This is a genomic window from Sporosarcina aquimarina (genome assembly GCF_023715615.1).
Taxonomy (GTDB): domain Bacteria; phylum Bacillota; class Bacilli; order Bacillales_A; family Planococcaceae; genus Sporosarcina; species Sporosarcina aquimarina_A.
The window spans coordinates 57,672-173,014 of record NZ_JAMBOM010000005.1 but is presented as its reverse complement, the minus strand read 5'-3'; the positions used below and the strand labels follow the sequence as shown (position 1 = coordinate 173,014).

Annotated in this window: 113 protein-coding genes and 2 CRISPR repeat arrays (2 of these 115 cut by a window edge); of the genes, 91 read left to right on the top strand and 22 right to left on the bottom strand. The window is 40.7% G+C overall.

Annotated features, from left to right (window positions below; translation table 11 throughout):
• Together M3197_RS13335 and M3197_RS13330 are read left to right on the top strand one after the other, a co-directional pair.
• Nucleotides 1-689, top strand: partial view of a DNA/RNA non-specific endonuclease gene (locus M3197_RS13335; RefSeq protein ID WP_251662073.1) — the 3' portion only. 274 nt of this gene lie to the left of the window's left edge; the window shows 689 of its 963 coding nt (coding positions 275-963); its start codon lies beyond the left edge, outside the window; it ends in the stop codon at nucleotides 687-689.
• A 335-nt stretch (nucleotides 690-1,024) separates the two neighbouring features.
• Complete coding sequence (locus M3197_RS13330) at nucleotides 1,025-1,594, top strand: SF0329 family protein (protein ID WP_251662072.1); 570 nt, start codon at nucleotides 1,025-1,027, stop codon at nucleotides 1,592-1,594.
• A 284-nt stretch (nucleotides 1,595-1,878) separates the two neighbouring features.
• Here the strand turns inward: M3197_RS13330 and M3197_RS13325 are convergent, their stop codons facing one another.
• Nucleotides 1,879-2,445: a TetR family transcriptional regulator gene (locus tag M3197_RS13325; protein WP_251662071.1), complete on the bottom strand. Its 567-nt coding sequence runs from the start codon at nucleotides 2,443-2,445 to the stop codon at nucleotides 1,879-1,881.
• A gap of 663 nt (nucleotides 2,446-3,108) precedes the next feature.
• Here M3197_RS13325 and M3197_RS13320 point away from each other — a divergent pair.
• From M3197_RS13320 to M3197_RS13250, 15 genes are all read left to right on the top strand, one after another.
• The gene (locus M3197_RS13320; RefSeq protein ID WP_251662070.1) at nucleotides 3,109-4,374 is read left to right on the top strand and encodes an MFS transporter; all 1,266 of its coding nucleotides are present in this window, start codon (nucleotides 3,109-3,111) and stop codon (nucleotides 4,372-4,374) included.
• 499 nt (nucleotides 4,375-4,873) lie between these two features.
• Nucleotides 4,874-5,242: direct repeats of the CRISPR family, unit length 33 nt; unit sequence GTCACTCCCTGTATAGGGAGTGTGGATTGAAAT.
• An 847-nt stretch (nucleotides 5,243-6,089) separates the two neighbouring features.
• Entirely contained in the window at nucleotides 6,090-8,468 is a 2,379-nt protein-coding gene (cas3, locus tag M3197_RS13315) for a CRISPR-associated helicase Cas3' (protein WP_251662069.1), read from the top strand.
• Between the two features lie 13 nt (nucleotides 8,469-8,481).
• Nucleotides 8,482-9,204, top strand: a complete 723-nt coding sequence (cas5c, locus tag M3197_RS13310) for a type I-C CRISPR-associated protein Cas5c (protein WP_251662068.1) — start codon at nucleotides 8,482-8,484, stop codon at nucleotides 9,202-9,204.
• On the top strand, nucleotides 9,204-11,129 hold the full coding sequence (gene cas8c / locus M3197_RS13305) for a type I-C CRISPR-associated protein Cas8c/Csd1 (protein WP_251662067.1): 1,926 nt from the start codon (nucleotides 9,204-9,206) through the stop codon (nucleotides 11,127-11,129). Before cas5c ends, cas8c begins: the two co-directional genes overlap by 1 nt.
• Nucleotides 11,110-11,985 carry a type I-C CRISPR-associated protein Cas7/Csd2 gene (gene cas7c / locus M3197_RS13300; protein WP_251662066.1) on the top strand — a complete coding sequence of 292 codons (876 nt, stop codon included), beginning with the start codon at nucleotides 11,110-11,112 and terminating at the stop codon, nucleotides 11,983-11,985. Before cas8c ends, cas7c begins: the two co-directional genes overlap by 20 nt.
• The gene (gene cas4 / locus M3197_RS13295; protein WP_251662065.1) at nucleotides 11,972-12,631 is read left to right on the top strand and encodes a CRISPR-associated protein Cas4; all 660 of its coding nucleotides are present in this window, start codon (nucleotides 11,972-11,974) and stop codon (nucleotides 12,629-12,631) included. The genes cas7c and cas4 overlap by 14 nt, the downstream gene beginning before the upstream one ends.
• Nucleotides 12,628-13,659 carry a type I-C CRISPR-associated endonuclease Cas1c gene (cas1c, locus tag M3197_RS13290; RefSeq protein WP_251662064.1) on the top strand — a complete coding sequence of 344 codons (1,032 nt, stop codon included), beginning with the start codon at nucleotides 12,628-12,630 and terminating at the stop codon, nucleotides 13,657-13,659. Before cas4 ends, cas1c begins: the two co-directional genes overlap by 4 nt.
• Nucleotides 13,660-13,668: 9 nt before the next feature.
• A complete protein-coding gene (cas2, locus tag M3197_RS13285; RefSeq protein ID WP_251662063.1) occupies nucleotides 13,669-13,959 on the top strand; it encodes a CRISPR-associated endonuclease Cas2 in 291 nt (96 codons plus the stop codon).
• 158 nt (nucleotides 13,960-14,117) lie between these two features.
• Nucleotides 14,118-15,230: direct repeats of the CRISPR family, unit length 33 nt; unit sequence GTCGCTCCCTACATTGGGAGCGTGGATTGAAAT.
• Between the two features lie 365 nt (nucleotides 15,231-15,595).
• On the top strand, nucleotides 15,596-16,312 hold the full coding sequence (locus M3197_RS13280; protein WP_251662062.1) for a toast rack family protein: 717 nt from the start codon (nucleotides 15,596-15,598) through the stop codon (nucleotides 16,310-16,312).
• A gap of 508 nt (nucleotides 16,313-16,820) precedes the next feature.
• Nucleotides 16,821-18,362, top strand: coding sequence for a BCCT family transporter (locus M3197_RS13275; RefSeq protein ID WP_251662061.1), 1,542 nt, complete (start codon nucleotides 16,821-16,823; stop codon nucleotides 18,360-18,362).
• 401 nt (nucleotides 18,363-18,763) lie between these two features.
• Nucleotides 18,764-19,747, top strand: a complete 984-nt coding sequence (locus tag M3197_RS13270; protein WP_251662060.1) for a ring-cleaving dioxygenase — start codon at nucleotides 18,764-18,766, stop codon at nucleotides 19,745-19,747.
• Nucleotides 19,748-19,761: 14 nt separating this feature from the next.
• Entirely contained in the window at nucleotides 19,762-20,373 is a 612-nt protein-coding gene (locus M3197_RS13265) for an alpha/beta hydrolase (RefSeq protein WP_251662093.1), read from the top strand.
• Between the two features lie 95 nt (nucleotides 20,374-20,468).
• Nucleotides 20,469-20,996, top strand: coding sequence for a YceI family protein (locus M3197_RS13260; RefSeq protein ID WP_251662059.1), 528 nt, complete (start codon nucleotides 20,469-20,471; stop codon nucleotides 20,994-20,996).
• Between the two features lie 396 nt (nucleotides 20,997-21,392).
• The gene (locus M3197_RS13255; RefSeq protein ID WP_251662058.1) at nucleotides 21,393-22,484 is read left to right on the top strand and encodes a tetratricopeptide repeat-containing glycosyltransferase family 2 protein; all 1,092 of its coding nucleotides are present in this window, start codon (nucleotides 21,393-21,395) and stop codon (nucleotides 22,482-22,484) included.
• Nucleotides 22,477-23,985: a glycosyltransferase family 2 protein gene (locus tag M3197_RS13250; RefSeq protein ID WP_349774135.1), complete on the top strand. Its 1,509-nt coding sequence runs from the start codon at nucleotides 22,477-22,479 to the stop codon at nucleotides 23,983-23,985. Before M3197_RS13255 ends, M3197_RS13250 begins: the two co-directional genes overlap by 8 nt.
• Nucleotides 23,986-24,195: 210 nt before the next feature.
• On the opposite strand, the gene M3197_RS17485 is transcribed toward M3197_RS13250, so the two are convergent.
• Nucleotides 24,196-27,216: a beta strand repeat-containing protein gene (locus tag M3197_RS17485; RefSeq protein WP_432814002.1), complete on the bottom strand. Its 3,021-nt coding sequence runs from the start codon at nucleotides 27,214-27,216 to the stop codon at nucleotides 24,196-24,198.
• Nucleotides 27,217-27,916: 700 nt separating this feature from the next.
• Between M3197_RS17485 and M3197_RS13235 the strand changes: the two genes are divergently transcribed.
• The 3 genes from M3197_RS13235 to M3197_RS13225 all read left to right on the top strand — a co-directional run bounded on the left by M3197_RS13235 (nucleotide 27,917) and on the right by M3197_RS13225 (nucleotide 31,215).
• Nucleotides 27,917-28,747, top strand: a complete 831-nt coding sequence (locus tag M3197_RS13235) for an alpha/beta fold hydrolase (protein WP_251662056.1) — start codon at nucleotides 27,917-27,919, stop codon at nucleotides 28,745-28,747.
• Complete coding sequence (locus M3197_RS13230) at nucleotides 28,740-29,720, top strand: sensor domain-containing diguanylate cyclase (protein WP_251662055.1); 981 nt, start codon at nucleotides 28,740-28,742, stop codon at nucleotides 29,718-29,720. The genes M3197_RS13235 and M3197_RS13230 overlap by 8 nt, the downstream gene beginning before the upstream one ends.
• A 502-nt stretch (nucleotides 29,721-30,222) precedes the next feature.
• Complete coding sequence (locus M3197_RS13225) at nucleotides 30,223-31,215, top strand: tRNA dihydrouridine synthase (protein WP_251662054.1); 993 nt, start codon at nucleotides 30,223-30,225, stop codon at nucleotides 31,213-31,215.
• Between the two features lie 304 nt (nucleotides 31,216-31,519).
• Here the strand turns inward: M3197_RS13225 and chbG are convergent, their stop codons facing one another.
• Together chbG and M3197_RS13215 are read right to left on the bottom strand one after the other, a co-directional pair.
• Nucleotides 31,520-32,221 (bottom strand): chitin disaccharide deacetylase, encoded by a 702-nt coding sequence (gene chbG / locus M3197_RS13220; protein ID WP_251662053.1) that lies wholly within the window; start codon nucleotides 32,219-32,221, stop codon nucleotides 31,520-31,522.
• A gap of 25 nt (nucleotides 32,222-32,246) precedes the next feature.
• Complete coding sequence (locus M3197_RS13215) at nucleotides 32,247-32,975, bottom strand: GntR family transcriptional regulator (protein WP_251662052.1); 729 nt, start codon at nucleotides 32,973-32,975, stop codon at nucleotides 32,247-32,249.
• 295 nt (nucleotides 32,976-33,270) lie between these two features.
• Here M3197_RS13215 and M3197_RS13210 point away from each other — a divergent pair, with 295 nt between their 5' ends.
• The 4 genes from M3197_RS13210 to M3197_RS13195 are packed head-to-tail and all read left to right on the top strand — an operon-like array spanning nucleotide 33,271 to nucleotide 36,513.
• The gene (locus tag M3197_RS13210; protein ID WP_251662051.1) at nucleotides 33,271-34,587 is read left to right on the top strand and encodes a 6-phospho-beta-glucosidase; all 1,317 of its coding nucleotides are present in this window, start codon (nucleotides 33,271-33,273) and stop codon (nucleotides 34,585-34,587) included.
• Nucleotides 34,584-35,873, top strand: coding sequence for a PTS sugar transporter subunit IIC (locus tag M3197_RS13205; protein WP_251662050.1), 1,290 nt, complete (start codon nucleotides 34,584-34,586; stop codon nucleotides 35,871-35,873). The genes M3197_RS13210 and M3197_RS13205 overlap by 4 nt, the downstream gene beginning before the upstream one ends.
• A gap of 2 nt (nucleotides 35,874-35,875) precedes the next feature.
• Complete coding sequence (locus tag M3197_RS13200; RefSeq protein WP_251662049.1) at nucleotides 35,876-36,214, top strand: PTS lactose/cellobiose transporter subunit IIA; 339 nt, start codon at nucleotides 35,876-35,878, stop codon at nucleotides 36,212-36,214.
• Nucleotides 36,211-36,513 (top strand): PTS sugar transporter subunit IIB, encoded by a 303-nt coding sequence (locus M3197_RS13195; RefSeq protein ID WP_025782815.1) that lies wholly within the window; start codon nucleotides 36,211-36,213, stop codon nucleotides 36,511-36,513. Before M3197_RS13200 ends, M3197_RS13195 begins: the two co-directional genes overlap by 4 nt.
• Nucleotides 36,514-36,713: 200 nt before the next feature.
• Here M3197_RS13195 and M3197_RS13190 read toward each other — a convergent pair whose 3' ends face one another.
• Nucleotides 36,714-37,820: a nitric oxide synthase oxygenase gene (locus M3197_RS13190; RefSeq protein ID WP_432814003.1), complete on the bottom strand. Its 1,107-nt coding sequence runs from the start codon at nucleotides 37,818-37,820 to the stop codon at nucleotides 36,714-36,716.
• A gap of 279 nt (nucleotides 37,821-38,099) precedes the next feature.
• On the opposite strand from M3197_RS13190, the gene M3197_RS13185 reads away from it, so the two are divergent.
• On the top strand, nucleotides 38,100-38,630 hold the full coding sequence (locus M3197_RS13185; RefSeq protein WP_251662047.1) for a GNAT family N-acetyltransferase: 531 nt from the start codon (nucleotides 38,100-38,102) through the stop codon (nucleotides 38,628-38,630).
• Nucleotides 38,631-38,682: 52 nt separating this feature from the next.
• Here the strand turns inward: M3197_RS13185 and M3197_RS13180 are convergent, their stop codons facing one another.
• Nucleotides 38,683-40,104 (bottom strand): MDR family MFS transporter, encoded by a 1,422-nt coding sequence (locus M3197_RS13180; RefSeq protein ID WP_251662046.1) that lies wholly within the window; start codon nucleotides 40,102-40,104, stop codon nucleotides 38,683-38,685.
• A 441-nt stretch (nucleotides 40,105-40,545) separates the two neighbouring features.
• Here M3197_RS13180 and M3197_RS13175 point away from each other — a divergent pair, with 441 nt between their 5' ends.
• From M3197_RS13175 to M3197_RS13120, 12 genes are all read left to right on the top strand, one after another.
• The gene (locus M3197_RS13175; RefSeq protein WP_251662045.1) at nucleotides 40,546-41,568 is read left to right on the top strand and encodes a LacI family DNA-binding transcriptional regulator; all 1,023 of its coding nucleotides are present in this window, start codon (nucleotides 40,546-40,548) and stop codon (nucleotides 41,566-41,568) included.
• A gap of 100 nt (nucleotides 41,569-41,668) precedes the next feature.
• Nucleotides 41,669-42,820 carry a Gfo/Idh/MocA family protein gene (locus M3197_RS13170; protein WP_251662044.1) on the top strand — a complete coding sequence of 384 codons (1,152 nt, stop codon included), beginning with the start codon at nucleotides 41,669-41,671 and terminating at the stop codon, nucleotides 42,818-42,820.
• A gap of 27 nt (nucleotides 42,821-42,847) precedes the next feature.
• Entirely contained in the window at nucleotides 42,848-43,840 is a 993-nt protein-coding gene (locus tag M3197_RS13165; protein WP_251662043.1) for an ABC transporter permease, read from the top strand.
• Between the two features lie 12 nt (nucleotides 43,841-43,852).
• Nucleotides 43,853-44,731, top strand: coding sequence for a carbohydrate ABC transporter permease (locus tag M3197_RS13160; RefSeq protein ID WP_251662042.1), 879 nt, complete (start codon nucleotides 43,853-43,855; stop codon nucleotides 44,729-44,731).
• A 15-nt stretch (nucleotides 44,732-44,746) separates the two neighbouring features.
• Nucleotides 44,747-46,363 (top strand): extracellular solute-binding protein, encoded by a 1,617-nt coding sequence (locus M3197_RS13155; RefSeq protein WP_251662041.1) that lies wholly within the window; start codon nucleotides 44,747-44,749, stop codon nucleotides 46,361-46,363.
• 61 nt (nucleotides 46,364-46,424) lie between these two features.
• The gene (locus M3197_RS13150) at nucleotides 46,425-47,075 is read left to right on the top strand and encodes a YesL family protein (protein WP_251662040.1); all 651 of its coding nucleotides are present in this window, start codon (nucleotides 46,425-46,427) and stop codon (nucleotides 47,073-47,075) included.
• Nucleotides 47,076-47,102: 27 nt separating this feature from the next.
• A complete protein-coding gene (gene nagA, locus M3197_RS13145; RefSeq protein WP_251662039.1) occupies nucleotides 47,103-48,296 on the top strand; it encodes an N-acetylglucosamine-6-phosphate deacetylase in 1,194 nt (397 codons plus the stop codon).
• Nucleotides 48,297-48,390: 94 nt separating this feature from the next.
• Nucleotides 48,391-49,122: a GntR family transcriptional regulator gene (locus tag M3197_RS13140; protein ID WP_251662038.1), complete on the top strand. Its 732-nt coding sequence runs from the start codon at nucleotides 48,391-48,393 to the stop codon at nucleotides 49,120-49,122.
• Nucleotides 49,123-49,201: 79 nt separating this feature from the next.
• Nucleotides 49,202-50,044 (top strand): class II fructose-bisphosphate aldolase, encoded by an 843-nt coding sequence (locus M3197_RS13135; RefSeq protein ID WP_251662037.1) that lies wholly within the window; start codon nucleotides 49,202-49,204, stop codon nucleotides 50,042-50,044.
• Complete coding sequence (locus M3197_RS13130; protein ID WP_251662036.1) at nucleotides 50,041-50,970, top strand: 1-phosphofructokinase family hexose kinase; 930 nt, start codon at nucleotides 50,041-50,043, stop codon at nucleotides 50,968-50,970. Before M3197_RS13135 ends, M3197_RS13130 begins: the two co-directional genes overlap by 4 nt.
• A gap of 21 nt (nucleotides 50,971-50,991) precedes the next feature.
• A complete protein-coding gene (locus tag M3197_RS13125) occupies nucleotides 50,992-52,005 on the top strand; it encodes an SIS domain-containing protein (protein ID WP_251662035.1) in 1,014 nt (337 codons plus the stop codon).
• A 19-nt stretch (nucleotides 52,006-52,024) separates the two neighbouring features.
• Nucleotides 52,025-52,909 carry an ROK family protein gene (locus M3197_RS13120; RefSeq protein WP_251662034.1) on the top strand — a complete coding sequence of 295 codons (885 nt, stop codon included), beginning with the start codon at nucleotides 52,025-52,027 and terminating at the stop codon, nucleotides 52,907-52,909.
• A 70-nt stretch (nucleotides 52,910-52,979) separates the two neighbouring features.
• On the opposite strand, the gene M3197_RS13115 is transcribed toward M3197_RS13120, so the two are convergent.
• Both M3197_RS13115 and M3197_RS13110 read right to left on the bottom strand, forming a co-directional pair.
• Nucleotides 52,980-54,077, bottom strand: a complete 1,098-nt coding sequence (locus M3197_RS13115) for an ABC transporter ATP-binding protein (protein WP_251662033.1) — start codon at nucleotides 54,075-54,077, stop codon at nucleotides 52,980-52,982.
• A gap of 109 nt (nucleotides 54,078-54,186) precedes the next feature.
• Nucleotides 54,187-55,083, bottom strand: a complete 897-nt coding sequence (locus M3197_RS13110; RefSeq protein WP_251662032.1) for a PucR family transcriptional regulator — start codon at nucleotides 55,081-55,083, stop codon at nucleotides 54,187-54,189.
• Nucleotides 55,084-55,512: 429 nt separating this feature from the next.
• Here M3197_RS13110 and M3197_RS13105 point away from each other — a divergent pair, with 429 nt between their 5' ends.
• The 3 genes from M3197_RS13105 to M3197_RS13095 all read left to right on the top strand — a co-directional run bounded on the left by M3197_RS13105 (nucleotide 55,513) and on the right by M3197_RS13095 (nucleotide 58,002).
• Nucleotides 55,513-55,692: a hypothetical protein gene (locus M3197_RS13105; protein WP_251662031.1), complete on the top strand. Its 180-nt coding sequence runs from the start codon at nucleotides 55,513-55,515 to the stop codon at nucleotides 55,690-55,692.
• A gap of 206 nt (nucleotides 55,693-55,898) precedes the next feature.
• On the top strand, nucleotides 55,899-56,837 hold the full coding sequence (locus M3197_RS13100; RefSeq protein WP_251662030.1) for a methyl-accepting chemotaxis protein: 939 nt from the start codon (nucleotides 55,899-55,901) through the stop codon (nucleotides 56,835-56,837).
• Between the two features lie 184 nt (nucleotides 56,838-57,021).
• Nucleotides 57,022-58,002: an NAD-dependent epimerase/dehydratase family protein gene (locus M3197_RS13095; protein ID WP_251662029.1), complete on the top strand. Its 981-nt coding sequence runs from the start codon at nucleotides 57,022-57,024 to the stop codon at nucleotides 58,000-58,002.
• A 150-nt stretch (nucleotides 58,003-58,152) separates the two neighbouring features.
• Here the strand turns inward: M3197_RS13095 and M3197_RS13090 are convergent, their stop codons facing one another.
• Nucleotides 58,153-59,037 (bottom strand): fructose bisphosphate aldolase, encoded by an 885-nt coding sequence (locus M3197_RS13090; protein ID WP_251662028.1) that lies wholly within the window; start codon nucleotides 59,035-59,037, stop codon nucleotides 58,153-58,155.
• A gap of 138 nt (nucleotides 59,038-59,175) precedes the next feature.
• Entirely contained in the window at nucleotides 59,176-59,844 is a 669-nt protein-coding gene (locus M3197_RS13085; protein ID WP_251662027.1) for a YoaK family protein, read from the bottom strand.
• Between the two features lie 270 nt (nucleotides 59,845-60,114).
• Here M3197_RS13085 and M3197_RS13080 point away from each other — a divergent pair, with 270 nt between their 5' ends.
• The 5 genes from M3197_RS13080 (at nucleotide 60,115) to M3197_RS13060 (ending at nucleotide 64,624) form a co-directional block, all read left to right on the top strand.
• Nucleotides 60,115-60,918 (top strand): gluconate 2-dehydrogenase subunit 3 family protein, encoded by an 804-nt coding sequence (locus tag M3197_RS13080; protein WP_251662026.1) that lies wholly within the window; start codon nucleotides 60,115-60,117, stop codon nucleotides 60,916-60,918.
• Between the two features lie 26 nt (nucleotides 60,919-60,944).
• Entirely contained in the window at nucleotides 60,945-62,699 is a 1,755-nt protein-coding gene (locus M3197_RS13075) for a GMC family oxidoreductase (RefSeq protein WP_251662025.1), read from the top strand.
• 228 nt (nucleotides 62,700-62,927) lie between these two features.
• Nucleotides 62,928-63,290, top strand: coding sequence for a hypothetical protein (locus tag M3197_RS13070; protein ID WP_251662024.1), 363 nt, complete (start codon nucleotides 62,928-62,930; stop codon nucleotides 63,288-63,290).
• A gap of 255 nt (nucleotides 63,291-63,545) precedes the next feature.
• Nucleotides 63,546-63,914, top strand: coding sequence for a hypothetical protein (locus M3197_RS13065; RefSeq protein ID WP_251662023.1), 369 nt, complete (start codon nucleotides 63,546-63,548; stop codon nucleotides 63,912-63,914).
• A 92-nt stretch (nucleotides 63,915-64,006) separates the two neighbouring features.
• Complete coding sequence (locus M3197_RS13060; protein ID WP_251662022.1) at nucleotides 64,007-64,624, top strand: nitroreductase family protein; 618 nt, start codon at nucleotides 64,007-64,009, stop codon at nucleotides 64,622-64,624.
• Nucleotides 64,625-64,779: 155 nt separating this feature from the next.
• Here M3197_RS13060 and M3197_RS13055 read toward each other — a convergent pair whose 3' ends face one another.
• Both M3197_RS13055 and M3197_RS13050 read right to left on the bottom strand, forming a co-directional pair.
• Nucleotides 64,780-65,073 (bottom strand): hypothetical protein, encoded by a 294-nt coding sequence (locus M3197_RS13055; protein WP_251662021.1) that lies wholly within the window; start codon nucleotides 65,071-65,073, stop codon nucleotides 64,780-64,782.
• A gap of 394 nt (nucleotides 65,074-65,467) precedes the next feature.
• Nucleotides 65,468-65,791 carry a GRAM domain-containing protein gene (locus M3197_RS13050; RefSeq protein ID WP_251662020.1) on the bottom strand — a complete coding sequence of 108 codons (324 nt, stop codon included), beginning with the start codon at nucleotides 65,789-65,791 and terminating at the stop codon, nucleotides 65,468-65,470.
• Between the two features lie 190 nt (nucleotides 65,792-65,981).
• Between M3197_RS13050 and M3197_RS13045 the strand changes: the two genes are divergently transcribed.
• The gene (locus M3197_RS13045; RefSeq protein WP_251662019.1) at nucleotides 65,982-67,067 is read left to right on the top strand and encodes a DUF4395 domain-containing protein; all 1,086 of its coding nucleotides are present in this window, start codon (nucleotides 65,982-65,984) and stop codon (nucleotides 67,065-67,067) included.
• Between the two features lie 288 nt (nucleotides 67,068-67,355).
• Nucleotides 67,356-68,117: an SDR family NAD(P)-dependent oxidoreductase gene (locus M3197_RS13040; RefSeq protein ID WP_251662018.1), complete on the top strand. Its 762-nt coding sequence runs from the start codon at nucleotides 67,356-67,358 to the stop codon at nucleotides 68,115-68,117.
• Between the two features lie 69 nt (nucleotides 68,118-68,186).
• On the opposite strand, the gene M3197_RS13035 is transcribed toward M3197_RS13040, so the two are convergent.
• Nucleotides 68,187-68,843, bottom strand: coding sequence for an SDR family oxidoreductase (locus M3197_RS13035; RefSeq protein WP_251662091.1), 657 nt, complete (start codon nucleotides 68,841-68,843; stop codon nucleotides 68,187-68,189).
• Between the two features lie 206 nt (nucleotides 68,844-69,049).
• Between M3197_RS13035 and M3197_RS13030 the strand changes: the two genes are divergently transcribed.
• From M3197_RS13030 to M3197_RS12980, 11 genes are all read left to right on the top strand, one after another.
• Nucleotides 69,050-69,778 (top strand): DsbA family oxidoreductase, encoded by a 729-nt coding sequence (locus tag M3197_RS13030; RefSeq protein WP_251662017.1) that lies wholly within the window; start codon nucleotides 69,050-69,052, stop codon nucleotides 69,776-69,778.
• Nucleotides 69,779-69,861: 83 nt separating this feature from the next.
• A complete protein-coding gene (locus M3197_RS13025; RefSeq protein WP_251662016.1) occupies nucleotides 69,862-70,497 on the top strand; it encodes a hypothetical protein in 636 nt (211 codons plus the stop codon).
• 102 nt (nucleotides 70,498-70,599) lie between these two features.
• Nucleotides 70,600-70,995 carry an SET domain-containing protein gene (locus M3197_RS13020; RefSeq protein WP_251662015.1) on the top strand — a complete coding sequence of 132 codons (396 nt, stop codon included), beginning with the start codon at nucleotides 70,600-70,602 and terminating at the stop codon, nucleotides 70,993-70,995.
• A 364-nt stretch (nucleotides 70,996-71,359) separates the two neighbouring features.
• A complete protein-coding gene (locus M3197_RS13015) occupies nucleotides 71,360-71,902 on the top strand; it encodes a hypothetical protein (RefSeq protein WP_251662014.1) in 543 nt (180 codons plus the stop codon).
• Nucleotides 71,899-72,648 (top strand): hypothetical protein, encoded by a 750-nt coding sequence (locus M3197_RS13010; RefSeq protein ID WP_251662013.1) that lies wholly within the window; start codon nucleotides 71,899-71,901, stop codon nucleotides 72,646-72,648. Before M3197_RS13015 ends, M3197_RS13010 begins: the two co-directional genes overlap by 4 nt.
• Nucleotides 72,649-72,679: 31 nt before the next feature.
• The gene (locus tag M3197_RS13005; protein WP_251662012.1) at nucleotides 72,680-73,648 is read left to right on the top strand and encodes a phosphotransferase enzyme family protein; all 969 of its coding nucleotides are present in this window, start codon (nucleotides 72,680-72,682) and stop codon (nucleotides 73,646-73,648) included.
• Nucleotides 73,648-73,959, top strand: coding sequence for a hypothetical protein (locus tag M3197_RS13000; protein WP_251662011.1), 312 nt, complete (start codon nucleotides 73,648-73,650; stop codon nucleotides 73,957-73,959). The genes M3197_RS13005 and M3197_RS13000 overlap by 1 nt, the downstream gene beginning before the upstream one ends.
• Nucleotides 73,960-73,963: 4 nt before the next feature.
• Entirely contained in the window at nucleotides 73,964-74,455 is a 492-nt protein-coding gene (locus tag M3197_RS12995; RefSeq protein WP_251662010.1) for a hypothetical protein, read from the top strand.
• Between the two features lie 46 nt (nucleotides 74,456-74,501).
• A complete protein-coding gene (locus M3197_RS12990) occupies nucleotides 74,502-74,957 on the top strand; it encodes a hypothetical protein (protein WP_251662009.1) in 456 nt (151 codons plus the stop codon).
• Between the two features lie 916 nt (nucleotides 74,958-75,873).
• Entirely contained in the window at nucleotides 75,874-76,089 is a 216-nt protein-coding gene (locus tag M3197_RS12985; protein ID WP_251662008.1) for a helix-turn-helix transcriptional regulator, read from the top strand.
• Complete coding sequence (locus M3197_RS12980; RefSeq protein WP_251662007.1) at nucleotides 76,079-76,573, top strand: hypothetical protein; 495 nt, start codon at nucleotides 76,079-76,081, stop codon at nucleotides 76,571-76,573. Before M3197_RS12985 ends, M3197_RS12980 begins: the two co-directional genes overlap by 11 nt.
• A gap of 54 nt (nucleotides 76,574-76,627) precedes the next feature.
• On the opposite strand, the gene M3197_RS12975 is transcribed toward M3197_RS12980, so the two are convergent.
• Nucleotides 76,628-77,269: a metal-dependent hydrolase gene (locus M3197_RS12975; RefSeq protein WP_251662006.1), complete on the bottom strand. Its 642-nt coding sequence runs from the start codon at nucleotides 77,267-77,269 to the stop codon at nucleotides 76,628-76,630.
• Nucleotides 77,270-77,548: 279 nt separating this feature from the next.
• Here M3197_RS12975 and M3197_RS12970 point away from each other — a divergent pair, with 279 nt between their 5' ends.
• The 4 genes from M3197_RS12970 (at nucleotide 77,549) to M3197_RS12955 (ending at nucleotide 80,454) form a co-directional block, all read left to right on the top strand.
• Nucleotides 77,549-78,733: an MFS transporter gene (locus tag M3197_RS12970; protein WP_251662005.1), complete on the top strand. Its 1,185-nt coding sequence runs from the start codon at nucleotides 77,549-77,551 to the stop codon at nucleotides 78,731-78,733.
• A 174-nt stretch (nucleotides 78,734-78,907) separates the two neighbouring features.
• The gene (locus tag M3197_RS12965) at nucleotides 78,908-79,390 is read left to right on the top strand and encodes a DUF2975 domain-containing protein (protein WP_251662004.1); all 483 of its coding nucleotides are present in this window, start codon (nucleotides 78,908-78,910) and stop codon (nucleotides 79,388-79,390) included.
• Between the two features lie 10 nt (nucleotides 79,391-79,400).
• Nucleotides 79,401-79,625: a helix-turn-helix domain-containing protein gene (locus M3197_RS12960; protein WP_251662003.1), complete on the top strand. Its 225-nt coding sequence runs from the start codon at nucleotides 79,401-79,403 to the stop codon at nucleotides 79,623-79,625.
• Nucleotides 79,618-80,454, top strand: coding sequence for a DUF817 domain-containing protein (locus M3197_RS12955; protein ID WP_251662002.1), 837 nt, complete (start codon nucleotides 79,618-79,620; stop codon nucleotides 80,452-80,454). Before M3197_RS12960 ends, M3197_RS12955 begins: the two co-directional genes overlap by 8 nt.
• A 50-nt stretch (nucleotides 80,455-80,504) precedes the next feature.
• On the opposite strand, the gene M3197_RS12950 is transcribed toward M3197_RS12955, so the two are convergent.
• On the bottom strand, nucleotides 80,505-81,962 hold the full coding sequence (locus M3197_RS12950; RefSeq protein WP_251662090.1) for an MDR family MFS transporter: 1,458 nt from the start codon (nucleotides 81,960-81,962) through the stop codon (nucleotides 80,505-80,507).
• Between the two features lie 267 nt (nucleotides 81,963-82,229).
• On the opposite strand from M3197_RS12950, the gene M3197_RS12945 reads away from it, so the two are divergent.
• The 13 genes from M3197_RS12945 (at nucleotide 82,230) to M3197_RS12885 (ending at nucleotide 93,485) form a co-directional block, all read left to right on the top strand.
• Entirely contained in the window at nucleotides 82,230-83,897 is a 1,668-nt protein-coding gene (locus tag M3197_RS12945) for a ribonuclease J (RefSeq protein ID WP_251662001.1), read from the top strand.
• A gap of 177 nt (nucleotides 83,898-84,074) precedes the next feature.
• Complete coding sequence (locus M3197_RS12940) at nucleotides 84,075-85,595, top strand: DEAD/DEAH box helicase (protein ID WP_251662000.1); 1,521 nt, start codon at nucleotides 84,075-84,077, stop codon at nucleotides 85,593-85,595.
• A gap of 25 nt (nucleotides 85,596-85,620) precedes the next feature.
• A complete protein-coding gene (locus tag M3197_RS12935; RefSeq protein ID WP_251661999.1) occupies nucleotides 85,621-86,415 on the top strand; it encodes a YqhG family protein in 795 nt (264 codons plus the stop codon).
• A 140-nt stretch (nucleotides 86,416-86,555) separates the two neighbouring features.
• Nucleotides 86,556-87,296, top strand: a complete 741-nt coding sequence (locus M3197_RS12930) for a class I SAM-dependent methyltransferase (RefSeq protein WP_251661998.1) — start codon at nucleotides 86,556-86,558, stop codon at nucleotides 87,294-87,296.
• Nucleotides 87,297-87,336: 40 nt separating this feature from the next.
• A complete protein-coding gene (locus M3197_RS12925) occupies nucleotides 87,337-87,714 on the top strand; it encodes a hypothetical protein (protein ID WP_251661997.1) in 378 nt (125 codons plus the stop codon).
• Between the two features lie 114 nt (nucleotides 87,715-87,828).
• Complete coding sequence (locus tag M3197_RS12920; protein WP_251661996.1) at nucleotides 87,829-88,005, top strand: hypothetical protein; 177 nt, start codon at nucleotides 87,829-87,831, stop codon at nucleotides 88,003-88,005.
• Nucleotides 88,006-88,298: 293 nt separating this feature from the next.
• Nucleotides 88,299-88,946 carry a hypothetical protein gene (locus tag M3197_RS12915; protein WP_251661995.1) on the top strand — a complete coding sequence of 216 codons (648 nt, stop codon included), beginning with the start codon at nucleotides 88,299-88,301 and terminating at the stop codon, nucleotides 88,944-88,946.
• A gap of 113 nt (nucleotides 88,947-89,059) precedes the next feature.
• On the top strand, nucleotides 89,060-89,590 hold the full coding sequence (locus M3197_RS12910; protein WP_251661994.1) for a GrpB family protein: 531 nt from the start codon (nucleotides 89,060-89,062) through the stop codon (nucleotides 89,588-89,590).
• Between the two features lie 287 nt (nucleotides 89,591-89,877).
• Nucleotides 89,878-90,177, top strand: a complete 300-nt coding sequence (locus tag M3197_RS12905; protein ID WP_251661993.1) for a hypothetical protein — start codon at nucleotides 89,878-89,880, stop codon at nucleotides 90,175-90,177.
• Nucleotides 90,178-90,447: 270 nt separating this feature from the next.
• Nucleotides 90,448-91,059 (top strand): redoxin domain-containing protein, encoded by a 612-nt coding sequence (locus M3197_RS12900; RefSeq protein WP_251661992.1) that lies wholly within the window; start codon nucleotides 90,448-90,450, stop codon nucleotides 91,057-91,059.
• Nucleotides 91,060-91,937: 878 nt separating this feature from the next.
• Complete coding sequence (locus M3197_RS12895; RefSeq protein ID WP_251661991.1) at nucleotides 91,938-92,255, top strand: YolC/YozM family protein; 318 nt, start codon at nucleotides 91,938-91,940, stop codon at nucleotides 92,253-92,255.
• Between the two features lie 77 nt (nucleotides 92,256-92,332).
• Nucleotides 92,333-92,770, top strand: a complete 438-nt coding sequence (locus tag M3197_RS12890; RefSeq protein ID WP_251661990.1) for a GNAT family N-acetyltransferase — start codon at nucleotides 92,333-92,335, stop codon at nucleotides 92,768-92,770.
• 109 nt (nucleotides 92,771-92,879) lie between these two features.
• Complete coding sequence (locus M3197_RS12885; RefSeq protein ID WP_251661989.1) at nucleotides 92,880-93,485, top strand: kinase; 606 nt, start codon at nucleotides 92,880-92,882, stop codon at nucleotides 93,483-93,485.
• A gap of 606 nt (nucleotides 93,486-94,091) precedes the next feature.
• Here M3197_RS12885 and M3197_RS12880 read toward each other — a convergent pair.
• Complete coding sequence (locus M3197_RS12880) at nucleotides 94,092-94,430, bottom strand: winged helix-turn-helix transcriptional regulator (RefSeq protein ID WP_251661988.1); 339 nt, start codon at nucleotides 94,428-94,430, stop codon at nucleotides 94,092-94,094.
• Between the two features lie 195 nt (nucleotides 94,431-94,625).
• Between M3197_RS12880 and M3197_RS12875 the strand changes: the two genes are divergently transcribed.
• From M3197_RS12875 to M3197_RS12830, 10 genes are all read left to right on the top strand, one after another.
• Nucleotides 94,626-95,477, top strand: coding sequence for a VOC family protein (locus M3197_RS12875; protein WP_251661987.1), 852 nt, complete (start codon nucleotides 94,626-94,628; stop codon nucleotides 95,475-95,477).
• 43 nt (nucleotides 95,478-95,520) lie between these two features.
• The gene (locus M3197_RS12870; protein ID WP_251661986.1) at nucleotides 95,521-96,114 is read left to right on the top strand and encodes an NADPH-dependent FMN reductase; all 594 of its coding nucleotides are present in this window, start codon (nucleotides 95,521-95,523) and stop codon (nucleotides 96,112-96,114) included.
• Nucleotides 96,115-96,274: 160 nt separating this feature from the next.
• Nucleotides 96,275-96,835 (top strand): TetR/AcrR family transcriptional regulator, encoded by a 561-nt coding sequence (locus M3197_RS12865; protein ID WP_251661985.1) that lies wholly within the window; start codon nucleotides 96,275-96,277, stop codon nucleotides 96,833-96,835.
• A 5-nt stretch (nucleotides 96,836-96,840) separates the two neighbouring features.
• Nucleotides 96,841-98,229: a DHA2 family efflux MFS transporter permease subunit gene (locus tag M3197_RS12860; RefSeq protein ID WP_251661984.1), complete on the top strand. Its 1,389-nt coding sequence runs from the start codon at nucleotides 96,841-96,843 to the stop codon at nucleotides 98,227-98,229.
• Nucleotides 98,230-98,493: 264 nt separating this feature from the next.
• Nucleotides 98,494-99,855 carry a dihydrolipoyl dehydrogenase family protein gene (locus M3197_RS12855; RefSeq protein WP_251661983.1) on the top strand — a complete coding sequence of 454 codons (1,362 nt, stop codon included), beginning with the start codon at nucleotides 98,494-98,496 and terminating at the stop codon, nucleotides 99,853-99,855.
• 239 nt (nucleotides 99,856-100,094) lie between these two features.
• Entirely contained in the window at nucleotides 100,095-101,111 is a 1,017-nt protein-coding gene (locus M3197_RS12850; protein ID WP_251661982.1) for an ABC transporter substrate-binding protein, read from the top strand.
• 16 nt (nucleotides 101,112-101,127) lie between these two features.
• Nucleotides 101,128-102,135: a FecCD family ABC transporter permease gene (locus tag M3197_RS12845; protein ID WP_251661981.1), complete on the top strand. Its 1,008-nt coding sequence runs from the start codon at nucleotides 101,128-101,130 to the stop codon at nucleotides 102,133-102,135.
• Nucleotides 102,128-103,159: a FecCD family ABC transporter permease gene (locus M3197_RS12840; RefSeq protein WP_432814001.1), complete on the top strand. Its 1,032-nt coding sequence runs from the start codon at nucleotides 102,128-102,130 to the stop codon at nucleotides 103,157-103,159. The genes M3197_RS12845 and M3197_RS12840 overlap by 8 nt, the downstream gene beginning before the upstream one ends.
• A gap of 32 nt (nucleotides 103,160-103,191) precedes the next feature.
• The gene (locus tag M3197_RS12835) at nucleotides 103,192-104,034 is read left to right on the top strand and encodes an alpha/beta hydrolase (RefSeq protein ID WP_251661980.1); all 843 of its coding nucleotides are present in this window, start codon (nucleotides 103,192-103,194) and stop codon (nucleotides 104,032-104,034) included.
• A gap of 20 nt (nucleotides 104,035-104,054) precedes the next feature.
• Nucleotides 104,055-104,837: an ABC transporter ATP-binding protein gene (locus M3197_RS12830; protein ID WP_251661979.1), complete on the top strand. Its 783-nt coding sequence runs from the start codon at nucleotides 104,055-104,057 to the stop codon at nucleotides 104,835-104,837.
• Nucleotides 104,838-105,134: 297 nt separating this feature from the next.
• On the opposite strand, the gene gnd is transcribed toward M3197_RS12830, so the two are convergent.
• The 3 genes from gnd to zwf are packed head-to-tail and all read right to left on the bottom strand — an operon-like array spanning nucleotide 105,135 to nucleotide 109,459.
• A complete protein-coding gene (gene gnd / locus M3197_RS12825; RefSeq protein ID WP_251661978.1) occupies nucleotides 105,135-106,550 on the bottom strand; it encodes an NADP-dependent phosphogluconate dehydrogenase in 1,416 nt (471 codons plus the stop codon).
• A gap of 14 nt (nucleotides 106,551-106,564) precedes the next feature.
• On the bottom strand, nucleotides 106,565-107,920 hold the full coding sequence (locus M3197_RS12820; RefSeq protein ID WP_251661977.1) for a glucose-6-phosphate isomerase: 1,356 nt from the start codon (nucleotides 107,918-107,920) through the stop codon (nucleotides 106,565-106,567).
• Between the two features lie 36 nt (nucleotides 107,921-107,956).
• Nucleotides 107,957-109,459, bottom strand: a complete 1,503-nt coding sequence (gene zwf, locus M3197_RS12815; protein ID WP_251661976.1) for a glucose-6-phosphate dehydrogenase — start codon at nucleotides 109,457-109,459, stop codon at nucleotides 107,957-107,959.
• Nucleotides 109,460-109,870: 411 nt separating this feature from the next.
• Between zwf and hxlA the strand changes: the two genes are divergently transcribed.
• The 4 genes from hxlA (at nucleotide 109,871) to M3197_RS12795 (ending at nucleotide 112,695) form a co-directional block, all read left to right on the top strand.
• Nucleotides 109,871-110,512, top strand: a complete 642-nt coding sequence (gene hxlA, locus M3197_RS12810) for a 3-hexulose-6-phosphate synthase (protein WP_251661975.1) — start codon at nucleotides 109,871-109,873, stop codon at nucleotides 110,510-110,512.
• A 1-nt stretch (nucleotide 110,513) separates the two neighbouring features.
• Nucleotides 110,514-111,068 carry a 6-phospho-3-hexuloisomerase gene (gene hxlB, locus M3197_RS12805; protein WP_251661974.1) on the top strand — a complete coding sequence of 185 codons (555 nt, stop codon included), beginning with the start codon at nucleotides 110,514-110,516 and terminating at the stop codon, nucleotides 111,066-111,068.
• A gap of 149 nt (nucleotides 111,069-111,217) precedes the next feature.
• Nucleotides 111,218-111,835, top strand: a complete 618-nt coding sequence (locus M3197_RS12800; RefSeq protein WP_251661973.1) for a cyclase family protein — start codon at nucleotides 111,218-111,220, stop codon at nucleotides 111,833-111,835.
• A 47-nt stretch (nucleotides 111,836-111,882) separates the two neighbouring features.
• Nucleotides 111,883-112,695 (top strand): Cof-type HAD-IIB family hydrolase, encoded by an 813-nt coding sequence (locus M3197_RS12795; protein WP_251661972.1) that lies wholly within the window; start codon nucleotides 111,883-111,885, stop codon nucleotides 112,693-112,695.
• Between the two features lie 29 nt (nucleotides 112,696-112,724).
• Here M3197_RS12795 and M3197_RS12790 read toward each other — a convergent pair whose 3' ends face one another.
• Nucleotides 112,725-113,744: a Gfo/Idh/MocA family protein gene (locus M3197_RS12790; protein WP_251661971.1), complete on the bottom strand. Its 1,020-nt coding sequence runs from the start codon at nucleotides 113,742-113,744 to the stop codon at nucleotides 112,725-112,727.
• Nucleotides 113,745-113,932: 188 nt separating this feature from the next.
• Between M3197_RS12790 and M3197_RS12785 the strand changes: the two genes are divergently transcribed.
• Nucleotides 113,933-114,298: a winged helix-turn-helix transcriptional regulator gene (locus tag M3197_RS12785; RefSeq protein ID WP_251661970.1), complete on the top strand. Its 366-nt coding sequence runs from the start codon at nucleotides 113,933-113,935 to the stop codon at nucleotides 114,296-114,298.
• Nucleotides 114,299-114,430: 132 nt separating this feature from the next.
• Here M3197_RS12785 and M3197_RS12780 read toward each other — a convergent pair whose 3' ends face one another.
• Both M3197_RS12780 and M3197_RS12775 read right to left on the bottom strand, forming a co-directional pair.
• Complete coding sequence (locus tag M3197_RS12780) at nucleotides 114,431-114,694, bottom strand: hypothetical protein (protein WP_251661969.1); 264 nt, start codon at nucleotides 114,692-114,694, stop codon at nucleotides 114,431-114,433.
• Between the two features lie 42 nt (nucleotides 114,695-114,736).
• Nucleotides 114,737-115,177, bottom strand: coding sequence for a hypothetical protein (locus M3197_RS12775; RefSeq protein ID WP_251661968.1), 441 nt, complete (start codon nucleotides 115,175-115,177; stop codon nucleotides 114,737-114,739).
• A 67-nt stretch (nucleotides 115,178-115,244) separates the two neighbouring features.
• Here M3197_RS12775 and M3197_RS12770 point away from each other — a divergent pair, with 67 nt between their 5' ends.
• Nucleotides 115,245-115,343: the beginning of a hypothetical protein gene (locus M3197_RS12770; RefSeq protein WP_251661967.1), read on the top strand. 249 nt of this gene lie beyond the right edge of the window; 99 of the gene's 348 nt are visible here — the first part of the coding sequence; its start codon is at nucleotides 115,245-115,247; its stop codon lies beyond the right edge, outside the window.

Here is a 115,343-nt window from a genome sequence, read left to right as displayed (position 1 = left end):
TATCTGGATATCATGAACCTAGCGTCGTTGTTGATATTGGTTACGGGGACCGTGAATATTGGGGATTTACTAATGAATACGGGCAACTAGTACGTGTCATAGCTGACGAGATCATTCTACAAGATGAAAGTAATGAACCTGTGTTATCGTCTGGCAGATACTATTCTGATGAGGCAAAGGTTCCTGGTGTTGAAAGTGATGATTTAGATGAAGGCCATGTAATTGCTGACTCTCTCGGAGGGGTATCGAATGCTTATAATATTACCCCACAGAATAGTACGCTCAACCGACATGGTGATCAAGCGTATATGGAAAACGAGATCCGAAGAGCAGGAGGAGCTACTAATTTCGAAGCGATTATCACCTATCCGAATACGGAAACGCAAATTCCTTCAAGTTATCAATATACCTATACAATAAAGGGAAATGTCATTACGGATTCATTTAAAAATGTGAATCCAGATGAAGTAAACGAATCTCTTGGACTAACCGAAAATAATGAGTCCGAGTCCAAATCAGAAAGTTCTTCAACAAACGAAGGCGAACTCTCTAGTATTGATACAAATGGAAATGGTATCGTGACCATAGCAGAAGCGAAAGCAGCTGGTTTCAGTATGCCAATAACTAGGGACCACTGGTTGTACCAATATATGCAGGATCGTGATAATGACGGAATGGTAGGAGAATAAAAATGATTGCCTGTGTAAGACACAATTCCAAAGCAATTCTAAATAGTGTTCGAATTGTACGGTGCACAGGCGGCGATTCTAACATAAAGGATTATAATCGTAGCCTCTCATTAGTTGTACAAACTTTTGAGAAGCTTCTTTTTTAACATGAAGATAGACAAGTTATTGTTTCATCAGTCTGGATGTTTTATTCGCTGACTATTATCGATACATCAGAAATTCAAGTTACACATAAACCTTGTATTTAGTATGACCGATGTAACGGTTATTGTATTATGGATAATAGAACCACGGATTCAATAACTATTTAAAATATAAAATTTAAGGAGAATTACATGTCCTGGAGCAAATTGAAGAAAAACTTGGAGAGTTTTCTCTGTCCTGCATTAAAAGGAAGGGTTGAATACCGCGCAAGCAGCTATCGTTATTTACCTGATAAAGCAGGAACTTGTTATATTACGGTAGATAAAAAGAATGTACTCAATATGAGTGATATAAATACCTCAATCAGATGGTATCAAACTGAGCTGGAAATTAAGAATGATTCAGATATCCAAATTCCTATCAACAATGAGGAAATTGAAGCGGTAAGAAACGAATCCAAGGGAAAAGTTCCAGAGGATCGTCTACAAGTAATTGCAAGAAGTAGAAGATTATCAGAACATGCAAAGGAGCTTTTGTCAGCGCAGTCCTCATTAAGTAAATCCAATTTTATTGTTGTAGCGAATAAGTTTTTATCCACTCCTATAGAAGAGAGCATAGAGAGCCATGATATCCTATTAAATATTCTAGCTTTGGTGGACCGGAGGGTGGGGAAAAAACGAATTTTAAACATGACTGAGAAGATGAAGTTAAAGCATCCGATCGTTCAGTACTTTTATGAACTACGGCTTAGTACGTTGTGATAATGAAAGGTACCTGAAAATAACAGCTTATCAACTGAAATACTGACATTTTGCTAAAGTAATCTCATAAAAAGCGGTAAATCCCCGTTAAAGATGTTACAGTAAGCAATTTCAAAAACGTTGATTTACCGTCCCTTTTGCATCTCGCGTTAACAATGTTACACACTTTCAACTCACAGGCGGCATGATGTAATACACTTAAGAATTAGTTATGTAAATAATAAATACAACACAAAAACCACTTTCTATGAGATATAGGAAGTGGTTTTTGTGTTGGCAAAACGTTACACTACTTTAATTTTTTCATTTAATGAAGTGTCAATTATTTGCAGTAGTGCTGATGCGGCTGTTTTAGCAAAATCTTCTAGAGTCTCCTTACTTGTTAGTTCCCACTCAACGAAGGCTCCGTATAACGCCCAACTGAACATGGATGCCTCTAAACGGTTATCAGTTTTTAACAGATGGCTAACAATCAAGGTAATGGCCTCTTTTACTTTTTCTTCTATCATTTGACCAAATGTATCATAGCCCCGTCTACAATTCGTAAACAAATTTTTGTGTATTTGACTGATGGATTGAAACATTTTTATAATCATTTTCTCATCGAGCTCTTCGAAACAGTTAAAATGTTCGTTCATTATTTCTTGGATTTTTTCTGTAAGCATCACATCGGCTAATTCATATTTATCAACAAAATGACTATAAAATGTAGCCCGATTGATGGTTGCTAAAGAAGTTATATCCTTCACAGAGATGTGGTCAAAATCTTTATATGACATCAGCTGATCGAAAGAGTCGGTAATGAGTCGCCGTGTTCGTATGGCGCGGGGGTCAATTTTTGCTGTATTCATTGTATTTTTGTCTCCTTAAAAAACAATTTGTAGTAAGTGTTGCTTAAGCAACAAATATGGAATACTGCGTATGGTTCTGAAATACCCTGCCTCGTATAATGTGATTATACAACATGTGTTGTGTAAGTTATATGGTTATGTTTAAATTTCTGGTTATGTAATTTTTGGTTAAAGGATTATACGGCCGGTTTTAAACTATATTCTATTGAGGCTCCAATACAAATGAGAGGGAGTGTTTTAAGTGTAGATCCTAAGGACTGGATTGTAAAAAGAATAAATACGAGATTTTTATAATGAAAAAAAATCACAAGATGTTGTGCTTGTAGAACCAACATTGGAGTGAATCATTTTCAAAGTAATTAATATAATTTCTAGACATGGATTATGTAAGGACAACTAATCTCAAAAGTCAGTGGTGACATTACTGATTTCACGGGGAAATTCTATTGTAATGAAATCAGATGAGATGCTATTACACCTTTCAATGCGGTGCAATCTATTTGGTTTTTTAGCGAACAAATTTTTTATGGAAGAAAGAAATTGAACTGTATATTGTGTGAAAGTGAAAACTATCGCTTATAGCATAAAAGTGTGAAAACGAATTATGAATTCGATGAAAATCATAAAGAGATACATTATTAAATTTTAGTGGGAGGAAGTATTATGAATCGTAAAAAGAACATCCACTATGCTTGGTGGATTTTACTGGGCTTAAGTATTATTGTCGGATTAGGAAAAGGCGCTTTGAATAATTCTGCGGGACTTTTTTTACCGCCCGTAACGAAAGACTTGGGTATTGGTACGGGTAACTTATCGTTGTACTTTAGTGTGTCAGCTATTGTTACTCTTATCTTTTTGCCGATAGGCGGAAAGTTAATGGCCAAATATGATCCACGTCTGCTTTTAACCGTAGCAATTATTTTACAGGCTGGGGCATTTGCTATGTTTGGATTAATGAGTTCAGTATGGGGATGGTATTTATTTGCAATCCCATTGGCAGTTGGTGGTGTATTCATTACCGTTATTGCTGGTCCAGTTTTGATCAGTCAGTGGTTTAAAAAGAACAATGGTCTAGCACTCGGTATCTTGAGTGCGGCAGGTGGGGCACTTGGAGCAATTGCACAGCCGATTGTAGGCTATTTGATCGCCAATCAAGGTTGGAGAGCATCTTATATGTTGGTGGGTATTGCTGTCATTGTCATTGTTGTACCTGTTATCTTGCTTCTTATCAAAAAAACACCGAAAGAAAAAGGTTTACTTCCTTATGGGGCTGAGGAAAGTAAAGGTGTTGGAAATCCAAATGCCGCTGAAATGAGTGTCCAAGGTGTAACTATGGCTGTAGCGAAGAAATCCTCTGCTTTTTATGCTTTAGTAATCTTTTTCTTCCTAGTAACCTCTATAGCGAGCTTTTCCATGCATATTCCTACGTTTCTCATGAACAAAGGATTCGATGTCGCTTTTGCAGGTAATGTAATGGCGACCTATATGATAGGGGTACTTGTTGGATCGCTAATTATTGGTTTCTTAAGTGATAAGATTGGAACTAAAAATACAGCCATCTTGTCTATGGTTGTGGGATTGATAGGGATTATTCTACTCTTGGTTTCAGTCTCAAGTACAATTGCTATAACAATTGCTGTGGGGATGTTTGGAACGATCTCATCCTCAATCGGAACATTGGGGCCAGCTCTTGCATCGAGTTTATTCGGAAACAAAGAATATAGCCAAATCTATTCAAATGCTTCCTTGGGGTTGGCAATCTCATCCATCGTAGCATTACCAGCGTATGGATATGTATTCGATTTTACTGGAAGTTACAATGTAGTATTAATTTCCATCATTATCATGCTGATCATTAATATTATTGCCGTAATCGTTGCGTTTAAAGGGAAAAAGAAATTAGAGCAAGCTGGACTTTGGAATAAATAAGCTAATTGGAAGTAAGGCACAAGTGATGGGGAAAACCCAAATCACTTGTGCCTTTTTCTTTGTATTATTAACAGTGGTTTTTATTCACTTTTACTGTAGAATGTAGCTAAAATTCTTATTATTTATTTGAATTAATTTCATGATTTGAAATTGTTTTCTGAGTACTTCGCAACTGAACTGGTGGTTGCAGAAGAATCTTTTCATACGTGATATGCATTATTAAAAATGAATTATTTTATAATATCCTGGTATTGATAATTGTTAATTCACATAGTTGTCAAAAGAAATATTAGATGCTTTTAAAAAATTCTTAATATGATACACTTGCATTGCATTGAAAACATGCGAACTCTAAGTGCACATGAATTCCTTGGGAGGTTCGCGCAAAAGTAGGTTAAAAAAGCAACTAAGTTAGGAGGAATTACACGACTAATGTTGGAAAATTGGTTTAGTAATACAAAATGTAGTGTTTACAAAAAAGGAAACACTACACCTAGCTGTCACTCCCTGTATAGGGAGTGTGGATTGAAATGAATAAATCGTCTACCGTGCAGTTTAAAGAGAGCGTCACTCCCTGTATAGGGAGTGTGGATTGAAATATCAAGCGCCACGCCTTTCTGATTAAGTATAACGAGTCACTCCCTGTATAGGGAGTGTGGATTGAAATAAAATTATGGACATCGCTTTGAAACACGATAGCGCGTCACTCCCTGTATAGGGAGTGTGGATTGAAATTCCTATATAGCTTTGATGACTTAGTACGAAATCCGTCACTCCCTGTATAGGGAGTGTGGATTGAAATAATCATAGTATCAGCAATGTAGCTTTTATAAACGTCACTCCCTGTAAAGGAAGTGTGGAATGAAATCTCTAACCAATTATATACTTTTGATATTGGATCTTGACTGAAAATTAATATAGCAAACGCTATCTGGCATGAGGGACTGTAGGGATTGAACCTTTTCTTAAGAACACAGTTTTTTCAATGAGAACGTGTCTTCTTTCACCTGTGGTGATTTTTTGGGGCTATAAACGTTTTTTGCATTTAATGTACATCTCTATTACGCCTTCGATATTTACCAAGTTGTATTTATAAACTTGTGTACTAAGAATGATCGATTATTAAGTGGAATGTGAAAAGTGTATAATATACTTTTGTATGTAGTTTTGTCGTTCGCTTTTAAATGACGTGGATTGAAAATAAATTTATACGCTTTGCAAGTAAGTTAAATAAGCCGACCCCAAAAGTCTATGGAACTGGACTTTTGGGGTCGGTTTTTCTAAAAGAAAAATAATAAAAATATATTTCAGATGAAAAAGTGGGAATATCAATTATTTAATTGTTTAAGCTTGCAAATCTATTCTTCTAAGATGAAATGAAAATAAGAACCATGAATTTTTAGTAACATACTTTTATAGCTATATATAGAACTTGTATTTTAGAATGTGAAAAATTGGAAGGGAAACAAAAATGCTCTGAGAAGTCGGCATGCACTGGTCCTATGACAGTAAAGGTGAGTAAGTATCGTAGAAAAGACGGAACAGTTGTATCCAGTCATAGACGAAATAACCCCAAGTGACTAGCAAGAAAATTTCTATGAATAAATAACTATTACTCTTTTATGGAGATATTGAACCTAAAAAATTCAAATATATTCCTGTTCATCTGAATAGTGTGTTATATTTGGAGTAACTAGGTTAGATGAATAATAATATTGTCGAAAGGAATGTGGAAGTTGCTAATCGCACACATACGGCAAAGTGATTTTGTCGAACAAAGTGTTCAGGAACATTTGGAAGATGTAGCTAGTTTGGCACGTGGATATGGTCAGGAAGCAAGATTTGGAGCTCTCGCTGAAATCTCTGGTTTTCTACATGATATGGGAAAGTTCACTATTCATTTCACTGATTATTTGAAAGATGCAGTGATTGATAAAAAAATTGCTAAAGAAAAAATTGACCATTCTACAGCTGGAGCTAAGTATTTATATGAACGTTTTTATAATGGTGACTTGTTGCAAAAACTTGTAGTGGAGACTGCTGGTATGGCAATTCTATCTCATCATTCTGGCATGCAAAATTTCGTACAACCTGATTTGAAACCATCGGATTACATAAGACGCATCACAAACAAAACACTGCCATTTTACGAAGAGGTCGTACATAATTTCGAAAATATCGCGGGCAACAAAGAGAAAGTAACCGTTTTAGTAAACGAAGCAAAGGTTGAAATGGAATGCTTTCTTCGACGTGTCAAACCTCTTGGTAGTTTACATACTTACTTGGCTCTAATGCAAAAGTTGGTTTTCAGTTGCCTTATTGATGCAGACCGGACAAATACTAGGAATTTCGAAGAGGATGAATCCTTTTTACCCTGGAATCACCAGGAAATATTTGAACAAGGATATGCTAGTTTGATGGAAACAGTTAAAAGTTGGAGAACTAGCAATCATCCTATCAATCAATTACGAAATAAAATGTCTGATAATTGCGATGTTTTGGCGGGTGATCCTTCATCCATAAGAACCCTTTCCATTCCCACCGGAGGAGGGAAAACGTATGCCAGTCTTAGGTATGCTTTGAAACATGCCGTCACGCACAAAAAGTCTAGGATCATTTACATCGTTCCTTACACAACCATCCTTGAGCAAAATGCGCAAGAAGTTCGAAAGATTCTACGACAGAAAGAAACTGTGCTCGAGCATCATGCAAACGTTATCGATGACACCTCTTTGGACAATTCTACCGATTATTACGATGATGAAAATCATAAAAAGCTGCAACTAAGCCGTGATAATTGGGATCACCCTATTATTTTTACAACTATGGTTCAGTTTCTAGATGCTTTTTATCAAAAGGGCACGAGGAAAAGCAGGAGACTGCACAGTTTAACAAATGCAGTCCTAATTTTTGATGAAGTGCAGTCTGTGCCTTATCAGCATCAATCGCTGTTTAGCGCAGCCGTCAATTTTCTTCATGCTGTTGGTAATAGTAGCATTCTACTTTGCACAGCCACTCAACCGGCACTCCACGAAATCGACCCTAAACTTTTGCTTTCGGAGAATGCTGAAATGGTGCCTGATCTTGATGATGTCGTGAAGGCTTTCGAGCGAGTATCTATCACGTCAAAAGTGGAACATGAAGGTTGGGAAATTGAAAGAATTGCTGATTTCACACAAGAACAGCTAGAAGCCAATGACTCGGTACTTCTCATTTTGAACACGAAAACGGTTGTCCGGAAGCTCTATCAGCTACTGAAAGATCTAGAAGATACTTTTGTTGTGCATTTAAGCACTTCTATGTGCCCTGCGCACCGTAAGGAAAAACTAGCGCAAATTAAAGAGAGACTTGGTCAAGAAAAAGTGGTTTGCATTAGTACCCAATTGATTGAAGCTGGGGTTGATATTAGTTTCGAAGCGGTTATTCGTTCACTCGCTGGTCTGGATTCCATTGCTCAAGCAGCTGGAAGATGTAATCGGAACGCAGAAAAGGAAACAGGAAGTGTTTATATCATTCGGGCAAAAGATGAAAAGTTGTCGATGCTGCCAGAAATTCGGATCGGTGCGGAAGTGACAGCAAATTATATCCTGGATGACCCGGATTTTGAGGGGGAACTTTTAAGTCCTAAGGCAATCCAAGTATATTTTTCACATTTTTTTGCTCAAGCAGAACGTGAAGTTCAGATAGCACCAGTAGGATTGGATTATCCCTTATATGAATTGCTAAAGGGAACTGTGGCGCTAAAGCAACAACCAAGCACAAAGTCTTTAAGTATGTTTAAAACTATTGAACAAAATTTCGAAGCAATTCACTCTCCGACTACAGCTGTAATCGTTCCTTATGAAGGAGGAGAAGATGTGATTGCCGACTTAAATGAGAATTCCTATGATATTAAACAGTTCAATGAAGCTATAAAAAAAGCACAGCAATTCAGCGTTAATCTTTATAGGCATGAATTGCAAGCGTTAAGTAAAGAAGGGTTGATTCAACCTCTTTTTGACGGATCTATCTACTGTTTAAAACTTAAAGCATATGATCTGTCATATGGCGTGACACTAGACGGCGAGGCAACATTTGAACCATATTCATTTTGAGGAGGTGAAACTATTGAGAAATCAAATCGAGTTTATCGTACATGGAAAGTATGCAATGTTTACTGATCCTGTTAGCCGAATTGGCGGAGAAAAGTTTACTTACCAAGTCCCTACCTATCAAGCTCTAAAAGGAATTGTTGAGTCTATTTACTGGAAGCCTACAATTGTTTGGTACATCGATGAGGTGCGCATTATGAATGCAATCCAGACAGAAGTAAAAGCAATCCGTCCAATTAAGTATCAAAGTGATGGCAACGATCTAATGTACTATACATATCTACGTGAACCTGCCTATCAAGTCCGTGCGCATTTTGAGTTTAATGAAAATCGACCGGATCTTGCCTATGACCGTAACGAAAATAAGCACCATAATATCTCTAAACGATCAGTTGAGCGCGGCGGACGCCGTGATATCTACCTTGGAACCCGGGACTGTCAAGGTTACGTTGAGGCGTGCACTTTTGGTGATGGTGACGGATTTTACGATGGCTATGGAGAGCTTCATTTTGGAAAGATGTTTCACGGATTCACATATCCAGATGAGGGAGATGGACAATCATTCCAGTCGAGACTGTGGAGTCCTATGATGAAAAACGGCATCATCCGATTCTCTCGCCCTGAGAACTGTGAGGTTGTCCGAACAATTCACAAAGACTCGATGAAAAAATTTGAACAAGGTGTCAACTTCACATCTGCGGATGAAGAATATGACTCCTTGTTTAAGGAGGTGGACTAATGAGTTGGATGAAGCAGTTGGCGGATGTATATGCTCAAAATCGTTTACAAGTCGGGGAATTTGAAGCACGACGCAATCAGCGCATTACACTACTCCCGGTTTCTCACGTCATGCAAAGTGCACAGATTGAAGTTTTGGTTGCGAAGGATGGGAATTTTAAAGATGCAAGAGTGATCAATAAGGAGAATGCACGAACTATCGTACCAGCAACGCCTGGGTCAGCCAATCGGGCGAATACAAGCGCTCCACATTACATTCATGACAAGCTTGCCTATGTCGCTGGTGATTTTGTGAAATTTGGCGGAAATCCAAAATACGAAGGCCACCATCGGCATTATATGACACAGATGAAGGAATGGATTGAATCGGATGAGTCAAGCCAGAAAGTGAAAGCAATTTATCAGTATCTTTCCAAAGGCACCCTTATTCAAGATTTAGCTAATCACAAAATTCTTCCTCTAGATGAAAAGGAAATGATACTGGAGAAATGGCCAGCAAACTCAGATCAGGAAAAGCCTGAAATCTATAAAGTCGTGACGGGTGAAGCATCCACTGCTTTTGTTCGTTTTGACGTGATTCATGAGTTGGGTAATGATCAGGTTATTTGGGAAGACAAAAACCTGTTTAATTCATTCATCAGTTTTTTTGAAAAATCTAATCAAATGGAAGTAGGTTCCTGTTATGTAACTGGAAAATTATCAAATCTTACGACTCAGCACGGATCACGTGTTAGAAATGCGGGGGATATGGCTAAGTTAATCTCCGGTAACGATAAGGATGGTTTTACATACCGGGGTCGTTTTGCAAAGCAGACGGAAGCTGTCCAGATTGGTTACGAAGTATCGCAAAAAGCTCATCACGCTTTACGATGGTTGATTCAGAGGCAAGGTACGTATGTCGATTCCCGGTATTTTGTTGCTTTTGGCTTAGAGCACGCTGAAGTTCCGCTTCCGTTTGAGAGTACCGCAGACTTGATCGGCAGTGAATGGGACAATCTTTTCTCATCGGCTTCTGAAGAGCTGCAGAGTCAAAGTGCCCATACTGAAGAACTGATTGCAAAAGAACTCAACAATGCACTTCATGGAATGAGACATTTCTTGGAGGGTGAAAAGCTAGAGAATATTATTGTGATGGCACTTGACGCAGCAACTACAGGAAGACTGGCTATTGTCTATTACCAACAGATTGATGCTGCCCGCTTTTTTGAGTCAATTAAATACTGGCATACGACTTGCAGATGGTTGCAGAGCTATAAAAATACTAATTCCAACCAAATTCACACATACATCGGAACTCCTTCTACCTACAGAATTGCAGAGGCTGTTTATGGGAGCAAGGCAGATAGCCGGATAAAAAAAGAGTTGTATACTCGATTGCTCCCCTGCATAGTGGAACAAAAACCTCTTCCAAAAGATTTAGTATCTATTATTTTTAATCGAGTTAAAAGTCCATTTAGCTTCACAAATTCTACGGAGTCGTGGAGTGCCACATTAAATATTGCTTGTGCATTAATTAGTAAACAATATGAAAGTGAGGGATATGGGGTGGCTATTCAAGAAGAAAATAATTCGAGGGATTACTTATTTGGCCGATTGCTTGGTATTTCTGAAGTCATGGAGAGAGGAATATTAAAAGATCGCGATGAGAAGCGTGCTACAAACGCTACCCGCTATTTTAATGCTTTTTCGCAGCATCCTGCTCGTACTTGGCAAGTAATCCGGAAACAGTTGACACCATATTTTGAGCGCAGTGCTTCGAACTCGGGATACTACGCAATGCTCATACAACAACTTGAAGATCGGCTAACTATCGAGCAGATGACAAATGATCCACTAGGGCCAGTCTTTTTATTGGGATACAGTAGTCAAATTCAAATGATGTATACAAAAAAGGGGGAGAAAGACCATGTCAACATTGAATCATAAAATAGACTTTGCAGTTATATTTTCAGTAGATAAGGCAAACCCGAATGGAGATCCATTGAATGGTAACAGACCACGCCAGGACTTTTATGGGCATGGAGAGGTTTCGGATGTAGCAATCAAACGGAAAATTAGGAACCGATTGCAAGATGAAGGAGTGTCAATTCTTGTTCAATCGGATGAGAGAAGATCCGACTCATTTCGTAGTATTAAGGACCGTGTCGAATCTGTAGAAGAGTTGAAGAAGTTATTAACGAAAGCAAAAGCGACTGGAACAGATGAACAATCAGCTGAAGCGATTGCGTGCAATACTTGGTACGATGTACGAGCATTTGGTCAAGTATTTGCTTTTAAAGGTATTAAAATGTCCATTGGGGTACGTGGACCTGTTTCTATCCATACGGCTACAAGTATAGAGCCGGTAGATGTGACAAGTATGCAAATTACGAAAAGCGTCAACTCGACAACGAATGAAAAAGATCCAAGTCAAAAAACATCCGATACAATGGGCATGAAACATAGAGTCGATTTTGGTGTCTATGTCTTTTATGGCAGTATAAACCCACAGCTTGCAGAAAGGACTGGATTTACCTATGAAGATGCAGAAAAATTGAAAGAAGCATTGAAGACAATGTTTGCCAACGATTCTTCTTCCGCAAGGCCAGATGGAAGTATGGAAGTAAACAAAGTTTTCTGGTGGGAGCATAACTCGAAGCTGGGGCAATATTCTTCAGCTGCGGTACATCGTTCTGTGAAGATTGAAAAAGTCGAAGACCGTTTACCAGAGACTATCGAAAATTACAAAATTACTGTTAAACCACTTGAAAGGCTTTCTGTAGAAGAGTATGACGGTCTATGATGAGGAAGAATTTCTAATGCTTTCAGGTCTGCAGCATTTTATGTTCTGCAGACGACAATGGGCGCTTATTCATATAGAGCAAGAATGGGAAGAAAATGTGTTGACGATTGAAGGAAACCATTTGCATGAAAATGTGGATAATCCATTTACTCGGGAAAAGCGTGGAGACCTGCTTTATGTAAGAGCATTGCCTGTCCACTCTAGAATGCTAGGGATAAGCGGTATTTGCGATATGGTGGAGTTTAAACAAGATGCTAAGGGCGTACCTCTTAAGGGGGAAAAAGGTTATTTTCTTCCAAAACCGATAGAGTACAAACGTGGTAAGCCTAAAAAACATGATGCTGATTTAATTCAACTTACTGCCCAAGTCATTTGTCTTGAAGAAATGCTTGGAACAGTTATTGAGGAAGCAGCCTTTTACTATAATGAAGTAAAACGTAGAGAAGCAGTTCAAATCACAGAGGAACTAAGACACCATGTAGCGAATGCGGCGAAAGAGATGCATCACTATTACACAGCACGTCATACTCCCCGTGTGAAAACTGGTAAGCATTGTTTAAATTGCTCACTTCGACACCGATGTTTGCCTGAATTACTTGAGCGTGAGAAAGTATCAGCTTATATAGATAGGATGTTGGCAGATTGAAACAATTACTAAATACTGTGTATGTTTCTGATTCTGAGATCTATTTAGCGTTAAAAGGTCAAAATTTAAATTTAGTAAAGTCGAATGAAACGGTCGCTAGAGTTCCGCTGCATAACATTGAGTCCATTTGCACGTTCGGACATCAAGGAGCCAGTCCTGCGTTAATGAGTGAATGCATGAGGCAAAATATAAGTCTGACGTTTTTCTCTGGAAGTGGTCGTTTTCGTGGCCGTGTAACGGGAGAGTCTAATGGTAATGTTACGTTGAGAAAGCAGCAATATCGCATATCGGACGACGAAGTCGAGTGCGCTCGAATTTCAAGACATATGATTATGGGGAAAATTTTCAACAGTGAACAGCTTTTAAAAAGGACAATGAGGGATCACGCATTACGTGTGAATACTGAGCGAGTCGGGGATACGGTTAAAAGACTCAAGGAATCTAGAAAAATGTTGGGCGATTGTTGCGAACTTGAAACGCTCCGAGGAATCGAAGGGCAAGCAGCAAGTGCGTATTTTAATGTCTTCGACGAATGTATTCTACAACAAAAAGAAGTATTTTCATTTCGCTCACGCAATCGAAGACCACCTCTTGATCCCGTCAATGCATTGCTCTCATTTGCATACTCGCTGTTAGCAGCAGAATGTGCCGCAGCATTGGAAGGTGTTGGATTGGATTCATACGTTGGATTTTTGCACCGTGATCGGCCTGGCCGCACGTCCCTTGCACTCGATTTAATGGAAGAGTTGCGACCAATTATTGCAGATCGATTTGTATTGAAATTGATAAATCGACAGCAAATAAATCCTGACGATTTTGTTGTGAAAGAAAACAAAGCGGTAGTGTTAAAAGATGATACACGTCGCAGCTTTTTGCAGTTATGGCAAAAGGAGAAACAAGAAACTTTTACGCATCCTTTTTTAAAGGAAAAGATACAGTGGGGTCTGGCACCGCATGCTCAATCCCTATTGTTGGCGCGGCACCTTCGAGGGGATCTCGAAGCGTATCCTCCAATTTTAATAAGGTAGGTGTAATTCATGTTGGTTCTTGTGACATATGATGTACAGACTCTCACGGATGGCGGTAAAAAACGTTTAAGAAGAATTGCAAAAAAGTGTGAAGAATATGGTGTGCGTGTGCAAAATTCTGTTTTTGAATGTGTAGTGAACACTACCCAATTACGTCAGCTGGAAATTGCGTTGGAAAAAATTATTGACCCTGAAGTGGATAGTTTGAGATATTATCGACTAGGAAAAAATTATGATACAAAAGTTAGACACGTGGGAGCAAAGCCGTCACTTAAAGTAGAAGACACTCTCATCTTCTAATACGCGAACCTCAAGTGAACATGAAAACCCAGGGGGGTTCGCGCAAAAAAATGATAATGCTACCCGCTGAAAATGAAATTTGTCTAGAGTATTCGTCAAATAAATTATTTAGAGTACAAGATGTAGTGGTGTGGTTTTTTTAAACACTATATTTTGCAGTCGCTCCCTACATTGGGAGCGTGGATTGAAATTAGTCCTCCCTCGGTCTTTAATATTGGTAGCTCTGGTCGCTCCCTACATTGGGAGCGTGGATTGAAATATGGAACGATTTGTGGATGGCTTCGCTACTGACAAAGTCGCTCCCTACATTGGGAGCGTGGATTGAAATGAAAAAGCATGAACGAGAATGCTGTAATGTATCTGTCGCTCCCTACATTGGGAGCGTGGATTGAAATGCTTCAGTTTCACTAGCATCCCATCCTCGAGTAAAGTCGCTCCCTACATTGGGAGCGTGGATTGAAATCCGCCTTCAGGTGGCATGTCTTCCAACATCCGAATGTCGCTCCCTACATTGGGAGCGTGGATTGAAATAATGCCGTTATTCGTTCGCAGGGACTACATGAGTCGCTCCCTACATTGGGAGCGTGGATTGAAATGATACAATTACTGCGAACGCAAACGTTATTGTTCGTCGCTCCCTACATTGGGAGCGTGGATTGAAATGAAAAAATGAACATGCTGAAGGCTCATTAATGCGTGGTCGCTCCCTACATTGGGAGCGTGGATTGAAATCGGTTGGTCGTCGTGGTGCAAACGAAAAGACGGTTGTCGCTCCCTACATTGGGAGCGTGGATTGAAATAATCCTACCTCTGTGTGGATCTAACTCATCTAGGTCGCTCCCTACATTGGGAGCGTGGATTGAAATCAGTCGGGACAATCGCAGATACTGGCTATGTCATTGTCGCTCCCTACATTGGGAGCGTGGATTGAAATTCTGGGTCGATAATGAATTGCTTAATGCCCTTTGGTCGCTCCCTACATTGGGAGCGTGGATTGAAATGAGGATATTGTGAGTGTGCAAGTCAGATATTAAAAGGTCGCTCCCTACATTGGGAGCGTGGATTGAAATATAATGGTCGAACCGTTAAATACCGCATTATCATGTCGCTCCCTACATTGGGAGCGTGGATTGAAATCTCTGCTTTGCGGATAAAAGCATTTATACCTTTGGTCGCTCCCTACATTGGGAGCGTGGATTGAAATCCAGTCACTCACGATTTTGGACATGCCAAGATTGGTCGCTCCCTACATTGGGAGCGTGAATGGAAATCGCCATGGTGCGGAATTGCTCGTCTACAGCAATAAGATAGAAGTACCTGAAATGCGTGAATATACCAATATTTCAACAGCTGCAATTGTTGAAACAAACCCAATAATTTCAAGCACAAATTCTTGCAGATCTCCTTTCCAGAAATAGCCCCCCTATGGTTTAAATATCCCGGGGCTAAACGTTGCCCTCAATACCTCAGAAGCACTTCAGCTCCGAATAACATAGTCTAAGCAAGAACTACATACCATTTAAAACACAATCTACCTATGCTCAGACTTAAGTCTGATTTGAATTTCAACCGAAGGGTTGGCAAATTTGTGCAGGGAATCGGATATAATAAAGTCAAAGGGAAAGGGGTGTTCTATATGCGGAAGCTTATAGGGGCATTATTAGTAGTTGGGATACTAGGTGCAGTCGGAGTTTGGGGATATAATTGGGTATTTTCGGGGAACAGGGTCAATGACATTTTAATCGAAAAGGATGACGTAAAATCACTTAACGCTAAGATACAGATTGGCTTCGGGGACGTATCTATTACGGATGGTGAGGATGCCTGGATCAAAGGCACAGTTGACACGAACAAGAAGAAACTGAAACCAACTGTTTCTTATAAGAAGAAAGGAACTGTTGGAAACGCTGAGATTAAGCAAAAAGGAAAAATATTTGCGGGACTGGGGAACGTACGAAACGATTGGGACCTCGAGCTGACAAATGAGATACCGGTCAACTTAGATATTGAGATGGGCGTCTCTGACTCGACATTAAACCTGTCAGGTATCCAACTCAGCAAGTTATCGATCGATGCGGGTGTAAGTGATGCAACTATCGATTTAAGCGGTGACTGGAAAGATAGCTTCAACGCAGACATCGATCTAGGAGTCGGAGATGCGACGATTCTGCTCCCAGCAGATACCGGTGTCAAACTGATTGTGTCGAAAGGAATCACAAGCCTGGATGCGAAAGGCTTCACTTCTCAGGGGAAAGGCGTCTATGTGAATGACGCTTATGCTAAGAGTGATGTTGTGATCGAGATGAAGATTGATGTTGGAGTAGGCGATTTGGAGTTTAAACTGGTAGATTGAATCGTAAAATGACGAAAGCTTTTCACCTCTCTTCCTTATTATATAAGAAGAGGGTTTTTTGTTTTTGTTGTACTACATATACAGGCACAAAACAGAAACAAGTCTACACGATATACTTTGTGTGTGCCTGCGTTTATATGGAGATAGTTGAAATATAAACGAAGTTCCAACTTAACGAAGTGTGGGAAAACCTGTTCGACAAACATTCACAATAATTTCATACACACGTACTCACAGTTCAAGCTCAACAAGCCCAAAAACGCATTATTAACTGACCTTTCTCCATAATAGAAAAATATGGATACGTGTTGACAGTGTGAAAGGTACCATATATCCTGTAATATGAGTTTTTGTATGAGACATGCAACACGAATTCAAATCGTGTTGCATTTTTTTTGTTTTTGCAGATGCTGTTGAAAAGTAGAGGCGAAGAAGGGAAAGCTACAACTGAGAGTGTCTCGCATAACATTATAGTTGCTGTAAGGAAAACGAAATTTGGGGGAGAATTATGATGAAAGCCCATTGGAAGCATATTCGTCAAAAGATTGATTGGCCAGTATTTCTTTGGAGTGGCGGCATATTAGTGGCATTCGTGCTGTTTTCAATTTTTAAAGTAGACCTGGTCAGTGAGTTTGTAAATAAGGGATTTGATTGGTCTATTCGCTACTTCGGGGCGTACTGGCAATTCCTATTGATGGCAACTTTTGTAGTAGGTGCGGTATTGGCGTTTTCAAAGTATGGGAAAGTCCGCCTGGGCGATGCAAAGAAGCCTGAGATGTCTTATTTTAAATGGGTAGCGGTAATTTTGACGACGGGATTAGGCGCTGGCGGCGTCTTTTGGGCAGCGGCAGAGCCTATGTATTATTTTCTGGACGTGCCTCCCATGCATAAAGGGATAGAAGGCGGAACCACTGAAGCGATTGGGCCAGCACTGGCTCAAAGTTACATGTCATGGGGCTTCACGGCATGGTCTGTATACGGTGCAATCAGTTCGATTATATTGATTTACGCACATAAACATAAGGGAATGCCGTTGAAACCTAGGACCCTTTTGTATCCTATCTTGAAAGAGAGAATTTTAACGAGCAAATGGGGCACGGCTGCCGATGTATTTTGTATCATAGGCGCTGCTGCTGGCACGATTGGTCCAATTGGTTTTCTCGGGCTGCAAGTTAGCTATGGAGTCAATTCTATCTTTGGTATACCCGATACATTCGTGACCCAACTCTCGATCATCGTTATTTTGACAGGTGTCGTACTCGTATCTACCCTTACAGGTATTGAGAAGGGGATTCAATTTTTAAGTAAGCTGAACGTGAATTTAGTGGCGGTGATTGCCGTCTTCCTGATCGTGTTCGGTCCGGGTCTGTTCATCGTCAACACGTTCATGTCTTCCTTTGGTACGTATATCAGCGATTTCGTAAGCATCAGTACTTTCCGTGGAGATGATGCATGGCTTGGAAGCTGGATGCTCTTCTTCTTCGGATGGTTTATAGGGTTCGGCCCATTGGTAGCGTTATTCGTCGCAAGAATATCCAACGGGAGAAAAATTCGTGAAATCTTTTTAGTGGTTGCTGTAATAGCGCCTGTCGTCACAAACTTTTGGTTCACGGTACTTGGAGGGACGGGCATTTTCTACGAATTAAATAACGCAGGTTCCGTCAGCGGTCCATTGAATGATGGTGGATTGCCGAGTGCAATCATCGCTATAGCGGAACAAATGCCGTTAGGATTCATCATGCCAACTGTGTTCTTGATTTTGACTACACTATTTGTAGTGACGACAGTAGACTCCATGTCGTATTCCATTTCCATGGCCGTGACTGGCGACGGGAATCCTCCAAAAGCCGTACGTGTATTTTGGGCGGTCATCATGGCCACAATCGCCACCATCCTAATCGAAATCGGGGGCGGAGGAATCGGTGCTTTGCAGTCATTTGTCGTCATAGCAGCTGTTCCAGTATCGATTCTTTTAATATTGGTCGTATGGTATGCACCGAAAGTGGCGAAAGTGCTGGCGATTGAACAGGGGATTGTTGAGAAAGAGTAGTGTGCTGCGCTTATTAAGATGAGGGTTTGTGGCACATGTCCGTACTCCACTCAAATCGTATCCAATCAAAATTTTTAAAAGTGTCAACTTCTTATTGAGGTTGACGCTTTTTGCGCATTTGGGCACTTTTTACAGCTTATCTACTCCAAAAGGAGAAACAAACTAATTGACCAGAAAAAAATGACGTGTTATTATTACTTTGAATTCAAGATAATTTATTTTCCACAATCAGCTGGAAGAGAAATTACTATGGATGAACTGCCTTCCGCATGAATGGCGAGCCATTTATGTATAACTGAGTCAAATTTAGACAGAATTAGCTTGCAAGATCGAGCTATTTATTTTTTGTTATATATCTTGAATTCAAGATAAAATCACGATGTAAGAAGGGAGATATTAATATGAACGGAATAAAAGGCATTCACCACGTGACGGCCATTACTAGCAGTGCCGAGAAAAATTATGAGTTTTTCACGTATACATTAGGTATGCGGTTAGTGAAGAAGACGGTGAATCAGGATGATATTCGGACGTATCATCTGTTCTTTGCAGACGATGCAGGGTCAGCCGGTACCGATATGACTTTTTTCGATTTCCCAGGCATTCAAAAAGGGGTTCATGGAACGAACGAGATTTACAAAACCGCATTTCGGGTACCGACAGATGCAGCGTTAGACTATTGGGTAAAACGCTTTGAAAAGTACGATGTGACACATACGGGAATCCAAGAAGTTTTCGGCAAAAAAACCATTTCCTTCACTGATTTCGACGACCAACACTATATGCTGATTTCAGATGAGCACAACACAGGTATCGTATCAGGTACTCCTTGGCAGGATGGTCCTGTGCCACTTGAATTTGCGATTACAGGATTAGGACCTATCCATATTCGGATAGCACAATTTGACTACTTCAAAGAGATGCTTGAAAAGGTCATGCTCTTTAAAGAAGTCGCAACGGATGGTTCACTGCACTTGTTCGAAGTAGGTGAAGGTGGAAACGGAGCACAAGTAATTGTGGAGCACAACACTTCTCTTCCGGATGGCCGTCAAGGGTACGGAACGGTTCACCACGCCGCCTTCCGGGTGGAAGATACAAATGTGCTAAACGAGTGGATTGAGCGCTTGCCGTCATTCGGCTTAAACACTTCAGGATATGTCGATCGATTTTTCTTTGAATCCCTATATGCTCGTGTAGCACCTGGAATTCTTTTTGAGTGGGCCACAGACGGACCTGGTTTCATGGGGGATGAACCTTATGAAACTGTAGGAGAAATCTTGTCGCTTCCACCATTCCTGGAAGGAAAACGTGAACAGATAGAGGCGATCGTGCGACCTATCAACACAGTACGCAGCTCGATTAAGATCGAAAAAGAGTACTTGTAGAAAGGGGAATCCCCATTATGCAGCATATTTTTAGAAAAGGTACTAATAGCGAGAAACCAGTATTACTATTGCTGCACGGCACAGGCGGCACGGAGCAAGACTTGCTGTCGTTAGCGGAAATAGTTGACCCTGAAGCGTCTGTGCTTAGTGTGCGTGGAAATGTATTGGAGAATGGCATGCCCCGCTTCTTTAAAAGGTTAGCAGAAGGTGTATTTGACGAAGAAGATTTAGTTTTCCGTACGAAAGAGCTAAAAGCCTTTTTAGAGCAGGCTGCTACTGATCACCAATTTGACGCGTCAAATATCGTAGCTATCGGGTATTCAAATGGCGCTAATATTGCAGCCAGTCTGCTATTTCACTACGACGATGCAGTAAAGGGAGCCATTTTGCATCACCCAATGGTGCCGATACGTAATGTCCCTATGCCTGATTTAGCAGGAATTCATGTATGGATCGGAGCGGGAGCAAACGACCCGATTTGTACGCAGGAAGAATCGACTGAGTTGCAGAAACGGCTGGAAGAAGCAGGGGCATCCGTTGGACTTCATTGGGAGAACGCGGGACATCAGTTGACCATGTCGGAAGTAAAAGCCGCAAAAGCTTGGTATGAACAATATTTTAAGTAAAGATGCCTTAGTCAGTGACAGGTGAAGTGCCAGGTTAACCTGGCGTGTAACAACGTAGATACAATAAAATTATATATAAAATGGAGGAAATTCAAATGACAAAATGGACAGTAGACCAATCGCACTCAACAGTAGGTTTCGAAGTAAAACACATGATGGTATCTAAAGTGAAAGGTCAGTTTGACGGTTACACAGCAACGGTTGAGGCAGCAGACTTAACAGATCTTACAACTGCAAACATCGCTTTCAAATTCGACGTCGCAAGCCTCAATACACATTCAGTAGATCGGGATAATCACTTGAAGTCAGCAGATTTCTTTGATGTAGAGAATTTTTCAGACATCACATTCCAATCCACTGCAATTGCAAAAAAAGGCGATGACTACAAAGTAACGGGCGACTTAACGATTAAAGACGTCACGAAACCGGTAACTTTTGACGTGGAGTTTGGCGGAAAAGGAACAAACCCATGGGGTGTTGAAGTGTACGGATTCGAAGCGGAAGCGAAGATCAACCGAGAAGAGTTCGGCCTGACTTGGAATACAACTCTTGAAACAGGCGGCGTACTCGTTGGTAAAGACATCAAGATCTTAGTCGAGATGCAAGTAAACCCAGCATCTTAATTCAGTACCACATCTGAAATTTTTGTAAACTAAATATGATTTTTTAAATAGAAGATCAAGATGTTTACACAATTACAATACAGTCCCGTCGGCTAATTCCAAAGATAGTGGAATTGGCAGGCGGGATTTTTATGTAATGAATGTCTAGAGCAAACTAGTAAAGAAATTGGCAGGGGAAGTATGGAACTTATAAGTGGTGTGTGAAAAATAATGATTTTTTAAAAACCGACACAAAATTATTACAAAAGAGCATAAATTATAGTAACTACAGGCAACACGGGGTGATTAAAGAAAGAGAAAAAAATAGTGCGTTAGAAAACCAAGGATGAACCAATAGATTATTCAAGGGACGAGTAATAGTAACATACAAATAGGGGGACGAAGAGGAGGTATAGTGTGGTCTCAATTAGTTTATGCATGATTGTTAAAAATGAAGAAGATACGATTGCTCGTTGTTTAGAATCTGTAAAAGACATAGTGGATGAAATCAATATTATTGATACAGGCTCAACCGACCAAACAAAAGAGGTATTAAAGAGGTACACCAATCGTATTTTTGACTTTGAGTGGATCAATGATTTTGCAAAGGCTCGGAATTATGCTTTTCAACAAGCAACAAAAGATTTCATTTTATGGTTGGATGCGGACGATGTGATTTTGCCAGATGATCAGAAAAAGATGAAAGAATTAAAAGAGAGTCTGGATTTAACAACAGACTCAGTCACGATGGACTATAACCTTTCTACTGATGACCATGGGAATGTCATAACACGTTTGAAACGAAATCGTTTAGTGAAACGAGCTAATCAGTTTCAATGGATAGGTGCTGTTCATGAATATTTAGAAGTATCGGGGTCCATTTTTCACAGTAATGTAGCCGTTACTCATCATAGTGTACGACATGATACGAATCGGAATTTGCTCATTTATGAACAGCAACTTGCTAATCATGTAGAGTTCACACCACGCGATTTATTTTACTTTGCAAATGAGTTGAAAGATCATCAAATGTATTTACGTGCGATTGAGTTTTATGAAAGGTTTCTTTTAACAGAACAGGGGTGGGTGGAAGATAACATTTCGGCATGTGGCAGACTAGCTGATTGTTTTTTTGAGATAAGGGATTATAAGAAAGAACTAGCGTCTATTTTACGATCATTTCAATATGATCATCCGCGACCCGAGTTTTGTTGTCGGTTAGGATTCTATTTTTTAAATAAGAAGGAGTTACACGCAGCTGTTTTTTGGTATAAGTTGGCGACTGAAATTAAGCTCTCTAGCCAGAACCTTGGTTTGCAGTCTCCGCAATTTTCGACCTGGCTCCCCAATCTGCAACTTTGTGTTTGTTACGATCAGTTAGGTCAACATAAAAAAGCCTATGAACATAATGAAAAAGCGAGACAATATAGACCGAATGATCCCAGAATTCTACAAAACAGAAAGTATTTAGAGTCTGTCCTTATAGAGGGGCATGAGCAAAATGAATAAGAAACCGCTAAGAGTCCTAGTAGGTTGTCCTGTCTACCAGAAGCCAGTTATTTTGAAAGAGTTTTTAAGATCCCTGCAACGGCTACAACAAACCCACGTACAACTATCCTTTCTATTCTTCGATGATAACCAAGATAAGCTATCTAGCCAACTACTTATTCAATTTGCAAACGAAAACCAAAATGTTACCGTTCTACCTTCTGAGTATAACGATGAGTATTTATCGGATGATACCAGTCATTATTGGAATGAGCACCTTGTTTGGAAAGTTGCAAATATGAAAGACCAAATTATTCAACATGCATTAGATGATACCTATGATTATTTGTTTCTAGTCGATTCGGATATTCTTTTATCTCCCCAAACAATTGAGCATTTGATTTATTCTGAAAAAGATATAATTTCTGAAATATTTTGGACTAAATGGCAGCCCGAAGCTCATGAACAACCACAGGTATGGATGAGTGATGAATATACACAGTGGGAACAAGTAAGGGCTGAACGATTATCGGATGAAGAAAAAACCTCCCGATACCTCGATTTTATACAGAAAATGAGAACTCCTGGCATTTACCAAGTAGGTGGTTTAGGTGCATGTACATTAATAAGTAAAAAAGCGTTGAGAGCTGGAGTGAACTTTAAAGAAATCCATAACTTATCATTTTGGGGAGAAGATCGTCATTTTTGTGTGCGAGCTGCTGCATTAGGATTTCCTTTATATGTAGATACCTATTTTCCTGCTTACCATATTTATCGTACATCTGACCTTGAAGGGATCGAGGGATTTCTTAACAAAACAGCAACTGCTCCTAAGTTAACGCTTTCGATGATTGTAAAAAACGAAAGTGAACGCTATTTAAGACAGACATTAACTGAACTTAGAAAGTATATCCATGAAGCTACTATCATCGATGATGGGAGTACGGACAATACTGCAGAACTTTGTCTAGAGTTACTAGATGGAATTCCGTTGCATCTAGTCCGGAACGAAACATCCAAGTTTTCCAATGAAGTTCAACTGCGGAAACAGCAATGGTCTGAGACACTAAAAACGAATCCGGAATGGATACTAAATTTAGATGCCGATGAAATATTTGAAGAAAAATTCATCAAAGAAATACCGCACATGATTGGTCGTAAGGACATTGATGTGTATTGTTTTCGTTTGTTTGATTTTTGGAATGATACGCATTATAGAGAAGATCCATTATGGCAAGCTCATAAGGTTTATCGTCCATTTCTAATTCGGTATCGTAAAGACTTTGAGTACGAATGGAGGGAAACACCTCAACATTGCGGAAGATTCCCAGCAAATATATTCGAACTGAACCACGAACTTTCTAACTTGCGTTTAAAACATTTAGGGTGGGCGAAAGAAGCGGATCGCATGTATAAATTCAATCGTTATCAGCAATTAGATCCAGATGGGATATATGGGGATAAAGCTCAATATCAATCCATATTAGATCCTTCTCCAAATCTCATACGATGGAAAGAATAGTATTCATAAAATATAGAAGAGATTCTTCAGCCTGGAGTAAATCAAAAATAAGAGTAAGTCGACCGAGTTACAAAGGTCGACTTACTCTTTGTGTGTTAAAGAGTGACATGCTTATTCCAAGGTGATTTTACAATTTTTTAATGATTTGAATTCTGAATTTCTATTAGTGTGATTTTTTCTTGTTTTAAAGTAAATACTTAGCTTTTTCTATTAATTTATCGCGACACCCGCGCTTGCGTAACCTGCTACAGTGTTTACTACTGACACACCAGTTGCCGTGGCGGAGAACACCATTAATAAGCGATCACGAGGTGCAACTGGAATGGATAATCCAGTAGTAAGACCATTACTTATCGAACCAAGTGCAACAGTGCCATTTAGAGGTGGAGTTAAAGTTACAGTCGCTCCGGGTATTGGACTAAAAATGTTGTTTGGAGTGGAAGATCTATATAATTGAGCCGTAATCGTTACAGATGATCCTATAAGACTTAGAGCTGCTGTAGTGCTAAAGTAGGCTGTGAGTGAGGTAATAGTACCGGCACGTGGAACTGAAAAAGCAAAGTTCAAGAGAGTGCCCGCAGCACCTGTAAGATCGATATTTCCTCCGAGAAGACTAACACTGTTGACGGAGCTTCCAAATCCTACAAGGCTAGTTGTACCAACTAAACCGCCTAGTACAGTAGTGAGTACAGAAGGGAGTCCAGATGCGAAAGGAATGATGGCACCAGATCCGGCTAAACCAGTAGCGCCAGTGGTCCCGGTTTCACCTTTAGCTCCGGTAATACCCGTTGCACCAGTGATTCCAGTAGCGCCAGTGATCCCAGCAGAACCAGTATTTCCGGTAGATCCAGTTTCACCTTTAGCTCCGGTAATACCCGTTGCACCCGTGATTCCAGTAGCGCCAGTGGTCCCAGCAGAACCGGTATTTCCGGTAGATCCAGTTTCACCTTTAGCTCCGGTAATACCTGTTGTTCCGGTAATACCTGTTGTTCCGGTGATTCCAGTAGTCCCGGTATTACCAGTAGCGCCAGTGGTCCCAGCAGCACCAGTATTTCCGGTAGATCCAGTTTCACCTTTAGCTCCGGTAATACCTGTTGTTCCGGTGATTCCAGTAGTCCCGGTATTACCAGTAGCTCCGGTTGACCCGGTAGAACCAGTATAGCCAGTCGCGCCAGTTGATCCGGTAGAGCCAGTGTCACCGGTAGCTCCAGTGGATCCAGCCGGTCCAATATCGCCAGTCGCTCCAGTAGATCCGGTAGACCCAGTATCACCGGTAGCTCCAGTGGATCCAGTAGACCCAGTATCACCAGTTGCCCCTGTTAATCCGGTAGAGCCAGTGTCACCGGTAGCTCCAGTCGCTCCAGTGGATCCAGTAGACCCAGTATCACCAGTCGCGCCGGTTGATCCAGTAGAGCCAGTATCACCAGTCGCGCCAGTTGATCCAGTAGAGCCAGTATCACCAGTCGCGCCAGTGGATCCAGTAGAGCCAATATCACCGGTAGCCCCGGTTGATCCAGCCGGTCCAGTATCGCCAGTCGCGCCGGTTGATCCAGTAGAGCCAATATCACCGGTAGCCCCGGTTGATCCAGCAGGTCCAGCAGGTCCAGTATCGCCGGTAGCTCCAGTAGATCCAGTAGAGCCAGTATCACCAGTCGCGCCGGTAGAGCCAGTAGAGCCAGTATCACCAGTCGCCCCGGTTGATCCGGTAGAGCCAGTGTCACCGGTCGCGCCGGTTAATCCGGTAGAGCCAGTATCGCCAGTCGCGCCAGTTAATCCGGTAGAGCCAGTATCGCCAGTCGCGCCAGTTAATCCGGTAGAGCCAGTGTCACCGGTAGCTCCAGTGGATCCGGTAGAGCCAGTATCACCAGTCGCGCCAGTTGATCCGGTAGAACCAGTGTCACCAGTAGCTCCAGTGGATCCAGTAGAGCCAATATCACCGGTCGCCCCGGTTGATCCAGCCGGTCCAATATCGCCAGTCGCTCCAGTCGCGCCAGTGGATCCAGTAGAGCCAATATTACCGGTAGCCCCGGTTGATCCAGCCGGTCCAGTATCGCCAGTCGCGCCGGTTAATCCGGTAGAACCAGTGTCACCGGTAGCTCCAGTGGATCCAGTAGACCCAGTATCACCAGTCGCGCCAGTGGATCCGGTAGACCCAGTATCGCCAGTCGCGCCAGTTAATCCAGTAGACCCAGTATCACCGGTAGCTCCAGTGGATCCGGTAGACCCAGTATCACCAGTCGCGCCAGTTGATCCAGCCGGTCCAATATCGCCAGTCGCTCCAGTGGATCCAGTAGACCCAGTATCACCGGTAGCGCCAGTGGACCCAGTAGACCCAGTATCACCAGTCGCGCCAGTGGATCCAGTAGAGCCAATATCACCGGTAGCCCCGGTTGATCCAGCCGGTCCAATATCGCCAGTCGCGCCAGTTAATCCGGTAGAGCCAGTATCACCGGTAGCTCCAGTGGATCCAGTGGATCCAGTATCACCAGTCGCGCCAGTGGATCCAGTAGAGCCAATATCACCGGTCGCCCCGGTTGATCCAGCCGGTCCAGTATCGCCAGTCGCGCCAGTGGATCCAGTAGAGCCAATATCACCGGTAGCTCCGGTTGATCCAGCCGGTCCAGTATCGCCGATAGCTCCGGTTGATCCAGCCGGTCCAGTATCGCCGGTCGCGCCGGTTAATCCGGTAGACCCAGTGTCACCGGTAGCTCCAGTGGTTCCAGTAGAGCCAGTATCACCAGTCGCGCCAGTGGATCCGGTAGAGCCAGTATCGCCAGTCGCGCCAGTTAGTCCGGTAGAGCCAGTATCACCGGTCGCCCCGGTTGATCCAGCCGGTCCAATATCGCCAGTCGCGCCAGTGGATCCGGTAGAGCCAGTATCACCGGTCGCCCCGGTTGATCCAGCCGGTCCAATATCGCCAGTCGCGCCAGTGGATCCGGTAGACCCAGTATCACCGGTAGCTCCAGTGGATCCAGTAGACCCGGTAGAGCCAGTATCACCGGTAGCTCCAGTGGTTCCGGTAGGCCCAGTATCACCAGTCGCGCCCGTAGCTCCTTTAATTCCTCGTCTACAACAATGAGAGGGGCTAACGCATTCGCAATGTTTACAACAATTACGGAACTTACGACAGTTAAATAATTTACAACATTTACAACATTTACAACATTTATTACACATAAAGCACTTTTTAGACCTATTATTGTTACGATTATTGTAATAATGATAATCCATGTTTTCACCTCCCTTCCGTAACATCCTATTCAAGCGATAGTTGACCGGACGGGCTATCATCTGATTGTTTTAGAACGGATTCAATTATAAAAACAATGCCTAAGTGAAAAAAGTGGAGTGTTTCAATGCTCATGAAATTTTCATATGCTGGTAGTCTTAATAATTTTTTGTAAACGGGAAAGTGAACTTAAGTTCTATTGGTGTGGACATTAATTTGGGGGTCCTGGGTGAAGAAGGGGGTGGAGATGTTATGATACGTAACCTGATAGTACAGAAGTGATTGTACAAGTAACTAATGCAAGGAGACTTTCCATCAGTTTGAAGATGCGTCTTGGATATACGGAAGTGTCAGATTTGTGTTGCTTATTGAAACACGTAATAGCCGATGTATTGTTTCATCTGCTTAATAAAAGGAAATGAGTATTGTCAATGGTGTGTAATAAACAGTTACAAAACTTTAAACAAACGTAAAAGCTTCGTACACACGCACGTAGATCATATTGTAAGCATCTATTCTTATACTGAGGATAGATGCTTTTTTGTTAGTGTAAGAAATTGTCACAATTGAATTTCGCGGATATTGAAAGAAGAGACATTTTATTCTATACTAGAATTAGTAACATTGCCCTATTCGTGATTGTCCAAAATATTATTCTAAAGACTAAACTGCTATTAGAAAATAAGTAATGGAGGCTTTTTTATGAATCAAAATACCCTTATTCGCAATAACGTGAACGTTACAGGAAAAGGCACAAAGGCAATGATCTTTGCGCATGGCTTTGGGTGCGATCAGAATATGTGGAGGTTGGTGGCGCCGGCGTTCGAAGAAAACTTCCGTGTCATTTTGTTTGACTATGTCGGATCTGGAAAGTCAGATTACAATGCTTACAGTTCGACTAAGTATCAAGACCTTCATGGATATGCACAAGATGTACTGGATATATGCGATGCTTTGGATATAAAAGATGCAATATTTGTGGGGCACTCGGTCGGCAGTATTATCGGCATCCTGGCCTCTATTCAAGATCCCTCACGATTTGAGCGCCTTGTAATGCTCGGCCCTTCTCCTTGTTTCTTGAATGACCCTCCTCATTATAAAGGAGGGTTTGAAAAAGAAGATCTTGAGGGATTGATTGGGATGATGGAGATGAATTATATTGGTTGGGCAAATTATCTCTCTCAGGTCATTATGAAAAATCCTGAGCGTCCAGAACTTTATCAAGAGTTGGAGGAGAGCTTTTGCTCTACGGATCCAACCGTCGCCCGCGAATTTGCAACAGCAACCTTTTTCTCAGACCACCGGAATGATTTACAGAATGTTACGGTGCCATCACTCATTCTCCAGTGCTCTGATGATGCAATTGCTCCGATAGAAGTCGGGAAATATATGCACAGCGTCCTAACAGAAAGTGCATACGCCTTAATGGAAGCGACGGGACATTGTCCACATTTGAGCCATCCTGAAGAGACCATCCGTTTGATTAGCGATTATTTGAAATCCGTCGCTGATCAGGATAGTTTAAATGGATGAACGTCTGGACTATGCGCCATGCGGTTACATTTCACTTAATGATGATAGCACGATACTAGAAATTAATAAGACGCTGATCAGTTTACTCGATTACGAACTTCAAGAGGTACAGGGGCAGCACATCAACCTGATTTTGACTCGTGCGAGTAAAACTTTTTACCAACTCTACTTTTTCCCGATGATCCGTCTTCAGGAAAAAGTGGAGGCAATGTATATTGCGTTAAAGGCAAAGTCCGGACAGGAAATTCCTATATTACTCAATGCCTCCCGAAATGAGCGTGAAGGAAAGTTTTTTAACGATTGTGTCTGTTTTCCTATGAAAGAGAGATATGAGTATGAGCAGGCATTGTTAACCGCTAAAAGAGAGACCGATCAGCGAAACAGGATGAAAAAGAAGCAAATAGAAGAGTTGGACCTGTTACGTAACGAATTAGAGTGCAAGCAAAATGAACTGTTGGAGTTGAATGAGAAGCTTCGGAAATTAGCCGAAACCGACGGGTTAACCGGACTCAAGAACAGACGTTGCTTGCAAGAAAGTCTGACATCCACTATCAATTTACATGCTGGAGGATCTCAGCCAGTCTCCCTGCTACTTATGGATATCGATTATTTCAAGGACATTAACGATACTTTTGGTCATATGACGGGCGATAGAGTATTACAGGAGATGGGACGGTTACTCGAAGAGGAATCTAGAAAAGAAGATGTTGCTGCCCGGTATGGAGGCGAAGAATTCGCACTAATTTTGCCAAATACCGATAAATTCGAAGCTCTGAAAATCGCTGAAAGAATCCGTTGGCATGTTGAACAGGCAGATTGGGGAAAATCAGCCATCACGATTAGTGTAGGGGCAGCTACTTTTGTACCAGGAGATACAGAAAGTTCTTTACAATCCAAAGCAGATAACGCACTCTATGCGTCCAAAAATGGTGGTCGCAACCAAGTCACACATGCTAGTGACTTGAAGTTATGAAGATTGCTTGTCGTTCCTCCTATTTTAGTTTTGGCAACTCTGTAAAATCGATAGGATTTACTATGAAAACTTCAAAGATTCCTTCACAATAATTGCCCACCTCAAATTCCAACCATAATGGAATGTACAGGAGGGCTTTTTGCGTAAAGGAAGTAGTGAGGTACAAACAACAACTAGCCATGAAAGCTTCGTATGTAGGTACATGACAATACATTGCTGAAAAAAAGGAATTGAACCCATTGTACTCGCCAGCTCCACCTAAGAGTTATCTATTTGCATCCAAGGATCTCATGTATTTTAAAGGTTAAGTTCATGAATATGACCTTATCAAAACCCGTCTCTTCCCACATACACGTTAGTCATGTAAAATAGTTAACGGTGAGAAAAAATCGAAGGATAGGCAGGACCAAAAAGTCTATTTTGATTTCCAGTATTTCGACACTGAGCTTTTTACATGAAGGGCTGACCTGGCATCCCATAATGAGAGGATTGAAATTTCAACATGAAAGAGAATTTCTGGCGTGAGTTACCACGACCGTTTTTTATATTAGCACCAATGGAAGATGTCACGAATGTTGTATTTCGTCATGTTGTGGCAGAAGCTGCAAGACCTGATGTGTTTTTCACTGAGTTTACGAATACGGAAAGTTATTGTCATCCAGAAGGGATCTTTAGTGTACGTGGGCGTTTGACGTTCACAGAAGACGAACAGCCAATGGTAGCCCACATTTGGGGGAACAAGCCTGAACACTTTAGAGATATGAGTATCGGAATGGCGGAACTAGGTTTTAAGGGTGTTGATATTAACATGGGCTGTCCCGTTCCTAACGTAGCTTCGAAAGGAAGAGGTAGTGGGCTCATCAATTATCCTGATAACGCAGCGGATATTATCCAAGCTGCAAAAGCAGGAGGATTGCCTGTTAGTGTAAAGACGAGACTGGGCTATACGGATGTAGACGAATGGCGTGGCTGGCTAACACATGTTTTGAAACAAGACATTGCTAATTTATCGATACATTTGCGTACTCGAAAGGAAATGAGTAATTTCGAAGCGCATTGGGAACTAATCCCTGAGATCAAGAAACTGCGTGATGAAATTGCTCCAGACACATTGTTAACCATTAATGGGGATATTCTAGATCGTCAAATGGGCTTAGAACTCGTCGAGAAATACGGTGTGGATGGCGTAATGATTGGACGAGGCATCTTTAAAAATCCATTCGCCTTTGAAAAAGAGCCAAGAGAGCACAGCAGTAAAGAGTTAATGGACCTCTTAAGGCTTCAGCTAGATCTCCATGATAAATACTCGAAAGAAATTGAAGAGCTTCCATTCAAACCACTTCGTCGTTTCTTTAAGATTTATGTAAAAGGAATTCGAGGAGCAGGTGAATTGAGAAATCAATTGATGTATACGGAGACGACAGAAGAAGTGCGGACGTTGCTCGATGAATTCGAAGCCGAGAACGTAGAGGAGTTGGGTGGACAGGAGAATTAAACAGTGTTTTCCTGCATAACGAGCACTTAAATTTTTGTTTCAGCAAACCATGCAAAGGGGATTCTAACTCAAGTATATTGGTATAACAATTGAGAGGGCCCCAACAATTATGAAAATCCCCATAGATGTACAAAATAAGATCCACGTTCCGCATTTAAAACTCCAATGCGGAACGTGGATCTTTTATTTTTTCCAACAATAATACGTGACAATCCTATTATTTGTTAGGAAAAAGAGAGTGTGTGCTACGTATTGGAGGATCGAAATAAGTATCAACGTATGATTCACCAAAAAGGTTTCTATCCTACTTCATCATTTCTACCCATTCGGGAATTTCCATATTGCACAATATGTGGAGTTCATCTTCTCTTTTGTCTTGATAAGAGCTAACGGATCTTAAATCTAGGTCAACGATGGCAGGATGGGTCATTATTTCAACAGAATTACTTTCAAGTTTTTTTAGGCGAGAAAAAAGATCTTCATTGGCTCCATCTTCGTAAAACTCCAACCATAGAGAATCCGTTAACAGGATATCAGGATAGTTTTTTATGGAATCCGTATAACGGACGGGGACTTGGTACTCGTTCGATAGCTTTACGATGAGTTCTTTAAAAACATCCCAGCCATGAACGTGGTGGTGACTGTCAATATGGTGAAGCGGTAAACCTGTAGCGAGAAATGCATCTAGCTGAGCGCGCCATTCTTTCTCTACCTCACCAATATTGGGTGGCTCCATTTGTAGAAAAGCATTCGTATAACGGAAGACACCTTGTTCATTGACAAGTGTTGGCACGTGTTCACTTAAGGGTTTTCCATAGGTAAGTACGAGATGGATGCCTATATGTAAGGAAGGGAACATTTTTGCTTTTTCAACGGCATATTCCGTAGCAAGTCCATTCATCATTAACGTTGTGGACTGAACCACACCATGTGTATGAGAGTGAAGTATCCCATCTGTTACACCTTTTGTTAATCCGAAATCATCTGCGTTAAATAGTACTTTCACCGCAATCCCTCCAACTATTTAATAATCACTCTTCCTCTAAGTAATTACGACTAATGACGAAATTCGTTTTGTCGCCTCTAAAATACGAGCGTGAGTATTCAAATACATTTCCATCTACATCCTCGGCCACTGTTTCAATATAGAAGCATGGCAAGCCTTCCTTATACTTTAAAATGTGAGCCACTCGATCGTCGGGAAATGCAATTTCAACATGCTCTGTTGTCTTAGCAATCTGTAAATGATAGTTTGTTTTGAGTGTTTCATATAAAGAGGACTCTGCGTGTTCTTTCGTAATGCCAGGAGCTAATTTCCACGGAATATAAGCAATTTCAAATTGTGTAGGCTCCCCATTCGCTTTTCTAACCCGCTCAATACATTGAATAGGGTCATTAATAGAGACGTGGAGAACTTTGCTTAGCAGATCAGTCGCTGGGATTACTTGAATACTGACGAGTGAGATCTCTGCTTTTTTTCCTTGGACTGCGATTTGATCACTATATCGTTTCACTGTATGGGAAAGGGTTTGTTTTACTTTATGTTCCGCAACGAAAGTCCCGTTTCCTTGTTTGCGGACCAGATATCCCTCAATCGTGAGTTGTTTAAGTGCTGTTCTTACTGTTGTTCTGCTGACATCGAAATCCTTACATAATTCCAATTCTGTAGGAATTCTGTCGCCCACTTGATAAGTGCCAGACTTTATACGATTCAGTAAGTCTTCTTTAATGTACGCATGAAGTGCTTGGTTTTTTTCCATTGCAATGCTCCTTCATTGGTGATGTCTAAAGTGTACAAGAATAAAGATACAATAACAAATTTGGAATATATGTTACTACATTTGAATAATATGAAATATTGTTATATACAACTTTTTAAATGTATGATACATTTACTTTGAAGTAACAGAAAGTAGTAACAATTTAGAGTATCTTGTTGAAAAGTGTCTTTATATATATCTACCGTAGTATATGTGAAGATTTTAACATCTAGTGATTTTATCTTTAATCGTATTTTGCAACCGCTTTCATATTTGCTGTAAAGGAGTTATTCACATGAACTTAAAAATCGTTATCATCGGTGGAGGATCGAGCTATACTCCTGAAATCATCGAGGGAATCATTCGGCGTCACGATTCTTTTCCCGTAACAGACATTGTATTAGTAGATATTGAAGAGGGGAAGGAGAAATTACGGATTGTTGGTGAGCTTTCAAAGAGAATGATTTTGAAATCTGGTAGGCCCATAAACGTATCTTGGACATTGAATAGAAAAGAAGCCCTTGTTGGAGCAGATTTTGTGTCTACACAAATACGTGTTGGCGGTTTAGAAGCAAGAGCGAAAGATGAGCGGATCCCTTTAAGTCATGGATTCATTGGCCAGGAAACGAATGGAGCAGGAGGAATCTTTAAAGCATTTAGGACGATTCCCGTCATGATGGAAATGGCGGAAGATATCCATCAAATCTGTCCCAACGCATGGATGATCAACTTTACGAATCCTGCAGGAATGATTACTGAAGCGCTGTTAAAGTATTCAGCCCATAAGAAAGTAATTGGGGTATGTAATATTCCATTTAACATGCGACATTCCAGCGCTGAGATTTTGGATGTATCACCAAGTAATGTGGAAATTGAATTCATCGGCATGAATCATTTTGTATTTGGAAGAAAGGTCACAGTCAATGGGATTGATCGGACAGAAGATGTATTGAACAAACTAAAACAGGGCTTGGATTATTCTCCAGCTAATATAGTGGATCTAGGATGGTCTAGTACGTTCATTGACGCGACAAAGCTGTTGCCTAATCCGTATCATCAGTATTATTTCCAGACAAAAGATGTCCTCAAGAAGGATATTCAAGCATTCAACGAACATGGTACACGTGCTGAAAAAGTTCAAGAGTTGGAGAAATCGCTATTTGAACTCTATAGGAATCCAGAATTAGTAGACAAACCGAAAGAACTTGAAGAGCGTGGGGGCGCTTTTTATAGTGATGTCGCATGTAGTTTAATGGATTCCATTTATAATAATCGAAAGGACATTCAAACGGTGAATACCTTTAATAATGGGGCGATTCCGGATTTGCCGAATGATGCTGTAATTGAAGTGAACAGCGTAATCACTGAAAATGGGCCAGAGCCAGTTTCAGTTGGTCCACTACCTTATGTTATTAAGGGGATCGTTTGCGAGATGAAAGCCTTCGAAGAACTGGTTATCCAAGCGGGAATCTCTGGTGATTATCATGATGCCTATGTTGCCATGCTCATGAACCCACTTATACGTGATGAGAAGGGAAGTAAGACGGTTCTTGATGAGTTATTAGTAGCACATAAAGAGTATTTACCACAATTCAAGGGGGAATTGGAATGAAAGGCAGATTCATGGAAAAGTTCATTGAAATCGCTGGACGTATTGGAGCACAGCGCCATCTCGTAGCTATCCGTGATGGATTTGTTGCGATTATGCCACTTATTATTATTGGTTCCTTTGCAATCTTACTAAATAACTTTCCACCGTTAGGTTCTTTCAGTTTTGTTGAATGGATGAATGGTATATTAGGAGAAGGGAACTGGCAAGCAGTTGGGGGCAGTATCTGGAATGGGACCTTTGCAGTCTTAGGTTTGTTAGTAGCTTTTTCAATCGCCTATAGTTTAGCAAAGTCTTACGAAGTAGATGGTTTGTCTGCAGGACTAATCTCCGCAGCATCTTATATCATGCTTGTTCCTGTAACTGAAGATTGGGGATTGAACTTTGCTTGGTTGGGTTCTCAAGGATTATTTGTAGCCATCGTCCTTGCCCTTGTGTTGACAGAATTATTCCGGGTTTTAGTGAACTCAAGATGGACGATCAAAATGCCCGAAGGTGTTCCCGAAGGGGTTGCACGTTCTTTTAAAGCATTAATCCCTGCTACAATTATTCTAATACTGGTAGGTTGTTTCCAAGCTCTTATGAGTGTATTTGCCGAAATTAGTATATTCGAAGTGATTTTCCAAGTAATTCAAGAACCCTTGCAAGGTCTTGGTAATACGTTACCAGCAGCTATTTTAATCGCATTTTTAAATCATTTACTTTGGTTCTTTGGACTACATGGTACCAATATCATTGGGTCGGTTATGGAACCATTGTATCTTCCGTTAATACAGAAAAACTTAGAGTTATTTAGCAGTGGTGTCTCTGCATATGATGTTCCTTACACGGTTACAAAACCGTTCCTAGACTCCTTTGTTTTCATGGGAGGATCAGGAACGACGATTGCTTTAATCGCTGCCATTTTCATCGTCATCCGAAGAGAGAAAAATCATCCTTATCGAGAGGTTGGTAAACTTTCTGCACCTGCATCATTGTTCAATATTAACGAACCCGTCATCTTTGGATTACCTATCGTATTGAATCCGGCTATGCTAATTCCATTCATTCTGGTTCCGGTTACTTTAACGATTACGTCATATTTTGCTTTAGCTACAGGATTAGTACCAAAGACAGTGGCAATTATTCCGTGGACTACTCCACCTATTTTAAGTGGTTACTTAGTGACGGGGGGAAGCTGGCGAGGGATTGTATTGCAATTATTTAACTTCGCAATTGCGACAATCATGTACATCCCGTTTGTTATGGTAGGGGTAAGGGCGCTAAAACAGCAAATAGGGAGAGAATAGGAATGCACACGATAGAAGAAATTCAAATGCTATCTTTTACAATTATTTTACACGCAGGGAATGCTAGATCCAGTGCAATGGAAGCCATTGCCCATGCGAAATCCTATGAATTTGAAGAGGCTCGAAAAAAGATTGAAGAAGCAGATAAAGAATTCACGGAAGCTCATCATCACCAAACGAAGCTCTTGCAAGCTGAAGCAAACGGTGTTGAAAATCCCGTGACAGTCATATTAGTGCATGCTCAAGATCATCTGATGACAGCGATGACGGTTAAAGAGTTGGCGAATGAGATGATCGAGATGTACGAACGGATGCAGAGGATTGAGGAGGGGAAAAGATGAAAATCATTCTAGTTTGTTCTGCGGGAATGTCGACTTCTATGTTAGTGAAGAAGATGAGAGATTCAGCAGAAGCAAGGAACTTAGATGTAGAGATCAGTGCAGTTGCTGAATCTCAATTGAAAAATAACTTGGAAAACCTGGATGTAGTCCTGATTGGTCCACAAGTAAGATACCTAGAAAAGAAAATAAAACAACAATTGGAACCTCAAGGTATAAAGGTAGACATCATCAATCAGTTAGCATACGGAATGATGAAAGGTGACAAAGTGTTAGACCAGGCAATCGAGTTAAAAGGGTAATATAAGAAATTGTGTACTTATTATACTAAGCAGCCGACTCATTCGGCGGCTTAGTATTTTTTAATAGAGAAGCAATGGAGTTGGGCGTACCGATTTAGGGGAATGGGGATCCGTTACGAAAGATTTAGGTGAAGTGGATATGTGATGATAAAACACCTGTGCACAAACGAATGGTGCACAGGTGCTGAAAAACGGAGTCTCTATTCTTCGTCCAGTGGACTTATCTGATGAAAGAAGTTCGGTGTCACGATATCATTTCGGTACGGCTTATGGAAAATATGCGTCGTAGCAGGAGAGACCGGAGGAATGAGCCAAGTCCAGTTACCGGTGACAGGGCGTCCTGCACTCTTCTCTTTTTTCTCAAACGCTTTAAATTGTTTGGCTGCTGTGTGATGGTCGATGAGTGTAACGCCAGACTGATGAAAAGAATGCAGGACGGCGATGTTCAGTTCCACAAGTGCTTTGTCAATCCAGAGTGAGCGATTCGAGTTTGTGGCAAGTCCCATCTGTTTCGCTATCTCTGGTAGTAGGTTGTACCGGTCTTCGTCCGCAAGATTTCGCGCGCCGATTTCAGTTCCCATGTACCAGCCGTTGAAAGGCGCCATTGGATAGTCAATGCCTCCAATTTCAAGCCTCATGTCAGAAATAATTGGTACTGCATGCCATTTGATGCCAAGCGTCTCGACGCCCGGGATTTCCGGGTGGCTGATTGGAACTTCTTTTACTAAGCCATCCGGTAACTTGTACAATTTCGGAGAGTGTCCGTCTTCTTGGATAATGAGTGGTAGGATATCATACGAAGTGAGAGCTCCTTGCCAACCGAGAGACTCGCACGTTTTTGTCATGGCACGATTCGCGGAATCCCCCACAACGTTCCCGTCGATTTCATAACCTGCATACCGAATCAGCTGGTGATTCCAGATTCGAAGCGGATCTCGCCCTTGTTTACGTGGCGGGAAGACGGTAATAGTCGATCGGATATCACCATCATTCGTTGCGAAGCGTATATGGTCCAGTAGTGCATCAAATGCTTCATCCGATGATGTTAGGTCTCGTCTATCGAACACTTCAAGTGTTTCCCAGAGCAGCCGACCGATGCAACGGTTACTGTTGCGCCATGCCATTTTCGCCCCATGTGTCAGTTCTGAAGGGGTGTGTGTGTAGGTGCCGCTTACCTTAATTTCGTTTTTAATGTCTTGCAGTCGCTTTTGTTGCTGATCCGTAGGAAGTCCTAATTCCCCATAACACCTTTCGATGAAATCGGTAGCTTTCGTGAAAAGTTCTTCGCTCTGTTCATGCACAATGATCCACTCCTTACTTTTCAGTCTACCACCGAACGGACATGTGATTGCTGAACGTTTTGTGTCGAGGTGAATCACTCTTGAAAAGCAAAGCAAAAAAAGATAGTTACGGTATACTAGTAAGATGGTGGAGTCCATGTGAGGATATTAAAAGAGAATTTCCTTGGACTTTCTGAAAGTTTACAATCCACCATGAAAACACCCTTAAAATAAGGTGGCATTGAAAGCCGTAAAAGTGAGAGTGTTCCAGGGGTAACTTAATAAAATAGAAAGAAGGAAATGGTTATGTCAGATCAAACACAGTCCGCAGTAAATAGTGTAATTCGTAATGCACAGCCTACAGATGCTGCGCGTATTGTTAATTTTTATAATGTAGTCGGTGGGGAGACGGATTATCTGTCTTTTGGTCGGAATGAATACCCACAGTCTGCAGAGGAAGTGGCGCACTCCATAGAACATATGAAAGGATCCGGTGGAAACTGTATGCTGCTCATGTTGGAAGGGGAGGAGATTGTCGGAATCGGTACGATTGATTCTAGTACGAAACACAGGTTCCTTCACGTGGGAACACTTGGGATTGTCATTTCCCAGTCGCACGCAGGAAAAGGACGTGGCCGTGTGCTGATGAATGCACTAATTGACTGGTCAAAAAATAATGGACAAACAGAAAAAATTACGCTTATCACACGAGCTGATAACGAGCGTGCCATCGCACTTTATGAAAAACTTGGATTTGAGCGGGAAGGGGTTTTCTGCAAAGACTCATATGATGGCGAGCAGTACTACGATAGCTTGTCCATGGCACTTTTCTTATAAAATCAAAGAATCTCCCACTTTCAACTGAAGTGGGAGATTTTTTAACATATAATTACGCATCCAGCGATTGTTTTTTCGATTTCGGATCACGGATAGCAAACGATAGCAACAGTCCGAACGCTGCAATACAGCCCGCCACCAAGAATGCGACATTGACGCCATGGATAGCACCTTCAATCGAACTTCCGCTAGCCGTAGTGATGGTAATCGTTACGAGTACCGCAGTTCCGACAGCGCCTGAAATCTGACGAAAGGTGTTATTCATGGCAGTACCATGGGAAATCAGGTGATGCGGTAGCTGATTCAAACCGAGCGTCGTGGATGGCATCATGACCATGGCGATACCGACCATTCGGATTGCGTTCAAGACCGCCAAATACGTAAACGTCGTATCTTGCGACAAGTTCGCAAAAAAGAACGTCGTGACCGTCAAAATGGCAAAACCAGTACGCAGTAGCCATTTGGCTCCGTATTTATCGAACAGCGTACCTGTAACAGGATTCATGACACCCATAACAATTGCACCGGGCAAGAGCATGAGCCCTGAATGCAACGCGTTGAACCCAAGTAAGTTCTGCATGAAGAGCGGCAGAATAACGGTTGTTGCAATCATCGATGCAAACACGATCATTCCAAGTCCTGTTGCTAGCGAAAAGACACCATATTTAAACACTCGGAATTCAAGGATCGGTTCTTCAAGTTTCAACTGTCTGTTGATGAACAAGAAGAGAGTAACCGCACCAACTACTAGTGAAATAACTACATTTGGACTCAGCCAACCTAAGTTACCTGCCACACTGAAACCATACAACAGTCCACCAAATCCGAAAGTGGAAAGGACAATAGACATGTAGTCCATTCTTGGATTTGTTTGTTCCGTAATATTCTTAAGTAAGAAATACGCGGCAATAATTATGACAGCGGCAATTGGTAAGACGACATAGAAGACACTGCGCCATGGGAAGTTATCAACGAGATAGCCGGACAAACTTGGTCCAATAGCGGGTGCAAATGCAATGACGAGACCAAACATTCCCATCGCTTTTCCTCGCTGTGAAACCGGGAAGATGAGAAACATGATTGTTTGCAAGAGCGGCATCATGATTCCGGCTCCGGCCCCTTGTAAAACACGACCAACTAACAAGAAGGTAAAATTAGGGGAAAATGCAGCAATGAGTGTACCAATGGCAAAGGTGCCCATAGCAGTTAGGAACAACTTGCGTGTAGTAAATTTTCCAATTAGGAAAGCAGTGATTGGAATCATGATTCCATTGACGAGCATGAAAATCGACTGTAGCCACTGAACGGTACTTTGGCTAATATTGAGATCTTTCATAATCGGAGGGAGTGCAGTCGCTAGAAGCGTCTGGTTCAGAATAGTAATGAACGCCCCAGACAATAATACAGCAAGAAGTGGAATATTCTTTTTTAAATCGAACGTCTGGGAATTACCCAGTGCTTGTGAATTGACCATTAGCTTTTCATCACCTCATTTTTTGTGTAGCAAATCCTACCATGCATTTTTAAATGAAATCCGGACCTGACATTCCTTATATGATAGAGGTTATTGGTGCAGACCTCAATTATCTTGTTTGAAGACAGAGTATCCATAAAAGTGATGACAGTTAAAATCCAGAAGGAATATGTTGAATGAATATGAAAAATTATTCTCCGAATTTCAAAAAAATCATGTTGACATCTTATATTTTGAACTATATAATTTTGAGTATATTAATGTTCTGACTAGTCAGAACGTTTTTTATTTAAATTAACTTGTACCTACAACCTAACAACACGATGTCTTGAGTTGTGTAAATGTCTCTAGGGTATCTTATTGTTATTTTCTCTTCTTGTAATCGTTTGAAAGCTCAAATACTATTGAATGAAAGCGGTTTCTATGAAAAGGGGAAATATAGTGGTGAGATTAAAAGATATTGCAGAACACGTAGGTGTATCGGTGACGACAGTTTCAAGAGTAATCAAAGATGATCCCTCCAGGAATGTGAATGCAGACATTAAGAAAAAAGTATGGCTAGCGGTTAAAGAGTTAGGTTACACGCCAAATGAGCATGCGCGCCAATTGGTAAATGCTACAAAAGTTAGGGTGAAGCGAACAAAGAGAATAGCATGGTTGGCAAGTCCAGGACTCGCAGATGATAATCCTTATTTTTCAAAAATTTTTAAAGGTATTAGCGAAACCTTTGCAAAAGAAGGCTACACATTAGAATTGCTGACTCACTCAGATTTAAAAGATGAAGCAGTCTTCCATCGCATCATCCGTGAGAAAGAAGTGGAAGGAGTTCTACTGGTCGATGCTGTTGAAGAGGGTATACTTCAAGAACTAAAGAAATTGGTTCCTGTAGTTGGAGTGGATTTCAACTACAGCGATCACTCAATCTCGACCGTTGACTATGATCGGGAAGAAGCTGTCTATAAAGGAATGCAACACCTTGTTGAAAAAGGACATTGTCAGATCGGTTTTATAGGAGGTGAAATAAACGGAGAGTTAAAGAGTGAAAAAAGATTTCGAGGTTATAGGAAAGCGTTATCTGAATTCGGATTGAAATTGAACAAGGATTATGTCATTGATTCAGGATGGTGTATGAATCAAGCGTATACAAAAACAAAAAGCTTATTAAATCGATCAGAACATGATAGACCTTCTGGAATACTCTGTGCGAGTGATTTGTTAGCAATTGCTGGAATGAGAGCTGCACATGAATTGGGTCTGAAAATTCCGGAAGACATAGCATTCGTTGGAATTGACAATAATGAAATGGCGCAATATGTGGTACCAGCATTAACGACGATTTCAATTCCCCAGTATGAAATGGGAGCTGTGGCAGCGAAAACCTTATTGAATAAGATTAAAGATGAATTACAACTAGAACTAAAAACATTATTACCTTCGACATTATTGATTCGTCAATCTACATGAAAAAGAAAAATGGTTAAGATGAATCCTTAAGGAAAACGTTTTCCCGAAAAAGGGAAAAGTCCAAACGATTAGTAATACATATTAAAAGTGGGGTGCAGATATGGAAAAGTTGAGAATCGGTGTCATAGGTGCAGGATTAAGAGGAGGGTTAGCTCTCTATTGGCATAAGCCTGAAGGGGAGTCAGAAATTGTTGCATTGGCAGATTTAGATGAAAAGCGTCAACAGAAATTCCAAGAACAATTAGGTTCACAGATTTTCATGACAAATGATTACAAAGAGTTGCTAGTTAGAGAGGATATCGATGCAATTGCGGTACTGTCTCCAGACTATTTACATGAAGAACATGTTATTGCAGCACTAGAAGCTGGGAAACATGTTTACTCCGAAAAACCGCTTGCAATAACAGTCGAAGGGTGCGACCGGATTATTGAAGCTTGGGAAAAATCGGGCAAACAATTGATGGTTGGTTTTAATATGCGCTATATGAGCATGTATCAAACCATGAAAGGATTAATCGATTCAGGGGCGATTGGAGAACTGAAAACAGTATGGGTACGTCACTTTGTTGGCTTTGGTGGATATTTCTATTATCACGATTGGCACGCAAAAAGTGATAACACAACATCCCTCCTTTTACAGAAAGGTTCACATGATCTGGATGTAATCCATTGGATATCAGGCAAATACACTAAGAAAGTATCTGCAATCGGTGGATTGGATTACTTCGGTGGCGATATGCCAAATGATTTGACATGTCCGGAATGTTCGTTGAAAGACACGTGTCCTGAGTATGTGCCTCATACGTTTACAGAATGTGCATTCCGTAAAGAAGTAGACGTTGAAGATAACAATATGCTCATCATGGAGCTAGAGGGCGGGGTGAAAGCATCGTATCTACAGTGCCATTTCACACCAGATTATGAGCGGAATTATACGTTTATAGGAACGAAAGGTCGAATTGAAAACGATGAAGTAAATGGAAAAGTATATTTGAAGACACGGAAGACAAATACATGGAATGAGTACAGTGATGTCACATATGACATGAAACCAGAAGAAGGAAGCCACGGAGGAGCAGATCCTAAAATCGCTCAAGATTTCGTAGAACTCGTACTTCGAGGCAAACAACCATTAACATCACCGTTGGCTGGAAGAATGAGTGTTGCAGTTGGTTGTGCAGCAACCGAGTCAATTAGGACAGGAGGCGGTGTAGTAGAGATTTCGCAAACCTCAAGTCTGATTAAAAACTGACAACGGTAGTAAGAAAGGGGTGTTTGCATGGCGAATGTCAGTGAAGCTACTGAGAAATTTGAAGTTATTGACAAAGTGAATAAACGACAATATCGTCGGGAAACAAAAAAGAAGGCACGTGCAAGATGGCGAAAATCTGTCACGAAGAACTGGCAGCTATATGTACTAATTTCTCCTGTCATTTTGTACTTCATAATATTTCACTATTTTCCTTTGTACGGCTTGCAAATTGCATTCAAAGATTTCATTGCCTCAAAAGGAATAATCGGAAGTCCGTGGGTAGGACTGAAGCATTTTGAACGATTCTTTGACAGTTACTACTTCTGGCGACTTATTAAAAATACGGTGGGAATAGGAGTATTTACATTAGTTGTCTCGTTCCCTATCCCAATAATTCTAGCTTTGCTATTAAATGAGGTAAAAAGCTTGCGCTATAAAAAGTTCGTGCAAACGATCATATATGCACCTCACTTCCTTTCTACAGTTGTAGTAGTAGGTATGCTCCTTCTGTTCTTGAAAACAGATGGTTTAGTCAACAATGTCATACAAATTTTCGGAGGAACTCCGATTGACTTCATTTCCGAACCGGGATGGTTCAAGAGTTTATACGTGTTTTCGGACGTATGGCAGACAATGGGATGGAGCTCTATTATCTATATCGCAGCACTAGCGGCAGTCGATCCTGCCCAACATGAAGCAGCAATGATTGATGGGGCATCTAGGTTGCAACGAATATTCCATATCAATTTACCGGCAATCATGCCTACCATCGTAATTTTATTCATCTTGAATGCAGGGTCGGTTATGGCGGTTGGTTTTGAAAAAGTATACCTTATGCAAAACTCATTAAACATGTCGACCTCAGATGTAATTTCTACATTTGTTTACCGTAGCGGTATTTTGGAAGCTCAATATAGCTTCTCAGCAGCGGTTGGTCTATTTAATTCAATTATCAACTTCATCATGCTTATCATGGTAAACCAAATTGCAAAGAAAGTGAATGAGACTAGTCTATGGTAGGGGGCCAAATGAGTGAGAGAATCTAAAACAGATCGTACATTTATTATCTTCAACTATGTATTTCTTTCGATAGTCGCCTTACTCGTCATTTACCCACTAGTATTTGTAGTAAGCGCTTCCATAAGTAATCCGCAATACGTTATTTCTGGTGAACTATGGCTATGGCCGAAGGAATTCACTCTGGACGCCTATGAAAAAGTATTCAAGAACAAGGACATTATTAATGGGTTTGTCAACACCATGAAATATACTGTTGTGGGTACAGCTTTAAATGTAGTTATGACAATCCTCGCAGCATATCCCTTATCGCGTAAGGATTTAAAGGGACGCGGGATTATTATGGCATTCATCGTCTTCACCATATTCTTCAGTGGAGGCTTAATCCCCACTTATTTGCTGATTAAGGATCTTGGCATGCTCAATACATTTTGGGTCATGATTATTCCAAATGCGGTAGCAGTCTGGAACATCATTATTATGAGAACATTTTTCCAGTCGATTCCACATGAACTTGAAGAGTCTGCAATGATAGATGGATGCGGAAACTTCCGGATTCTTTGGAATATCGTTTTACCATTGTCGTTCCCGGTTATCGCGGTTATGGTGCTTTTCTATTCGGTAGGACATTGGAACTCTTACTTCCAAGCATTAATTTACTTGCAAGACCAGGATAAATTCCCACTCCAACTGATTTTAAGACAGATTCTTATCCAAGGGCAAATGGATGACATGATTCAAACGACTTCTGAAAGTTTCCTAGCACAACAACTTAGCGTTGAAGGATTAAAATATGCAGTCCTTATCGTCGCTAACTTACCAATGTTAATGCTTTATCCGTTCTTACAAAAGTACTTCGTGAAAGGTGTAATGATAGGTTCACTAAAAGGATAATAAGGGGGAAAAAACTTGAAGAAGACAAAGTATATGGGAATGGCAGCAAGTTTATTACTCGCGGCAAATATTCTGGGGGCTTGTACGAAGACGGATGGGGAAGTTGAACGAGGTGAAAACTCCGACAAGGTGAACGTCGAAGGGATGCCAATTGTAGACGACAAGATTCAAGTGGATGGATTTGCGGCAAAGTTTTTTGCTTCACAAGATTGGAATGACCTAATGTTATGGAAAGAATACGAAAAGATGACGAACATTGAAGTTGATTGGTCTACTGTACAAACAGAGGCCTTAGCTGAAAAGAGAAACTTAACGTTAACGAGCGGGGATTATCCTGAAGTCTATTTTGCTTCTGCATTTTCTAAAACTGATCTAATCAAATACGGTCAGCAAGGAATTTTCCTCCCGCTGAACGATTATATTGATAAATATGCACCGAACTTCAAAAAGCTGCTAGATGAATACCCTTCAGTAAAACAAGGGGTAACAATGGCAGATGGAAACATTTATGGCTTCCCAACAATTTACGATCCTGAATTTGAAGCGTTGCGTGCAGAGGCACCATGGTTTAAACAAGAGTGGTTGGATAACCTTGGTCTGAAAGAACCTGAAACAACGGAAGAGTTTTATGAATTGCTAAAAGCAATCAAAAATGACGATCCAAACGGGAATGGTGTACAAGACGAAAAGGCATGGGGTGGCGGTTACGGCATTGATGAATTCATCTCATATTTACGTGGAAGTTTCGGACTAAACAAACAAGGATCCATGAACATTAACCTCGACTTTGAAGAAGGGACGGAAAACTTCCGTTTCGTGCCAACTACAGACGGTTATAAGGAGTTAGTGACATATTTAAACAAGCTTTATAGTGATGGCCTTATTAATCAAGACGTATTTACGGTAACTCCTCAAGAGTTCACAGCGGATTCTTCAAAAGGTGATTATGGCGTGTTGAACTCTATCGATCCAGCAGAGTTGTTGAAATTAGATGGGTATGTAGGAATGCCAGTACTAGAAGGTCCATCAGGAGAGCGTGCATATAATACAGTTTCCAACGGACTTGGAAACCTGGGCATGTTCGTGATAACGGATAAATCGAAAAATCCTGAAGCTATGGTTCGTTGGATGGACTATTTTTATGGAGATGAAGGAACGAAAATGTTCTTTATGGGCTTCGAAGGAACCACTTATGAAGAAGTTGCAGAGGGCAAGTTCAAGTATCTAGAGACAATTACGGATAATCCGGATGGTTTGAATATGGACCAGGCTATCAGTGAATATCTAACCTGGCCAGGTGGTTATTATCCAGGCATCGTAAAGCAGAAATTCTTCCAAGGTGCTGAATCGAAAGAGAACTCCAGGGCCAATGCTGAGAAAGTTAAACCTTACCGCATAAAAGATGAGGATATTTTGCCTGGCTTGAACTATACAGTTGAAGAGAATGACCAAGTAAGCGCAATTATGACAGATATCAATACGTATATTGAAGAATCTACGGCGGCATTCATTACTGGAAAACAAGATCTAAGTAAATGGGATGACTACAAGAAGACAATTGAAAAGATGGGCGTCGACCAATACTTGGAGATTGCTCAAGGTGCATATGATCGCATGAAAGAGAACAAATGACCAAAAGCTTGTACAGGTGGTTTCCTGTATGAGCTTGATTATTTAAGGGAGGTGACAGGAAATGCCCACACATGGATGGAAAGCTAAGCTTTATCAATTTGTAGAATTCGTAACGATGCTAGCAGTTCTACAACTGATGTGGATCGGATTGACGTTAATGGGGCTAGTTATTGTCGGGATAACACCGGCAACTGTAGGACTTTTCATCACAATGCGAAAGCGATTGAGGGGTGAAGATGATCTCAAGATGCTTGCGAAAATTTACTGGAAAGCTTACAAAGATGAATTCCTTGCGTCCAATAAAATTGGCCTCGTTCTCATTGGAATTGGGTATTTCCTCGTCGTCAACTTCCGGATTGTGACCGCGATGCCAGGTACTACAGGCTTGGCGATGCTGACGATCATGGTCATGATTATGGTTTTGTACGCACTCATTGTCATGAACATCTTCCAAGTGTTCGCACATTATGAATTGCCGTTTTCTCGGTACTTTTCGACATCCGTCTTGTTGACCATCTCTTTCCCTCTTCAAGGGGCAGGCTCCATAGTCGGTTTATATCTGCTCTATCGAGTCTTCCTAATCATTCCTGGACTTTTGCCGTTTTTTGGGATAAGTGTAACTATTCTATTCTTGACATGGATGTCCTCAAAAATGTTTAAAATGAAAGGCGAAATGGATGGAACTCTTGAAACTGAGAATGGGCGCCGATGAGTGTTGCTTAAAAGGAAGGTGTATGAGATGGATAAAATCTGCTTAATCAACGTGGAGATTGTATTTAAACATAAGATCATGCCAAATGCTTTTCTCTTAATACGTGAAGGAATCATTGACACATACGGACATATGGATGATTGTCCAAAGATGAATAATAGCTTTAAAGTGTTCGACTGTCTTGAAATGAATGTACTGCCGGGTATGATTGATATTCATGTCCATGGGGCAGGAGGCGCAGATTTTATGGACGCTACTTCTCAAGCAATCGATACAATCGCACATACTCTTGCGAAAGAAGGTACAACTTCATATCTCGCGACTACGATGACCAGTCCTGATGAACAAATCAGGGATTCGATTTTTGCGATATCAACATATATGGAAGATAGCGGGAAGGTAGCTAGTCCTGAATTACTTGGAATACATCTTGAGGGACCTTTTATTAACCTTGCTCAAAAAGGTGCACAACCTGCATCGAGTATTATTTCTTCAAATCTTGAATTATTTAATGAGTGGCAACTAGTAGCTAAGGACGCCATAAGAATCGTAACGTTTGCACCAGAACTCGACGTTGAACAAACCTTCCTTAAGGGTTTACAGGAACAAGGAGTTCTCGGATCCATGGGACATACAGATGCTACTTATGAACAAGCAAAGGTCGCAATTGACGCTGGAGTGTCACATGCAACCCACTTATTCAATGGGATGAGTGGTCTTCATCAACGTGAACCAGGAGTTCTTGGTGCCGCACTCTTAAGTGAGGAAGTTTACGTTGAATTAATTCCAGATGGATTTCATTTTCATCCTGATTTGTTGAAATTGGTTCTGCGTTTAAAAGGAATCGAGCGAATATTAGTTATTACAGATGGGATGCGTGCAAAAGGCATGCCAGATGGAAAGTATGACTTAGGTGGCAACAATGTAGTAGTGAACAGAGGTAAGTGCACATTAGAAGATGGCTCATCACTGGCAGGAAGTATTATTACGATGAATGAAGCAAGAAAGAATATGGAAAAGTGGCTCGGCCTGTCACTTATAGAACAAGCTCAAATCACTTCCTTGAATCAGGCAAAGCGCCTTGGCGTTGAGCATCGAAAAGGGAGCATTCAAAAAGGGAAAGATGCAGATCTCACGGTAATAGATGCAGATGGTAATGTGAGTTTAACAATTTGCAATGGGGAAATTGCTTATTTAAATAAGGTGTCTTTCTATGACTAACGTTTGATAGCAATCTTGAAAATTGCAAAAGATGTGAATTTCATCGAAGTGATGATATATTGGACAATAAGAACTGGAAAAAGGATGAAGCACTATGAAACCTTTAGAACAAGGAAGTATTATTCCATTATATTATCAAGTCAAGCAACGATTAGATGCGCGTATCAAATCTGGAGAATGGCGACCAGGCGATAAAATCGATTCTGAAAATCAATTGATGACGGTATTTAATGTTAGCCGGAATACCGCTAAAAAAGCAATTGAAGAGATGGTTCAGGAAGGCACACTGTTTCGTATACAAGGGAAAGGTACATTTGTATCGCATCCTAAATTCGAACAATCATTAGGAGGGTTTTATAGCTTTAGCCAAGTGCTAAAAGAAAAAGGCTTTAATCCAAGTGATATTGTAATTGAAGTGGATGAAGTAGATCCTCCAGCCGCAGTTATTGCTGGATTGCAGTTAACGACAGATGAGAAAGTGGTTATGATGAAAAGAGTCCGTTGTGCGGACGCTGAACCAATCATCTTAGAGTCGTCGTATATGCCGAAATCGATTGTGCAAAACAAAGAAGATTTATTCGAAGTTGGCGTTACATCTCTATATGGACTATTAGCTTCTCGATATGGAGTGACTGTAGTACGTGCGAAAGAAGCTTTTGAACCTGTATTGATACGTGACCAGGAGAGTAAGTATTTAAAGACAGAAGTGGGTAAACCAGCGTTACTGCTTGAAAGGACCGCTTACGATACGGATGACACACCAGTCGAATTCTGCATTTCCATCGTACGAGGAGATCGTTGTAGATTTTATACGGATTTAGTTTAAGACACATAAAATCAACTATGTGTCTCAACTTTTACTTGAACTTGTACCGACAACCCACTAACGGAAAAGAGGTAATCCAATGACATTGGTCACAACAAAAGAGATTTTAGAAGATGCATATGCGAACCAATATGCAATTGGTGCGTTCGGAGTGCATAATTTAGAAATTATGAAAGCGATTATTGCAGGAGCTGAGGCTGCAGGTGCTCCAGTAATTTTGCAGACAACTTCGAGTACATACAAGTATTTTGAGATGCCCTACCTGATTGCCTTAGCAAATGCAGCAGCGGAGCGGTCTTCTGTTCCTGTTGCACTCCATCTGGATCATGGTGAATCACTCAAACATGTAATGGAATGTCTTCGTGCAGGTTATACATCCGTTATGATTGATGGTTCAAGACTTCCATTTGAAGAAAATATTGAACTCGTCAAACGGGTTGTAGAAGTTTCAAAGTCAGTTAGTATACCAGTGGAAGCTGAGCTCGGGACAATAGGAGGAGTAGAAGATGATCAGGTGGTCGATGAAACGAAATCATTATTTACAAATCCTGAGATGGCTGAACGATTTGTCCATGAGACTGGAATTGACTCATTTGCTCCTGCTTTCGGAACCGCGCATGGAGCTTATCGGGAAGAACCTAAGCTGCAATTTGATTTACTCGATCAAATACGTCAAGCGACCAATGTTCCGCTAGTCATGCACGGTGCGTCAGGCGTCTCGGAAGAAAGTGTAAGAAAGGCAATCGGACTAGGGGTAAGCAAGGTCAATTTCTCAACTGAACTTAAGGATTTATTTGCAGAGAAGTTACGCTCCTATTTTGTAGAATATCCTGCTGAAAATGATCCGAGAAAGTATTTTTTACCTGCCCGAGAGGCATTGGCAAAGCTTGTAGAACAAAAAGTTAGGATGCTGCAAAGATGATTACGACTATAACTCTGAATGCGGCTATCGATCAAATCTATCAGATAGAATCATTGAGTGTAGGTGGAGTAAATCGTGTCGGGTCTATTGTGAAGGACGCAGGCGGTAAAGGAATGAATGTAGCAAAAGTAGTTCAAAGTTCAGGTGCTAGCGTGGACGTGGGAGGATTTGCAGGAGGAAATACCGGAGATACGATTCGTCAGTTGTTGAATTCCCGATCTATTCCAAATGAGCTGATTCAGATTACAGAAGAAAGTCGTGTTTGCTTAACGGTTTTAAATAGAGAAGATGGTATAGGTACAGAATTGCTCGAAAGTGGACCTGTTATATCCACGGATGAATGGTCATCGTTACTCGACTGGTTAACCTTGAAATCCAAAAAAGTGAAATGGTTTGTTCTATCTGGAAGTCTTCCTAAAGGTGTTCCAGCAAATGCGTATGCACAAATGATTGAGATCATTAATGCCAATGGAGCAAAAACAGTTCTCGATTCAAGTGGACCAGCGCTTGAATTAGGAATTAAAGCGGTTCCTTTTGCAATTAAGCCAAATGAAGAGGAAATTATGAATATCTTGGGAGAAAACGAGTTATCTGAATTGGACCTGCTAGAGGTTGGCAAACGATTTGTTGAAAGTGGAATTGAGCATGTCTGTTTCACATTAGGAAAAAGCGGTGCAATGATTATTAATAGATCCGGTAGTTATAAAGTCAATGCACCAGAAATTCAGCCTCTTAATGCTGTAGGGAGTGGCGATGCATTTGTTGGTGGTCTAGTATACGGCTGTGCGATGGGAGAAGACGTGTTCACTACTTATAAAAGAGCAGTCGCAAGTGGAACGTGTAACGCCATGCATAAAGATATTGGTTATGTGAAGAAAGACATCGTTGAATCGTTGATGAGTAAAATAACAGTGGAAAAAATCTAAATGGAATAGGGGCAATGAAATATGCATACGCTTAACGAAATTATGAGTCAGGCGGATCAGTTACAACAAACATATGATTCATTGGACGCAATGAGGTTCGATCAGAATTCGTTTGATCAAGTACTATTTACAGGATGCGGAACTTCCTTTTATTTAGCCTCTTCAGCAGCTAAAATCTATCAGTCAGTAACGGGGCAATTTACAGCGGCAGTTCCAGCATCAGAACTGTTTTTACACGAGTCTACTCTAATCGTATCTGGGAAAAACTATTTGATCGTTGGGATTTCAAGATCAGGTACAACGTCTGAAATTATCCTTGCACTTGAGCATTTAAAAGGTAATGGCAATATCAAGACGCTTGCGGTGACGTGTAATTTAGGTACGCCGATGGCAGAAGCAGCTGATCAAGTGATTGCTCTGGATCATATATCCGAGAAAAGTGTTGTCATGACGCAATCATTTACAAATATGCTATTTGCATTGCAATTGTATTCAGCGAAACAAGCTAATTCTGTAGAAGATTTGGAACAACTAAAACGAATTCCAGCATTCGTTAAAGAAGCTTTCCTTGATGAAAATAAGGTGAAATCTTTAGCTGATGACCATTCCAAGCAAAGATTCATCTTCCTTGGTTCAGGGTCTTATAACGGCTTGGCGAAAGAAGCGACGTTGAAATTGAAAGAAATGACACAAACAGAATGCGAAAGTTACTCCAGTCTTGAATTCAGGCATGGACCTATTTCAATCGTCGATAAATCAACAGTCGTTATTCTTTTGACTCAAAAAGAAACAGCAGAGTATGACCAAGACCTCGTCAAGGACATTCAACGTTTAGGTGGCCATGTTCTTGTTGTGGGACCAATAGTAGATGAATTCGAAGCGAATGAAAAAATTACATTGACGGATACAATCAGTGATCGTAATCGACATGCAGTTTACCTACCTGTATTGCAACTCTTAGCATATCACCGTGCCATCAGTTTAGGTTTTGATCCCGATAAACCACGTAATCTAACTCAAGTAGTAAAGCTATAAGAGATGGGAGCGTTCCTACATGAACTATTTTCTGACAGCTGATATTGGTGGGACAAAACTCGCAACTGCGCTCTTCGATGAAAACGGTATTTTAATTATGAGTCATGAAATCCCAAGTGAAAAAGAAGATGGAGAGAAGTTGTTCTACTCATTGGTAGAATCATTCGAAAAACTTTGTATAGATAGCGAAATTAGTTCTAAGGAAATCAGTGCCCTTGCTGTGGGTCTACCAGGAATTGTTGAATCGGAATTAGGAATCGCTATCTATCAGAATAACTTGCCATGGCGGAATTTCCCGCTAAAGAAAAAGTTAACTGAAGTATTTCCAAATACAACGATTATGATTGATAATGATGTCTACATGGCTACATGGGGAGAATATGTCGAGCGTGGTTCAGGAACTGGAACATTCGTCTATCTAACGTTGAGTACAGGAATTTCGTGTTGTACGATCAATGGTGGACAGTACATGCGAGGTACTGGTATGGCAGGAGAAATTGGTTTTGCTTTGACGAATGCGGATGGCTTAACGTTGGAGAAGAGTGTTTCTGGACTAGGTGCCGAGCATAAAGGATCAATCGCTTTTAATAACCCTGATATTACGTTCAAGGAAATCATGGACTACTATTACGAGGGGGATGATCGAGCTGTATCTATCGTGAGCGAAGTCGTATCGGCATTGGCAAAAGAAATCCAACATATTCTATTATTTGCAGATCCGACTACGCTCGTGCTTGGTGGCGGGATATTTAATAAGCATCCATTACTCGTTACAGCTGTTCGAAAAGAAGTAGCAAGTTATTTTACACACCCGCTTTTTAACGAAAAAGAGAAGTGTATCCAAGAGAGTAAGTTTAAAGGTGAAGCTGGCCTGCGTGGTGCATTAGCCAGATGTATTCAATAAAAGCGGAAGAACCCTACATTCTATCAGAATAGAATGTAGGGTTCTCTTGTTAGTATAAGTAGCTCTTAAATTACCTAAGTCGCTTTTCAGTCTCAGCATCAAAGAAATGCACTCGATCCATATCGATAGCGAGCGTCACGTTCTGTCCTGGTTGCAAATCTGTATCCGCACCCAAGCGTGCAACGAACGGATGTGTACCGATGGATGAATAGACCATGAGCTCTGCTCCTGTTAATTCCGCGACATCTACTTGAACGTCAATGTGGGAGTCAGGCAAGTCTTTCAGCATATCAGCTTGTCCGTAGATGTGCTCGGGTCTAATCCCTAGAATAATCTGTTTATTTAATTCGTCATGCTCTCTTAGTAATGCTATTTTTCTTTCTGGTATCTTCATAACCGTTTCTCCCACTACAAAATTCCCGTCAACAACTTGACCTTCAAAGAAATTCATCGCTGGAGAGCCTATGAACCCACCGACAAATACGTTTTCTGGATTTTCATAGACTTCCTTAGGTGTGCCAATCTGTTGGATGAATCCATCTTTCATAACAACTAAACGTGTAGCCATCGTCATCGCTTCTGTTTGGTCATGTGTTACATAGACCGTAGTGGTTTCTAACCGCTGATGCAATTTAGTAATTTCTGCACGCATTTGGACTCGTAGTTTGGCATCCAAGTTTGACAATGGTTCATCCATTAGGAACAAACCAGCATCCCGTACGATGGCACGTCCTAGGGCCACGCGCTGTCGCTGACCTCCGGATAAGGCTTTAGGCTTTCGTAATAAATGCTCTTCCAATCCTAGAATACTTGCTGCATTTTTAACACGTTTCTCAATTTCAGCTTTTGAAAACTTCCTCAATTTCAGACCGAAGGCCATATTATCGTATACGGACATGTGTGGGTAAAGTGCATAGTTTTGGAATACCATGGCGATGTCTCTATCTTTCGGTGCCACATCATTCATCACTTTTCCATCGATGCGCATCTGACCATCCGTAATTTCTTCAAGTCCTGCAATCATACGTAGTGTAGTCGATTTTCCGCAACCAGACGGACCAACAAGAACGATGAATTCTTTATCTTCAACTTTCAAATTGAAGTCAGAAACTGCGATTGCGTCGTCATCATATACTTTATAGATCCGCTCAAGAACTAACTCTCCCATTCCCTTCACCCCTAAGTTATTAGTTAATAATAGGATACCCTTCAGTGAAAGAAATGTGTACGTACAGCTTGCACAGTAATCTGCTAATTCTGATTGTGCAAAATGAACATCATTTCACTGATAGCAAGCTGGCAAAGTAAGCAACTAAGGCTCCGTCAAAATTGCGAACAGAAATACCTGTAATATCCTGAAACTTCGTCAGTCGGTAATTAAGTGTATTCCGATGAATATGGAGTTTTTCCGAAGTGATTGAACTATTGAATCCACTTTCAAAGTAATAGCGAACCGTCTTCAACAATTCCGTGTCCTTTTCAATAGGCTCCAGTATTTCATGGGAGATTGTATTTTTTGTGGTTTTTGAAAGAGAATCAATTAGTAAAAAAGGAAATACTTGCTCCGTTGTATAGATTCGCTCTTTAGGTAACTCAATTAATCCTTTTGAAAAATAAATGGATTCAGCTTTGAATTTTAAAGGGTATTCTGAATCTGAGCTATGGAACTTGCCAACAAATATTTTAGGCTTCATAAAGAAATCACTTTCAAGAACTGCAGTGAATGAAGTGAAATCTTCTATTTCGTAACGATATGTTGACTTCTTTTCTATGAGCAAAGCAAGATTATTTGTACAGCTCAGTAGAAGCATTTCTTCTCCAAAAAAAGCTTTAACTGCTTCTTTTAATGAATCTACTTCCCAATGATTATTAGGAAAAGTGAGATGAATTGTACGGACTTCTAGTTCATTTTTTGTTGGTGCATGTCCATGTCCATTTAGGTAGCGAAGCCATTCAATTTGTACAGGATTTTCGGATACGTCACGTGACTTTTCAAACTCTTTAAAGACAGTTGATAATAATGCGTAATCACGAGATGAAACCTCTTCTTTGCTAATTGATATCCAGGTGGATGAAGTTCTCTCTTGAAAAATAAATGAATCAGTTGAAATGTGATTTGGCCTTTCGGAATAAATCTGAAAGGACGGAAAGAGTGCAGAAAGATTTAAAGACATGTAAAATTTAGCTCCTTCTGGAATCTGGAATTTTTTTAAATTAAATACTATTTCAAAAACTATTATTTATCTATAGTATCAAAGTAATGATTGGGGTGAAAGAATAGAATGACATGATTAGTTAACATACTTTTTGATATTCACCACGTTTTTACAAAAAGATATATCTGGACGGATTTTGTGGTTATTTCACGGAAGTTTTAAAGGGGCAGTGTAGATTGTTGGAGAATAGTTAGTTATCTTATATGATGTTCAACGCCGTAGTAGCGAAACTAAAATAGGAGGGTATCAAATAATCTTGATAGTACAAATCTTATATTAAAGATCAAATTCTTAGGATAGAGATTTCTCGCACCTAGTTTTAATGTCGCTTTTTGAACGATCGAGCAAGGCGATGGTTTGACCTTTCATACAGAAAGAAAAAAAGATTTGAATGAACTACTTAACGTGATTAAACAATTGCAAGAAACAGAGTTGCCGATAGCACGAGTCAATCTTAAATCTGTTATTGTTGGATCAGATAAGCATAAGGAAGAGAAGTTAAAACAAATGGAAGTAACAACCATACCGGTTTCTGAAATAAGCTCAGTCACTGATATCACTTTTTAACTTGAGTTATAACAACTGATGTGGGAGTATGTTGTTTTCTAAGGTGGAGAAACTATTAAATTCAACCTATGAATGTGTGAGAATATTTTCCTCAATCAGTGTTCACGAAAACGTCGGAAACATGACTTATGACCCTAAAATACTCCAGGAATATAGGTCGTTCTATGCTATAATTATGAACATAAAGATAACTTGGGGGAGTTTAAATGTTCAGAAGTAAAAGTAGAGTAGTAGAAGAAGATAATTTCCAGGAGGAACTAACTGCTTTAAAACAAAGCCATGCGATAAAAGAGGAGCAAGATCAGATTCGTTTGATTGAGTTACGAGACGAGTTAGCGGCAGCTGTGATGCAACATGAGAAAGTGAATGGGCAACATGGTGTCTTAGGTGAAGCGGTTGGTAAAATTGAAGAGCGATTTGAGAACATTGCCCAGCTAAGTGAACAAACTACTCAAATGTCAGAAGAACTATATGAAAAGGGTCGCTCTTTAGAAGGCCAATCACATGTGATGGTCACTGAAGCCACTGAAGGCACACAAGAAGTGAACGCAACAGCTGAAGTAATTAAAAATCTTGGGGTGCAAATACAGGCTTCCGAGCAAAATATGACCAACTTAAGTGCACGATCGGATGAAATTCAATCGATTGTCGGCGTCATTGATGGCATTGCAACACAAACGAATTTACTAGCGTTAAACGCTTCAATTGAAGCAGCAAGAGCGGGTGAGTCTGGAAAAGGATTCGCAGTTGTTGCACAGGAAGTCCGTAACTTAGCAGAAAGTACTGCCAAGAGTACAGCGAGTATACAAACCCTGACTTCGTCATTGCGTGATGAGATTAAAGAGGCGTTGGATTCCACAAGAACGAGTGCTGAACTTGTGGACAAAGGTGTCCAAGTTAGTCTTGCTACAGCTGATAAGATCGAACGTATTTTAAATACGATTGAAAAGAGTCAAGGGGATATTGGTTCCATTCAGAAGATGATTGAAGAACAAAAACAATTATCAGCAGAAGTGAAGAGCGAATTATTGGGCGCTAAAACTCTTTTCTCACAAGCACACGGACTCATTATTGAGCATATCGAAGATGCCAAGGAAGTCGACAAACGTCTTGAAAATGGTATTCGTCAATTGACTGTGGAGTAACCGATAAAACGATGACACGATCCTAGAATGGAATCGTGTCTTTTTATTTGCAAAAGTTGTTTAATGTGCAACAAAAAATATATTTCGTATCGCTATTACTCTTCCACGCTATTCCGTAAATGGATTACCTCAACTGATAGAAGGGTAGACTACTTGAATACTTTATATAAAGGAGTTGTGGAGGATGGAAAAAGTATTTGTTTTAGGTGGAACTGGTTTGCTTGGACTCGAGACGATTCACGAATTACTCGCCAAAGGATATGAAGTTTCTACAATTGCACGCAACGCAGAAGTGATGGAGGATGTGTTACCCGATTCAGTAAAAGAACGGGTGGTTGGTGACATGAATGAGATGACAGATGAGCAAGTGTTGGCGATGCTGAAAGATAAGGACGCATTTGTCTATGCAGCTGGATTGGATGAGCGAACTCTTCCGGAAGCGCCAGCTATGAAATTTTATTATGAAAAGAACGTATTGCCTACACAAAGATTTGCAAGATTGGCGCGTATAGCAGGTTTAAAGAAGTTTGTTATATTCGGTTCGTATCACACTGAAACTGCTGAAATGTGGACCGATTTGAATTTGCAAGAACAACCTTATGTTAAAACAAGATTATTACAAGAGGAAGTTGCATTCATGGAAGGGGAAGGATCCATGGAAGTCATGTCGCTTCGTCTCCCATACATATTCGGAACAATGCCTCATCGTACACCGCTATGGAAAAGTTTTTTCCCTCGGGTTCAAGGTGTCGATGTAGTAAAAGTCCCAGCTGGTGGGACAGCAATGGTGACAACGAAACAAGTGGCGGAAGCGGCTGTCGGTGCATTAGAACATGGTGAACACCGAGCGACGTACGCTATCTCTGGCATTAATATGAAGTATGAAGAGTTCTATAGGATGATTGCGGAAAGTCTTGGACAAACTGCCACAATCGTTGAAACAGTTCCCATAGGTCAATTGAAGCCATCTGCTGAGAAAATGGATGAAACTGTCGCAGCAAAAGGGAAAGAACATGCGATTCACATGAGGAAACAAATCGAAATGCAGAATCGGGATGCCTTCATTGATCCGAATGCGACGATGCCGATTTTAAAGTATGAGGAAGATGATGTCCGTGCGGAAATTAGAAGAACGTTGGACGTTTGCGCGAAAGAAGTTCAGTGATTTTCTTATATTCCTTTAACTGATAAATAAAAATGACGGTCAAATATGATATTCCTTTATGCATTCATTTAAATCTGTTTGGGGTCTGGTAAAAAAATAAAAAGCCTGTGTCTCAAACCAACTAAATTGGTTTAGGCACAGGCTTTTCACTTAAATGGACGCTTCGTAAATCGATTTCACCGCTTTTTCAAGAGCGCTGTTGAACTCATTATCCGTTTGGTTGGCATTCAAGTCTTGGCTAAGAGCTCTTGAGAAACTGGCGATCAAACCTTCGTTTTCCTTCAGTTTTTCATTTGCTACAGTTGTCGAGTACCCTCCCGACAGCGCGACAACTCGTACGACTCTAGGGTGTTGAATTAGCTCCCTGTACAAGTTTGCCACAGTAGGAATCGTCACCTTTAACATGATATTTTCATAATCAGTCAACTGATCCAAGTGATTCAGAAGTTCCGTTTTCAATAATGCTTCACAAGCTGGTTTGTGTGTGCTGTTAATATCCACTTCAGGTTCAATAATTGGAACAAGACCCGCAGCGATAATTTGTTTCCCAACTTCAAATTGCTGATCGACAACCGCTTTAATGCCCTCTTCATTTGCTTCTTTAATGACAGAGCGCATTTTTGTCCCAAAAATATGACGTTCGTTTGCACGGTTCAAGGTTTCTTCCAAGTCTGTGATGGGTTTCATGAGTTGGACGCCGTTTGCTTCGTCGGCAAGGCCCTTGTCGATTTTAAGGAATGGAGCAATCCCTTTCTTTTCCGCTAAGTAATCAGCAGTGTACATACCGTCAATTTCACGATCCATCGTTTGTTCGAAAAGGATCGCACCAAGAATGTGCTCCGCATCAAACGCAGGAGAAGTGATGATTCGCGTTCTCATATCGTGTACTAGATTGAACATCTCGTCTTCGTTAGAATACGCATTTTCGTTCACTCCGTATGCTGCAAGTGCCTTAGGGGTACTGCCACCACTTTGGTCGAGCGCAGCGATAAACCCTTTCCCATTTTTCACCTTGTCCAATTGTTTTTCATTCATTCCACTCACTCCTCATTCATAGTGTGTAACTTCCTGAAAAAATCATAAAGATGGAGACTGACAGAGGTCAGTCTGAATGTCTATCACTCTAACATGAGTAGAGCCTATCACGCCATCAAACCAGATTGGGAACCCCTCTTATGTCCACTTATAAAAAAATAGTGCAAGGATTGAAAAACAGACAATCCCGAAAGCAATCCATAATATAGCCATCGGATCCCATCCACTGATAGAAGCACTAGCACCAACCCCGGCAATGAATGTGACGATGCCAATGAAAAGATGAAGCATGTCTTTTTTTGCCTGTTCATCCTTTTCAAAGAGAATCAGATACAAGCTGTTCATCATATTCCGCGCATTCCCAGTCATAATTCCATTATTGACGGAAGTCGATCCGATTTTTCTGAATGTCGTCAATGCATAGCCTGAGAGTAACCCCAATACAAAAACCATCACAGATAATTCGAGTCTTGTTTGAAACAGTGCCAGCCCCAGTAAAAGGAGTGCCTGGACATACAGGAACAGGCGATATCTCCGCAACCCAGGAAGCCTCAAGCGAGCCAAAAGAACTTCGCCTAAAAATGCACCACACATGAACCCAAAGAAAGCAATCATGTTCGCTAAGGCATCATAGGGATGACCTGTGAATAGTTTGACACCAAACGTCACCATGTTTCCAGTCTGGGCACTTACGAAAACATGGTCCAACTCCATGAATGTATAGGCATCGATAAACCCCATCAAAAAAGCGGCACAGATTGTTAGTAAACTTGTAATCCGTTTGGTATGCAATTGATCTCTATCCATTTAGCTCTCCCTTCCTGCGGTGCGATTCCTCAAGAATTACGTATACCTCTGAAATACCCTTAAACAGCGAGAGATATCCATAAAGTTTAAAGAATGTGAGGATGGCCAGAAAATGCATGACTAGTTTTGTACTGAATAGTCGATACTCAATTTGAAACCACATTCACTCTATTTTATGGATGAATAGTTGTGATGTGAAGGTGTTGGAAATTATAAACCAGTTTAACTTTTAAAAAATACGGAAAAACATAAGGTTGGGGAGGTTTTAGCATGTCAGATAATAATTATAAAAATACCGCGAGTGGAGAGCAACAAAAACAGCAAGACATGAGTCGTCGAAAATTCCTAAAGAATTCAGGCTTAGTAGCAGGAGGTCTGGTTGGGGGTTCATTATTCGGAGGTTTGTTAACAAATAGTTTTGATTCGAAAAAAGAACAAAAAATGGAAAAGCATAAGGATACGTTGATTGATGTACAAGAAGCGATGCAATTTTTCACCCGTCATCAAGACTTCTTAGTATTAATGGCTGCAACGGAACAAATCTATCCTGAAGACGAGCACGGCCCAGGGGCAATTAAATTAGGTGTTCCTTATTATATTGATAAACAACTGGCTGGCCGCTGGGGCATTAATGGAAGAGACTACAGACATGGTCCGTTTACTGCTGTTTTAGATGAAAGCGATCAATCTGCGGGTCCTGCAGGCGAACAATCCATTTTGGATCGTGGTGACATTTTCATTCAGGGATTAAGGAAGCTGGACGAAGAAAGTCAAAAGCGATTTGGCACTACATTTGATAAGGCGGAAGAAGAGCAACAAATTCAGATTTTGCAGGACTTTGACGATGATAAAGTGAAAATGAACGGACTGGCCGCTTCTGAATTCTTCGCTCTACTCATCCAATCTACATTAGAAGGCGCTTACTCCGATCCTCTTTATGGAGGAAATCGGAATATGGAAGGCTGGAAAATGAAGGAATTTCCGGGTGCGCAAACATCATATGCGGGCTACATAGATCAAGACGAATTTATAAAACTGGAACCAGTGAGTTTACGGGACTATCAAGGACACTAAACTATAATTTGAGAAGAGGAAGCACAATGGTCAAAAAGTTACCTAAAGTAGATGCTGTAATCGTAGGATCCGGCTGGGCAGGCGGGATTGCTGCGGCTGAACTTACTAAAGCTGGACATAAGGTAGTAATACTCGAGCGAGGTCGTGATAAAAAGCACGAAGATTTTATGGGGACAAAAGACGAGCTACGTTATTCTAAACGATATGATTTGATGCAAGATCTTAATAAAGAAACGATTACATCGCGGAATTCCCTAGATAAGAAAGCACTTCCAGTTAGAGATAATTCAAAAGCAAGATTAGGAAATCATACGGGAGGCGCTGGAGTCCACTGGAATGGGATGTCATTTCGATGGTTACCGTATGATTTTGAGATTTACAGTAAAACGGTGGAACGATATGGTAAAGAAAAAATACCTAAGGAGTCCACGATGCAAGACTGGGGCATTACCTATGATGAGTTAGAACCTTACTACGATAAGTATGAAAAGACAGCTGGTATTTCAGGGGAAGAAAACCCGATTGGTCCCCCTCGTTCAGATAAATACCCCAATCCACCACTGAAAGAAACACCAACGATTCGCCTATTTAAGAAAGCGACTACTGATTTAGGCTATCATCCTTACCATATGCCTTCAGCAAATCTCTCACAAGCCTATGTAAACCCCGATGGAGAAAAGTTAAATGGATGTGTATATTGTGCGTTTTGTGAAGAATATGGGTGTGATTTTGGAGCAAAAGCCGATCCGATTGGTACCGTACTTGCGACTGCGAGGAAAACTGGTAACTTGGAACTGAGAAATGGCGCCAACGTCACACGAGTAGGTCATGACGGAAAGCGTGCCACAGGGTTAGTCTATACCGATACGATGACAGGAGAGGAATTTGAACAGCCAGCTGATATTGTCGTCCTTGCAGGGTTTGTATTTACAAATACGAAACTGTTGCTCGTTTCTAAAATTGGAACTCCTTATAATCCAAAAACAGGACAAGGAATCATCGGTAAAAACTTCACTGGTCACTTCAATAATTTATCCACTTATATTGGAGCACGTGGTTTCTTTGAGAATAAGAAATTCAATAATTTCATGGGAACAGGAGCATTAGGGGCGACAATTGACGACTTTAGTGGAGATAACGAAGATCATTCTAATCTTAAATTTCTACATGGATATGAAGTTCATTATGGTCAATTAGGAACACGTCCGATTGCGAATAACCAAGTACCAGAAGGAACTCCAGCTTGGGGGAAAGAGTTTAAAAAGCAATCGTTGAAATATGCAAACCGTAATTTATTCATCACAGCTCAGAGTGGATTTCTGCCAAACAAAGAAACGTATATGGATTTAGATCCAACGTACAAAGATTCGTTGGGGAATCCTCTCTTACGGGTTACCGTAAAGTATGCCGAACAAGATCGCGAACGTGCAAAGGCAGGAGTCGCTCGTTGCGCAGAAATTATGAAAGAGATGGGCGCAGATACGATGAATGTTGATGTTGTGGAAGATGACGTGGAATTTGACCATAAATTTTACACAGACCACTTCTTCGGAGGTGCGATTATGGGAGAAAGTCCCGAAAACTCTGCAGTCAATACGTATTCTCAAATGTGGGAGATGGAAAATCTCTTCGTAGTGGGGGGGTCATCTTTCCCGCATAATAGCAATTACAATCCGACAGGAACGATTGGGGCATTTGCCTATCGTGCTGCTGAAGGGATGAATAAGTATCTCAAAGATGGCGGGCTACTTACACAATCGGAGCTTAAGGAAAATGCGTAAGATTTTTTGTAACTGAATGATTGATCACGTGAGGAGGGAGAAGCCGGGATGTATAGGCTTTTCCCTTTTTTCGAGTACCCTCATCAGCCCATGCCCACCCTCTATAACAAAAATTAGACTTGAATAGCTCCGTTCAATACAAACTCTCATCATTTTCTAATGGTTCTCTAATAGAACTTTTGACCTTGTGATGATACAGTGGTAATTAGTATAAAAGGAGTGGTTGGGATGAGCGAAAGGGAACTGTTTACGACCATCAACAAGTGTGTCAATGAATTGGATTTTGTTTCTGCAAGGAAATACATGGAAGAGAATATTGAATTGCTTAACAGACATAAACATCGCTTGCAGCACAATGCACAAGAACTGTTTGAATTTGTAGCAAACCGAGATCTTAACAGCGAGATGCTGAACAGAAAAGAACTGAATATTATTCAGGCGATCAACGAATATGCCGCTAATTTTAACATTCGGGGATTTAAGCTTTTAGTAAAAGAAAGAGGAGCATTACTTAGTAAAAAAGACACACTCACTTACTTGAATGAAGATGCGAAAGCATTGTTGGAAAGCATGAACGCTCTCAGTGTATAAGTGTGTGTATTAAAAAATAGCCTACCTTATAGGTGCGAAAACTTAATTTGCACTCTGTAAACACTTTCGAAGTGATACACTTTAAGTATCTACAATCGATAGTGTTTTTCTTTTTGAAAAGTATTAAGTAAAGAGGGCGTGACACTGTATAGCGAATTTAGTATTCTTCTTATGACTAAAGAATGGGTGCTAATGTGGAAATACAGTTATGAAATGGTATATTGGTAAGGGTTGGTAATGTAAAGGGGTGGCCGTATGAATTCTCATGAATTGTTTAAAGTAATCAATCAATGTGTAGATGAATTAGACTTTATAACTGCAAGAAAGTATATGGAGGATAATATAGATGTTGTGAAAACACATAAGCATCATCTTCAGAGGAATGCACAGGATCTATTTGAATTTGTTTTAAATTCGGATGGAAGGCGGTTGACCCAATCGGAGGTTAAAGTCATTCATGCTATTAATGAGTATGCTACTCATTTTAACATCCGATCCTTTAAATTGATTGTGAAGGATCATGCGGGATTAGTGAGTAGGGAAGATACACTTACTTATTTAAATCAAGACGCGCGGGCATTGTTAGAAAGTATGCATATTATTACTAGCACTGAAGAGACTTAACACTATCTACCAATACTTGACGAATTAACTTACTAAAAGTATGCTAATGTTGTAAGGATTAATGGTTCTTTTAACCAACAGGAGGAGTTCACGTGTCTGAAACGATTTCTACCTTAATTAAAGAACGCCGTTCAGTGAGAAAATACGATCCAGACTTTACCATCGAGAGAAAAGAAATTTTGGAGATGTTAGAGCAGGCAACACGTGCACCTTCAACTAGCAATCTACAACCATGGGAGTTCCTTGTCTTCCTAGATGCGGAAGAACGCAAAGATTTGAGAAAGATTGCGTATAATCAGGAGCAAATTGAAACGGCTTCTGCCGTTATCGCTGTATTGGGAGATAAAGAGTTTTACAACAACATCGATCCAGTTTATGACAGCATGTCGGAAGCTGGTTTTGTGGATGACGCAAGCAAAGCAGTGCTCGTTGGCAATGCGCACAAAGCTTATCCACATGCGCCTGAAGAATCGCGTAAGAATATGGCAACGTTCGACTCTGGTCTTGTTGCAATGCAGTTCATGCTTATTGCAAAAGAACGTGGATTTGCGACTGGGCCAATGGGTGGGTTTGACAAAGTGCAGTTTGCTCAGCGCTTCGATATATCTGATCGTTATTTTCCAATCGTGTTAATTACTCTTGGAAAAGAAAATGCACCTGCATATTCAACAACTAGAATTGCAATTGAAGAAAAAGTAAAGTTCATATAACCTTTTTGATACGTTCGATGCAGTCATAAAACGGTGATTGCAATGCAGTGTGTACGCATTAACGAACAGTACTCAAATCAACAAATACCTGTAAACGATTGAATGGAGAATTCAAAAGTATACAGGTATTTTTACGTTTCGTTCGAAGGCGTGTTTCATTTCTTTTCTGGTACGAGTACAGTCCGCTCCAAAGGAACTCCGCCCATAGCAACATTTCTTTTTAGAACAACATAAGATAGTCCATCAACCACGTAATGTCCATCTCCGTTATACTCGGCACTTTTACCTTGTTTTCTAAGCTCTTCGATGACTGCATTGGCTTGATCGGTAAGACTTGCGTACCTGCCATCCAACTCCAATGAAATAGTGCCTTTCCGATACCCCATGAGCCTATTAAAACCAAACAGCATACCAACAAAGATAATGATAGTAATGAACCAGTTAGCCATTGCTTCTCCTCCTAATCGTTAGTTGTGCACTTGAAAACGATATTTTAAAAGCTTAGTGGATGTGGCGGATTCTATAAGAGCAGCTACTTAGAAATCGGTGCTTATATAAACACTCAACAAGTATTGAAACCAATTCAATTATGTTAACGTATAGTAATTATCAACTTATACATAAGTATATCAATGAACTAAGGCAAATAAAACCTTTTTTAACTAAATTTTCAAGTTATTATAAAAAGACCATCAAATTATGATGGCGTGCATGAAAATCTAAATAGTTGGTTTGAAATAATGGCTACAGTTATAAAGACGTTGGTTCCCTGACATCCAGCTAGATATAAGGAAATGGAAAAAATATACCCCAAACATTTAGAAGTGTTTGAGGTACAGTGTGTTAAGCACTTAATTTCTCTTGAACAAATTCCACGATATTCTCACGCTTAAACACGTCTCCGGGAGCCACGACGAACGTGTGAGTAGATCCGTCTGTAAGTTCTACAGTAAGACCATTCGAAAGGATGCCTAGGGCGTTGGATTCACTCACCTTTTCCATATCACTGATAGGAATTGCCACTTCGCCTTTTTGAATGTTGATGGCGTGCGATGAAAATAGGAATCGCTGGTCTGTAATGGTTAAGACTCCGCCTACAAATTCAATCCCATTTCTCAAGTTTGCGGACAGCTTATACTTAACTGTTTCTCCATCATGAAGTTCCATAATGTAACCTCCTCCTTAAAACCAAAGTCCAGTGGATAGGTTGCTAGTCAACAAGTACTTCTTTCAATTGGTTTCCCCTGTCTAATCTCGACTAAACAATAGAAAGTAGGCTTCAGTAAAAGAATGGTCGTCTTATGTTATAGTTTCGGTGAAGTAGAGTAATTACGTGTTTTGATTAATCTTTATTTTGTTGCATCAAAGGAGGCTGGAAAGTATCTCTACAAAAAGCTCTAATCTATTCGGTTGTCTAGGGTGTCTATTTCCGCTTGTTGGATTTGTTTTTTTAGCTCTTGCAATTTTTAAAGGAGCTGGTTGGCTGGGGTGGAGTGTTGGTGGCATACTTTTGTTTTTAGCGATTCCTTTGTTTGCCAAAGCACATAATTTAGAGATGGGTCAATTGGATAAGCAACGAGAAAGTTTGAGCTCCATACAACCACCGGTGGGTAACCTTGAAAACACGTTCACCTATGTTTCAAGTGATGCGTTGACAAGAGTTACAATAGATGAACAATCAGGTCAGATTTTTTGTTGGCGTGCAGTGGATGGTCTTGGAAAACCGTTAGATATACCGAAGGCCAAGATGTCCTACACGCTAGATAATTATGGATTTCATGAATTGGAAGCAATTGCGATTGTAGAGAATTCAGATGTAATCGATATGTCGTATACATCTACGAATATCCCGATGTTAGAGTATATTAAAAAAGAGATAGTTAGCAAACTTCCTAAAAATACTCAGTCTAAAAAAATAAACACATTAGCGTTGGTCATCCAAATTCGTAACTGGACGCAAACTTTTTATCAGGTCAATTTCGTAAAAGGAAATTACATGCAAATCGAAACGGACACTCCTGCCTATGAAAAACTAGTAAAGGAGATAAAAACGTGGTTCTCCACATTCAACAATCTATTAACTAATCAGCAACGACAAGAAACTCTGGGAACGGCAGTCTTTCAGAAAGAGAAGACTACCTCATCGATTAAAATTGAGACACCTGTAGCCACTAGTCCGACAGACATTCGAGAAATTGAAGTAACGATACCAAGTGAGCCTGCAACATCCTATCGATATTACGAACAAGAGGACATTGAGCCAATAGAATCTTCACTTGAAGATGAATCTGTTAAACCAGTGGCTACGTCTGAAAAAATTGAAGATATGGTGCCTTTCACTGAAGCAACAACTAAAGAATCTAAAGAGCTATCCTATTTCGAAAAACTAGTGGCAGAAAACAAAAGACAATTACACAGCAAAGGTCCGTCAGAAAAAGAATAAACCTCATAATCAGTGCAGCCAAGTGACTAAAACTAGCCAGTAGAAGTGTGAAGTGTAGTCTAAGAAACCTGGTGCTTAGACTATACTCATCTAATCGTGTGTGTGATGCATACACAAAAGTCCTTAAACCTATTGTGTGGTTTGAGGGCTTTTGTAGTTGGGATTATATTGTGCAAACAACGCTAATCATTGCCATCTACCTTTTTATTCAGATAATTTAAAGTTAAAAGAAGGGATGATTTTCGTTATGCAGAATAATTAGAATGTAAGAGAAAAGGAGGAATTAATGTGGGCACTTTAATGACGGACAAGGTAGGAATTGTAACAGCAGCTGGCAGTGGGCTAGGGAGAGCGAGTGCACTCGCTTTTGCAGAAGAAGGAGCAAAAGTTGTTGTTTCTGACATTAATGAAGAAGCTGGAAAGGAAACAGTGAAACAAATTACTGAGGCGGGCGGAGATGCGATTTTCGTACGCTGTAACGTTGCTGAAGAACAAGACGTTATGGAACTGGTGAAACAAACAGTTGAACATTATGGCCGACTGGATTGGGCACATAATAATGCGGGAATTGGCGCACCTTCCATGCCCATTGCAGAGACAAAAACGGAAGATTGGGACCGGTGCGTTCAAATTACTCAAACTAGCTTGTATTATTCATTGAAACATCAAATTCCGGCCATGTTGACTTCTGGAGGGGGAGCTATTGTCAACACAGCTTCTACATCTGGTCTACTTGGATCGGAAAACTTAGCCACATACAGTGCAGCTAAGTGGGCAGTTAATGGACTGACGAAATCGGTAGCACTGGAATATGCGAAAAAGGGAATACGAGTTAATTCAATTTGTCCGGGTATGACCTTAACTCCTGCTGTAGAAGCGTGGGCAAAAGAAGTTCCGGAACAAGCGAAATTTGTGGAAAATGATATTCCATTAGGACGTATGGGACGACCAGAAGAACAAGCACAGGCAGCGTTATGGCTATGTTCAGACAAGGCTTCGTACATCACGGGAGTGAACTTAGCAGTAGATGGTGGTCAGACTGCTAAATAATTTACCATAATTAATCTGAACGTCAAAAACCGTACCCCGTCGTTATAGTCGGAGTACGGTTGTTAAACATCATTTAAGCGAGGCAATCGCTTCTTTCACGGGAGTGTCGCCTGCAATTACTTGGAATTCCTTACCGATTGTCGAGTTGTCTTCTAAACAAGCCAGGAGAACTTGAGCGATGTCAGCACGCGGAACTTTGGTTGCTTCGACCTTCTCTGCGGCTTCGATTTTACCCGTCGCATCGTCGTTCGTTAGCATACCCGGGTGAACAATCGTATAATCTAGATCCGTTCTACGAAGCCAATCGTCTGCGTAATGTTTTGCTGCTACATAAGGGGCGAACGAGGAATCAGCATCTTGGATTGCCTCACGAGTCGTATCATAGGAACTGATCAATACAAAACGCTTTACGTTTGCCTGTTTTGCAGCTTCAATTGACTTCACGGCGCCATCCAAGTCAATTAGCATCGTTTTGTCTGCGCCCGTTTTCGGTCCGGAGCCTGCAACAAATACGATGGCATCTACACCTTCAGCGGCTTCTGCAATTTTCTTCGGGTCTTCTTCTAAATCCACTAAGACTGTTTCAGCTCCTAAGTCTTCAAAGTAAGAAGCTTGTTCTTGTTTCCGTATCATCGCTTTGGCTGTCAACGAATCACTCTTCTGAATTAAAGAAACAAGTTCTTTACCGATTTGTCCGTTTGCTCCAACAACTAGTACTTTCAAAATATCCAACCTTTCTATAAGTTGCGTATTTAAAATCTCCGGCAGTTCTTTAAGAACCTAGAAGAAGTTATATTTATATAATCTATACCCGATTTGGTAGATCCCTAACATTTGTTACAGTGAACTATAAAAGCGTACTAATTCGTTTCCAGATTATTCAATGGTATAGTTGTCACAATGAACAAACTACAAAAAAGGGGAGATCACACATGAAAATTGAAATTTGGTCGGATTTTGTATGCCCATTCTGCTATATCGGAAAGCGGAAATTAGAACTGGCGTTGGATGAAATCAAAGGGAGAGACCGCATAGACATCGAGTTTAAAAGTTTCCAACTGGATCCAAATTCCCCGAAATATAGCGGGCAAGACTTCTATGAAAGTATGGGCGCTAAGTTTGGAGGCGCTGAGAAAGCGAAACAAATGATGACTTCGATTACACATCAAGCGAAAGAAGTTGGACTCGAGTTCAATTTTGATACGATGAAACCAACGAATACGTTCGATGCACATCGAATGACGAAGTTTGCAAAAGCGCACGTCAAAGATGCTGTACTCGCAGAGAAATTACTCTATGCTAATTTCACACAATCCAAAGATGTAGGTAACGAAGTAACTCTTGTTGAGCTTGCAGTAGAAGCAGGTTTATCCAAAGAGGATGCACTTGCTGTAGCCAGTAACCCGGAAGCTTATGCAGACGAAGTACGTGCAGACATCGAAGAAGCAAAACAGCTAGGTGTCACAGGCGTTCCATTCTTCGTGTTCAATCGGAAGTATGCGATCTCAGGTGCACAACCACCAGAAGCATTTTTACAAGCAATGGAGCAAATCTTGGAGGAAGAAAAGCCTGTATCCGTATTTGAAAACTTGTCACCTGATAATGGGGCAGATGCAATGTGTGCAGATGGCAGTTGTGCGGTTCCTGAGGAAAAGAAGTAATTGATAGGAAACCGTCATCTTTACTAGTGGATGGCGGTATATTTTTAATCAGGGGATGTAATAAGGAATGGGGGAATGTATACATGAATATTGAGCAGGAGCGACGTCATGCAATAGGTTTACATGATTTGAGGATAAAAGAACTTCGTAGCAAATTGTCGCTTTCAGAACAAATGGAACTTGAAGAACTATTAACTGTTCAAAATGAAAAGCAGCCTGGATTTGAACAGATGCAAGTTCACAGTGAAGTCATCCTCTACGCGATCAGGAACTATACATGGAAGGATATGACCCCGGAGCCTACATTTCTTCAAAAGTTAGTAAAAGCAAAGCCCGCTCCCAAGTCCTATAAACTCTCTTTTCCGGAATTACCGGATGCTGATGAAGAAGGCTTTATGTTTTCACTCATGCTGGACTTCCGTCAAATCATGGAAGACGTAGGACTGGGGACAGAGTGGCCGAAAATGTTGCCTGCAGAGTGGGAAGTGTATTATGGGGATACGATGGATGATGGCGAGAAGGAATGGTTTGACACTCTGCCAGATCCAGCCTGGTGTCATGCGAAGCTAATCGAAGCAAAAGGATTGGAAGAAAAAGTGGCTCAGCATGGAGAGGAAATGATTGAGCTGCTCGCATGGGTAATAGAATACTGGGGGAATGGTTATCAGATTTACGCCGACATGGCGGATGTTTTCGATTACTATGGGGAAGGGATCTAATCGAACAGCTATTGCCAGAGGATTGAGAGTTCTAGAAAAAGCATTTGATGGCTCATTCATGCTATAGTGGGGCAATAAATCCAAAAGCGAGAAGGCGAATAAATGATTGAGGTAAAAACTTCAGAGATAAGTGATGGCGAGTTCAATAGAGGCGTTTTTGCCACATGTGATATTGAAAAAGGGCAGTTGCTGCATGCGGCACCGGTCATTTCCTATCCGAATGAGCAGCACCAGTATATTGAGAAAACGATTCTTGGGGATTACGCCTTTGAATACGGAGTGAAACACTCCGCAATTCTATTAGGATATGGCATGCTTTTCAACCATTCTTATGAGCCGAATGCCTGGTATGACATCAATTTCGATAACCAGACGTTTGACTTCTTCGCCCATAAAGCAATTGCGGCCGGAGAAGAAATCTTCATTAACTACAATGGTGAAGTGGATGATCAGGAGCAGTTGTGGTTCAACCAAGATTATGCACCGTCTGAAGACTAAGTACTGAATGAATAGATGAAGAAAAGCCATTTACACAACGCGTGTAAGTGGCTTTTTGCGTTCCTTCAATTTCAAAAATTGCTCCCTAATGATTTCCATATAGTGTATGATAATCATATAGTAAATTAACTGAATTGAATTATATTTTCAATCGTTAATGATTAAATATTTCATAAGAGGAGTGAACGAGATAAACGAGTATGGTCCTTTTGATTTTTTATCTAACCTTTTAACAGGTTTAGCTTGGGGAGTGATTGCTTACCTGGCGTATAGAATGTATAGGAAGAATCCTGGGCAACAGGTAGGTTGGAAAGCTTTTCTGGTTTTATTATTCGGTATATCTTCATTTTCAATTACATGGACGATGGCTAACACAATCATTCGGATTGCTGTATTGCCACTAGGTGTATGGGTTTTATATTTCGTTCTTAAAAGAAAAGAAGGGCGTTGGGAGCGGTATCGTAAATTCGCATGGTTAGGGTTCGGCGCGAATTATATTTTCTTACTCAGCATACTAGTGGCGAGTTCGATTGGGCACTTTGTTTATCCGTCAAATCATGTAGCGACATTTGTATCGGATGTGAAAGAAGCATCGATTCTATCCATTCATCCAACTGGAAATGCGAAGGTTTCTCTCAATGTGAAGGCGTTGAATTCAGAACTTCAAACACTGAAGCAATCACAAATTTTCGATGAGTCTTGGTATGAGGATACGTTTTACCAAGAAAAAGCGAGATATGAGCGTTTTCCATACTTATTAATGGATGTGAAACCGAAATGGGGAAGTGGTGTACGTTCGACGATTTATGTAGAAGAGGATGGGAAAGGGTTGCTCATCCAAACTCCGACAGAATATCTGTACTTCCGCTCTACTCAATCATTTGTTAAGGGAAGTGACGCAAGATGAGAAGACATCACATAGCGTGGATATGGGTTTCTCTAGCGAGTGTCCTTCTTTTAGTCTTCATGTGGTGGAATTATTCTCCGCCGTCCCAATTTCCGGATGAGCGCCAGCTTCTGAGGGAAATGAACGATGCGTTGAACCAATTTGGGACTAGTGACCAAGTTGCTGAAATCCAAAAGGTGATCCAAGCAGATCGTCGTCACGTCGCAGTTCCTTATATTTCGGAAGATGGTAATTATGGGATGAGCTTTTGGATTTGGGGCAAATGGAAATGGAAATTAATCAATTTAGAATCGAATGGGGAACCTAGGCTCTGGATGATTGACAGAAACGACCCGTCTTCTTATTTTCTAACGTGGAATATTGCACCTGAAACCGGCGCGAAGAAATTAAATGCGTATATGATTCGTCGAAGAGATTTTGGAATGATGGACGGGAAGAACTATTATAGCCCTCGAATTCAAATGTCTAAAGAAATCGTGTTAACTGAAGAATCGTTCGGTGCGATATCCCTTCCTCCAGCTTGGCAAGAAGTGTTGCAATCTGCTATTCGCTTAGATGAGACAGAAACATTTTCTTGGTTCGATAGTTATCCGCCATCCGCTATGCAATATGAATTTGGATGGAATGCATTGGATAGAGATGGAAAGTCGGTCTCACAAGAAGTGTTCTTCAACGGTACTCAATATTCTTTCGGCTCAAGTGATTTTCAGTACATGATGGTGATTGATGAACGTGAATTGGAGTAGGTGTGAAGGAATGATTACACAGGAGGAAATTATGAATACTGAAAGAGTTTCAGTGATTTGTAAAAACTATAATTTACAGCCGGAAAGAATAGAGATTTTACGTTCAGGCGAAAGACTATTGGCAAAAGTGACAGCTGAGTCGCTCTATTTGTTGAAAGGTGAACGTGCGGACGTTTTATATTGGGTAGCTTGCTGTGGCTATGCTCAACTACTTGTTGAACGCGATATGAATGTTGCGAGGTATGTTCAAACAACAAGCGGTTTACGTGTACATGAAGAAGATGGATTCGTTTTCACCTTAGAAAAAGAATTGTCAGGGCATGAATTAACTAATATAACAGATGAGTTGCTGTCTGAAATCGGTCGTTTATTGGGTAAGCAACATATCATATCAGCTCAATTCAAGTCGCCCTTCACTACAGGAACTTCTTGGAGCATGTTTGGCGGCAATGCGACGGAAAACCTTGGGGACTATGATGAAAACGAATTAAGTTTTTTAGAGTTTAAGAATTGCTGTGAAAGCCATCCCTTATATGAAGCAATTGAATCTTTGTATCTTGAATATCGGAGAGTGTTACAAAAAGCTTGGGCGCAACTGCCGCAAGGTGCTGTTCAAGGGGACTTTTGCTATTACAATATGGTGCGTGAAGAGAGCGGAAAACTTGGCATTTACGATTTTAATCTAGCTGGAAACGAAGTGTATTTGAATGAAGCCATTGCAGTCGCTGTTTACCATGCATGGCATGCGCCTTATACCGGGGAACTGACGGAAGAAAAGCGATTTCAACTATTATTGGAAACGTATACTTTTGAACGCCCCTTTTCTGAACAGGAGCAGGTACTTGTTCTGATCCTGAAATCAGTTATCCGGGCTTTTCGTTATGATCGGGTGGAAGCTGGGGGATCTTTAAGCGATGAACAAAAGAGAAATGAGTTCCTGCAAGAAACGCTTAATATTTTGATGGAAGCAAAGCTTGAAAATGGATTGGAGGCAAGGTGATGGATAGACGGATTCGGAATGGCGCACTTTATGGTTTAATTATTTCCTTTTCCCTGGGACTTTTCTTGGCTAATTATAAACATCTTACGTTAGAAGATGGAGTTGAGATGAAAGAATATTTGCCCGTTTATGAGTATGTGATTTCGGTATTACGCTATGGTGCGATGGGGACGTTGATTGGGATGTTCATTGGTTGGAGAATGAGTAAAGCGAAGTATGAAGGACCTAAAATATATTACGGGGAAGTGTTTCTCGGAGTGATTTTCCTTACATTAGGAATTACAGCGCTGTCTTATTTGTTGGGGGGATGAAGTATTGAGTAAAAAACTATGGATACCTTTATTGAGCGTATTCGTCCTCATTGCAGGAATCTATACTTTTCTTAAGCTGTATCCGCCATTAGAGACAGGAACAATCGCTTCAAACTTAGATCAGACCTTGTACCTTGTAGGAGTCGGGAACCGTGGGCTGAGTACGATTCAACTTGTAAATGTAACCGTGAATGTGGAGGAAGCAGTACCAACTGAAACGAAAGTTCAAACGTGTGATGCATTAACAGGATTCACGCTTACAGACGATTATAGAACCGAAGAGCTAAATGGTTGTGGAGTCCGTGATTTAAAAGATGTTGTTATTAAAAAAGGAACGTCTCCTGCTAAAACGTATGCTAAACAGGACCAGGGGACAGTTACTAAACAGGATTTGATTTATGGTGTGACCGTAAAGAATGATTTACCGATTCACACTGTGAATATTAAATACAAATACTTTGGGATTCCGTTACGTCTTGTTGTTGAGTTGGACTGATAGGTGAGTAATTTTTTTCCGGAATTTCAAATAGAGGGGTGTAGTCATGGAGAATGAGTACTTCTGTGTTTTTCATACTGATCCTTCTTCAGGAGATATAGATATTGAGTGCAAAGGAGAAGGGCAGGAGATTCACTTCACGATGATGATCAATTATTATTCTGTACCCGTATTGTTCTTTCAATTGTCCAGGCTATGGAGAGGCAAGGAAGTTGAAACGGAAATGGACGGTTATGGGATGGCCGTAGTTTATTACTTTAAGAAAGAGGAAGACCGTATGCTCATTAAGCATGAAATTCGTTCCAGTGAAGGTGATTTTGTTCATCATTTTAACTTTGACTTCAAGCGATTTGCAATCGCGCTGGATCACGGGATGAAAGAGTTGATTGAACAGCAGAAGGCACTTGGAAACTACCCTCTGCCGAAGTCTGTCTTACCTGATCTGCTGGAAGAGAAAAATATTCAAGAGTACGAGGCTTTTTCTGCATTGATTCATGGGTAACAACTATAAGCTTATAAGTGGAATTTGAGATTTATGAGCACAATCCCTAGGTTATGAGCGGAATTTGAGATTTATGAGCATAATCTCCAGTTTATGAGCGGAATCCGGGATTTATGAGCACAATCTCCAGTTTATGAGCGGAATTCGCGATTTATGAGCACAATCTCCAGTTTATGAGCGGAATCCGAGATTTATGAGCACAATCTCCAGTTTATGAGCGGAATTTGAGATTTATGAGCACAATCTCCAGTTTATGAGCGGAATACGGGATTTATGAGCACAATCCCTAGGTTATGAGCGGAATACGGGATTTATGAGCACAATCTCCAGTTTATGAGCGGAATCCGGGATTTATGAGCACAATCTCCAGTTTATGAGCGGAATTCGGGATTTATGAGCACAATCTCCAGTTTATGAGCGGAATTCAAGATTTATGAGCACAATCTCCAGGTTATGAGCGGAATACGGGATTTAAGAGCACAATCTCCAGTTTATGAGCGGAATTCGAGATTTATGAGCACAATCTCCAGTTTATGAGCGGAATTCGAGATTTAAGAGCACAATCTCCAGTTTATGAGCACAATCCCTAGGTTATGAGCGGAATTTGAGATTTATGAGCATAATCCCCAGTTTATGAGCGGAATACGGGATTTATGAGCAGAATCTCCAGTTTATGAGCGGAATTCGGGATTTATGAGCACAAACTCAAATTTATGTCTCTATGGATTCGTCTGTCATTGCAAATTGTGCTCATTTGGTGGGTACTGAAGGTTCGAAAATAATTAAATAACATTTCACATGAAAACACTCAGTTGCCCTGACAATTTGAGTGTTTTTGCATGTATTAGAAATAAGATGTTAAGAATACTATGCATTATGTTAAGAATAGTGTACATTAGAGTGAAGAGGTGTCGTGATGCTGAAAAATCGGTTAAAGGAGCTGCGAGCGCGTTACAGCTTCACGCAAATAGAATTGGCAAAGCAAGTCGGTGTTACCAGACAGACAATCGGGTTCATCGAAAAAGGTGAGTTTTCACCATCAGTTACACTGTCACTGAAACTGGCAAAGGCGCTTGACTGTGATATCAATGAAATCTTTTGGCTGGAAGGAGAGGGAGCAAGTGAAGAATGATATGAGGTTCACGTATCCGCTATGGCAGATGGCTGGAATTTTCATTATTATGGGATTCGTTTTATTGGTTGGATATGCTTCAACAATGAATACCTTCCCCGACGGTGGATTTGAGTTTGAAATTAGCTTGAATAAGAGTTCAAGTATCTTCATGATGGTGATGTTAGTAAGCACTGTTCTTTATTTACTACTGTTTTTCCTCCGAATTGTGAAGCACAATAAGATAATGCCGAAACACAAAATCTCAATGACGACATATAAGCCGCAGGAGTATCTAGAAGATGACGAACTCTTTCAAGATGTCACAAAACAGGCCACCAAAAAAGTGTACACGTATTTTGCTTGGATGTTACCGGTTATGGCTGGTGTCTACATGATGCTCCCAATCAGTAAAACATGGATGATTGTAGGGATTTTGATTGTGGCGGCGGGGCAATATTATATTTACTATCGAACAATCCGAAAATTCATGTCGTCAGTGTGATAAAAATGGAAAAAAGAGTATTCCGATTCACGGATACTCTTTTTTCATGACCAATTAAAACTCCTGCTTCCACAAGGGTGCAAACCATTTCACACCTCTGCGATTCACAGGCAACACTTTCATGTCTGTCACTAAATGACTGATATAACCTGCCAATCCTGCAAAGACTAATCCATCAATTGGCCATTCCATATAGAGATACTTTAAAATGCACGCATAAAAAACAACGCCGATAATTGAATGCGTATAAGACCGATGTGGCAGAAACGAAGCGAAGATGATATAACTTCCCGCGAGTAAAATGCCGATGGATTGATCCAATACGAAGCCTAGTAACATGACAAGAACTCCCGTGATTGTCAGCATCCGTCTTTGGGTAATAACCCGTGAGACAATCAGGAGAACAAGGCCAATCGCTGCGTATATGTAAATTTCACGGCTCATTCCTTGAGTCATCACCTGATAAATGAGCATAATTAAAATCCCGATACCGGCAACTTCCATGAGTACCTTACTCACTTTTTTTGACAATGTAATGCGATTGCTTGCAAGGCCATTTGTATCTAAATCTGGTGCGACGCCAGATACTCCGCCAATACCTGCGCAGATTGCAACGGTCATGAGGTCTGGTTGTGTGATGTACCCGGCAATTGCGCCAACGGCAATGCCAATTCCTAAATGTGAACTTCCTTTCATCTGAAACCCTCTTTAGCTGTTAGTTTTGAAAACGATTTGTTCCGATACGAACGATTGGAACGTACATTCTATAATCGCCGCTTTCCTAGTATAAACGAGAGAAGCGGAAACGGGGAATACGTTAACTAAAAGTTTATATTTATTGTGGAGAGGCGCCTACGGGTGAGGAAATACAAGCTCGTATTCTCCAGCAAGCAATATTTTTATCATGCTGATTTTTAAGGTTTATACTTAAATTGTAAGAGCTTATAAGCATTTTAGGAGTTGAGGAGATAACAAATGGATTATATCCAAAGAGGATCTCGAGAGTATAAACATACGAACTGGGCATTATTCGCTGCAGGTTTCATCACATTTGCGAACCTCTATATTACACAACCGCTTCTGCCGGAATTCTCAAAGGCGTTTAATATATCTCCAGCATTTGCAAGTTTGTCTTTATCCGTCACGACGTTAGCGCTGGCAATCAGTCTGGTGATTGTGAGTTCATTATCGGAAGCGTGGGGACGAAAACGGCTAATGACGATTTCAATTTTTGCCTCTTCTACACTAACGCTTGCGTTAGCATTTTCACCTACATTTGAAGTGTTACTGATCTTGCGAATTGCGCAGGGAATTACATTTGCAGGCCTGCCCGCGATTGCGATGGCATACTTAGGAGAAGAGATGCATCCGAAAGATTTGGGTGTCGCGATGGGGCTCTATATTAGTGGGAATTCCGTTGGTGGGTTAGCGGGTCGTATTATGATGGGAACATTGACGGACCTGTATAGCTGGCAAATTGGGATGATTGTCATCGGAGTGTTAAGTTTGATAATCAGTGCCTATTTTGTAGTTGCATTACCGAGTTCTAAACATTTTGTTGCACGGGAACTTCAACTTAAGAATTTGGGTAAATCATTGGTTTCTCATTTGAAGGACCCGGGCATGTTGAACTTGTACGGGATCGGCTTTTTTCTCATGGCCAGTTTTGTCATGCTGTACAACTACATTGGTTTTAAATTGCTGGCGCCGCCCTATTCGTTAAGTACAACGATTGTTGGATGGATTTTCATCGTCTATTTGGTCGGGACTGTTAGCTCGACGTGGTTTGGAAAGTTGGCGAATGAGTATGGCCGCCGAAATATCTTACTGATTGGTACAGCCCTAATGTTGACTGGGGCTCTCATTACACTGAACGCTAGTCTCATTTTAAAGATTGTTGGGATTGTAGTCTTTACATTCGGCTTTTTCGGTAGTCATTCGATTGCGAGCGGTTGGGTGAGTCATCGTGCGAAACATGACAAAGCTCAAGCTTCTTCTTTATATTTATTTTTCTATTATTTTGGATCTAGCGTTGGCGGGACAGCAGGTGGTTTTTTCTGGTCGCACTTCGGGTGGATAGGTGTAATCGGACTTATCACATTCTTCCTTTTGATCGCTATTGTACTGATCCGAATGCTTAGTTTGAGAGTAAAGAACTGAACGTAGCTGCATGAAAACTGAATAGATGAAGACATCCTCAATACCGAAAATTGAGGATTTTTTATGAGAAAAATATGCGAAACGATAATAAAATTCTAAAATACGATAATAATTTATTGAATATCGATAAACTTTGATGTAAGATTAAGTTTAATCTAAACGAACGAGGTGTTATTGATGAAACGCGAAACACTATTTTTAAAGGTGACGCTTGTGATTATGGCGCTTCCGATTTTAGCTCTTTGTATCTTTGTAGTTCCCTTAGTTGCAGAATTCTTAGCTGAACTTGTGCCCAACTTGGCATTTTTGCAATATCCGTTTCAGATCGGATTGTATGTGGCTGCACTTATTTACTTCGTGGCCTTGTATCAGACCCTGAAACTTTTAACGTATATTGACAGGGACACAGCGTTTTCAGATGCTTCCGTTACCGTGTTGAAGAACATCAAACTATGTGCCCTCATAATAGGAACGCTTTTTGTGGTGTTCATGCCGCTGATTTTCATGATGGGAGATGCCGATGATGCACCAGGGCTTATTGTAATCGGATTGGGAATTATTTTTGGTTGCATGGTCATCGCTGTTTTTGCCGCTGTTTTACAGAAATTATTACAAAACGCAATCGATATAAAATCTGAAAATGACTTGACGGTCTGAGGTGAATGCTATGTCAATTATTATTAATATCGATGTCATGCTCGCAAAAAGGAAAATGAGTGTTACGGAGTTGTCTGAGAAAGTGGGAATTACAATGGCGAATCTCTCCATTTTAAAAAACGGTAAGGCAAAAGCTATACGGTTTTCTACGTTAGAAGGAATATGTAAGGCACTGGACTGCCAGCCAGGTGATATTTTGGAGTATCAAAATGAGCAAGGGCAGCAAGATGGCTAAGGGATGGGAAGAGGTCACGTCTCTTGATGCTAGTCATTTGGGTCTACTAAAAAGATTTCTGACGCAACTGCTGTACTTTGGGAGGGAGCAAGCGTTGTCTTGCGTCTTTCCGGTTGTCATTTTCGGTTCATTGGCATTGACTCAGGTCATCCCTCTCCCATTACTCCCTAGGTATGATTGGTTGCTCCTCATTTTCTTACTCATGCAATGGTGGATGGTACATTCTGGGCTCGAAACGAAAGATGAACTCAAAGTGATTACATTATTTCACCTTATAGGATTGGCTTTGGAGATTTTTAAAGTGAATATGGGATCCTGGTCTTATCCTGAAGAAGGCTATATGAAAATTCTCGGAGTACCACTTTATAGTGGATTCATGTATGCCAGCGTTGCAAGTTATTTGTGCCAGGCATGGAGACGTCTGGATGTTCAACTAGTAAAGTGGCCACCGTTTCTATTGGTAGTTCCTCTTGCAGCTGCCATTTACTTAAATTTCTTTGTACATCATTTCTGGATCGACATTCGTTGGTGGCTATCTGGACTCGTACTCGTTGTCTTCTGGCGTTCGTGGGTGACCTATACAGTGAATGGAAGCCGATATAAAATGCCTATTGCCCTCTCCTTTACACTCATTGGATTTTTTATATGGGTTGCAGAGAATATTGCTACTTTTTTTGGTGCTTGGCAATACCCAAATCAGACGGATACGTGGAGTCTGGTTCATCTAGGAAAAGTGAGTTCTTGGTTACTGCTCGTGATTGTTAGTTTTCTAATTGTTGCTACGCTGAAACAAGTAAAAAGAAAGCTTCCAGTTTCTAAGAATGAGTGACTAATTGAAAAGAGGCATCGACGTTAGCCTTGTCGATGCCTCTTTACTAGTTATTTTTCTGATCCCTTTTTAGGAATCAAACGCTCAGATCCCATATAAAATACGGCGATGATTGAAATCGCCACAGGAATGAGCGCCCATAAAAATGTCGTCGAGATTGAAGAGGACATAGCGTTTGTAATCACCTCTAGAATAGTAGGTGGGATCGTTTTTCGTGTTTCAGGTAGGAAGACGTTTTGAATATTTCCGATGGATTCGACGCTACCTGCACCGTTCCCCGGCAGTTTATCAAAACCTGAAGCGAGTCCACTCGCTAACAGTTTCGTTTGAATTGCACCGAAAATCGTGATTCCGAGTGCTAGGCCGAACGAACGGAAAAAGGAGTTTGTCGAGTTGGCAGAACCACGATACTTGAAGTCCATTTTGTGAACTGAAGCCGCCGGCAATAAAGAAAAGGAAAAACCGACACCGAATCCGACAAATACCATGTAAACGGATAGGAGAGTCCTTGCCGTGTCCGGCGTAATCGTGCTCATTAGAATCATTCCGATTGAATAGGCAATCACTGAAATGACCATGATTCTACGATAAGATGTCTTCGTTTGAAGAATTCCACCAAGTGCACTACCTACAACAGTCCCAATCAGCATTGGCATTAATACAATACCTGCATTCGTTGCAGACCCTCCATATACCGCTTGGACGAATATCGGGATGAAAATCGTCAGGCATATGAATGTTGCACCGTAAAGAAATGCAAGTACTTGCGATGAAGCAAATAGCCGATTTTTAAACATCCAGAACGAAATGATCGGTTCTTTTGCTCGTGTTTCTGCCCAGATGAACACAATGAAAAAAATCACGAAAATGCTAAACAATGAAATGCTTTGCCAAGAGGACCAAGCAAATTCTTTACCACCGAATTCGAGGCCAAACATGAGGCTAACCACTGCAACGACAAGTGATATTGCCCCAAGCCAGTCAATTGTCTGCTTGACGGGTTTCGAAGCTTCTTTATAAAAACGAGCGATGAGTAATAAGGACACTAACCCGATTGGAATATTGACATAGAAGACCCAATGCCAGCTAATGGATTCCGTGATCCAAGCACCGAGCAATGGTCCAATCACACTAGATGCACCGAAAACAGCACCTAATAGACCAGTCATTTTCCCGCGTTTTTCAGGTGGGAACACATCAAATACAATGGTAAATGCGATTGGTAAAAGTGCACCGCCACCGATTCCTTGAATTGCACGGAAGATTGCTAACTGTGGAACGGATTGTGCCAGGCCACAGAGGGCAGAGCCAATCATAAAAACGATAATACCAAATATGAAAAAACGTTTCCTACCAAACATATCGGAGAGCTTACCGAAAATCGGCATCCCTGCAAGAACAGCGACTGCGTATGCCGAAGTGATCCATACATAGCTGTCGACGCCACCCAAATCTCCTAAAATCGAACCTAATGCTGTTGCGACAATCGTGTTATCCATTGCCGACATTAAAATACCGAGAAGGATTCCAGCGAGTACAAGCTGTAACGTACTTTTTTCTTCCAAACTAATTCCTCCTATATGTCATGTACTCGTAAGCATTCCTGCTTTTGAACTTTCCTATAATATCATGATTCTTAATTCTTGGCATCTGGCATGTTGGGACACAAAGTTTTGCATTTTTTAGCTCCAAAATAGTCGCTTATGAGAATTCATAAATTTGTACATCCAAGCGCATACTAGCCATATTCAATTGGTATAGGGAGCGGATGAAAGATGACTGGATTTGAAAAGGGATTATCTATCTTTGCTTTAGGTGGGATTAATGAAATCGGAAAAAACATGTATGTGGTGCAATATGAAGATGACATCTTCGTCATTGATTGTGGAGCAAAGTTTCCTGACGAGAGCTTACTTGGTATTGATTTGATCATCCAAGATATTTCTTACTTAAAGGATAACAAAGACAACGTTCGAGCATTAATTATTACCCATGGTCATGAAGATCATATTGGAGGCATTCCTTACTTTTTGAAACAGATGAATCTACCTGTGTATGCAACTGATTTGACGCTAGGGTTGATAGAAATCAAATTAAAAGAACATGGGTTGCTACGATCTACGGAAATGCATTTGATTGACGATACATCTGATTTGTCCTTTGGCAGTGTGAACATCTCGTTTTTCAGAACAAATCATAGTATTCCTGATTGTGTAGGTGTGGTCTTCCATACACCTATAGGGGTGGTTGTTCATACAGGTGACTTTAAATTCGACTTGACTCCTGTGAATAACGAGCCACCGGACATCCATAAGATGGCGAGAATTGGGGACAAGGGTGTATTAGTGTTGCTTTCAGAGAGTACCAATGCGGAGCGCCCTGGTTTTAATCCTTCTGAAATGGCGGTCGGATCCCATATTGAAGAAGCTTTTCGAAATGCACAAAGAAAAGTTTTTATCTCAACATTTGCATCAAATGTCCACCGTGTTCAGCAAGTGATCGATGCAGCGCAGAAAACGAATCGTAAGTTGGTGTTGTTAGGTAGGAGTATGTTGAATGTCGTAAAAGTTGCTTCGGAGCTTGGCCATTTAACGATTCCCGAGGGCATGATTATCGAGCCGTATGAAATTAAGAAAATGGACCCTCAAAATGTTGCTGTTCTTTGTACGGGGAGTCAAGGGGAACCGCTTGCTGCGTTATCCCGTTTAGCCAGCTCCAACTCAAGGCATACGGAAGTGCTCCCTGACGACACGGTCATCTTAGCTTCGTCTCCAATTCCTGGTAACGAAAAGAACGTTTCAAGAATTATTGATCAGTTATTCCTTCTGAAAGCTAACGTGATCTATGGTTCTGAAGAAGGACTGCATGTCTCCGGGCATGCTCGTCAGGAAGAACTGAAGCTCATGCTTACGCTCATGAAACCTAAATACTTCATCCCCATCCATGGGGAGTACAGAATGCTTCACAAACATAGACAATTGGCTGAATCCGTTGGGGTAGAACGTGAAAACATCTTCATCGTCAACAATGGAGACGTAGTGGATTTCGACGGTGAAACCGCTTGTCAAACACGTAAAGTTCGTGCGGGTCGGGTCTTTGTCGATGGTTTAGGAGTCGGGGATGTAGGAAATGTCGTGCTACGTGATCGGAGACTGCTCTCGGAAGAAGGAATGCTCGTCATCCTGATTACTGTAAGTAAAGAGACAGGCCAACTCCTAACTGAACCCGATACCATTTCGAGAGGGTTTGTTTACAAACCGGATGCTCAAGAGTTGATAGAAGAAGTGAATGAATCGGTCAAAACGAATGTTGACAGATTCAAGACAACTAATGGTAGTGACGGGGCGGTCATGAGACAACAAATTAAGAAATCTGTAGAATCGCTACTGTTTGAAAGAACGAAAAGAAGACCGATGATCTTGGTATTTGTGATCGAAATCTAGAATAGACCATTAAATATCGTTACGAGAGACACCTATTAAGCATATAAAGGGAGGGGGGCAGATGAGCAATCATCGGGCTCTTCTTTTTTATACTAGGATAGACAACTGCTCTATACATAAAAATACTATTTTTTGGGCATGCTAATTTAAAAGACATTATTGAATGAGGGGATACGTATGCGAATTGAGCGGTCAACAGAATGGAAAGAAGGATTTACAGAACGTCTCGAGAATCGCAAAGAATGGGATAATTGGACGCTCTACCAAATGTGTTATGACATGGAACGAGCAAAAGTGATTCCAGAATTTCACGGTCTCCAATCGCCAAAACATTTACCGAATCTCACACCATATGCCCACCAATTGGAGGCTGCGGAGACAGTTATTGAGCGTATGAACGGGAAAGCCATTTTAGCAGATGAAGTGGGACTTGGAAAAACGATTGAAGCCGGGCTCGTTTTAAAAGAATACCTCATACGTGGTCTAGTAAAAAAAGCGCTCATACTAGCTCCAGCATCCTTAACCAATCAATGGATTGCCGAGCTGAATCAGAAGTTCCATATTCCTGCGATGTCTTACAATAAAAAATACAATCTAGATCACTGCCCAATTGTTGTGACGAGTATCGACATGGCGAAACGGAGTCCTCATAAAGAAATGATTATTCAACAAGAGTACGATTTGGTCATTATCGACGAAGCCCATAAACTCAAGAATCCTAAAACAAAAAACTATGAGTTTGTTCAACAACTGAAGAAAAAGTTTTGCTTATTGCTTACGGCAACCCCGATTCAGAATGATGTGTTCGAACTATTTAACTTAATCTCTCTGCTGAAGCCCGGCCATTTAGGAAATTTAGAAACGTTCCAAAGTGTGTTTTCTGCAAGTAAGCATCATGTAGAAGAAGATGAGTTTTTGAAGGAATTGATCCAACAAGTGATGGTACGGAACATTAGACACGAGACTGGAATTGAATGGACGAATCGTCTTGTACAAATTATGCCGCTAGACTTTACGGACCAAGAACGAGTTGTCTATTCGATGATTTCGAAGTTACCAGTTGCAGATTCGTTTACGTCGCTGACCCTTCAGCGTGAAATGTGCAGTAGTCAACTGGCTGCAGTGTTGACATTAGAGAAATTACATCAGGCAACAATCCAACCAGAAGTTCGATTCCAAATAGAAGAGATATTGTTGAAGCTGACAGAGCTGGACATCCATTCTAAAGCAAAAAAAGCGTTGGAGCTCATACAAAAAGCTAATGATAAAGTGATCATTTTTACAGAATATCGTGCCACCCAAGCCTATTTGCAAGCAGTTTTACATGCGAAAGGTATTACGAGTGTCCTGTTTAATGGGAAGTTCAGTAAAAACAAACGAGAGTGGATGAAGCAGTTATTCCAAGGCAATGCACAAGTGCTAATCGCAACTGAATCAGGAAGTGAAGGGATAAACCTGCAATTTTGTCACCATGTTATTAATTATGACTTACCGTGGAATCCAATGAAGCTTGAGCAACGGATTGGACGCGTTCATAGACTTGGACAAACGGAAGATGTGCATATATACAATTTAGCGGTCCAACAATCAGTAGAAGACAAAATGGTGGAATTACTTGAACGAAAAATTGGTGTGTTTGAAAAAGTGGTCGGGGAGTTGGATCATATCTTAACAGATGGCAAGAGGTCTATCTCTTGAGTAGTTTTAAGAATGGAGGCTATCTATGCGTCAGCAAGAAATTCATCAATACATCCAGCGGTTTTTCCTCGAAAACAAATGTAGTGTACTTGACGAAAGCGATGATCATGTGACGGTCCAGTTAACGATCGACATGGATAAGCGTATTATGAATCGTCCGTTTTACTGGAGTTATGTAGAAAGTGGCGGTGTAGAACCGAATCCGGCTAAGCTGACATTGATCACAAATCCAAGCCAGTTTTCAACCTCGTTGGCAGGCGAGAGAATTCACTTTGGTTCACCAAGACTTCATCAGCTGTTTCAAGTAACGAAAGAACAAGGAGCTTTTGTTCAAATGTATGAGAAACCTGGTCAAAATCAGGCGACACAAGTCACGTTAACACCATGGCTCGGAGTGAATTATAAAATAACGTATGCCAGTGATCGAACTAAAGAAATGCTGTATTCCTTAGGGATGAACTTGATGAATGGGGCTGTGATTGATGGGTTTCAAGAGTCTGTGCGTAAACTGGAGTTAGCACCATCGGTATCCGCAAATACGTACTACTTACCTTATAATATACCACCAATGCGCGCTTTAACTCGACTTGAAGATGTGATGGAAAACGTTGTGAATCAGGACGATCACACATGGGTAGATGAGGCGAAGCAACGCCAAGTCAGAGATTTACGGGTACTGGATTATTTCTACACGGGAGTAGAGGAAGTACCAGAGAGTTATGCAATGGAGAAAAAAGCGATTGAGGAACAATATGAAACAACAATTCGAATTGAAATCATTAATGGTGGATTGTTTTATTTGAAGACAGCGTTAGTATAATTTCATGGGTATCAGAAAGATATAGAATTTAATCAGAAAATACTGTATAATCATCCTTAACTAGTAAAAGGAGGGTTGACCATGACATTATTGTACTTGAATTCTTCTCTGTAAATGAAAAAACTACAGGAGGAATCTAAATGACACAATCATGGGTAAAACCCTTTTATCGGAAACAATTTGCGTGGATGAATCAGGAATTGGATACGGAAGATGCTTATACCGAGTTATCGCAGGAAGTGAAAGAGCAAGTTGGGAAACCATTTCACAACATGCTCGATATTGGAGCGGGAAAAGGAGATATGGCAAGGACATTAGCAGTTCATGGAATCGAGATGACGACCCTGGAGCTCGTCCCAGAGTTAGTGGAATTTGCTAGGGAACGGTCAAATGGGCTAGTAACGAGTTATTGCGGTGATTTCTATACGTTTAAACTGCATAAAACTTTTGATGTCGTGAGCTACTTTGACGGGTTCGGAATTGGTTCAGACGCGGATCAGATTCGACTATTGAATCGAATTCGAAGATGGATGAAGGATGATGGCTGTGCATTGATCGACATCTATCAGCCAAAGTACTGGCAGCAAGTGGATGGCCGAGAGATGAAGGTGGACGCAGCATGTCGTGTTTATCAGTATGATGAAGAAGGACATCGTATGTTGGACAGTTGGTGGCATCCCGATCATCCAGAAGATCGAGTCACACAATCTTTGCGCTGTTATTCTTTAGAGGAAATCGGTGAAATGTGTAAACAGACTGGTTTGAGTATCGTCGGCATTTTTCCGGGAGGTGCGATGGATTTTGAAAAATGGCGGTATCATGAGCGAGTGCCGTTGCATCAGTGTTTGTCGTATCGGGTGAAGGTGAAAAAAATAGTATAATCGGATGTCAAAAAGGGTGCCGTGATGGCACTCTTTTTTATTGGATGAAGAATTGATACCTGTGAGGAGTTTGAAACTTTCGAAAGAGATAATTCGTAAAAGAAGTAAGAAAAGGGGGGGGAGGGCGCTGTTGAAAAAGGGGATAGGGCTATTGCTCATAGCTTCCGAAATAATATTTGGAATTTACCTGTACAGGTCTCCTTTTTACGGACGGGTTTTCTACTTATTCTTGCTTGCTTTTCCAATATTCATGGCTGGGCAATGGCTTCGGATCGGTCACACTTTAACCAAACAGAGCTTGGTGAGATTTACTGCGGTTTTTGTGCAAGTCGCACTTTTGGTGCCTTCAATTTTCCTTGTGTTCAACAACTACTCCAAGCTGAAAAACGAAATCTTTGCACGTGCAGGATTTCTCTGATTACAACCAACATCTTCTTCCGCTATCGGTTTAATAGGAACTCTTTGACTGATTGTATTGGTTCTTTCGATTAAACCAAAAATCCTGTTTGGATGGACCCATGGAGGAAAACCATTGACGGGATTCATCCTAAGTCTGTTTGTCCTCGCTGCCGCATTTCTGTACATCACTTGGAATGCTTATCAAGCAATTCATGAGAAAGAGGGAATTGTTGTGTCCACCTGGTGGGGGAAACAACATACCTTGGATTGGGCATTGGTGGAAGCGTGGAGATTACTTCATATGTCCTGAAAAGAGTCGCTAACAAATATTCAAAGGAACCGGTATTTGCTTGGAAGTTTGAATTTAAGGAAGCGAATGGAGATCAGGTTTCTTTTAAACAAACAGATCTTTCAACCTATAATTTAGAACAGTTCCAGAGAGTGAAAGGGTAAATTCAAAATGAAAATAATCCACTAGAAGATATTTCTTTGAATTCGAGAAAAAATCAAGAACCATTACTTCCGCAATCGAGCGCGATTCACGCATAAGGCCCATGCTTAAATCATGACTGTTTAATTGGATAACGAAGAAGGAGAATTTGAATGACAGTAGCAGTATCTTCCGAAAAAGCCCAAATCCATTTGAAGTCTTACCTATTTTTTGTCGGGTTGGGGTTGACTGTTGGCACAATAACTAGACTATCTGACTTACTCCCGAATGATGACATTTGGAGTTTCAGTTCAATTGCCACTTTATTTGGCTTTTGGATGCTAACAGTAACATTAGTCATATTATTTAGTACATCAAATATAAATGCTGCTATTAATGTGTTGTTGTACTTGTTAAGTATGAACTTCGCCTTTTATTTTTTGAAATATGTACTTGGCTTCTTTATTCCTATTTTCGATAACAATGGAGAATTTCAATGGGATCTGTTTATGCTTTATAACGTTTTCGCTGTAGTATGTAGTGCTATTAGTTATGTTCTTTACTTCTGGAACAAAGAAAATAAACTAAGCAGTGTTTTGTATGCACTACCAGTGAGCGGTTTAGCTGCGGAAACAATTGCTGTTTGTATCTATTTATATTACAACCATACCTTTTTGTTTCAATTTATTTTTGATTTTTTCAGCTTCATAATATTAGTCTTCTGGTTCTATAAAAATGCAAATAATAAATTGGTTTATTCAGTAACTATTATTGCAATAACTTTGGTAGGTTATTACCTTGTTTACCGTCCTTTTCTCTAAGCAACTCAGTATTGTTAGAGATAGTTATATATGTCACAATCGATGGCAGTTGTGGTAGATGGACTACTCTTCAAACGGGCCATTTACAAGAAAACACTAAGGGGGAATATACTTTGCAATTAGGACTAAAAAACGATGAAGTCAGATTAGAAAGCTATACACCCGAATGGAAAGATGAATTTATTAAAGTCAAAAAAGAATTAATGAAGTACACAAAGCTTGAGGATTACCGCATTGAGCATATTGGAAGTACAGCGATCACAGGTATGTCTGCAAAACCATTAATAGATATCGTAGTGGGTGTTGACGATCTACAGGAGGTTGATAGACCACTGTTAAATAGTTTTAGTGAAGCAGGTTTCTTAAGATTGAAAGTTGAAAGACCAGAGGAAATTGTGCTAGCAAAGTTTGCCGATGACACTTACAAAGAAAAGACACATTTTATCCACTTAGTCGTATATCAGAAAGAACTTTGGAACAATCTACTCTTTTTTAGAGACCATTTAAATTCAAATGAAGACGCAAGGAAGCAGTATTTGGAAATAAAACTAAATTACTTAAAATCTTCTTCAACAGGAGTAAACGAATATACAGATTTCAAAGAGGTATTTGTTAAAGAAATCTTTGCAAAAAGAACTATTTAACACTATTCCAGATATGGGCGCGTTTGTAGAACAAGAGATCGTCTACTGACGGTATTTTTTATGACGCAACCGGACCATAATGGGTCGTAACAACACCTTATATAGGTGTTTTTCAATTTATCAGAATTGGTTTATTATGGTACTATGAAACAAATAGATTTTGTTCCGCAATCGGGAAATATTCTTGTATAAGGAAGTACCCATTATTTAGCGGAAATTGTTTTTAGGGGGATCCCTCAAATCCAACTTATCGGGGGATATAGCGTTCAGTTCAGGGGGGAGAGAATTTGGAAGTATTGTTATTCATCGGACTTCCGTTAGTTATTATTGCTATTGCAATAGCTTTATTTTGGGCGGCTGGATTACCGAAGATTAAAAGCAAAAAATTATCATTTGTAATGACTGGTTTAGGAGTGAATGTAATCACAACTCCATTGGCTTTATTTATAGGTGTAATGGCAACAGACTCCCCGACTAGCACTATATTTAATTTTTGGGCAGGATTTCTCTTCATCCAAGGAATACCACTACTCATACTAATGATAGGTTCCTTAAAATGGGTTATTGACAGAAGAAAAACTTTATGAACGATACATAATATTAAACGATATGATTTCTGAACTAAAGGGATTTTATAACCATACTTCGCAATCGGGCGCAATAACCCCATAAGGCTTATGCTTTAAACGGGCCATTTTGTGGGGGGAGTGTTTTGAAACGTCTTGTATTAGGTATTTTTGTGATGATGCTTATTCTTTTAGCATTGTATTTTTTCATGTATGGCGAATTATAGAATCAAGTAAATGACCATTGTCCAAATATGATTGATTGCTTTCATTGTTTGAGGAGGTGGATTAATGAAAACTAAGTCCATTATAGGCACAAGCGTTTCAGTTTTGATTATTGCCATCATGTTAATTGTTTTGGTTAAAAACAACTTTGTAGCGGAGGAATATCCAAGTGGCATGATAGAAGATCAGCCTAATAAATTGTTGTATAGCGAATCTGAACTGTCGAGAAGTGATTTAAATATAGGTCTTGAAAACAACCAAGTAGCTCCTGACTTTGAATTACAAAGTTTATCTGGTGAAAAGATTAGATTGTCTGATTACAGAGGGAAAAAAGTATTTCTTAATTTTTGGGCATCGTGGTGTGGTCCTTGTAAAGTTGAGATGCCTTACATGGAGAATTATTATAAAAAACACAAGGATTTAGAAAATGTAGAGATTATTGCAGTTAACATGACTAAGAGCGAATTAAATACCAAAAAAGTACAAGAGTTTGTGGATGCTCATGGGTTAACTTTTCCTGTGTTACTAGATAGTAACGGGGATATAGAGAGAATATATAAAGTGATTGGTCTTCCCACAACGTATTTAATTGATGAAGATGGAATTATTGTAGATGGGTTTGCAGGAGCAGTAAAAAACGCCAAAGAGATTGAAAAATTGATTAACAAGATTAAATAAGACAACATATTGCGCCTTCAGTATTGATATTATTTCAATGAATTAAGTGGCTCTAAACTATATTATCATGTTTATTATAAGAGCAATCAGAAAACGTGGTAATATTTCCTCGTAAAGCAAACGAGCGCAATAAAGGTATAAGTCCTGCGCTTACTTATGTTTAGAATGCCACTTAATTGAATTGTGTTAAGGAGGGAGATAATTGGATTTTTTAATTTCAATAGGTTTATTTGTGGGTATTGTATTTTTAATTTTGTTCTTAGCATTCGTGAAAACAATTAAAGAAAGAAATTCAGGTGATTAACCATTTAGTTATTATATTTAACGAATAGTTGGAACCAATATTTCTGAGTTAGCTTTTTGCCAGAAACGGGGGCGTTTGTTATATAAGCAGATGCCCTAATACTGCAATCGGGCCATTTTGTTAAAGAAGATTGACTGTGTGATTTGTAAATGATTAGGGATGGAGATTTAATGAATAACAATTATTACCGTATTGTTGTTCATATCGTAAATAAAATCTTATTGGTATTTATCTGTCTTTTTTTTGCTATTCGCTTTTTTTTAGTGTAAGCGCACCTATTGATGATGATCCTATCGATAAAGTATTTTGAAACTTTTCTATTGGTTTTATGTTGTTCCTGTGGGCAGTTAATTATTGGCTCCAATACAAATCCAAGAAGAAAAAAATGGTATCTGCCATTAGCTGGAACTGTCCTTTCCTTTGCCATCGTTTTGTTTGTCTTGGGGGATGTTACCCCATTCATAGGCGATTTGTTTATTAAATAATCGTTTCCATGTTTCCATAGTCGGGCGCAATTCTGTAATAAGGAATGTGTCGTTAAAGGGCCATTTTAGAGAAAAGGAGAATGATGGTTATGAAAAAGAAGTATCTAGCTATAGTTGCTGTAATGTCTTGTTCATTATTTTATTTTGGAAACGATTATATTTCCTCTGCTTCGTCAAATGAAGATGAGAAAATCGATAATCTTTTTGAAACGGATTTATATGATAATACTGAAATGAAATTTGGCATAACTAGTATGGGCGTTAGTAAGAGTGAAAAGATCTTCTCAATACGAATGGACGGAGATAACATGAGTAATAAAGAAAAAGCAAAACTATATTTTGAAAAAGAACTTGCCAGTAATGGCATTACTAATTACAAAGTTGAAATTTTAAATCTAGAAAAATGAGTTACTCTGATGAATATTCTTCAATCGGGCCAGTTTGTGTAAAAAATGTGACTGATGTTGAAAGGATTGTTTAATTAATGGATATACGGAAACCAACTGATTTGGAACTTCAAAAGATTTTAGCTCTTTCTCCAAAAGCAATTTTTGATGGTACATTGGGGGAAATAAATCCGACTGATGAAAAGATTGAACAACTAGTTAAACCACTTCTAAAGAATGGAAGCCATTACTTAATCGCAGTAGAAGAGGATACGATAATGGGCTGGATACTCTTCGGGGAAAGTAAAGACCAGTTTACTGATAAATTGAATGGATTTATCTATGAACTATATGTTATTAAAGAATTCAGAGGTAATGGAATTTCCAAAGAGTTAATGAATGCAGCTATTGATCATTTAAAACAAGATGGATATACCGAAGTACGCCTTAGTGCTTTTTCTGGTAATGAGGCGATTAAGTTGTACAAAAAGATGGGCTTTAATATTAGGACAGTTACAATGAATTTGCAGTTATAAAGAGTAATCTTCAGCTAGCGGGCGCGATTCTTGTATAAGAGATCTGCACCCTTTTCAGTAATCGTGCCATTTTCGAATAAAAGGAATGAATTATATGTGTGTAAAAGAGATGGCAGAAATGTTGAATTATCAATTTCTTAATCGTTCTAATAAAAATCGAGCTTTAGTAGTGGGGCTGGATGGATTAGGAGGGGCAGGTAAAACTACCTTTTCACAGAATGTTGAGCAAGAATTAAGAGGTTCTAATTATAAGGTTACTACGTTTCATCTTGATGACCACATTGTTGAGAAGAACAAACGTTATCAAACTGGGCACGAAGAATGGTACGAATACTATTACTTGCAATGGGATATTGAGGGAATAGTAACCAACTTACTAGAGCCCCTGAATAATTCACATCATATACTTTTACCGTTTTATGATAAATTTACTGATTCAATTTTCACGAAACGGATTGATGTATTAGCAAACAGTATTGTTCTTATTGAAGGTATATTTCTACAAAGGAAAGAATGGAAGAACTTTTTTGATTTTATTGCTTTTTTAGATTGTCCTTTTGAATTAAGACAGAAAAGGGTATTAAATCGAGATTCTTACATTGGAGATTTCCAAGTAAGATTAAAAAAGTATAGTGAAAGATACTGGCTAGGCGAAAAACATTACATTAACACAGTAAAACCCGCGAGTATTGCAGATTTAGTAATAAACGTCTAATAAACTTTACAATCGACCGTTTGCCATAGATTTAAATTACAAACATATTTTATACTCTGCTGAAATCGGGGGCTTTTCTTGATGCGAACGTTCCTCATTTAAGTGAAATGTGGTCACACAATTTCAGTAAAGATAGGAGATAACGCAAAGGCTACCACTTGTGTCGGATAGCACTTCAGGATAAGCGTGATAGAAATGATGGGATAATAGGCGGGAGATCTTACCGTAGCAATTTGACTGACGAAAGCCCATGGGATGGGGGGAATCATGATGCTTGGGTTAAAGGTCTTAATTTAATGTGACACTAGTGGCAACACCTGAATAGAAGAATTTTAAAGGAACGCATTAAGAAGGAAAACCACTTTAAAGAAAATATATTTTATAAAACCTAGGAGAACTGGGATTGCAACTACCGAATGCAATCTTAGTTCTCTTTTTTGCTACAAGCCGTATAGGGCAGAATACTAAAAGATGTCTTCTTGGACAGAAGAACATATAGGGAGAAGAGGAGTAGAGGTAAATGAATAAATTGAGCAATAAAATGTAAAGTGATTTTTTCATAAAAAAGAGAACCGGCCATGTAGTAGCAAGTTCTCTTTGTCAGATTTAGTCAATTTCGCAGGACCCGTCATCTTCTGATGATACCCATACGTGAGACCAGTTTTCGATTTCTTTTAATACAGGTTCCAAGGAGTGTCCTTTTTCAGTTAAAGAGTATTCAATAATTACTGGAGTTTCAGGGAATACTTCCCGTTTAACAACACCTTGGACTTCCAGATCCTTCAAACGATCGGACAAGACTTTTCCGCTAATTCCAACAGCTGACTGAATTTCACTAAACCTTTGAGTTCCTGATAATAGTTGATAAATTACTAACCCCGTCCATCTTTGACTAAGCAGTGAGATAGCTTTTTCGAATTTTGGACAAATCGTTGATTGTTTCATGGGATATACACCTCTTTCCATATAGTATACCATAGAAAACCTTTTAATTACAAAGTGAAATAAAAGTACTTGACGATACTGATTACCTTATGTATAGTAAGTTACATAAGGTAATCAACTTATAAAAAGAATGATGTTGCGTTGATTGGAATGACAATCAAATGCTTCGTATTCGAGAGGGAGAGGAGGAGAATGATGAGTTTCCATAAGAAGCCTACAACATTTGTTGGTCATGTCCAAATTAAAGTAGAAAACCTGAAGCGGTCGGTATCTTTCTATCAAGACATTCTTGGTTTCGATATTCTAGAGGAAACTACTTCGTCTGTAAAGCTTACAACAGATGGGAAGACTAGCATTTTGTCTCTAGAGCAACCGGCAAATATTGTACCAAAGCAGGGGAGAACAACCGGGTTGTATCATTTTGCAATTCTATTGCCAAAAAGAGCGGATTTGGCAAATCTGGTGATTCATTTATCCAAACAAGGTATTCCACTAGCATCTTCCGATCATCTTGTCAGTGAAGCGCTGTATCTCAATGACGTAGATGGAAACGGAATTGAAATCTATATCGACAGGCCCCCTGCAGAATGGATTTGGCAAGAGGAAGAAGTGGCGATGACCGTCGATCCTCTGGACTTTGAAAATCTGCTAGCGAATTCTAGTCCAGAGTCGGAATGGCGAGGAATGCCGGAAGGAACGGTGATGGGACACATCCATTTACACGTTTCGGAATTGGTGAAAACTGAAGAGTTCTATGTAAAGGGATTAGGACTCGATGTCGTCAACCGTTACGGTAGGCAGGCATTGTTCCTCTCTTCCGGGAAATACCACCATCACATAGGAGTCAACATATGGAATGGGGAAGGAGCGCCACCACCATCTCAAAATAGTGTAGGTCTCCAATCATTTACACTCGTTTTACCTGATGAAGATACCCGTATACAAGTCATTGAAAATATTAATCGGATTGGCGGAAGTGTTATAGAAGATGGCCATCACTATATCACATCCGATCCTTCAGGAAATCGAATCCTTTTAGCCGTATAAGTAGGTTGTCTTACAAAAGAAAGAATAGGTTGGTGTCCATTAAATGAGTTTTTTCTCGAAAATATTTACTAAACAATCTAAGGAGGAAGTTAAAATGAATACAATGAATATCGGAATTATTTTGGGGAGTACACGTGAAGGTCGAGTTAGCCCACAAGTAGGAGAATGGTTAAAAGAAATTGCAAACAAACGTGGCGACGCCAATTATGAAATCGTCGATATCGCAGATTTCCAATTGCCGTTTATGGGAACAACTGATGGAACTGAGCCGGGAATTACGGCTTGGAATGACAAACTTGCTAGCTTAGATGGTTTTGTATTCGTTGTCGCAGAATACAATCATAGTATTTCAGGAGCGCTGAAAAATGCATTGGATCTTGCGCGCGAAGCATGGAATAACAAAGCTGCTGGGATTGTAAGTTATGGTTCAACAGGTGGCGCTCGAGCAGCAGAACATTTACGTGGTATCATGGGAGAACTAATGATCGCAGATGTACGTACTCACCCAACACTCTCACTCTTTACTGATTTTGAAAACGGATCGGTATTAAAGCCACAAGAATTACATTTGGATAATGTGAATTTGATGCTTGACCAAGTCAATGCTTGGAGCGGAGCATTAAAAACACTTAGATAACAGCGTTAAGTCCGAAAAATGAGAAAAATTTTGTAAAGCTCTGAGCATTTAGCTTAGAGCTTTTTTGATGCTGTTCTTTTAAAAAAACACTTACACCATTCGTGAAAGTTCTGCTATAGTGAAACAGACCGGTTGGTATGCTGGAGGAAGGAAGAGGAATGTGGACACGAAAACACGGATGATTGAAACGGCGACAAAGCTTTTTCAGCAGAGAGGCTACAAAGCTGTAGGGCTGAACGAACTGCTGCAAGCATGCGGGATTACAAAGGGAGCACTTTATCACCATTTTCCCGGTGGTAAGGAGGAGCTACTTATCGCGTGTTTGCATTCGCTTAACGAGACTCTCACGAGAGATATTGAATTGGTATTTAACTGTGCATCTTCTACAGAAGATGCGGCTCGTGCCGTCATAGGAGAGATGATCAAGGATTTAGATAGGAATGGAACAATTGCTGGCTATACGTTTAGTAGCATCGTTAGTGAGATGTCTCTTCTTAGTGAACCCGCTCGTGATGCTTGCAGAGCGCTATATGAAAAAATACAGTCTATTTACCGAGCGAAATTACTAGAAGATGGTTTTTCAAGTGATCGGGCAACCTCAGTATCTTTGTTCTTGACAGCATCCATAGAAGGCGGGTTGCTCTTATGTCGTGCTCAAAACTCTTCCATCCCTTTACAAACGATATCGAACGTCATACCTGAATTGATGAAGGAGTTTTAATAAGTATGGTGAAGGAACGAGAAATTAAAAGAGGATTTATCATGTTGGCATTGTTCACGGCGGGTTTTGTTGGGTTGTTCAGTGAGACTGCCTTAAACATTGCGTTAGGTGAACTTAGCCACATCTTTCAAGTAAGTACAACCGGAATTCAATGGCTTGCTACAGGTTATTTCTTAACGCTCGGAATTCTTGTTCCGATTACTGGGAATCTGATGCAAAAGTTTACGACACGTCAGTTGTTCATCGCATCTCTGACTTTGTCGATTATAGGTACTATTACTGCGGCAATGGCACCTGTCTTCAGCGTGCTGATCATAGCACGTGTTATTCAGGCGGCGGGCCTTGCAATCGTGTTACCATTAACGCAAAATGTTATTTTCACGATTTATGCACCGAACGAACGCGGGGGTGCCATGGGAATCATGGGACTTGTAATTCTTGCTGGACCCACACTCGGGCCAACCGTTGCAGGGCTGATTCTAGACACCCTCTCGTGGCATTGGATTTTTGGGGTTACGTTGCCATTCTTAGTGTTCTCTTTACTATTCGGATACATCTTCATCCCGAATTTAAATGAAGTACGGAACACCCGAATAGACAGTCTATCCGTCATACTGTCTACACTTGGTTTCGGGGGGCTAGTGTACGGATTTAGTAGTAGCGGTGACTACGGATGGGGAAGTATACAGGTAATCGGAACAATCGTCCTTGGACTCGTTGCGCTCTTCTTATTCGTTGTCCGACAGACGAAGCTCGAGTCACCTATGCTTAACTTACACGTTTTCAAACACTCACAATTTGTATTGGGATTCACAATGAATAGCATTACATTCTTCAGTATGCTTTCTATGCTCGTTGTTTTGCCGATATACATGCAAGTTGCGCTCATCGTTTCAGCCTTTGCAACTGGACTGGTTTTGCTTCCAGGCAGTTTGCTGAATTGTATTCTTGCTCCTCCGATTGGGCGCTTATTTGATCGGTTTGGTCCGCGGGCGATAATTACACCTGGAACCCTACTTGTTGTAGTGGGATATGCGCTCTATACACAGTATGGAACAGAAACGGCTTTGTGGATGATGGTTGTTACACATATAGTGATGATGCTTGGCGTAGGGATGACCATTGGAGCCGTTCAGACGAATACGCTGAATGCATTGCCGAAAAGGCTCTATCCAGATGGAATTGCTGTTACCCAAACATCGCAGCAAGTATCGGGAGCTGTCGGAATTGCAATTATGATTTCAATCCTAACCGCCAAACAAGGAGTAGCTTTAGCGGAAGGAGCAACAATGATGGCAGCTACAGCGGCGGGTACTTCTATGGTATTTACGTTCAGTTTAGTACTGGCTGTTATTAATGTTGTGCTGTCTCTCTTCTTGAAGAAATCACAATAAGAGGTGTACAGTCATCGAATTGAATCGTTTATAAAAACTGGTTCTACCAATTAGGTGGAACCAGCTTTTATTGCGTCAATCATCTTTCATAGACTAATAATTAAATAAGATTAGAACACTTAAACCTGGGTAAATTAAGTAGTACGACTCACTTGTGTAACGTTAACTTTTTGGTTGAAGGTGGATACCAGCCCTCAATATATGATGGCTAAGTAGCCTGGACAGCCATTGTTTACGAATGCAAGAAAAAGGAGGAAACCCAGTTTGAAGAAAAACTATGATTTGATTGTAATCGGTACAGGAACAGCAGGTTCTAGTACTGCCCAAGCTTGTAAAAAAGCCGGTTGGACTGTTGCCATTATTGATAGACGTACATATGGTGGTACATGTCCTCAACGTGGATGTGACCCGAAAAAAGTATTGGTAAACGCAGCGGAATGGATGGATTGGAAGGAGCGAATGACAGGGAAAGGACTCTCTGGAGATGCACGAATCGATTGGAAAGACTTGATGGCGTTTAAGAAAACGTTCACGGAGCCGATTCCTGAGAACACCGAAAAGAAATTTAAGGACCTTGGGATTGATGCGTATCATGGAGAGGCTACGTTCGAATCTGATACGGAAATCCGAGTAGGTGATGATGTGCTCACTGGTAAGAAAATCGTCATTGCAACAGGCGCACAGCCAGTAAAGTTAGGACTAGATGGTGAGGACTTAATGATTCACAGTGATGACTTTCTTGACCTTGAAGAAATGCCGAAGAAAATCATCTTTGCGGGTGGGGGCTACATTTCAATGGAATTTGCGCATCTCGCTGCACGTGTCGGTGCGGAAGTTGAAGTCATCCATGGTGGAGAACGACCTCTTGAACAATTTGATCCAGATATAGTCGATCTTCTTGTAAACCGTTCTGAACAGGTCGGCATTAAAATTCACCTGAATACGCGCGTTAAGTCTGTAGAAAAGAACGGGAAAAAGTTTACAGTAACGGCTGAAAAAGACGGTGACAAGCAAACATTTACAGGCGACTTAGTTGTCCATGGTTTGGGGCGTGCACCTGCACTCGATATCGATCCTGAAAAAGGAAATGTTAATCTTGGGGATAAGGGTGGAGTTCAGGTCAATGAATACCTGCAAAGTGTTAGCAACCCTAATGTATACGCTGCCGGGGACGCTGCTGAGACATCAGCACCACCGCTTACTCCCATTTCTTCGAAGGATTCAGCTGCTGTCATCCAAAACTTACTTCATGGCAACCACACGCCAATTGTCTATCCAGTTGTGCCGTCTGTTGCGTTCACGGTCCCGAAAATCAGTTCCGTTGGTATGACAGAAGAGGAAGCTAAAAAAACTAATCAAAAAACCAAGGTGACGTATCAGGAAATAACTGATTGGTTTACGTTTAAACGGACGAACGAACAAGCCGCTGCATTCAAACTCATTACGGATTCTGAGAGTGGAACCGTTCTGGGTGCGCATTTTTTAGGCGACAATGCTGATGATCTCATCAATCATTTTTCCACAGCGATTCGTCTAAAGTTATCTTTTGAAGAAATGAAGAAGACGATTTTTGCTTACCCTACAGGAGCATCCGATATTGGTTCTATGTTGAATGAAGTCAATTAAAGCATCCACTCATCTTAAACTTTGGTACAGAAAAGCATTGCTACTTAGCAGTGCTTTTTTGCATTGATACAAATATGCACTCATATTAAAATCTGCAAGTCTACAATACGAAGGCTAAATATTATTTGAAAATTTCGCTTGTAACTGCAAACTGCCTCTGCTATATTATTAATGATAATGATAATCGTTATCAATTGACTAGGCCTAGTTGAATAACATACGTAGGGAGAGAATGACAGATGAACAAAAAGTATTGGCTAATGGCAGTGAGTGCACTGTTAGCATTGAGTTTAAGTGCTTGCTCAGAGAAAGATGATAATGAGGCTTCGGGAGATACAGAAAAAGCAAATGCTGAAGAAGTGAGCACTGATGCGAGTGATACTGATAAAGAAGACGCAGCAGATGAGAACACGACAGAACAAACGATAACGTATTTAGGTGAAGACTATGTATTGCCTGCTAAAGTGGATAACATTGTTGCAGCAAGTCTGGAGTCAATGGAAGACGCAGCGATTCTCGGCGTAAAGCCTGTTGGTGTCTTAGCCATCGGGGAAGCGATTCCAGAATACTTGGCAAGTGAACTTAAAGGAGCTTCACTCGTTGGTGACAAATTCGCACCAAACAACGAAGCCATCTTAGCTCTCAATCCGGATGTCATTCTAGGCTCATCGAAACATGGTGAAGATGTAGTTGCAGCTATGAATAAAATTCAAACGATGATTCCGTACTCTCATTTATCTGAGAACTGGGAAGAGAACTTACAGCTGTTAGGGAAACTTACAGGCAAGGAATCCAAAGCGGACGAAATTATCGCAGATTACAATGCTAAAGCTGCAGATGCAAAAGAGAAAATTGGAGATTCGTTGAAAGATAAGACTGTTTTAGTGTTGCGCATTCGTCAAGGAAGTCTCGCTGTGTATTCGGAAGAGACCTATTTAAATTCTGTCCTCTACACAGACTTAGGGTTGCAAGTACCTGAGATTGTAACTAACACAAAAGGTCAAGGGGAACTATCGCTTGAAGCGTTGGCAGATATCAATCCAGATTATATCTTCTTACAGTTTGAAGATAGTGAGAATGCAGATAACCTAACTGCGAAGGATGATTTACTTGCAAATCCTATCTTTAAGAGCATTACCGCTGCGAAAGAAGATCACGTATTTGTGAATACAGTTGCTCCACTTGCGCAAGGTGGAACAGCATGGTCTAAAGTTAGATTCCTAGATGCTGCTATTAAAAATCTAGTAAGTGAGTAAGGTGTGAACACATAAAATGAAAAAGACAAATTGGATAGCGATTAGTATTTTAAGTGTGTCCCCACTATTCATAGTACTAGCCATTGTCTTATCCGTTTTATATGGCGTGAAAGATATAACTGTACTCACGATATGGCAAGCGATTACGCAATTTGATGGAGATAATGTGGACCACAACATTATCATGACATCGCGATTACCGCGCGTAATCGCTGCTTTATTTGTAGGGGCATTTTTAGCGGTTTCGGGTGCTATCATGCAAGGGATCACCCGGAACTATCTTGCCTCCCCATCCATTATGGGTGTAAATGACGGATCGACATTTGCTATAACTATCGCAATCGTGTTTTTCCCCGGCTTATCAAACTACCAAATGATTCTCTTATCCATGCTGGGTTCTGCCATTGGAGCTGGTATTGTATTTGGTTTTGGAATGCTGATTCGAGATGGTCTGTCGCCAGTTCGATTGGCAATTATCGGTACAGTTATTGGTTCTTTTTTAAGCAGTGTAGCTGCAGCAATCGCTATGCGCTTTCAAGTGTCCCAGAGTATCAGCTTCTGGTATAACTCAAAAATACATAAAGTAGATCCGAGCATGCTCTTAATGGCAATTCCATTTGGATTGTTAGGGTTGCTATTGGCAATGAGTGTAGCTAAGTCAGTAACAATTGCCTCTCTTGGTGAAGAAATAGCTATCAATTTAGGGCAGCGGACAAAATGGGTGAAAATAATTAGTATGTTGTCTGTTGTGATATTGACGGGGACTGCCGTTGCATTAGTCGGGAAAATTGGATTCATTGGCTTGATCATCCCACATATGACAAGATTCATTGTTGGTGTGGATTATCGCTATGTCATTCCCTGTGCGGCCGTTATTGGGGCTGTATTTTTAGCATTGAGTGACGTAATCAGCCGGTATATTAACTTTCCTTTTGAAACGCCAGTCGGTGTCGTCACCGCCATTATCGGCGTTCCAGTCTTCCTTTACTTAATACGCACGAGAGGAGGAGAACAGCGTGACTAAAAAAGTCTTCTCCCGTTTTACTCTTATGATGTCTATCTTTATCTTGCTCACATTCGTGGCTTTCTATTTTCATGTGACAAATGGCATTTTTGACATGTCTGTTCGGGATGTTTGCAAGACAATTTTACGCATAAATCCGAACGAAAAGTATGACTTAGTTATTTTTCAATTTCGGTTGCCGCGTATTGTCATTGCAGGATTGGTGGGAATTGGTCTAGGGATTGCTGGAACTGTGATTCAAGGGGTTACCAAAAATGGCCTGGCAGATCCCGGAATATTGGGCATCAATGCCGGAGCGGGTGCTTCTATCGTGATCTTTATGTATTTTTTCCAGATGTCATCCATTACTTCTACACAATCCAATTTCACTTCCATCCTGATGATGCCGATTTTTGGATTTGTAGGTGGCGCGCTCGCTGCAACACTGATCTATTTGTTCTCATGGCGCAACGGTGTACTGGATATGCAACGACTGATTCTGTCCGGAATCGCAATTAGCAGTGGGTTTGGTGCGTTGTCGCTTTATATCTCACTTAAGATGAATGCACAAGACTATGAAATGGCTGCTGTTTGGATTTCAGGAAGTATTTACAATGCCAATTGGACATTTGTCTCTTCGATGTTGCCATGGATCGTCATTTTTGGGGCTATCATTTATAAAAAAAGTCCGTTATTGGATTACTTCCAATTAGAAGAGTCTACCGCCAAAAGCCTAGGTATTAAAGTAGAAAAGGAAAAGTCGATTCTATTGTTAAGCAGTATTGGCTTAGTAAGTGCTTGTGTTTCCGTTTCAGGTGGCATCGGGTTCATTGGCTTAATGGCTCCTCACATTGCAAAGCAACTCGTAGGCATACAGCACAAATATGTGTTGCCGATGAGTGCAGTCATTGGAATGTTTTTACTTATTATTTCGGATTACATTGCAAAAACAGTGTTTGCTCCTTCTGAATTATCCGTTGGGATTGTTGTCTCCATCATCGGAATTCCTTACTTTTTATATTTGCTCGTGAAACTGAAAGTATAAAGGTTTTAATACAAAGAAAAGAGGGCTTATAGATGATTGAAAAAGTAACATTAGACCACACGGAATATTGGAAGTTGGACTCAAAGGTGATGAAGTATGTATTTGATATTAAAGTATCCATTCCAAGTGTTGCGCCTCCTAAAGAGGGATTCCCTATTATTTATATGATGGATGGAAATTCACACTTTCAATATGGGCGAGACGTAGTACGATTACAGTCCAGAAATGCACCGAAGACCTTTGTTGCTCCTGCAATTGTCGTGGGAATTGGCCATCATGGAACTGACAAAGAGGTCTCTAAACAAAGATTTCACGACTTCACACCTTTTGCTGAGCACTATAGTTATCCGGATCGTTTGAAGGAGAAGGGGGTTGAGCTTGGGCCACATGGTGGGGCAGAGATGCTTCTTGACTTTATCGGACAAGAATTAATGCCGGAAATTTCACGAAGATATGCAGTCAATCCAGCATGTCAAACCTTATTTGGTCACTCATTGGGAGGGCTATTTGTACTTTACACATTGTTTACCCGCTCACAATTATTCACAACTTACTTAGCGTGTAGCCCGTCGATTTGGTGGAATGATCATGAAATTTTTTATTATGAGAAAGAATTTTATGAAAGAAATGCATTGGATGCACCTAAAAACTTGTTCATTATTGTGGGCGGAGAAGAAGGCTTTATGGTGGACGATGCAAAAGAATTAGTTTCTGAAATGGATTTAAAAAAAGTAGACTCCTTGCATACAGCTTTTTATATCGCGCCTGAAGAAAATCATGGTTCTGTGGTGCCGACAATTATGAGCAGAGCAATCCGTTTCAGTAATGGAGTTATCCCGAACTCAGAAGTCCCAACTAGACAGACGCAGAGATAAAGACGAAAGGACGATGAAGGATGCAAGAGTTAATCGTAGACCGTGCAGCTATTGGCTATTCCAATGCACTTATTATTGAAGAGCTAAGCCTTTCCATTCCTAAAAACAAAATCACGACGATAATAGGTCCTAATGGATGCGGGAAATCGACGTTACTGAAAGCCGTCGCTAGAATCCTAAAAATGAAAAGCGGTGCAGTATACCTAGATGGAGATGCAATTCATCGTCTGGATACAAAAGAAGTTGCGAAAAAGATGGCAATTCTCCCGCAAACCGCAAATGCACCTGGTGGGTTAAAAGTCTATGAGCTTGTTTCATATGGCCGCTTCCCCCATCAAAAGAGAATAGGCTCACTTAAAAAAGAGGATTACGCAGCGATTGATCGTGCCATAGAGGTAACGGGTTTAAACGAATTTAAAGATCGACCCATTGAAGCGTTATCTGGAGGTCAGCGTCAAAGAGTTTGGATTGCTATGGCACTTGCTCAAGAAACAGAAATTTTAGTGTTGGATGAACCAACGACTTACCTGGATATGGCGCACCAACTCGATATATTACTTCTGTTAAAGCGTCTCAATGAGGAGGAAGGACGAACAATTATTATGGTTCTCCATGACCTTAACCATGCATCTAGATTTTCTGATTATATGATTGCGATGAAAGACGGAGAGCTAATAACAGAAGGATCGCCTGAAGATGTAATGACGTGCTCAAATTTACAGCAAGTATTTAATATCGATGCAAGTATTGTAAAATGTCCATTCAGTGAGAATCCAATCTGCTTATCGTATCAACTCTCTTAAGAAAGTTCTTTGGTATCTTTCGAGATGTTGATGCAAACGCAGTGAACAAAGCGAAACAATATAGTACAACAGAAGCGTATGGGCATGGAATTGTGACATCACATAACGATATTTCTAAAGAGAGAAACCGGGAATTGGTGAAGCATTTGTATACTGTGAAGAGTTAAGCTTTTTATATGATTTAGCTATTTAAAACACCAACATTCCATTCGGGATGTTGGTGTTTTGCTAGTTAATAAGTTATTCAATTAGATTGGTTAGGTAACGTGGAATCCTGTCTTCACTCTAGGGTACTGTTTATTTCTTGGACCAATCCGTATGGAATGCCCCATCTTTATCTACTCGTTCATACGTATGTGCTCCAAAATAATCGCGCTGTGCCTGGATTAGATTAGCTGGCAGTGTCGCCGTCCGATAACTATCATAATAAGCAAGAGCGCTAGAGAATGCGGGAGTTGGGATACCTTGTTGAATCGCAAGGCTAAGTACTTCACGAAGTGCTGACTGATATTCGCCAACAATTTTCGTGAAATATGGGTCTACCAATAAGTTTGGCAACTCTGGATTCTGATCGAATGCATCTTTAATGTTTTGGAGGAACTGCGCACGGATGATGCAACCCCCGCGGAAGATCATTGCGACCTCTCCATATGGAATGTCCCACCCGTATTGTTCAGAAGCTGCACGCATTTGAGCGAAACCTTGAGCATACGAACAGATTTTGCTCATATACAATGCTTTACGAATCGCTTCGATTAGCGCTTTACGATCTCCTGTAAACGATTCAACTTCAGGCCCTATCAGTAATTGACTCGCAGCGACACGCTCTTCTTTTATAGAAGAGATGAACCGTGCAAAGACGGACTCCGTTACGATTGGAAGTGAGATTCCTAAATCCAATGCATTTTGACTTGTCCACTTACCCGTACCTTTTTGACCGGCTTTATCTAAAATCTGATCGAGTAGCGGGTTACCCGTCTCTTCATCCAATTTACCGAAAATCTCAGAAGTGATCTCAATCAGGTAACTATTTAGTTCACCCGTGTTCCACTCTGCAAAGGTGTCATGCAATTCTTTAGGCGTCATACCGAGAGCGTGTTTCATGATGAAATATGCTTCTGAAATAAGTTGCATATCGCCATATTCAATACCGTTATGGACCATTTTTACATAATGTCCAGCCCCTTCAGGACCCATATGGGCACTACATGGAGTGCCGTCAACTTTCGCAGAAATGGCATCAAGAATGGGTTTTACTTGGTCATACGCTTCCTTAGGTCCTCCTGGCATGAGTGAAGGACCGAACCGCGCGCCCTCTTCACCACCAGAGACCCCAGTTCCAATGAAATGGATACCAGACGTTTTTAACTCGGCTGTACGCCGATTCGTATCTTCAAAAAATGTGTTGCCTCCATCGATTAAAATATCACCTGACTCGAGGTAGGGGAGGAGTGATTGGATGACCGAATCCGTCGTCTCTCCGGCTTTAACCATCATCAAGATCTTGCGTGGTGTTGCAATGGATCCAACAAACTCATCAAGAGTGGAAGCCCCAATGATATTTTTTCCTTGAGCTTCATTTGTGATGAACTCTTCTGTACGGTCTGTCCAGTAGTCATAGACTGCAACAGGGAATCCCTTACTCTCCATGTTCAAGGCCAAGTTCAACCCCATGACCCCAAGTCCGATAACACCGATTTGCTGATTGCTCATAGCCATCCTCCGTTCTAGTTTGAGTAGTTAGTAATCTCTGCTAACCGTTCTTCCAACTGTTTTCGTTCTTCGTCGTATCCTTCTTTACCAAGTAGCGCAAACATATTATTTTTGTATGCCTCAACACCCGGTTGGTCAAACGGATTCACACCAAGTAGCGTTCCGCTGATTGCACAAGCTTTTTCGAAGAAATAGACAAGCTCACCAAACGTATATTCATTCAACTCATCTAACTCGATTAGCAAATTTGGCACATCTCCATCGATATGTGCAAGTGTTGTACCGAGTGCAGCCTTTTTGTTCACTTCGTCCATCGTTTTCCCTGTTAAGAAATTCAATCCATCAATATTATTGACGTCATTTTGAATCGTTCGCTCAACGGGGGATTTCTTTATTTGCAAAGCTGTTTCGATGAACAACCGACGCCCTTCTTGGACGTATTGCCCCATAGAATGCAAGTCCGTCGTGAAGTTTACCGAGGCAGGGAAGAGACCTTTTACGTCTTTACCTTCACTTTCCCCGAAAAGTTGTTTCCACCATTCAGCTACAAAATGTAGACCAGGTTCGTAGGTCACCAATAGCTCAATGGATTTTCCTTTGCTGTTGAATATATTTCGTACCGCAGCATATTGATAACTCCCGTTTGTCGCGAGGTTGGGATCATTGTATTTGTGAAAAGCGGCTTCAGCACCTGCCATCATTTGGTCAATATCAAGACCTGCAACAGCGATTGGAAGAAGTCCGACTGGTGTTAGTACCGAATAACGCCCTCCGATATCTTCAGGAATGACGAAAGTTTCGTAGCCCTCTTCCGTAGCAAGCTTACGAAGTGCGCCTTCTGTTTTGTCCGTCGTCACGTAAATTCTCTTACGTGCCTCTTCTTCTCCGTACTTTTTCTCCATAAATTCACGAAAAATACGAAACGCCAAGGCAGGTTCAGTAGTTGTCCCTGATTTGGAAATCACATTGATGGAAATATCCTTACCATCCAACACTTGAAGAAGGTGTTCGATGTAAATGGAACTAATATTTTGTCCTGCGAAGTACACTTCCGTATTACCTTCTATCTGGTTATGGAAGGTATGGGAGAGTGCTTCAATCGCAGCCTTCGAGCCAAGATACGAACCGCCGATCCCGATGACGATCAGTGCATCCGATTGTCGTTGTATGCGTGATGCAGCTGCTTTCACCCGTTCAAACTCTTCTCTGTCGTACTCGATTGGCCAGCTAACCCATCCAAGATAATCCGATCCAGGACCACGTTGACCGTGGATTTGGTTATGAGCTTGCTTTACAAATGCACTGAAGTTATCCATTTCCGTACTTTTCATGAAGGACATTGCGTTTGTATATTCAAATGTAACTGACATGTTATTGTATCTCCTTTTATGTGAAAGGCGGTCTAATTACCACCACGTAACGTGATCATTGGCAAGTAACTGTTTTGCTTCTTTAGGTCCCGTTGACCCAGCAGCGTATGAAACTAATGGTAATCGATTTTCTTCAAATGCTTCCAATAAAGGCTGAATCCATTGCCAAGATAACTCGACTTCCTTCCAATTGGCAAAGAACGTTGCGTTGCCAAGAATGGCATCATGTAAAAGTAGTTCATAAGCTTCTGGCTGATTAAATGAATTGGTGGTGAACGTAATTGTAGAAGGTTTGAATCGATTTGTAGAAGGGTCCTTCATGTTCACTTGTAACGAAATACTTTCATTCGGACTGATTTCTAGAATTAACAAGTTCGGAGCAAGACCTTCAGGATGATAGTCTTCTAAATCTGACGGACGCTCCTTGAATTCAAACACAATCCGTGTCGATTTTTTGTCCAACCGTTTACCTGTTCGAATATAGAATGGAATGCCATTCCAAAACTCGTTGTCGATAAACAAGCGTGCAGCAATATACGTATCATTCATAGAGGAATGAGGGACACCGGGTTCTTCACGATACGCAGGAACATCGATGCCTAAGATATCGCCTTTACCGTATTGAGCGCGAATTAGATTGTCTTGCAAGTCATCTTGTTGAATCGGCCGAAGCGCTTGCATGATTTCCATCTTTTTCGTACGGATTTCTTCAGGCTGTGCTTTTGTTGGAAGATGGAGCGCAGTCATCATCACGAGCTGTAACATATGATTTTGGACCATATCGCGAATCGCACCCGCCTTGTCGTAATAAGAAGCGCGCGTTTCAACGCCAACCGTTTCACTAGCGGTAATTTGTACATTAGCAATCAGTTTGTGATTAAATAACGAATCCAATACCGGATTAACGAGGATCAATGTTTCGAGATTCTGAACCATGGGCTTACCAAGGTAATGATCGATTCTATAGATTTCATCCTCATTAAAAGCGGTTCGTAATTTTTCATTCAACTCGCGTGCAGAGGCCAAATCATTTCCGAAAGGTTTTTCTACAATAAGACGTTTCCATCCAGATGTTTGACTAACACTGCTTGTAGTTAAATTCGATGTAATGACATCGATTAGACTAGGAGCGACGGACAAGTAGAATAGGCGGTTTTCAGGGATGGTCAATTCGCGTTCCCGTTGTTCAATGAGTTCGTTCAACTTCTCATAAGACCTTATTTCTGTTGCGTCAAACGGACAGTATCGGAAGGACGATAAGAATTGTTGTAATCCTTCTTCTTTAACGGTTCCTCTTGAGTATGTTCGTAGCGATTGTTCCACCTTTGTCTGAAAAATAGCATCGGTGTATGGCGTACGCCCCAGTCCAATAACCGAAAAAACTTTTGGCATTTTGTTCTCGACATACAAATTATATAATGCAGGGAATAACTTGCGCTTGGCCAAATCACCTGTTGCGCCAAACAAAACAACTGTCATTCCTTGCGTATTTCGATCACTGTGCTCCTCTGTTTGTGAAGAGAAATTATTGAATTGCATAGGTTTCCCCTCCAATGGGTTGAATAATAATTCCGATATTTAAAAGTGCACCAGTACCTAGTATAAGAGTACCGAGTGAGAAATGTAAGTACGCAGTTTTAAAACATATAGTACAAAAAAGTATACTGTGGACAATGATGGATACTCTGAACAAAACAACGTTATCATTTTTAGGTTTTTGCGTGAACTTGTCATATACCTTTGTTGAAAAAAATAACGATAATTTTAGTTTTAAAATGCAAATCCAAAGTTGCTCCACTATATGAAGGTGAAAGGAATTTATCTACATACTTAAATACCGATAGTATACTCCTTGTCAGTATGTGATTTTAAAGTGCGTACTTCTCAAAAGAAATCTCTGGATTTACACTGAGTGAGCACTGAAAAAACACATAAAAGGAGAATGAATATATGAAATTACAATTAGCATTAGACCTTGTAGACATCCCAGGGGCAATTAAAGTCGTGAAAGAAGTTGAAGAATTTATCGATATCGTCGAAATTGGCACTCCTGTCATCAACAAGGAAGGACTCGCTGCAGTGAAAGAAGTAAAAGCGGCATTTCCTAACTTGGATGTTCTTGCAGATGTAAAAATTATGGACGCAGCAGGATATGAGGTAGGGAACGCATCAGCAGCAGGCGCGGATATTATTACTATTCTTGCTCAAGCGGAAGACTCATCCATTCGCGGTGCTGTTGAAGAAGCTAAAAAGCTTGGAAAGCAAATCCTGGTCGATATGATCGCAGTAAAAGATATCAAAACACGTGCTGCTGAGCTTGATCAGTTGGGTGCAGATTATATTTGTGTTCACACTGGATATGATCTCCAAGCAGAAGGAAAAGATTCATTTGCAGACCTCCGTACCATTAAAAGTGTTGTTAAAAATGCGAAAACAGCAATCGCTGGTGGTATTAAGCTAGAAACACTTCCAGAAGTGATCAAAGCCCAACCCGATCTTATTATTGTCGGTGGCGGAATCACTGGAAAAGAAGATAAGAAATCAGCAGCACAACAAATTAAACAGATGATCCAACAAGGAGCGCTTGTGTAAGATGAACGCAACTACTTATACACAAGAAATACTGGATGAACTGAAACGGTCTCTGTCACTAATGAAAGACACTGACGCTGAAAACTTAGTTGACACGATTCTTAGCGCAAAAAAGATATTCGTCGCTGGCGGAGGACGTTCTGGTTTTATGGCCAAAGCTTTTGTGATGCGTATGATGCATATCGGCCTTGAAGCATACGTGGTAGGAGAAACCGTAACTCCTAACTTAGAAGCCGAGGATCTTTTCATTGTAGGCTCTGGTTCAGGCGAAACAGACAGTTTAGTTTCCATGACAAAGAAAGCGAAAAACATTGGTGCGACGATTGCATCCATCACAACGAATCCGACTTCAACAATTGGAACGTTGGCAGATCATACAATCGAAATTCCTGCACAAGCGAAGGCTCTTAGTGGAAGTGGGAAATCCATTCAACCGATGGGCTCCTTGTTCGAACAGTCGCTACTCTTGTTTTACGATGCCCTCATTTTGAGTGTGATGGAAAAAAACGACTCACACTCAGAGTTCATGTTCGGTCGTCATGCGAATTTAGAATAGAAGTGTTGAATTTCCTGAGTCCAGTTATTATGGTGACTCAGGCTTTTTTTATCCGAAAAGGTGCTACCTCTAGACAGAAAGATGTCGAGTGTGCAAGGATGACGGTAGAGAGTAAATAGAACCTACTACAGAATGGGTGGTTGATGATTATGAAAATGTACGATGTGACAAGTTCAATTTACGAAGGAATGACGGTCTATAAAAACAAGCCAGAAAAGCAGCCTGAATTGAAACGGGTGACCAATGGCTATGTGACAGAAACACGCTTGGAACTGGATGTGCACACAGGTACCCACATTGATGCACCCCTTCATATGGTTGTAGAAGGGGATACTTTTGAAACACTTCCTTTAACGAATCTTGTTGGACAATGTAAAGTCATCGATGTAACAACTGTCGAGTCCGGAGTTTCTAAGACAGACTTAGAAGGATTCAACCTCCAAAAGAATGATTTTGTTTTATTGAAAACCAAAAACTCCTTTGTAGAAGACTTTGACTTTGACTTTGTTTTTCTTGCTGCTGACGGAGCAGAGTATCTAGCGCAAATCGGTATTCGCGGAATCGGCATCGATGCACTTGGGGTGGAACGAAGCCAGGAGGGACATCCCACGCACAAAACGTTATTCGCGAATGACATCATTATCATTGAAGGACTTCGTTTGAAAGATGTGGAGCAGGGAGAATACTTCATGGTTGCAGCTCCTCTTAAATTAGTCGGAACAGACGCGTCACCAGCAAGGGTGTTGTTGTTTGAAGGACTTCAATAAAAATCTGACAACCCGAGCAATTCGTTAAGCGGTAAAGGAGTAGCTTTATGTACAAATTAGTAGCGATAGACCTCGACGGGACATTGTTGACCGATCAATTGGAGATTACGCCAAACACAATCACTGCGATTCAACAGGCGATTGAAAATGGCGTAGTCGTAACACTTGCAACGGGTCGCATGTTTCCGTCAGCAAAAAAGTTTGCCGAACAACTGAACTTGAATGTCCCGCTAATTACGTATCAAGGGGCAGTCATTAAAGATGTTGAAGAAAAGAAGGTTTGGTTCAAACGCCTAGTGCCACCGGAAATCTCAGAAAGGCTCATTGAGATCGCACGGGAGCATCAGGTTCACGTCCAAGTATACCAAGACGATTTTCTTTACGTAACTGAAGACAATGAAGAGATACAGGGGTACGCCAGAGAAAGCAACGTCCCCTATACCGTCGTCGACGAATTGAGCAGCCTTGCATACAAAGGATTCACAAAAGTGTTGTTCATTGGTGAGCCGATGTATTTAGATCGCTTGCAAATCGAGCTGCATGGGGAGTTCGGTTCAGACGCACATATTGCAAAATCGAAACCTCATTATTTGGAGGTCACAAATCCTGAAGCGAATAAAGGAAATGCGTTGCTTTACTTAGCCGAGCAACTTGGAATCCAACAGTCTGAAATAATCGGAATTGGCGATAACCATAATGATTTCGAACTCATTACGACAGCTGGTTTAGGTGTAGTCATGGGAAATGGGGTTGAGGCATTGAAAAGTGTCGCTGACTACATTACCAAGACAAACAATGATGAGGGCGTGCTCCATGCACTTGAAAAATTTGTGTTGGAACCCTTGGTGGAAAGTAAATAAAAGTCAGTATTCATACGACAAGGACTGGACTAATCTAACAGATTGCCCAGTCCTTGTTTTTGTTCATTAAGATCACTTGGAAATTCCAAACCGATATCTTTCCGAATGGCATCTGCCACTTTCATCGTTGTATACGAATTGAAATACGTGTTAACATCCGATTCGATTTTATCTTGTTCGATCAAATCTACAAACTCTTGCAATTCGTAGTACATCGATGGGTAAGGCATCTGTGCGGTGAGGACTTCGATGCTGCCATCGTTATACTGGATTTCAACGTTTTCAGGAGAGGACACTTTTGTAATAAGCATCGTGCCTTTTTCTCCTTGGATTTCCCATGGCAATGCCGAATTTGAAACTTTGGAGTACATTAATACCGCATCTTTGTCCACGTATTTCAACGTAACACTCCCTGAACTATCTACGCCGGATTCCAGGAGCGTGCCCGTCGCTTTTACCTCAAGGGGTTCGCCGAACAGAGCGATCAAAGGATATAAACAGTAGACTCCTAGGTCCATCAACGCACCATTCGCAAATTTCGGATTAAACGCATTTAACACGGTGCCTTTTTTATATTGATCATACCTGGATGAATATTGACAGAAGCTTGCAAAGTATTTTCGAATCGTACCAAGTTTGTATAGATTATCTTGGATCACTTTGAAATTTGGAAGGAGTGTAGACTTCATAGCTTCCATTAACAGAACGTTATGCTTCTTCGCAGTTTCGAACATCCGTTGAACTTCAATTGAATTCGCTGCGAGAGGTTTCTCGCACAATACGTGTTTACCATTTTGCAAGAAAAGAATGGATTGCTCCGCATGAAAAGAGTTAGGAGTAGCGATATACACCGCGTCAATTTTGTCACTACTTGCCATTTCCACAAGATTTGTAAACTGATGGGGAATTCCATGTTTACTAGCAAACTCTTCTGCACGTTCACTTGTTCTGGAGTAAACAGCGGATATGTTAAGTTCATCCACATGTGTCGCCCCATCTAATAATCTTTCTGTAATCCAGTTCGTACCGACTAACCCGATTCTAACCATCGTTTCACCTCTTTTTCTAATGAATGAAAACCCGTCAGTTCCTTGAATTCCTATTACGAGCTATAGAATTTGCGAACTAGGATGGTTCCATTATAATGTGTACCAGATACAAATCAAACTACGATAGTTAAGTATACATAGTGTCAAAAAGTATACTATAGAAGATTATAAGGTTCAGGAGGGATACCGTGCCGAAATTAGGTGAGAAGAATTTTAATTGTGAAAAAGAATTAACGCTTTCGATTATCGGAGGCAAGTGGAAAATGTTAGTCCTCTGGCATTTAGGAAAAGAAGGAACAAAGCGTTTTGGTGAATTAAAGAATTTGATGCCTGGGATTACGCAACGTATGCTCGTTAACCAATTACGAGAACTTGAAGAGCATTTAATCATCCACCGCGAAGTCTATCCAGTCGTTCCGCCAAAAGTGGAGTACTCCCTAACTGAACAAGGAAGAACACTCATGCCGATTTTGGATGCGATGTATGAATGGGGAAAAACCTATATTGCAACCAATCTACAACCCACTGACGAAGAAGAACAGAGCGGAAACTGAGGAGCACGTATGAAGTGGAACGCCCGTAAACGTTATAATTGTGCGCGTAAGTGAGGACTGTGCGCGCGCAATCGGTTCAGTACCGCGCGCATTTAGAGTTGCCCCGCGCGTAAAAATTAGCCCGCGCGTAAATCAGTTGCCACCGCGCGGAAATGCCATTCGTTCGCGCGCAATCGGTTCTACACCGCGCACAAATAGGGTTGGCCCGCGCGCAAAAATTAGCCCACGCGTAAACCAGTTGCTACCGCGCGGAAATGCCGTTCGTTCGCGCGCAATCGGTTCTATACAGCGCACAAATAGAGTTGCCCCGCGCGTAAAAATCAGCCTAATCGTAAACCAGTTGCCACCGCGCGGAAATGCCGTTCGTTCGCGCGCAATCGGTATTACACCGCGCACAAATAGGGTTGCCCCGCGCGCAAAAATTAGCCCGCGCGTAAACTAGTTGCCACCGCGCGGAAATGCCATTCGTTCGCGCGTAATCAGTACTATACCGCGCACAAATAGAGTTGCCCCGCGCGCAAAAATTAGCCCGCGCGTAAACCAGTTGCTACCGCGCGGAAATGCCGTTCGTTCGCGCGCAATCGGTTCTATACCGCGCACAAATAGAGTTGCTCCGCGCGTAAAAATCATCCCGCACGTAAACAAGTTGCCACCGCGCGGAAATGCCGTTCGTTCGCGCGTAATCGGTACTATACCGCGCACAAATAGGGTTTCCCCGCGCGCAAAAATCAGCCCGCGCGTAAACCAGTTGCTACCGCGCGGTAATGCCATTCGTTCGCGCGCAATCAGTTCTATACCGCGCACAAACGCTCCAAATCCACACCCACTCTCGTCAAAGAATGAATAATAAAACCACGTTATAGTGAAACAATTAATCATTTTCATTCGTAACAGACAGTATAATGACATGTACTAAAACTCTGTTTAATAATGAGGGGGAGAATAGATGACTAATTATGAAGTGGACAGCCATGTTGGATTGGAGAAGACCTTTGAAGAAACACCGATAAAAGCGGTCTTTAAAAAGTTCGGGGTTCAAAGGGAT

Bases quoted from the DNA above. Each gene is read 5' to 3' on its own strand.
- M3197_RS13330 (WP_251662072.1), top strand. From the start codon at position 1,025: ATGTCCTGGAGCAAATTGAAGAAAAACTTGGAGAGTTTTCTCTGTCCT.
- M3197_RS13325 (WP_251662071.1), bottom strand. From the start codon at position 2,445: ATGAATACAGCAAAAATTGACCCCCGCGCCATACGAACACGGCGACTC.
- M3197_RS13320 (WP_251662070.1), top strand. From the start codon at position 3,109: ATGAATCGTAAAAAGAACATCCACTATGCTTGGTGGATTTTACTGGGC.
- cas8c (WP_251662067.1), top strand. From the start codon at position 9,204: ATGAGTTGGATGAAGCAGTTGGCGGATGTATATGCTCAAAATCGTTTA.
- cas7c (WP_251662066.1), top strand. From the start codon at position 11,110: ATGTCAACATTGAATCATAAAATAGACTTTGCAGTTATATTTTCAGTA.
- cas4 (WP_251662065.1), top strand. From the start codon at position 11,972: ATGACGGTCTATGATGAGGAAGAATTTCTAATGCTTTCAGGTCTGCAG.
- cas2 (WP_251662063.1), top strand. From the start codon at position 13,669: ATGTTGGTTCTTGTGACATATGATGTACAGACTCTCACGGATGGCGGT.
- M3197_RS13280 (WP_251662062.1), top strand. From the start codon at position 15,596: ATGCGGAAGCTTATAGGGGCATTATTAGTAGTTGGGATACTAGGTGCA.
- M3197_RS13275 (WP_251662061.1), top strand. From the start codon at position 16,821: ATGATGAAAGCCCATTGGAAGCATATTCGTCAAAAGATTGATTGGCCA.
- M3197_RS13270 (WP_251662060.1), top strand. From the start codon at position 18,764: ATGAACGGAATAAAAGGCATTCACCACGTGACGGCCATTACTAGCAGT.
- M3197_RS13260 (WP_251662059.1), top strand. From the start codon at position 20,469: ATGACAAAATGGACAGTAGACCAATCGCACTCAACAGTAGGTTTCGAA.
- M3197_RS13250 (WP_349774135.1), top strand. From the start codon at position 22,477: ATGAATAAGAAACCGCTAAGAGTCCTAGTAGGTTGTCCTGTCTACCAG.
- M3197_RS17485 (WP_432814002.1), bottom strand. From the start codon at position 27,216: ATGGATTATCATTATTACAATAATCGTAACAATAATAGGTCTAAAAAG.
- M3197_RS13235 (WP_251662056.1), top strand. From the start codon at position 27,917: ATGAATCAAAATACCCTTATTCGCAATAACGTGAACGTTACAGGAAAA.
- M3197_RS13230 (WP_251662055.1), top strand. From the start codon at position 28,740: ATGGATGAACGTCTGGACTATGCGCCATGCGGTTACATTTCACTTAAT.
- M3197_RS13225 (WP_251662054.1), top strand. From the start codon at position 30,223: ATGAAAGAGAATTTCTGGCGTGAGTTACCACGACCGTTTTTTATATTA.
- M3197_RS13215 (WP_251662052.1), bottom strand. From the start codon at position 32,975: ATGGAAAAAAACCAAGCACTTCATGCGTACATTAAAGAAGACTTACTG.
- M3197_RS13210 (WP_251662051.1), top strand. From the start codon at position 33,271: ATGAACTTAAAAATCGTTATCATCGGTGGAGGATCGAGCTATACTCCT.
- M3197_RS13205 (WP_251662050.1), top strand. From the start codon at position 34,584: ATGAAAGGCAGATTCATGGAAAAGTTCATTGAAATCGCTGGACGTATT.
- M3197_RS13200 (WP_251662049.1), top strand. From the start codon at position 35,876: ATGCACACGATAGAAGAAATTCAAATGCTATCTTTTACAATTATTTTA.
- M3197_RS13195 (WP_025782815.1), top strand. From the start codon at position 36,211: ATGAAAATCATTCTAGTTTGTTCTGCGGGAATGTCGACTTCTATGTTA.
- M3197_RS13185 (WP_251662047.1), top strand. From the start codon at position 38,100: ATGTCAGATCAAACACAGTCCGCAGTAAATAGTGTAATTCGTAATGCA.
- M3197_RS13180 (WP_251662046.1), bottom strand. From the start codon at position 40,104: ATGGTCAATTCACAAGCACTGGGTAATTCCCAGACGTTCGATTTAAAA.
- M3197_RS13170 (WP_251662044.1), top strand. From the start codon at position 41,669: ATGGAAAAGTTGAGAATCGGTGTCATAGGTGCAGGATTAAGAGGAGGG.
- M3197_RS13165 (WP_251662043.1), top strand. From the start codon at position 42,848: ATGGCGAATGTCAGTGAAGCTACTGAGAAATTTGAAGTTATTGACAAA.
- M3197_RS13150 (WP_251662040.1), top strand. From the start codon at position 46,425: ATGCCCACACATGGATGGAAAGCTAAGCTTTATCAATTTGTAGAATTC.
- nagA (WP_251662039.1), top strand. From the start codon at position 47,103: ATGGATAAAATCTGCTTAATCAACGTGGAGATTGTATTTAAACATAAG.
- M3197_RS13140 (WP_251662038.1), top strand. From the start codon at position 48,391: ATGAAACCTTTAGAACAAGGAAGTATTATTCCATTATATTATCAAGTC.
- M3197_RS13135 (WP_251662037.1), top strand. From the start codon at position 49,202: ATGACATTGGTCACAACAAAAGAGATTTTAGAAGATGCATATGCGAAC.
- M3197_RS13130 (WP_251662036.1), top strand. From the start codon at position 50,041: ATGATTACGACTATAACTCTGAATGCGGCTATCGATCAAATCTATCAG.
- M3197_RS13125 (WP_251662035.1), top strand. From the start codon at position 50,992: ATGCATACGCTTAACGAAATTATGAGTCAGGCGGATCAGTTACAACAA.
- M3197_RS13120 (WP_251662034.1), top strand. From the start codon at position 52,025: ATGAACTATTTTCTGACAGCTGATATTGGTGGGACAAAACTCGCAACT.
- M3197_RS13115 (WP_251662033.1), bottom strand. From the start codon at position 54,077: ATGGGAGAGTTAGTTCTTGAGCGGATCTATAAAGTATATGATGACGAC.
- M3197_RS13110 (WP_251662032.1), bottom strand. From the start codon at position 55,083: ATGTCTTTAAATCTTTCTGCACTCTTTCCGTCCTTTCAGATTTATTCC.
- M3197_RS13100 (WP_251662030.1), top strand. From the start codon at position 55,899: ATGTTCAGAAGTAAAAGTAGAGTAGTAGAAGAAGATAATTTCCAGGAG.
- M3197_RS13095 (WP_251662029.1), top strand. From the start codon at position 57,022: ATGGAAAAAGTATTTGTTTTAGGTGGAACTGGTTTGCTTGGACTCGAG.
- M3197_RS13090 (WP_251662028.1), bottom strand. From the start codon at position 59,037: ATGAATGAAAAACAATTGGACAAGGTGAAAAATGGGAAAGGGTTTATC.
- M3197_RS13085 (WP_251662027.1), bottom strand. From the start codon at position 59,844: ATGGATAGAGATCAATTGCATACCAAACGGATTACAAGTTTACTAACA.
- M3197_RS13080 (WP_251662026.1), top strand. From the start codon at position 60,115: ATGTCAGATAATAATTATAAAAATACCGCGAGTGGAGAGCAACAAAAA.
- M3197_RS13075 (WP_251662025.1), top strand. From the start codon at position 60,945: ATGGTCAAAAAGTTACCTAAAGTAGATGCTGTAATCGTAGGATCCGGC.
- M3197_RS13070 (WP_251662024.1), top strand. From the start codon at position 62,928: ATGAGCGAAAGGGAACTGTTTACGACCATCAACAAGTGTGTCAATGAA.
- M3197_RS13065 (WP_251662023.1), top strand. From the start codon at position 63,546: ATGAATTCTCATGAATTGTTTAAAGTAATCAATCAATGTGTAGATGAA.
- M3197_RS13055 (WP_251662021.1), bottom strand. From the start codon at position 65,073: ATGGCTAACTGGTTCATTACTATCATTATCTTTGTTGGTATGCTGTTT.
- M3197_RS13050 (WP_251662020.1), bottom strand. From the start codon at position 65,791: ATGGAACTTCATGATGGAGAAACAGTTAAGTATAAGCTGTCCGCAAAC.
- M3197_RS13030 (WP_251662017.1), top strand. From the start codon at position 69,050: ATGAAAATTGAAATTTGGTCGGATTTTGTATGCCCATTCTGCTATATC.
- M3197_RS13025 (WP_251662016.1), top strand. From the start codon at position 69,862: ATGAATATTGAGCAGGAGCGACGTCATGCAATAGGTTTACATGATTTG.
- M3197_RS13020 (WP_251662015.1), top strand. From the start codon at position 70,600: ATGATTGAGGTAAAAACTTCAGAGATAAGTGATGGCGAGTTCAATAGA.
- M3197_RS13015 (WP_251662014.1), top strand. From the start codon at position 71,360: ATGGCTAACACAATCATTCGGATTGCTGTATTGCCACTAGGTGTATGG.
- M3197_RS13010 (WP_251662013.1), top strand. From the start codon at position 71,899: ATGAGAAGACATCACATAGCGTGGATATGGGTTTCTCTAGCGAGTGTC.
- M3197_RS13005 (WP_251662012.1), top strand. From the start codon at position 72,680: ATGAATACTGAAAGAGTTTCAGTGATTTGTAAAAACTATAATTTACAG.
- M3197_RS13000 (WP_251662011.1), top strand. From the start codon at position 73,648: ATGGATAGACGGATTCGGAATGGCGCACTTTATGGTTTAATTATTTCC.
- M3197_RS12990 (WP_251662009.1), top strand. From the start codon at position 74,502: ATGGAGAATGAGTACTTCTGTGTTTTTCATACTGATCCTTCTTCAGGA.
- M3197_RS12985 (WP_251662008.1), top strand. From the start codon at position 75,874: ATGCTGAAAAATCGGTTAAAGGAGCTGCGAGCGCGTTACAGCTTCACG.
- M3197_RS12975 (WP_251662006.1), bottom strand. From the start codon at position 77,269: ATGAAAGGAAGTTCACATTTAGGAATTGGCATTGCCGTTGGCGCAATT.
- M3197_RS12970 (WP_251662005.1), top strand. From the start codon at position 77,549: ATGGATTATATCCAAAGAGGATCTCGAGAGTATAAACATACGAACTGG.
- M3197_RS12960 (WP_251662003.1), top strand. From the start codon at position 79,401: ATGTCAATTATTATTAATATCGATGTCATGCTCGCAAAAAGGAAAATG.
- M3197_RS12955 (WP_251662002.1), top strand. From the start codon at position 79,618: ATGGCTAAGGGATGGGAAGAGGTCACGTCTCTTGATGCTAGTCATTTG.
- M3197_RS12950 (WP_251662090.1), bottom strand. From the start codon at position 81,962: ATGTCGGCAATGGATAACACGATTGTCGCAACAGCATTAGGTTCGATT.
- M3197_RS12945 (WP_251662001.1), top strand. From the start codon at position 82,230: ATGACTGGATTTGAAAAGGGATTATCTATCTTTGCTTTAGGTGGGATT.
- M3197_RS12940 (WP_251662000.1), top strand. From the start codon at position 84,075: ATGCGAATTGAGCGGTCAACAGAATGGAAAGAAGGATTTACAGAACGT.
- M3197_RS12935 (WP_251661999.1), top strand. From the start codon at position 85,621: ATGCGTCAGCAAGAAATTCATCAATACATCCAGCGGTTTTTCCTCGAA.
- M3197_RS12930 (WP_251661998.1), top strand. From the start codon at position 86,556: ATGACACAATCATGGGTAAAACCCTTTTATCGGAAACAATTTGCGTGG.
- M3197_RS12915 (WP_251661995.1), top strand. From the start codon at position 88,299: ATGACAGTAGCAGTATCTTCCGAAAAAGCCCAAATCCATTTGAAGTCT.
- M3197_RS12900 (WP_251661992.1), top strand. From the start codon at position 90,448: ATGAAAACTAAGTCCATTATAGGCACAAGCGTTTCAGTTTTGATTATT.
- M3197_RS12895 (WP_251661991.1), top strand. From the start codon at position 91,938: ATGAAAAAGAAGTATCTAGCTATAGTTGCTGTAATGTCTTGTTCATTA.
- M3197_RS12890 (WP_251661990.1), top strand. From the start codon at position 92,333: ATGGATATACGGAAACCAACTGATTTGGAACTTCAAAAGATTTTAGCT.
- M3197_RS12885 (WP_251661989.1), top strand. From the start codon at position 92,880: ATGGCAGAAATGTTGAATTATCAATTTCTTAATCGTTCTAATAAAAAT.
- M3197_RS12880 (WP_251661988.1), bottom strand. From the start codon at position 94,430: ATGAAACAATCAACGATTTGTCCAAAATTCGAAAAAGCTATCTCACTG.
- M3197_RS12875 (WP_251661987.1), top strand. From the start codon at position 94,626: ATGAGTTTCCATAAGAAGCCTACAACATTTGTTGGTCATGTCCAAATT.
- M3197_RS12870 (WP_251661986.1), top strand. From the start codon at position 95,521: ATGAGTTTTTTCTCGAAAATATTTACTAAACAATCTAAGGAGGAAGTT.
- M3197_RS12860 (WP_251661984.1), top strand. From the start codon at position 96,841: ATGGTGAAGGAACGAGAAATTAAAAGAGGATTTATCATGTTGGCATTG.
- M3197_RS12850 (WP_251661982.1), top strand. From the start codon at position 100,095: ATGAACAAAAAGTATTGGCTAATGGCAGTGAGTGCACTGTTAGCATTG.
- M3197_RS12845 (WP_251661981.1), top strand. From the start codon at position 101,128: ATGAAAAAGACAAATTGGATAGCGATTAGTATTTTAAGTGTGTCCCCA.
- M3197_RS12835 (WP_251661980.1), top strand. From the start codon at position 103,192: ATGATTGAAAAAGTAACATTAGACCACACGGAATATTGGAAGTTGGAC.
- M3197_RS12830 (WP_251661979.1), top strand. From the start codon at position 104,055: ATGCAAGAGTTAATCGTAGACCGTGCAGCTATTGGCTATTCCAATGCA.
- gnd (WP_251661978.1), bottom strand. From the start codon at position 106,550: ATGAGCAATCAGCAAATCGGTGTTATCGGACTTGGGGTCATGGGGTTG.
- M3197_RS12820 (WP_251661977.1), bottom strand. From the start codon at position 107,920: ATGTCAGTTACATTTGAATATACAAACGCAATGTCCTTCATGAAAAGT.
- zwf (WP_251661976.1), bottom strand. From the start codon at position 109,459: ATGCAATTCAATAATTTCTCTTCACAAACAGAGGAGCACAGTGATCGA.
- hxlA (WP_251661975.1), top strand. From the start codon at position 109,871: ATGAAATTACAATTAGCATTAGACCTTGTAGACATCCCAGGGGCAATT.
- hxlB (WP_251661974.1), top strand. From the start codon at position 110,514: ATGAACGCAACTACTTATACACAAGAAATACTGGATGAACTGAAACGG.
- M3197_RS12800 (WP_251661973.1), top strand. From the start codon at position 111,218: ATGAAAATGTACGATGTGACAAGTTCAATTTACGAAGGAATGACGGTC.
- M3197_RS12795 (WP_251661972.1), top strand. From the start codon at position 111,883: ATGTACAAATTAGTAGCGATAGACCTCGACGGGACATTGTTGACCGAT.
- M3197_RS12790 (WP_251661971.1), bottom strand. From the start codon at position 113,744: ATGGTTAGAATCGGGTTAGTCGGTACGAACTGGATTACAGAAAGATTA.
- M3197_RS12775 (WP_251661968.1), bottom strand. From the start codon at position 115,177: ATGATTAATTGTTTCACTATAACGTGGTTTTATTATTCATTCTTTGAC.